This is a genomic window from Corynebacterium sp. ACRQP, assembly GCF_022345915.1.
GTDB classification, from domain to species: Bacteria; Actinomycetota; Actinomycetes; order Mycobacteriales; family Mycobacteriaceae; genus Corynebacterium; species Corynebacterium lehmanniae.
In genome coordinates, this window is the sequence record NZ_JAKRMZ010000004.1 from 1 (window position 1) to 115343 (window position 115343).

Annotated in this window: 98 protein-coding genes (1 of these 98 running past the window's edge); 72 read left to right on the forward strand and 26 right to left on the reverse strand. The window is 65.2% G+C overall.

What is annotated here, in order from left to right; translation table 11 throughout:
- From MHY23_RS02580 to MHY23_RS02620, 9 genes are all read left to right on the forward strand, one after another.
- The coding region (locus MHY23_RS02580) for a YPDG domain-containing protein (protein WP_239306297.1) at nucleotides 1-1631 on the forward strand (1631 nt) is incomplete at its 5' end.
- Nucleotides 1632-1700: 69 nt separating this feature from the next.
- Entirely contained in the window at nucleotides 1701-3059 is a 1359-nt protein-coding gene (locus MHY23_RS02585; RefSeq protein WP_239306298.1) for a hypothetical protein, read from the forward strand.
- 144 nt (nucleotides 3060-3203) lie between these two features.
- Nucleotides 3204-4262 carry a type IV toxin-antitoxin system AbiEi family antitoxin gene (locus MHY23_RS02590; RefSeq protein WP_239306299.1) on the forward strand — a complete coding sequence of 353 codons (1059 nt, stop codon included), beginning with the start codon at nucleotides 3204-3206 and terminating at the stop codon, nucleotides 4260-4262.
- Nucleotides 4259-5062 (forward strand): nucleotidyl transferase AbiEii/AbiGii toxin family protein, encoded by an 804-nt coding sequence (locus tag MHY23_RS02595; RefSeq protein ID WP_239306300.1) that lies wholly within the window; start codon nucleotides 4259-4261, stop codon nucleotides 5060-5062. Before MHY23_RS02590 ends, MHY23_RS02595 begins: the two co-directional genes overlap by 4 nt.
- Nucleotides 5063-5131: 69 nt before the next feature.
- Nucleotides 5132-6307 (forward strand): ATP-grasp domain-containing protein, encoded by a 1176-nt coding sequence (locus MHY23_RS02600; RefSeq protein ID WP_239306301.1) that lies wholly within the window; start codon nucleotides 5132-5134, stop codon nucleotides 6305-6307.
- 78 nt (nucleotides 6308-6385) lie between these two features.
- Complete coding sequence (gene pta, locus MHY23_RS02605; protein ID WP_239306302.1) at nucleotides 6386-7729, forward strand: phosphate acetyltransferase; 1344 nt, start codon at nucleotides 6386-6388, stop codon at nucleotides 7727-7729.
- Nucleotides 7730-8935, forward strand: coding sequence for an acetate kinase (locus MHY23_RS02610; RefSeq protein ID WP_239306303.1), 1206 nt, complete (start codon nucleotides 7730-7732; stop codon nucleotides 8933-8935).
- A 479-nt stretch (nucleotides 8936-9414) separates the two neighbouring features.
- On the forward strand, nucleotides 9415-13461 hold the full coding sequence (locus MHY23_RS02615) for a YPDG domain-containing protein (protein ID WP_239306304.1): 4047 nt from the start codon (nucleotides 9415-9417) through the stop codon (nucleotides 13459-13461).
- 6 nt (nucleotides 13462-13467) lie between these two features.
- Nucleotides 13468-15900 carry a hypothetical protein gene (locus tag MHY23_RS02620; RefSeq protein ID WP_239306305.1) on the forward strand — a complete coding sequence of 811 codons (2433 nt, stop codon included), beginning with the start codon at nucleotides 13468-13470 and terminating at the stop codon, nucleotides 15898-15900.
- Nucleotides 15901-16044: 144 nt separating this feature from the next.
- Here the strand turns inward: MHY23_RS02620 and MHY23_RS02625 are convergent, their stop codons facing one another.
- The 3 genes from MHY23_RS02625 to MHY23_RS02635 are packed head-to-tail and all read right to left on the reverse strand — an operon-like array spanning nucleotide 16045 to nucleotide 20845.
- The gene (locus MHY23_RS02625) at nucleotides 16045-18459 is read right to left on the reverse strand and encodes a serine/threonine protein kinase (protein ID WP_239306306.1); all 2415 of its coding nucleotides are present in this window, start codon (nucleotides 18457-18459) and stop codon (nucleotides 16045-16047) included.
- Nucleotides 18456-19463, reverse strand: coding sequence for a glutamate ABC transporter substrate-binding protein (locus MHY23_RS02630; RefSeq protein ID WP_239306307.1), 1008 nt, complete (start codon nucleotides 19461-19463; stop codon nucleotides 18456-18458). The genes MHY23_RS02625 and MHY23_RS02630 overlap by 4 nt, the downstream gene beginning before the upstream one ends.
- Nucleotides 19460-20845, reverse strand: a complete 1386-nt coding sequence (locus tag MHY23_RS02635) for a hypothetical protein (protein ID WP_239306308.1) — start codon at nucleotides 20843-20845, stop codon at nucleotides 19460-19462. Before MHY23_RS02635 ends, MHY23_RS02630 begins: the two co-directional genes overlap by 4 nt.
- 37 nt (nucleotides 20846-20882) lie before the next feature.
- Between MHY23_RS02635 and MHY23_RS02640 the strand changes: the two genes are divergently transcribed.
- The 3 genes from MHY23_RS02640 to MHY23_RS02650 are packed head-to-tail and all read left to right on the forward strand — an operon-like array spanning nucleotide 20883 to nucleotide 23017.
- Complete coding sequence (locus MHY23_RS02640) at nucleotides 20883-21362, forward strand: NUDIX domain-containing protein (RefSeq protein WP_239306309.1); 480 nt, start codon at nucleotides 20883-20885, stop codon at nucleotides 21360-21362.
- Nucleotides 21355-22296 carry an ABC transporter ATP-binding protein gene (locus tag MHY23_RS02645; protein WP_239306310.1) on the forward strand — a complete coding sequence of 314 codons (942 nt, stop codon included), beginning with the start codon at nucleotides 21355-21357 and terminating at the stop codon, nucleotides 22294-22296. The genes MHY23_RS02640 and MHY23_RS02645 overlap by 8 nt, the downstream gene beginning before the upstream one ends.
- Nucleotides 22289-23017 carry an ABC transporter permease gene (locus tag MHY23_RS02650; protein ID WP_239306311.1) on the forward strand — a complete coding sequence of 243 codons (729 nt, stop codon included), beginning with the start codon at nucleotides 22289-22291 and terminating at the stop codon, nucleotides 23015-23017. The genes MHY23_RS02645 and MHY23_RS02650 overlap by 8 nt, the downstream gene beginning before the upstream one ends.
- A 133-nt stretch (nucleotides 23018-23150) precedes the next feature.
- Here the strand turns inward: MHY23_RS02650 and MHY23_RS02655 are convergent, their stop codons facing one another.
- The gene (locus MHY23_RS02655) at nucleotides 23151-24902 is read right to left on the reverse strand and encodes an IS3 family transposase (protein WP_239306312.1); all 1752 of its coding nucleotides are present in this window, start codon (nucleotides 24900-24902) and stop codon (nucleotides 23151-23153) included.
- A gap of 181 nt (nucleotides 24903-25083) precedes the next feature.
- Between MHY23_RS02655 and MHY23_RS02660 the strand changes: the two genes are divergently transcribed.
- Nucleotides 25084-26025, forward strand: a complete 942-nt coding sequence (locus tag MHY23_RS02660; RefSeq protein WP_239306313.1) for an endonuclease domain-containing protein — start codon at nucleotides 25084-25086, stop codon at nucleotides 26023-26025.
- 208 nt (nucleotides 26026-26233) lie between these two features.
- On the opposite strand, the gene MHY23_RS02665 is transcribed toward MHY23_RS02660, so the two are convergent.
- From MHY23_RS02665 to MHY23_RS02685, 5 genes are read right to left on the reverse strand one after another with little or no spacing between them, the layout of a single operon-like run.
- A complete protein-coding gene (locus tag MHY23_RS02665) occupies nucleotides 26234-27712 on the reverse strand; it encodes a phosphatidylserine/phosphatidylglycerophosphate/cardiolipin synthase family protein (protein ID WP_181889124.1) in 1479 nt (492 codons plus the stop codon).
- Nucleotides 27709-28500 (reverse strand): exodeoxyribonuclease III, encoded by a 792-nt coding sequence (locus MHY23_RS02670; protein ID WP_239306314.1) that lies wholly within the window; start codon nucleotides 28498-28500, stop codon nucleotides 27709-27711. Before MHY23_RS02670 ends, MHY23_RS02665 begins: the two co-directional genes overlap by 4 nt.
- A gap of 5 nt (nucleotides 28501-28505) precedes the next feature.
- Entirely contained in the window at nucleotides 28506-29102 is a 597-nt protein-coding gene (locus MHY23_RS02675; protein WP_370645800.1) for a hypothetical protein, read from the reverse strand.
- A 2-nt stretch (nucleotides 29103-29104) separates the two neighbouring features.
- Nucleotides 29105-30151 carry a hypothetical protein gene (locus MHY23_RS02680; protein ID WP_239306381.1) on the reverse strand — a complete coding sequence of 349 codons (1047 nt, stop codon included), beginning with the start codon at nucleotides 30149-30151 and terminating at the stop codon, nucleotides 29105-29107.
- A gap of 17 nt (nucleotides 30152-30168) precedes the next feature.
- On the reverse strand, nucleotides 30169-30747 hold the full coding sequence (locus MHY23_RS02685; RefSeq protein WP_239306315.1) for a peptide deformylase: 579 nt from the start codon (nucleotides 30745-30747) through the stop codon (nucleotides 30169-30171).
- A 15-nt stretch (nucleotides 30748-30762) separates the two neighbouring features.
- Between MHY23_RS02685 and MHY23_RS02690 the strand changes: the two genes are divergently transcribed.
- The 3 genes from MHY23_RS02690 (at nucleotide 30763) to MHY23_RS02700 (ending at nucleotide 33601) form a co-directional block, all read left to right on the forward strand.
- On the forward strand, nucleotides 30763-30987 hold the full coding sequence (locus MHY23_RS02690; RefSeq protein ID WP_239306316.1) for a DUF3263 domain-containing protein: 225 nt from the start codon (nucleotides 30763-30765) through the stop codon (nucleotides 30985-30987).
- 58 nt (nucleotides 30988-31045) lie between these two features.
- Nucleotides 31046-32245 carry a LytR C-terminal domain-containing protein gene (locus MHY23_RS11965; RefSeq protein ID WP_239306317.1) on the forward strand — a complete coding sequence of 400 codons (1200 nt, stop codon included), beginning with the start codon at nucleotides 31046-31048 and terminating at the stop codon, nucleotides 32243-32245.
- A gap of 225 nt (nucleotides 32246-32470) precedes the next feature.
- Nucleotides 32471-33601, forward strand: coding sequence for a glutamate--cysteine ligase (locus MHY23_RS02700; protein WP_239306318.1), 1131 nt, complete (start codon nucleotides 32471-32473; stop codon nucleotides 33599-33601).
- Here MHY23_RS02700 and MHY23_RS02705 read toward each other — a convergent pair.
- The 7 genes from MHY23_RS02705 to MHY23_RS02735 form a co-directional block, all read right to left on the reverse strand.
- Nucleotides 33591-33971 (reverse strand): monovalent cation/H(+) antiporter subunit G, encoded by a 381-nt coding sequence (locus tag MHY23_RS02705; protein WP_239306319.1) that lies wholly within the window; start codon nucleotides 33969-33971, stop codon nucleotides 33591-33593. The genes MHY23_RS02700 and MHY23_RS02705 overlap by 11 nt on opposite strands.
- Nucleotides 33968-34246: a monovalent cation/H+ antiporter complex subunit F gene (locus tag MHY23_RS02710; RefSeq protein WP_070474753.1), complete on the reverse strand. Its 279-nt coding sequence runs from the start codon at nucleotides 34244-34246 to the stop codon at nucleotides 33968-33970. Before MHY23_RS02710 ends, MHY23_RS02705 begins: the two co-directional genes overlap by 4 nt.
- A 1-nt stretch (nucleotide 34247) precedes the next feature.
- Nucleotides 34248-34760: a Na+/H+ antiporter subunit E gene (locus tag MHY23_RS02715; protein ID WP_239306320.1), complete on the reverse strand. Its 513-nt coding sequence runs from the start codon at nucleotides 34758-34760 to the stop codon at nucleotides 34248-34250.
- Nucleotides 34760-36544 carry a Na+/H+ antiporter subunit D gene (locus tag MHY23_RS02720; protein ID WP_239306321.1) on the reverse strand — a complete coding sequence of 595 codons (1785 nt, stop codon included), beginning with the start codon at nucleotides 36542-36544 and terminating at the stop codon, nucleotides 34760-34762. The genes MHY23_RS02715 and MHY23_RS02720 overlap by 1 nt, the downstream gene beginning before the upstream one ends.
- Nucleotides 36534-37028, reverse strand: a complete 495-nt coding sequence (locus MHY23_RS02725) for a Na(+)/H(+) antiporter subunit C (RefSeq protein ID WP_181889119.1) — start codon at nucleotides 37026-37028, stop codon at nucleotides 36534-36536. Before MHY23_RS02725 ends, MHY23_RS02720 begins: the two co-directional genes overlap by 11 nt.
- Complete coding sequence (locus tag MHY23_RS02730; RefSeq protein ID WP_239306322.1) at nucleotides 37029-40013, reverse strand: Na+/H+ antiporter subunit A; 2985 nt, start codon at nucleotides 40011-40013, stop codon at nucleotides 37029-37031.
- A gap of 166 nt (nucleotides 40014-40179) precedes the next feature.
- On the reverse strand, nucleotides 40180-41529 hold the full coding sequence (locus MHY23_RS02735; RefSeq protein WP_239306323.1) for a dipeptidase: 1350 nt from the start codon (nucleotides 41527-41529) through the stop codon (nucleotides 40180-40182).
- Nucleotides 41530-41608: 79 nt separating this feature from the next.
- Here MHY23_RS02735 and MHY23_RS02740 point away from each other — a divergent pair, with 79 nt between their 5' ends.
- The 15 genes from MHY23_RS02740 to MHY23_RS02805 all read left to right on the forward strand — a co-directional run bounded on the left by MHY23_RS02740 (nucleotide 41609) and on the right by MHY23_RS02805 (nucleotide 67460).
- On the forward strand, nucleotides 41609-43033 hold the full coding sequence (locus tag MHY23_RS02740) for an AAA family ATPase (protein ID WP_239306324.1): 1425 nt from the start codon (nucleotides 41609-41611) through the stop codon (nucleotides 43031-43033).
- Complete coding sequence (locus MHY23_RS02745; RefSeq protein ID WP_239306325.1) at nucleotides 43008-43508, forward strand: hypothetical protein; 501 nt, start codon at nucleotides 43008-43010, stop codon at nucleotides 43506-43508. Before MHY23_RS02740 ends, MHY23_RS02745 begins: the two co-directional genes overlap by 26 nt.
- A 483-nt stretch (nucleotides 43509-43991) precedes the next feature.
- Nucleotides 43992-45629: a chaperonin GroEL gene (gene groL / locus MHY23_RS02750; RefSeq protein WP_239306326.1), complete on the forward strand. Its 1638-nt coding sequence runs from the start codon at nucleotides 43992-43994 to the stop codon at nucleotides 45627-45629.
- A 409-nt stretch (nucleotides 45630-46038) separates the two neighbouring features.
- A complete protein-coding gene (locus tag MHY23_RS11905; RefSeq protein WP_255711455.1) occupies nucleotides 46039-46167 on the forward strand; it encodes a hypothetical protein in 129 nt (42 codons plus the stop codon).
- A gap of 45 nt (nucleotides 46168-46212) precedes the next feature.
- On the forward strand, nucleotides 46213-46362 hold the full coding sequence (locus tag MHY23_RS02755; protein ID WP_239306327.1) for a hypothetical protein: 150 nt from the start codon (nucleotides 46213-46215) through the stop codon (nucleotides 46360-46362).
- A 106-nt stretch (nucleotides 46363-46468) separates the two neighbouring features.
- Nucleotides 46469-47368 (forward strand): polyphosphate kinase 2, encoded by a 900-nt coding sequence (gene ppk2 / locus MHY23_RS02760; RefSeq protein WP_181192856.1) that lies wholly within the window; start codon nucleotides 46469-46471, stop codon nucleotides 47366-47368.
- A 305-nt stretch (nucleotides 47369-47673) separates the two neighbouring features.
- The gene (locus tag MHY23_RS02765; RefSeq protein ID WP_239306328.1) at nucleotides 47674-53511 is read left to right on the forward strand and encodes a DUF5979 domain-containing protein; all 5838 of its coding nucleotides are present in this window, start codon (nucleotides 47674-47676) and stop codon (nucleotides 53509-53511) included.
- 110 nt (nucleotides 53512-53621) lie between these two features.
- A complete protein-coding gene (locus tag MHY23_RS02770) occupies nucleotides 53622-55127 on the forward strand; it encodes a SpaH/EbpB family LPXTG-anchored major pilin (RefSeq protein ID WP_239306329.1) in 1506 nt (501 codons plus the stop codon).
- A 116-nt stretch (nucleotides 55128-55243) separates the two neighbouring features.
- Nucleotides 55244-56665 (forward strand): hypothetical protein, encoded by a 1422-nt coding sequence (locus MHY23_RS02775; RefSeq protein ID WP_239306330.1) that lies wholly within the window; start codon nucleotides 55244-55246, stop codon nucleotides 56663-56665.
- Nucleotides 56646-57509 (forward strand): class C sortase, encoded by an 864-nt coding sequence (locus tag MHY23_RS02780; RefSeq protein WP_239306331.1) that lies wholly within the window; start codon nucleotides 56646-56648, stop codon nucleotides 57507-57509. Before MHY23_RS02775 ends, MHY23_RS02780 begins: the two co-directional genes overlap by 20 nt.
- A 60-nt stretch (nucleotides 57510-57569) precedes the next feature.
- Nucleotides 57570-59357: a metallophosphoesterase gene (locus MHY23_RS02785; RefSeq protein WP_239306332.1), complete on the forward strand. Its 1788-nt coding sequence runs from the start codon at nucleotides 57570-57572 to the stop codon at nucleotides 59355-59357.
- Nucleotides 59358-59860: 503 nt separating this feature from the next.
- Nucleotides 59861-61585 carry a SpaH/EbpB family LPXTG-anchored major pilin gene (locus MHY23_RS02790; protein WP_239306333.1) on the forward strand — a complete coding sequence of 575 codons (1725 nt, stop codon included), beginning with the start codon at nucleotides 59861-59863 and terminating at the stop codon, nucleotides 61583-61585.
- Nucleotides 61586-61756: 171 nt separating this feature from the next.
- Nucleotides 61757-62665, forward strand: a complete 909-nt coding sequence (locus MHY23_RS02795) for a class C sortase (protein ID WP_239306334.1) — start codon at nucleotides 61757-61759, stop codon at nucleotides 62663-62665.
- On the forward strand, nucleotides 62665-63597 hold the full coding sequence (locus MHY23_RS02800) for a SpaA isopeptide-forming pilin-related protein (protein ID WP_239306335.1): 933 nt from the start codon (nucleotides 62665-62667) through the stop codon (nucleotides 63595-63597). Before MHY23_RS02795 ends, MHY23_RS02800 begins: the two co-directional genes overlap by 1 nt.
- Nucleotides 63598-63611: 14 nt before the next feature.
- A complete protein-coding gene (locus MHY23_RS02805; RefSeq protein ID WP_239306336.1) occupies nucleotides 63612-67460 on the forward strand; it encodes a SpaA isopeptide-forming pilin-related protein in 3849 nt (1282 codons plus the stop codon).
- 212 nt (nucleotides 67461-67672) lie between these two features.
- Here the strand turns inward: MHY23_RS02805 and MHY23_RS02810 are convergent, their stop codons facing one another.
- Nucleotides 67673-67996, reverse strand: coding sequence for a helix-turn-helix transcriptional regulator (locus tag MHY23_RS02810; protein WP_239306337.1), 324 nt, complete (start codon nucleotides 67994-67996; stop codon nucleotides 67673-67675).
- Nucleotides 67997-68191: 195 nt separating this feature from the next.
- Between MHY23_RS02810 and MHY23_RS02815 the strand changes: the two genes are divergently transcribed.
- From MHY23_RS02815 to MHY23_RS02840, 6 genes are all read left to right on the forward strand, one after another.
- Nucleotides 68192-68701 carry a hypothetical protein gene (locus tag MHY23_RS02815; RefSeq protein ID WP_239306338.1) on the forward strand — a complete coding sequence of 170 codons (510 nt, stop codon included), beginning with the start codon at nucleotides 68192-68194 and terminating at the stop codon, nucleotides 68699-68701.
- 83 nt (nucleotides 68702-68784) lie between these two features.
- Nucleotides 68785-69465 carry a hypothetical protein gene (locus tag MHY23_RS02820; protein ID WP_239306339.1) on the forward strand — a complete coding sequence of 227 codons (681 nt, stop codon included), beginning with the start codon at nucleotides 68785-68787 and terminating at the stop codon, nucleotides 69463-69465.
- Nucleotides 69466-69533: 68 nt separating this feature from the next.
- Nucleotides 69534-70241, forward strand: coding sequence for a hypothetical protein (locus MHY23_RS02825; protein ID WP_239306340.1), 708 nt, complete (start codon nucleotides 69534-69536; stop codon nucleotides 70239-70241).
- A gap of 135 nt (nucleotides 70242-70376) precedes the next feature.
- Nucleotides 70377-71261, forward strand: a complete 885-nt coding sequence (locus MHY23_RS02830; RefSeq protein ID WP_239306341.1) for a hypothetical protein — start codon at nucleotides 70377-70379, stop codon at nucleotides 71259-71261.
- 135 nt (nucleotides 71262-71396) lie between these two features.
- On the forward strand, nucleotides 71397-71819 hold the full coding sequence (locus tag MHY23_RS02835) for a hypothetical protein (RefSeq protein ID WP_239306342.1): 423 nt from the start codon (nucleotides 71397-71399) through the stop codon (nucleotides 71817-71819).
- 30 nt (nucleotides 71820-71849) lie between these two features.
- Complete coding sequence (locus MHY23_RS02840; RefSeq protein ID WP_239306343.1) at nucleotides 71850-71993, forward strand: hypothetical protein; 144 nt, start codon at nucleotides 71850-71852, stop codon at nucleotides 71991-71993.
- 43 nt (nucleotides 71994-72036) lie between these two features.
- Here MHY23_RS02840 and MHY23_RS02845 read toward each other — a convergent pair whose 3' ends face one another.
- The 3 genes from MHY23_RS02845 to MHY23_RS02855 all read right to left on the reverse strand — a co-directional run bounded on the left by MHY23_RS02845 (nucleotide 72037) and on the right by MHY23_RS02855 (nucleotide 76694).
- Nucleotides 72037-75831, reverse strand: coding sequence for a Pls/PosA family non-ribosomal peptide synthetase (locus MHY23_RS02845; RefSeq protein ID WP_239306344.1), 3795 nt, complete (start codon nucleotides 75829-75831; stop codon nucleotides 72037-72039).
- A 73-nt stretch (nucleotides 75832-75904) separates the two neighbouring features.
- Nucleotides 75905-76342, reverse strand: a complete 438-nt coding sequence (locus tag MHY23_RS02850; protein WP_181889095.1) for a MarR family winged helix-turn-helix transcriptional regulator — start codon at nucleotides 76340-76342, stop codon at nucleotides 75905-75907.
- 55 nt (nucleotides 76343-76397) lie between these two features.
- The gene (locus tag MHY23_RS02855; RefSeq protein WP_181889094.1) at nucleotides 76398-76694 is read right to left on the reverse strand and encodes a rhodanese-like domain-containing protein; all 297 of its coding nucleotides are present in this window, start codon (nucleotides 76692-76694) and stop codon (nucleotides 76398-76400) included.
- Between the two features lie 19 nt (nucleotides 76695-76713).
- Between MHY23_RS02855 and MHY23_RS02860 the strand changes: the two genes are divergently transcribed.
- The 4 genes from MHY23_RS02860 to MHY23_RS02875 all read left to right on the forward strand — a co-directional run bounded on the left by MHY23_RS02860 (nucleotide 76714) and on the right by MHY23_RS02875 (nucleotide 80490).
- Nucleotides 76714-77409 (forward strand): hypothetical protein, encoded by a 696-nt coding sequence (locus MHY23_RS02860; protein ID WP_239306345.1) that lies wholly within the window; start codon nucleotides 76714-76716, stop codon nucleotides 77407-77409.
- Nucleotides 77410-77565: 156 nt separating this feature from the next.
- Entirely contained in the window at nucleotides 77566-78438 is an 873-nt protein-coding gene (locus MHY23_RS02865) for a hypothetical protein (RefSeq protein ID WP_239306346.1), read from the forward strand.
- Between the two features lie 246 nt (nucleotides 78439-78684).
- Nucleotides 78685-79512, forward strand: coding sequence for a hypothetical protein (locus MHY23_RS02870; protein ID WP_239306347.1), 828 nt, complete (start codon nucleotides 78685-78687; stop codon nucleotides 79510-79512).
- Nucleotides 79513-79557: 45 nt separating this feature from the next.
- On the forward strand, nucleotides 79558-80490 hold the full coding sequence (locus tag MHY23_RS02875; RefSeq protein WP_239306348.1) for a zinc-dependent metalloprotease family protein: 933 nt from the start codon (nucleotides 79558-79560) through the stop codon (nucleotides 80488-80490).
- Nucleotides 80491-80555: 65 nt separating this feature from the next.
- Here MHY23_RS02875 and MHY23_RS02880 read toward each other — a convergent pair whose 3' ends face one another.
- Nucleotides 80556-81089: an inorganic diphosphatase gene (locus MHY23_RS02880; RefSeq protein ID WP_239306349.1), complete on the reverse strand. Its 534-nt coding sequence runs from the start codon at nucleotides 81087-81089 to the stop codon at nucleotides 80556-80558.
- A gap of 61 nt (nucleotides 81090-81150) precedes the next feature.
- Between MHY23_RS02880 and dacB the strand changes: the two genes are divergently transcribed.
- From dacB to MHY23_RS02980, 20 genes are all read left to right on the forward strand, one after another.
- Nucleotides 81151-82404, forward strand: coding sequence for a D-alanyl-D-alanine carboxypeptidase/D-alanyl-D-alanine-endopeptidase (gene dacB, locus MHY23_RS02885; protein WP_239306350.1), 1254 nt, complete (start codon nucleotides 81151-81153; stop codon nucleotides 82402-82404).
- A complete protein-coding gene (gene tilS, locus MHY23_RS02890) occupies nucleotides 82404-83306 on the forward strand; it encodes a tRNA lysidine(34) synthetase TilS (RefSeq protein ID WP_239306351.1) in 903 nt (300 codons plus the stop codon). The genes dacB and tilS overlap by 1 nt, the downstream gene beginning before the upstream one ends.
- A gap of 237 nt (nucleotides 83307-83543) precedes the next feature.
- The gene (locus MHY23_RS02895) at nucleotides 83544-83708 is read left to right on the forward strand and encodes a hypothetical protein (RefSeq protein WP_239306352.1); all 165 of its coding nucleotides are present in this window, start codon (nucleotides 83544-83546) and stop codon (nucleotides 83706-83708) included.
- Between the two features lie 131 nt (nucleotides 83709-83839).
- Nucleotides 83840-84439 carry a hypoxanthine phosphoribosyltransferase gene (gene hpt / locus MHY23_RS02900; protein ID WP_239306353.1) on the forward strand — a complete coding sequence of 200 codons (600 nt, stop codon included), beginning with the start codon at nucleotides 83840-83842 and terminating at the stop codon, nucleotides 84437-84439.
- Between the two features lie 11 nt (nucleotides 84440-84450).
- The gene (ftsH, locus tag MHY23_RS02905) at nucleotides 84451-86763 is read left to right on the forward strand and encodes an ATP-dependent zinc metalloprotease FtsH (RefSeq protein ID WP_239306354.1); all 2313 of its coding nucleotides are present in this window, start codon (nucleotides 84451-84453) and stop codon (nucleotides 86761-86763) included.
- Entirely contained in the window at nucleotides 86756-87331 is a 576-nt protein-coding gene (folE, locus tag MHY23_RS02910; protein ID WP_239306355.1) for a GTP cyclohydrolase I FolE, read from the forward strand. Before ftsH ends, folE begins: the two co-directional genes overlap by 8 nt.
- A 3-nt stretch (nucleotides 87332-87334) precedes the next feature.
- A complete protein-coding gene (gene folP / locus MHY23_RS02915; protein WP_239306356.1) occupies nucleotides 87335-88177 on the forward strand; it encodes a dihydropteroate synthase in 843 nt (280 codons plus the stop codon).
- On the forward strand, nucleotides 88170-88541 hold the full coding sequence (gene folB, locus MHY23_RS02920) for a dihydroneopterin aldolase (RefSeq protein ID WP_239306357.1): 372 nt from the start codon (nucleotides 88170-88172) through the stop codon (nucleotides 88539-88541). Before folP ends, folB begins: the two co-directional genes overlap by 8 nt.
- A 3-nt stretch (nucleotides 88542-88544) precedes the next feature.
- Complete coding sequence (gene folK, locus MHY23_RS02925) at nucleotides 88545-89003, forward strand: 2-amino-4-hydroxy-6-hydroxymethyldihydropteridine diphosphokinase (protein ID WP_181889082.1); 459 nt, start codon at nucleotides 88545-88547, stop codon at nucleotides 89001-89003.
- Nucleotides 89000-89467: a DUF3180 domain-containing protein gene (locus tag MHY23_RS02930; protein WP_181889081.1), complete on the forward strand. Its 468-nt coding sequence runs from the start codon at nucleotides 89000-89002 to the stop codon at nucleotides 89465-89467. Before folK ends, MHY23_RS02930 begins: the two co-directional genes overlap by 4 nt.
- A gap of 10 nt (nucleotides 89468-89477) precedes the next feature.
- Nucleotides 89478-90302 (forward strand): DUF6779 domain-containing protein, encoded by an 825-nt coding sequence (locus tag MHY23_RS02935; RefSeq protein ID WP_239306358.1) that lies wholly within the window; start codon nucleotides 89478-89480, stop codon nucleotides 90300-90302.
- A complete protein-coding gene (locus MHY23_RS02940; protein ID WP_239306359.1) occupies nucleotides 90303-91004 on the forward strand; it encodes a hypothetical protein in 702 nt (233 codons plus the stop codon).
- Nucleotides 91005-91796 (forward strand): pantoate--beta-alanine ligase, encoded by a 792-nt coding sequence (locus tag MHY23_RS02945; RefSeq protein WP_239306360.1) that lies wholly within the window; start codon nucleotides 91005-91007, stop codon nucleotides 91794-91796.
- Nucleotides 91797-91816: 20 nt separating this feature from the next.
- Nucleotides 91817-93073 carry a hypothetical protein gene (locus MHY23_RS02950; RefSeq protein WP_239306361.1) on the forward strand — a complete coding sequence of 419 codons (1257 nt, stop codon included), beginning with the start codon at nucleotides 91817-91819 and terminating at the stop codon, nucleotides 93071-93073.
- Nucleotides 93074-93089: 16 nt separating this feature from the next.
- Complete coding sequence (gene lysS, locus MHY23_RS02955; protein WP_239306362.1) at nucleotides 93090-94601, forward strand: lysine--tRNA ligase; 1512 nt, start codon at nucleotides 93090-93092, stop codon at nucleotides 94599-94601.
- 19 nt (nucleotides 94602-94620) lie between these two features.
- Nucleotides 94621-94932, forward strand: coding sequence for a TM2 domain-containing protein (locus tag MHY23_RS02960; RefSeq protein WP_239306363.1), 312 nt, complete (start codon nucleotides 94621-94623; stop codon nucleotides 94930-94932).
- 83 nt (nucleotides 94933-95015) lie between these two features.
- A complete protein-coding gene (locus MHY23_RS02965) occupies nucleotides 95016-97073 on the forward strand; it encodes a glucose PTS transporter subunit IIA (protein ID WP_239306364.1) in 2058 nt (685 codons plus the stop codon).
- Nucleotides 97066-98757, forward strand: coding sequence for a phosphoenolpyruvate--protein phosphotransferase (ptsP, locus tag MHY23_RS02970; protein ID WP_239306365.1), 1692 nt, complete (start codon nucleotides 97066-97068; stop codon nucleotides 98755-98757). The genes MHY23_RS02965 and ptsP overlap by 8 nt, the downstream gene beginning before the upstream one ends.
- Complete coding sequence (locus MHY23_RS02975; protein ID WP_239306379.1) at nucleotides 98757-99053, forward strand: CHY zinc finger protein; 297 nt, start codon at nucleotides 98757-98759, stop codon at nucleotides 99051-99053. Before ptsP ends, MHY23_RS02975 begins: the two co-directional genes overlap by 1 nt.
- A gap of 130 nt (nucleotides 99054-99183) precedes the next feature.
- Nucleotides 99184-101922, forward strand: a complete 2739-nt coding sequence (locus MHY23_RS02980) for an ATP-dependent Clp protease ATP-binding subunit (protein ID WP_239306366.1) — start codon at nucleotides 99184-99186, stop codon at nucleotides 101920-101922.
- Here the strand turns inward: MHY23_RS02980 and MHY23_RS02985 are convergent.
- Nucleotides 101856-103256, reverse strand: a complete 1401-nt coding sequence (locus MHY23_RS02985) for an alpha/beta fold hydrolase (RefSeq protein ID WP_239306367.1) — start codon at nucleotides 103254-103256, stop codon at nucleotides 101856-101858. The genes MHY23_RS02980 and MHY23_RS02985 overlap by 67 nt on opposite strands.
- A gap of 85 nt (nucleotides 103257-103341) precedes the next feature.
- Here MHY23_RS02985 and MHY23_RS02990 point away from each other — a divergent pair, with 85 nt between their 5' ends.
- On the forward strand, nucleotides 103342-103512 hold the full coding sequence (locus MHY23_RS02990; RefSeq protein WP_181889070.1) for a DUF4236 domain-containing protein: 171 nt from the start codon (nucleotides 103342-103344) through the stop codon (nucleotides 103510-103512).
- On the opposite strand, the gene MHY23_RS02995 is transcribed toward MHY23_RS02990, so the two are convergent.
- On the reverse strand, nucleotides 103491-104372 hold the full coding sequence (locus MHY23_RS02995) for an A/G-specific adenine glycosylase (RefSeq protein ID WP_239306368.1): 882 nt from the start codon (nucleotides 104370-104372) through the stop codon (nucleotides 103491-103493). The two genes, MHY23_RS02990 and MHY23_RS02995, sit on opposite strands and share 22 nt — an antisense overlap.
- Between MHY23_RS02995 and MHY23_RS03000 the strand changes: the two genes are divergently transcribed.
- Both MHY23_RS03000 and MHY23_RS03005 read left to right on the forward strand, forming a co-directional pair.
- Nucleotides 104371-104991 carry a carbonic anhydrase gene (locus MHY23_RS03000; RefSeq protein ID WP_239306369.1) on the forward strand — a complete coding sequence of 207 codons (621 nt, stop codon included), beginning with the start codon at nucleotides 104371-104373 and terminating at the stop codon, nucleotides 104989-104991. The two genes, MHY23_RS02995 and MHY23_RS03000, sit on opposite strands and share 2 nt — an antisense overlap.
- A 9-nt stretch (nucleotides 104992-105000) precedes the next feature.
- Entirely contained in the window at nucleotides 105001-105681 is a 681-nt protein-coding gene (locus MHY23_RS03005; protein ID WP_239306370.1) for a hypothetical protein, read from the forward strand.
- Here the strand turns inward: MHY23_RS03005 and MHY23_RS03010 are convergent.
- From MHY23_RS03010 to MHY23_RS03020, 3 genes are all read right to left on the reverse strand, one after another.
- On the reverse strand, nucleotides 105674-107014 hold the full coding sequence (locus tag MHY23_RS03010; protein WP_239306371.1) for a hypothetical protein: 1341 nt from the start codon (nucleotides 107012-107014) through the stop codon (nucleotides 105674-105676). The genes MHY23_RS03005 and MHY23_RS03010 overlap by 8 nt on opposite strands.
- A 5-nt stretch (nucleotides 107015-107019) precedes the next feature.
- The gene (radA, locus tag MHY23_RS03015; protein WP_239306372.1) at nucleotides 107020-108372 is read right to left on the reverse strand and encodes a DNA repair protein RadA; all 1353 of its coding nucleotides are present in this window, start codon (nucleotides 108370-108372) and stop codon (nucleotides 107020-107022) included.
- Nucleotides 108373-108459: 87 nt separating this feature from the next.
- Nucleotides 108460-109005, reverse strand: coding sequence for a hypothetical protein (locus MHY23_RS03020; protein ID WP_239306380.1), 546 nt, complete (start codon nucleotides 109003-109005; stop codon nucleotides 108460-108462).
- 167 nt (nucleotides 109006-109172) lie between these two features.
- Between MHY23_RS03020 and MHY23_RS03025 the strand changes: the two genes are divergently transcribed.
- From MHY23_RS03025 to cysS, 8 genes are all read left to right on the forward strand, one after another.
- Nucleotides 109173-109763 carry a CarD family transcriptional regulator gene (locus MHY23_RS03025; protein ID WP_239306373.1) on the forward strand — a complete coding sequence of 197 codons (591 nt, stop codon included), beginning with the start codon at nucleotides 109173-109175 and terminating at the stop codon, nucleotides 109761-109763.
- Nucleotide 109764: 1 nt separating this feature from the next.
- Entirely contained in the window at nucleotides 109765-110442 is a 678-nt protein-coding gene (gene ispD / locus MHY23_RS03030; RefSeq protein ID WP_239306374.1) for a 2-C-methyl-D-erythritol 4-phosphate cytidylyltransferase, read from the forward strand.
- A 155-nt stretch (nucleotides 110443-110597) separates the two neighbouring features.
- Nucleotides 110598-112070 (forward strand): HNH endonuclease signature motif containing protein, encoded by a 1473-nt coding sequence (locus tag MHY23_RS03035; RefSeq protein ID WP_141764918.1) that lies wholly within the window; start codon nucleotides 110598-110600, stop codon nucleotides 112068-112070.
- Nucleotides 112067-112552 carry a 2-C-methyl-D-erythritol 2,4-cyclodiphosphate synthase gene (gene ispF, locus MHY23_RS03040; RefSeq protein ID WP_239306375.1) on the forward strand — a complete coding sequence of 162 codons (486 nt, stop codon included), beginning with the start codon at nucleotides 112067-112069 and terminating at the stop codon, nucleotides 112550-112552. Before MHY23_RS03035 ends, ispF begins: the two co-directional genes overlap by 4 nt.
- A gap of 62 nt (nucleotides 112553-112614) precedes the next feature.
- Nucleotides 112615-113868: a hypothetical protein gene (locus MHY23_RS03045; protein WP_239306376.1), complete on the forward strand. Its 1254-nt coding sequence runs from the start codon at nucleotides 112615-112617 to the stop codon at nucleotides 113866-113868.
- A 9-nt stretch (nucleotides 113869-113877) separates the two neighbouring features.
- Nucleotides 113878-114438 carry a hypothetical protein gene (locus tag MHY23_RS03050; protein ID WP_181889059.1) on the forward strand — a complete coding sequence of 187 codons (561 nt, stop codon included), beginning with the start codon at nucleotides 113878-113880 and terminating at the stop codon, nucleotides 114436-114438.
- Nucleotides 114439-114996 (forward strand): hypothetical protein, encoded by a 558-nt coding sequence (locus MHY23_RS03055; protein ID WP_239306377.1) that lies wholly within the window; start codon nucleotides 114439-114441, stop codon nucleotides 114994-114996. It abuts the gene before it with no gap.
- A gap of 11 nt (nucleotides 114997-115007) precedes the next feature.
- On the forward strand, nucleotides 115008-115343 hold part of the coding region annotated (gene cysS, locus MHY23_RS03060; protein ID WP_239306378.1) for a cysteine--tRNA ligase (this coding region is incomplete at its 3' end). The annotated region continues 609 nt past the right edge of the window; 336 of 945 annotated nt are visible.

The following is a 115343-nucleotide window of genomic DNA, read 5'->3' on the forward strand; positions in this document are numbered from 1 at the left end:
CTGGTGAGATCACTGTTCCGGTGCCGGAGGGTGCGAAGCCGGGTGACAAGATCACTGTTCCGGTGGATGTGACCTACCCGGACGGTACGAAGGACACTGTGGATGTCACTGTCACCGTCGATGAGCCGGATGCTCCGGCTCCGGCGGCGCAGAACGATGAGTTCGAGCCTGAGTATGGGGACGGCAACGGTAAGCCGGGCGAGGATGTGACGGTTCCGGCTCCGACGTTCAAGGACAAGGACGGCAAGGAGACCAAGGCGCCTGAGGGCACGAAGTTCACCCCGGGTGAGGGTGCTCCGGAGGGTGTGAAGGTTGACAAGACCACTGGTGAGATCACTGTTCCGGTGCCGGAGGGTGCGAAGCCGGGTGACAAGATCACTGTTCCGGTGGATGTGACCTACCCGGACGGTACGAAGGACACTGTGGATGTCACTGTCACCGTCGAGAAGCCGGATGCCACCCAGGCCGAGACTTTCGACCCGAATTACGAGGAGCTCACCCAGGTAACGATCGACGGCAACAAGGCAACCAACAACCCGTTCGGTGAGGCTGATGCGCCGCTGAAGAACATCGATTCCAAGGCATCGGACGGCTCCCAGGATTGGGAGTTCGAGATGCAGGAGAACGGTGTCATCGTGGCCACCGCACCGACGACGGCTGAGGTTGGTGAGGCTGTCGGCGAACAGCTGCCCACCATTGACAAGAGCTGGGAGAAGTTCGTTGAGACCTTCACCCCGTACGCTCGCCCGACCGTGACGGTGGACTTCACCTACGAGGATGACTCGAAGGACGAAGGCGTCGACGCAAACTTCGACCTGCTGGGCAAGGACGGCAAGTCCCTGCTGGATCCGGACGGTGACTTCGATGACGACGGCTACACCAACAAGGAGGAGATCGAGAAGGGCACCAACCCCGCCGACGAGAACTCCAAGCCCTCTGAGGGTGACGGTGTCAAGGACACCACTCCGCCGACGGTGAACCCGATCAAGCCGGGTGATAAGACCGTCTCTGGTACGGGTGATCGTCCGAACGAGGACATCGTTGTTGAGCTGCCGGGTGGTCAGAAGGTTGAGACCACGACCGATGAGGACGGCAAGTGGAACATTGATGTCCCGGCCGATGTTGAGCTGAAGCCAGGCGACAAGGTCATCGTCTCCGACGGCGCCGGTAACGAGACCAACGCTCAGGTTGGTATCGACACCGGCAAGTGTGTCGCTACCTCCCTCGGCTTCGGTCTGCCCCTGCTCGCGCTGATCCCGCTGGGTCTGGCTACCCAGATGGAGATTCCGGGGCTGTCCAACGTTGTGGCTGATGCGAACGCTCAGCTGCAGGCTGCGAACACCCGCATCCAGCAGCAGCTGGGTCTGTTCAACCCGGAGATCGCCGCGCAGGTTGATGCTGCGAACAAGCAGCTGGCGCAGTTCGGTGCGGACCTTGGCACCGTCGCCGCTGGCATCGCGCTGATCGCCGCGGGCATCCTGGCTGGCACCATGATCTACGACAACTGCTCCCCGAATGGTGGCGGCAGCTCTGTGAAGGATCTGGAGCTGAAGGGTTCTTCCGGTAAGACCTACGCTGGTTCTTCGAAGAAGGAGGACAAGGCTGGCGAGAAGGCTGCTGACAAGAAGTAGTAGTTTCGCGTAGCCCGGCTAAGTAGCCCCTGTTCTCCCTTTATGGGAGGGCAGGGGCTACTGCTTTATGTGACGCCTGGTACCGATGTCGACGGCCCGATCACCGTCACCGTCACCGACCCGAACCTGCCCAACGGTGCAGTCGAGGCCGAGGTGCCGGTGGACGGCCACTCCAAGAACGCGGACGACAACGGCTCCCACGCCGCGTCCGTGACCACCCCGGATGTGCCCGCTGACGGCAACGCCCACGTTGTCGGCCGCGTGGACAACCCGGACAAGGACGGCGGCTACACCGGCAAGCTCGTGGACCGCTCCGGCAAGGAGATCGAGGGCGGCGTCGTTGAGATCGACCCGGAGACCGGCGAGATCAAGGTGACTGTGCCGGCCGGCACCGACCCGTGCGAGGCCTTCGTGGCCGTGCGCGACAAGGACGGCAAGCGCGTCACCGACAAGGACGGCTACGACCTGCGCGTCAACATCGTCGCCCCGAACTACGGCGACGTGACCGCCGTGAAGCCGGGCGAGCAGGGCACGTCCAAGGATCCGTTCGCGGGCCAGGACCTCACCACTGAGGTCACCGGCGCCGAGGTCGCAGGCTCCGAGGGCGCGGACAACTGGAGCTTTACTATCGACGGCACCTCCGGCGTGATCACCGGCCAGGCTCCGACGAACGAGCAGCTCCAGGACTCCTTCACCGAGAAGTTCCCGACCGGCAAGACCACCTGGGACGACTTTGTGAAGCAGTTCGACGGCATCGCCAACCCGTCCGCGACCGGCACCATCACGCTCGACGGCGTGAAGGACCCGCTGACCGGTGAGGCGAAGTTTGAGCTGGTGGGCCAGGACGGCCGCTCCGTCCTGGACCCGAACGGCGACTTCGACGGCGACGGCGTGTCCAACCGCGACGAGATCGAGGGCGAGTCCAACCCGCTCGACTCGGACTCGACCCCGTCCGAGGGCCAGGGTGCACCGGAGAAGCCGGCGCCGGAGCCGGAGAAGTCGGCCAAGCCGGGCCTGACCGACGACGAGCGCAAGCGCTGCATCGCCACCTCCGTCGGCTTCGGTCTGCCGCTGCTGGCGCTGATCCCGATCGGCCTGGCCACCCAGACCGCCATCCCGGGCCTGAGCCCTGTGGCGGAGCAGTACTCCGAGCAGATCCGCCTGGCTAACGCCCGGATCCAGCAGGAGCTGGGCGTGTTCAATCCGGAGATTGCGCTGCAGGTCGAGGTGATTAATAAGCAGCTGCGCCAGTTCGGCCTGGACGTGGCAACCGTGGGCGCAGGCCTCGCACTGATCGCCGCCGGCATCCTCACCGGCACGGTCATCTACGACAACTGCACCCCCGGCGGCATTGGCAGCTCCGTGCAGGACCTCGAGCTGAAGGGCTCCACCGGCAAGACCTACGCCGGTTCTTCCGAGAAGAAGTAACCGAGTAGGGCCCGGTCCCTAGCCGAGCCGAGCGCCCCCGCTTCCCGCACTGGGAGGCGGGGGCGCTTCGCCGTTGGGGTGCGCCGCAGTTCCTCGCCCCGATCCGTGTGATCACTTTTAATGATCGATCATTATTTGTGAAGTATGCTGCTCAATATGGATATGAGGCATCGTATTAACGAAGCTTTAGAGCGTCAGAGACTGCCGTTGAGTATTTCCAAGCTGAGAACCTTCCCCTGTGAAGGTGGCCAGTGTGGACATGCGCTCGTCGCGGTTGATACGGAAGGTGGTTCGTCGACCTTTGAATTGCCCGTATTTGTGATGACGGGCGGATTTAGTCCACGGCAGCAGCCTCGCCTGGAGCGAGACGGGTTTATGGTGCTTGCGGAGAAGATCCAGCCGTCCGTTGCAGAACGCCTAAGGCGTTCGGGAACTGCTTTCGCCGATGTCCGAGGGAATTGTTTTTTTCGGGAAGGGCAGGTGGTGATCGATGTTCGTGGGCGCACTGAAATGCCGGACCGAAAGAAGACAGCAAACCGGTCCACACGTGCGGTAAATCTGTTTGCACCCAAGCGTGCGCAGGTGGCCGCGCTCATATTGTCCTATCCGGAAGTGTTGTCGATGTCGGTGCGGGATATTGCAAAGGCATCCGGAGTCTCTTTCGGAACCACTGTCAACGCTTTGAATCTCTTTGCGGAAACTGGGTACTTGGTCGCACGCGGTTCCGAGCTTGCCCTCGCCGGTCATCGGTTCGACGCTTTTGCAGAGTCGTGGGCTGACGCATTCCCGGCCGGGTTAGGAAAGAATATCGAGATCTACCGCGGGTTCGGCGATATTCATCGTTTGAAGGAAGAGTTTGGTGGTGTCTGGGTAAGCGGCGAGGCGGCGGTGCCGGAACTGGTTCGCGGCGGAGAATCAGTGCAGCTGTACCTCGAAGACCCGGATGACGCTGCACGAATCATACGTGCATGCAGGATCCGTTCTTCCCCGGAAGGCACTATTACGCTACGACAGGCATTCTGGGATCTTGATGTAGTCCAGCAGCAAGCGTTAGTAGTGGCGCAAGAATCCGCTAGTTTAGGTGGGCGGCCTCAGGTCCCGCTTGCGCTGCTGTATGCGGATCTGTGGACAGCGGGGGATCCGCGTTTGGCTGAAATTGCTCAGGAGATTCGGCAGTGCATGAACGATCGGGGGAACTGGTGACGAAGTTTGAAGACGCCGAGTTGTGCGTCTTGTTTGAAGAACTGAACGAACATGTCGATTTAGAAGCCGTGATGCTCATTGGTGCTAAATGTCGTGACATACACCAGCTGAGGTACCGCGACACTTTGCCGGCGAGAACTACCGAGGATGTGGATCTCGCTCTCGCCGAAGATGGATGGAAGCCGTTTGAAACATTGCGGGAACTCTTTCCGTTTAAGTCGAATGCCTGGCAGAAGCTCACCATTGGTTCTCTTCCAGTTGACGTTGTTCCTTTTGGGGCGGTGGAACGGCCGCCAGGGACGGTTGCTGCGGGGGACGGTATGGAGATGAACGTTTCCGGTTTCCAAGAAGCTTTTGACGCTCGGGAGTTCTTTTCTCTTTCCAACGGTATGAAGATTGGTATTCCGACCGTGCCAGGGTTTGCTGCGTTGAAGCTTCACGCCTGGTTGGACAGGCATTCAGGTGGGGTCTTCAAAGATGTGACTGACCTAGCTTTAGTGCTTGCTTGGTATGAAGCTGAGGATGAATTTCTCTGGGACAATTTCGACGAGGTAGAAGATGAAGATCTAATCGGCGAAACGGACCGAATGGCGGCAGCTGTACTGGGGCGCAAGGTCCGGCAGCTGCTCGGTCCATCCGCTGCGGCGTTTTTGGCAGATCGGTTTGAGGAAGAGACGAATAGCGAGCTGGATAGATTCGCAGAAAACTTGACGGTGCAGGGCGAGCGCCCCCTCCCGTTCCGCCGGCGTCGACAGCAGGTGTCTGACCTTGTGGGAGCGTTGACGCCGGCTCAGGACTAGAGGGGTATTTACCCAGCTCACGCGTTTGCGTACCAGCCTGCATCCATAACTGTGGGATAATTCGTTCCCATGACTGTTCCGCACTCTGCAGAGCACCCCACCGACCACTCCGCCGACGACACGGGCGCTATCCCCACCGTCCCCGCTGCACCCGCTGCCAGCGAGGAACCGGCGGAGATGCCGCGCCGCGCGCTGATCTTGGGCGAGTCCGCGATGGCGCTGGACCTAGAGCAGGCCTACAAGCGCATGGGCTTTGACACCCGCATCGGCGCCGCGAGTATTGCGGAGGCGTTTTACCCGGGCATCATCGTCACCTCCGGCGACGCTGAGGACACGATCGAGACGGTTCAGGAGGTCTCGGAGCGCGTCGGTGCTGTGGTGGCGCCGTCGGTGGAGGCGTGCCGCCACACCGCGGACCGCATGGCGGTGCGCAAGCAGGCCAACGAGGAGCTGGGCCTCCCCGTCCTGGATTACGAGTTCGCCGCGACTCCGCAGGAGATGCACGACGCGGTGGAGCGCATCGGCTACCCGTGCGTGGTCAAGGCGCCGACCAGCAAGGACGGCGAGGGGTTCAGCTTCGTGCACAGCGACGCGGACCTCGCGGACGCGTGGCGCGCCGCCGATCGGGGCCTGGGGCAGGGCGCGGTGGTGGAGCGCTTCATCGACTTCGATTTCGAGGTCACCATTCTTGCGGCCCGCTCGATTGACCCGAGCACGGGCGAGTTGGCCACGTGGTTCTGCGAGCCGATTGGCACCCGCCACAGGGAAGGCCGGCTCGTCGAAAGTTGGCAGCCCGCGCCGCTGCCTGAGGCGGCGATGGATAACGCCCGCTCGATCGCGGCGCGCATCACCGGCGCGCTGGCCAGCTGCGGCATCTTCTCGGTGGAGATGTTCGTCTCGGGCGACGACGTGTACTTCTCCCAGGTCACACCGCGCCCGAGCCGCGACGGCCTGGTCACATTTGTTACCCAGCGCATCAACCAGTTCGACCTGCAGGCACACGCCACGCAGCGGCTGCCCATTGATTCGACGCTGATCAGCCCGGGCGCGGTGCGCTTCTTGGAGGGCCACCCGTCGCAGGCCGCGCTCGCCGCGGCCATGGCGGTCGAAGAGGTGACGGTGCGAATGCTTGGCGACGGCACCCTGGTCCTCGCCACGGCCGATTCCGCGGCGGAGGCCCGCCAGCGCACCGATGAGGCCGTCCGGGAGATCTACAACGTCGATGGCAAACCCGGCGAGAATTAGATCACACCATTCAGTTCGTCTTGGCGGGGGTCGCACCGGTAAACTGTTGCATGTTTGCCCACGACGAAAGGTGAAGCCATGTCTCAACGCCAATCATTGCTGGTAACCCTCGCAAACCGCACTTTCGACGGACTGGATCTGCAGCAGCTTGCCAGCCGTTTGGAGCTGCCCCTGGTGCGACTTTCGGGTGACAGCGTGGCAGAAATCTTCAACTCCGAGCAGATCACCGAAGAGCCGGCCCTGTACGCGGGCACCGGCGACTACAACTTCGATGCTCAGCTCGCCGCAGCCCTCGGCGCCCCGGTGCTGCTCGCCGCAGGCGACGAAACGGCGGCTAAGCTCGCGCAGGCGCGCATTGGGGAGTTGGGGGCGACCGTGGCGTCGACAAGCAATGGCGATTTTGACAACGTCGAGGTCGTCGGCGCCCGCCAGGTGATGAGCCCCGTGGTGTTCGAGCGCCAGCTGGTCGAGCAGGCCAAGGCTAACCGCAAGCACGTGGTGCTGCCGGAGGGCGAGGACGACCGCATCCTGCAGGCCGCCGACCAGCTGCTCAAGCAGGGCGTGGCCGAGCTGACCATCCTCGGCGACGTGGACGACATGAACCGCCGCGCCGCCGACTTGGGCCTGGACCTGTCCGGCGCGCACCTGGTCAACCACCTCGAATCTGATCTGGCCGAGGAGTTCGCCGCCGACTTCGCGGAGCTGCGCAAGAAGAAGGGCGTGACCATCGAAGAGGCGCGCGAGACCATGAAGGACGTCTCCTACTTCGGCACCATGATGGTGCACAAGGGGCTTGCCGACGGCATGGTTTCCGGCGCCGCGCACACCACCGCGCACACGATTAAGCCGTCGTTCCAGATCATCAAGACCGCCCCGGGCGCGTCCGTGGTGTCCTCGGTCTTCCTCATGGTCATGCAGGACCGCCTCTGGGCGTTCGGCGACTGCGCGGTGAACCCGAACCCGACCGCCGAGCAGATCGGCGAGATCGCCGCCGTGTCCGCCAAGACGGCCGCGCAGTTCGGCATCGACCCGAAGGTGGCCATCCTGTCCTACTCCACCGGCACCTCCGGCTCCGGCCCGGACGTGGACCGCGCGGTGGAGGCGACAGCGAAGGCCAAGGAGCTCGCTCCGGATGTCGCCATTGACGGCCCGCTGCAGTTCGACGCCGCCTGCGACCCGGGCGTTGGCGCGAAGAAGGCCCCGGATTCCCCGGTCGCCGGCCAGGCCAACGTGTTCATCTTCCCCGACCTGGAGGCGGGCAACGCGGGCTACAAGATCGCCCAGCGCACCGGCGGCGCGCTCGCTGTCGGCCCGGTGCTGCAGGGCCTGAACAAGCCGGTCAACGACCTGTCCCGCGGCGCGACCGTGCCGGACATCGTCAACACCGTGGCCATCACTGCGATCCAGGCGGGGGCGAAGTAAATGTCCTACGTACTCGTTATTAACTCCGGTTCCTCTTCGATCAAGTTCCAGATCGTCGACCCGACCTCCAACGCCTCCGACGACCCGTTCGTCTCCGGCCTGGTCGAGCAGATCGGCGAGCCGCAGGGCCGCATCACCATCAAGTACGACGGCCAGAAGTTCGTCGTGCAAAAGGCCGTGCCCACCCATGCTGACGGACTGCAGGAAACCTTCAAGCTTCTCGACGCCAAAGGCATCGGCCCGACGCAACTCGACATCGTCGCCGCAGGCCACCGCGTCGTGCACGGCGGCATGGTCTTCTCCGAGCCGGAGCTGATCCTGGACCCGGTGGTGGACATGATCCGCGACCTGATCCCGCTGGCGCCGCTGCACAACCCGGCCAACATCGACGGCATCGAGGTCGCCCGCGCCCTGCTGCCGGACATCCCGCACGTGGCGGTGTTCGACACCGGCTTCTTCCGCGACTTGCCCCCGGCCGCCGCCCTGTACGCGATCAACGCCGAGGTGGCGGAGCAGAACCTGATCCGCCGCTACGGCTTCCACGGCACCTCCCACGAGTTCGTCTCCTCCCAAGTGCCGGAGCTGATCGGCCGCGACCCGAACCACACCCGCCAGATCGTGCTGCACCTGGGCAACGGCGCCTCCGCGTCCGCGGTTGCCAACGGGCATCCGATTGACACCTCGATGGGCCTGACCCCGCTCGCCGGCCTGGCCATGGGCACCCGCTCGGGCGACATCGACCCCGGCATCATCTTCCACTTGGTGCGCCAGGGCGGCATGTCCATCGACGAGATTGACAACCTGCTCAACCGCCAGTCCGGTGTAAAGGGCCTGTCTGGCGTCAACGACTTCCGCGAGCTGCGCGCAATGATCGAGGAAGAAAACGAAAACGCCTGGCTGGCATACATGGTCTACCTGAACCAGCTGCGCCGCTTCATCGGTTCCTACATGATCGCCCTGGGCCGCGTGGACGCCATCACGTTCACCGCCGGCGTTGGCGAGAACGACCAGCACGTGCGCATGGACGCCTTGGACAACCTGAAGATGTACGGCATCGAAGTCGACCTGGAGAAAAACGCGCTGCCCAACGACGGCCCGCGCATCATCTCCACCGACGACTCCACAGTGAAGGTCCTGGTCGTGCCCACCAACGAGGAGCTGGCCATCGCGCAGAAGGCCGCCGCCGTCGCCGCCCGCGTGGGGTAGTGCGGCTTTTCAGCCCCGGCACCGGTTCGCGAGTTCTGGTGCCGGGGCTTTCTGCTGCGCTTTTATCTGATCGTCTAGCAGGTCGTGCGGTGCTGCTAGACGATCAGCCCCATACTGAAATTCAATGCCATCAACACCTGGGGAAATGCGTGGCGGGGTGCCGGATCGTATAGCAGGACGAGGCGGCTACTAGACGATCTGCGACTGGTGGGCTGGTCTGTTTTCGCGTCGACCGCGCCTTCGTAAAAAATATGACGATTGCCAGCCCTGTGATGGATTGCACAAAGTTCTCTTGAACTCGGGCGTAGCAGGGTAGAGGTCTGCGTTGACCTCGGGCGGGGCGTCTTGCAACTCCCGAAAGCATAATTGTGTTGTTTTCATGGGATTGCGCGCTATAGATTTACAGAAGCAGAAAACCGTATTGTTGGCTGTTGATTGAGTCGGCGGTAGATAAAAAGATTCAGAAAAGGGGTCTTGCAATGACTGGAAAGCATGACCGCGCGATTGTGCGTCGGCGCGGGACGTCGGTAGCCGCGTGCGCGCTCGGCCTGTCGCTTGTGGTGACTGGTGTCCAGCCGGTTGCAGCCCCGCAGACCGCTTCGCAGGCGGCGGCGGCAGACAACACTTTTGCCTCGGTGGGCTACCCGAAGCAGACACTGCGAATCGGTGAGTCGGTAGTTGTAGAACCGAAGCTCAACCTGACGGCTCGGCGCCTCCAGCGCCAGGACAGGATTAGTAGCTTTCAGATCGCCTCCGACCTAAGCTCTGGGTGGTCGGCTGAGGTGGACGAGACCACGGGCGTCGTCACTGTTTCCGCCCTGGCGGGTGCCGGCGACGATGCTCCGGAATCCACCATCTTCTTCATCCGAACCACGTTTGCGGACGGCACCTCCTTGGTTTCCACCGTGGAACTGAGTTTGGCTACGGATCCACAATTTGATCCGGTCCAGGACAAAGCGTTTCTGGTCGGTAAAGACATCCCCCCGGTTCACATTCGGGCGATCAAGGTTCCATTTAATGGAACGTTGACCGCGCAACTGGACACCCTGCCACCTGGGCTCTGGCTTGATACCTCCCGTGCAGTTGGCCGTTACCATCACGTCTATCTCAAGGGATCGCCTACGACGGCAGGGCGATACGAGGTTCGCGCAATCGTCGCGGACAAGTCGAGTGGTCAACCACTTGTGGGCTCCGACGGTAATCCCGTGGAGAAGGTATTCACGGTCACCGTCTACGATCTTGCGAACCTGCCTGCTGCCGAGGCAGCCGAGCTGGCCACAGCTCCTGAGGGGGCAGTGGAGGCTGGGAAGCCGGTCAAGATTCCGGTTTCGTCCGGAGACGGCGACACGGTGATTGTTTCTGGTCTTCCCGAAGGCGTCGAGTACGACTCCAAGAAAAAAGAAATCACAGGTACACCTACGGCGCCCGGTGACTACGAGGCCGTAGTCAATGTCATCACGGCTGACAGTCGCGTGCTTGAGGACACGGTCAACATCCATGTGGCGCCATCGCGCTCAACGGAGCCGACGTCTGCGACCCCGACTTCGGAGGAGCCGACTTCGGCGACTCCAACTTCTGGGCAGCCATCGACCCCGACTTCGGGCCAGCCGACTTCGGCGACCCCGACCTCTGGGCAGCTGACGACTCAGCCGGCGCCGACGTCGACGACAGAAAAGGTGAGCACCGCTAGGCCGACCTCAGGCCAGCCGACGTCTGGTCAGGCCACGCCGGAGCCGACGACGAAGCCGTCCACGCCGGGTTCTTCTGAGCCGAGTACCTCGGAGCCGACGTCTGCGACCCCGACTTCGGAGGAGCCGACCCCCACTGCGAAGCCGACGACCCCGACTTCGGGCCGGCCGACTTCGGCGCCCCCGACCTCTGGGCAGCTGACGACTCAGCCGGCGCCGACGTCGACGACCGAAAAGGTGAGCACCGCTAGGCCGACCTCAGGCCAGCCGACGTCTGGTCAGACCACGTCCGCGCCGGAGCCGACGACAAAACCGTCCACGCCGGGTTCTTCCGAGCCGACCTCGACGACCCCGACGTCTGGTTGGGTGCCCACGCAGCCGGAGCCGACGTCAACTACTGCGCAGCCAACGTCCGCTCAGCCGACTTCGGGCCGAACGACTACAGCGCAGCCGACCTCGGGCCAGACCACGTCCGCGCCGGAGCCGTCTGCCCCGGCTACCTCTGAGCCGACCGCAGCGACGCCGACCTCTGGGCAGCTGACGACTCAGCCGCAGCCGACAACCACCAAACCGACATCGGCGCGACCCACCACGTCCGCACCGCAACCGACGACCAGTGCGCAGCCGGCCCCGTCGGTCGACGACTTCGCCTGGGACAAGCTGACCGTGCAGGCGGGCACCACCAAGGTGACCGTGCCTTCCCGCAAGCCGTCCGAAACCGTCAACGTGCGCGTCGACGGCGATGCGCCGGAGTGGCTGTCCGTGGCGTCGGATGGTCAGGTGTTGGCCGAGCCGGGCCGCGACGTCAAGCCGGGCGAGTACACGGTCGACGTGGTTTCCGGAGCGGGGGAGCGCGACATCATCACGGTCAACGTCACCGCTCCGGTGAGCGACGCCGACCGCATCAGCGGCGTGAAGTACAAGGACTCCTACGTCCAGGCGGGAAAGACGAACTCCAGCCGCCAGCCGATCGCCACCATTGACCGCGACGGCATCGAGTACAAGGGTCAGCCGCTTCCGGCCGGCACGAAGTTCTCCACCAAGAGCGCCGAGGGAACCGTTGACCCGGACACTGGCGTCGTCACGGTGAAGGCGCCGCTGCGCACCCCGGCGGGCGACACCATCGAGATCCCCGTCAACTTCACCTACCCGGACGGCACCAAGGGCAAGGCAGATGCAGTTTTCCACGTCGACGCCGGCGCGCAGAACGAGACGTACAAGCCCGCCTACCAGGAAGGTCTCGGCGCGCAGCCGGGTAAGACCGTCGTGGTGCCGCTTCTCGACGGCACGTTCCCCGTCAACGAGGACAACGAGAACATCGGCCAGTACGCGCTGGCCCCGGTGTACGACGAGAACGGCAAGCAGCTCGGCGCGGACAAGGCCTACAAGGGCTGGGACGTCAGCATCGACCCGGATACCGGCGCGGTGTACGCCACCGCCCCGGACGAGAACCCGGAGCAGATTACTGTCCCGGTGACGGTGCTGTACTCCGACGGCACGGTCTCGGACAAGGACAACGAGCCCACCGTTTTCGCCCGCATCGCGGCGCTTAAGGGGCAGTCGCTGGCGGACTCCACCGAGGCCGCGGGCTACGGCAAGCCGTTCTTCGACGCGGACGGCAACATCCGCATGTTCCCCACGGGCTCGATGCCCCCGGGCGCGACCTTCGAGCAGACCGGCCTGACGGCGCTGCCGGTGGAGGTTGATCCGGAAACGGGCGCGATCACCGTGAAGGTGTCGGAGGATGCTCCGGTTGGCGCGAACTTTGACATCCCATTGAAGCTGACGCTTCCGGACGGCTCCGTGCAGGAGATCACGGTGCCGGTGTCCACCAAGTCGGAGGCCGCCAACCAGGTCGTGTCCTGGAGCCCGGTCAAGGTCACCGAGACTGGCACCCCGGTCACGGTGGCACCGAGCCAGGCCCCGGCGGGCACGACCTACGCGCTGGCCGCGTCCTTCGACGCGCAGGGCTGGCAGGTGTCCGTGGACCCGAAGACGGGCGAGATCACGGTCGCCCGCAACGGCGACGAGGACGACCCGCAGGCGGCGCTGATTCCGGTTGTGGTGACGTTCGCGGACGGTTCGCAGCGCGTCGTCGAGGTGCCGGCAACGACCGTGCGCGGCACCGCGGCGGTGGCGAATGTGGAGTACCCGCGTGTGGTCATCAACGCTGGCCAGACCGCAATTTTGCGGCCGAGCGCCGCGGGGGCGTCGTTCTCCCTGGTCAAGCCGATCCCGGGGCTGCGCACGCAGATCGATCCGGTGACGGGCGAGCTCACCGTCGTCAGCTACGACGGCACCGTCCCGGGCCCGCGCGACATTCCGGTCCAGGTCACGTTCGAGGATTCCTCGAGCACGATCACCTCGGCGCGGGTTGAGGTCCGCACCAAGTCCGGCATGAGCACGCTCGCCGAGAGCACATTGCTTGACGACGTCTCCGCTGTCGGCCGCCCCGACTTCACCACACGAGTCACGCTGCCGGTGCCCAAGAAGGCCGCGGACTATCCGTTCAGCTTGGGCGAGTTCGACGCGGAGGGCTGGGAGGTCTCGTTGGACCGTGCCCGCGGCGTGCTCGAGTTCCGCGTCCCGGCCGACGCCGCCGGCCAGGTCAAGCAGATCCCGGTGAACGTGCGCTTCGCCGACGGCTCCACGGGCCAGTTCAATGTGACGGTGGAAGTGGATGGCGTTGCGGCCGGAGGGTCGTCGCAAAGCAATGGCTCCTCGAAGCCCTCGCCGTGGGTGTGGGCGCTGGCGGTGCTCGGTTTGTTGGGTACAGCTGGCAAGGTTCTGTACGATAATTGCGATAAATTTCAACACTTTTTAGAGCAGTGGGTGTAGGGACACATGATGCACACAGGTAAAAGAGCAATCGCGGCTGTTGTCGCGCTAGGCCTCACCGCCGGCGTCACGCTGCCGGTCCAGGCCGATGCGGCCGTGGATCTGTCCAAGAGCTACCAGGTCGGCGTCACCACCGGCGCCGCCGAGGGCTTCCAGAACGTGGACGTGAACAAGGGCCGAGTGTCCTGGCTGATGTACAACAGCCTCACCTACGGCCTGATGCCCACCGCTTTCTACTTGGACGCCTACGCGGACGGCCAGAAGGTCGAGTTCGCGGGCGAGAAGACCAAGGTGGAGCCCGCCTCCAACAGTGAGGGCGACGTGGTCACCCTCACCCACACCGACCCGAACCTCGGCGTGGAGCTCGTGCGCACCTTCACCGTCACCCCCGCAAACGTGGACGTGCGGGTGGAACTGAAAAGCGACAGCAAGCGGGACCTGAAGCTGGTGCTCACGGACGGGCTGATGTCCTACGACTACCCGTTCAGCTCCGAGGAAGCGGGCCCGAACGAGTACACCATCGACGTGGGCAGCCGCTACAAGCTGCACACCAAGTTCGAGGGCGCCGACACCACCGACACCGGCGAAAGCCAGCAGGCCGCAGAAGCCGGCAGGAACGACGGCGACCGCTACTACGCGGGCGTGTGGCAGCGCCACGGCAATAGGCTCAGCGCACGCATGACCATCGCCGGCGACGCCAACGAAGCGCTGAAGGACTCCGACGGCGACGGCCTCCCCGACGACTGGGAGATCAACGGCTACACCGACGCGGACGGCAACGAGTTCCCACTGCACCGCTGGGGTGCAGACCCGAACAAGCCGGACCTGTTCCTGCAGCTGAACTGGATGCAGTCCGAGTGGGAGACCAAGGGCTGCTCCGAGAAGCGCGAATACGCGGCAACGGAGAAGGACTTCGGCGAGTTCCTGGAGTGCGCCGACGCGAACGTGAACGTCTACCGCCCGTCGCGCAAGATCCTCAACGACCTGGTGGACCTGTTCGACCGCCGCGGCTACAACTTGCACATCGACGCCGGCGACTACTACAGCAACATCCCGGGCATCACGCCGCAGGGCGGCGACACGATCCCGTACGCGCCGATCTACTTCAAGGACGGCAACGGCCGCGCAGAGGTGCCCGGTGTGCGCCTGGTCAAGGACCGCAAGAACCTGCTCGGGGCACGCCAGTCCGTCTTCCGCGTGGGCATCATCGGCGACCAGCAGGAGGCGGGCAACCTGTCCTCCGGCAACGGCCTGATCTCCGACGGCGCCTTCTACGTGGCAAAGAACTACCTGATGACGTCCCAGGAGCAGATGCGTAACACCATCCTCCACGAGTTCGGCCACAACCTGGGCCTGACCCACTCCGGCGCGTCCGCCGTGAAGAAGCCGAACAGCGCCTACGTGCCCAAGTACAAGTCCGTGATGAACTACCTGTACCAGTTCAGGTACTTCGACTACTCGGACACGAACTCCACCTCCAACGACAACACCGTCATCCCGGAGTCCTGCTACGACGGCACCGCGAAGTGCTTCACCGGCGCCTACGACATCGCGGCCGACTGGGACAACCTGGACATCGTCAACGGCGAGATTGCCAAGGCCACCGGCTCCACCGGCGTGTCCGGGGACCCGTCGGAATCCGGCCACAGCCACCCGCAGGTTGACGAGCTCGTGCTCATGGCAGCGGAGGAAAACAACGGCAAGGCCGGCATCCGCGTGCTTGGCGAGCGCGAGGGCGTGAAGAACGTCATCATCGCCAACCGCTCCGACTCCAAGGTGTACCTGGAGCTGTCCAACCTGGGCATCGACCTGCACGAGTTCACCCTCCAGGTGGACTACCCGGGCGGCAAGTTCCGCAAGACCTACCCGGTGGAAGGCGTACTCAAGGAGCACGGCAAGTACAACGTCGAGGTGCCGATTGCCAACACCGCCGGCTACAAGGATTCCTCCATGCCGGTGAAGTTCCGCGTCTTCAACGCCGACGGCCGCTTGGTCGCCGAGGAGACCAACGAGTTCTCCGTGCTCAACTACACCACCGAGCAGATGGATCAGCTGGTCCAGGAGCTGGAGAAGAACAACTCCAAGCACCTCCAGGCCGCGCGCGACACCGTGGGCAAAAAGGACCCGGCGAAGCCGACCCTGGCCAAACCGGCACCGGTGCCCACCAAGAACAACCAGCCTGTGCGGACTGGCAATCGACGCCCGGCCGTGACCGAGCTCAACGGCGCAACCCAGCCTGCGCCGAAGCCGAAGCCGGGCACCAACCCGACGCAGAACCCGAGCCGGAACGATCCGGCCCCGAACAACCAGGCCAGCGAGACCGGCAAGGGCGGCAAGGAGTCCGGCGGCAGCACCGGCGCGATCGTGGGCATCATCATCGCGATCCTGGCGGTTGTCGGCCTCGGCGGCGCCGCAGCCGCGATGGGCGGCTTCATCTAAGCACCCCCGCCGAAACGGCCGCCGTAATCCTGACAGATTACGGCGGCCGTTTGCGATGACCAGGGACGATAGGGCCCGCCTGACAGATTCCGCCGCGATGTGTCGGCGGGCCGCCGCCCCGCTCGGTCCCCGCCGCCCAAACCCCTAGAACCAGGTGGCGGGGCGGACCTTGTTGGCCAGGTCCACCAGCGCGTACCGGTGCTTCGGGTACGGCGCCACCCGGGCCTGGTCCCGCAGCGTCTGCGCCAGGCCGCGGCGCAGGCCCCGGATGGTGAAGGGGTACTCGAACAGCGCAACGTTGGTGGAGGCCTGGTGGGCGCGCAGGTACGTCAGGCCGGCCTCGATGACGGCGACCTTGATCTGCAAGAAGCGTGGCTCGGTGGAGGGGATCTGCTCGAGGCGGCGGGCGGCGAGCCGGATGTGGTCTTCGGTGGCGCCCTCGGCAACCAGGCACAAAATGGCGGTCAGCTGCGCCATCCGGTAGTGGCGTGACGCGTTGGGCACCTTGTCCAGGGCCTTGATGGCCAGGTCCACTTCGCCTTCGCACATGAGCATGCGGGCCAGGCCGAACGCGGAGGAGACGGTGGTGGGGTTGGTCATCCACACCAGAGCGTAGAGGCGGGTGGCGTGGAAGCGCAGGCCTTCGGGGGCGGTCACGGTCAGCGACCACGTGTTATCTGTGGCCCCGTCGGCGGCCATGCGCTCGAACACGGAGCGCGGCACGTCGCGGAGGTGTTGGGTGAGGCCGGCAGCGGCGGGCGAGAGCTCGTCGTGAAGCAGCGCACTCGATTGGTACCCGCCCTCCTGGAGGATGAGCTCGCTAACTGCGGCGAGCGCCAGTTTGGGGGCGGCCTCGCCGGGCAGCTGGTTGAGCACCTGCGAAAACGAACCCTTCGCGGAGGCGAAGTCGCCCAGGAGCGTCTCCACGACGCCCGCGTACCAGGAGTAGCGCCAGTTGTCGCCGAAGCGCTCGGACAGCGAGCGCAGCCAGGCGCGCGCCTGGGTGGTCAGGCCCAGGTCGATCATGGTGCGCACGACGCCGAAGGGGATTTCGATGGAGTGCTCGTACTGCGGGGTGGTCATGGCCTGGCGCAGCGTCTCCAGCGTTTCGCGCGGTTCGGCATACGAGGAGCCCTGGAGCATCGCGGCGCCGACATCGTCGCGGTTGACCAGCGGCGACGGCAGCGCGGCGACGACCTCTTGCGGGGTGATGTCCACGCTGCGGGCGATGCCGTCGATGAGCTGGTCGGTGCGGAACACCAGGTGTTTGGTGCCGAACGTCGTACGCTGAGGGGAGAACAGGGAGTGCTGCGCGGGGTAGGTGCGCCCGTCGCGCACGGCGACGATCTCGCGCAGCACGCCGAGCATCTGCGCCTCCAGCTCGGTGAGGCTGGTGAAGCGCTGCGCGGGGTCCTCGTTGCAGCAGCGCGCGAGCAGCCGGTACAGGGAGGTGTACTGGCGGAACAGCGGTTCGTCGGCGGGGGAGGGGATGCCTAGGTCGTACACGCCGTCGGTTTGCGGCAGGTCCACCACCAGCGACGCCAAGGTGCGGCCCACGGTGTACACGTCGGAGGCGACGGACGGCCCTTCGGTGGCCACCTCCGGCGCCTGGAACCCCTTCGTGCCGTAGATGAACCCGAAGGCGCCGATGCCGGAGACCGCGCCCATGTCAATCAGCTTGACTTGGTCTTCGGTGACGATGATGTTGTCGGGCTTCAGGTCGTTGTACACCACTCCGCGCGAGTGCAGGTAGTCCAGCGCCGGCAGGACTTCGAGCATGTAGGCGATGGCGATGTCGGGTTGGAGCACTTTGCTTGTCGACGCATTCCGCCATGCCCGTAAACTCGGCCCGCCCACGTACTCCATGACGGTGAACCCGCCGGGCACGCGCGGGTCGTCGATGAAGTTGTAGATCTGCACGATGCCGGGATGGGTCATCTCCGCCAGGAACTCGCGCTCGGCAGCGGCGGCGGCCGCCTCGTCCGGGTTGTCCGTGGAGTGCAGGCCCTTGAGCACCACCACGCGGCCCGCCACGTGGTGGTCCTGTGCCAGGTAGATCCAGCCCATGCCACCGTGGGCGATGACGCCCATGATCTCGTACTGGCTGGCCACCACGTCGCCGGGGTGCAGCACCGGCGGGGCGATGCCCTTTTTCACCACGGCCGGCTCCGGGTCGATCAGCGCTTCCTTCGGCTCGGTGGGCTCCACCCAGGGCAGCTCCACCATGCCGTCGGCGACCACGCGGGTGGCGCGGCGGGTGCCGCGGCGCTCGCGGAACGTGTCCAGGGCGAGCCGGCGCGAGCGCTGCGAGGGGTCCTCGCGGTTGCCGCCCTTGCGCAGCTTGTCCAAGTCTTTGAGCAGGCCGGCCATCTCGCCCATGGCGGAGTAGTCCGTCTCGCCGTCGGAGTCCCAGCCGTCCTCGTCATCGTCGTCGGCGAAGGGGTCGAACGCGACGGCCTCGGTGCCCGGCTCGGCGTCGTCCTCATCCGCGAACGGGTCGAATGGGACCGCCTCGGTGCGCTGCTCCAGCGGGTCCTGCGAATCCTGCTCAGTGCTCACTGCTCCTCCTTCCGGTACATCAGCGGCGGCGGGGAGGACTCCGCGATGGAGCCCCCGAGCCAGGTGGAGTAGAGCTCGTACCACGTGCCGTCGTTACGCATCCGCTCCAGCGTCGAATTGACCTGCCGCACCAGGTCCGTCTGGCCCTTCGGGATGCCCACGCCGTAGTACTGCGTCGCCAGCGTGCCCGGCAGGATCGTCGCGTACGGGTCCTGCGCGGACAGGCCCGCCAGGATGGAATCGTCCGCCACGATCGCGTCCGCCTGGAACTGCTGAGTGGCCATCAAGCAGTCGGACCAGGAGCGGGTGCGCAAAATATTCGAGTGCGGGGTGAACGTGCGCGCGATCTGGGTCAGGTTCGTGCCGTCGACGATGCACACCGTTTTGCCGCCCAGCTGGTTGATGTCGTCCACTCCCCGGTCCCGCGGCACCAGAACCTGCACGCCAGAGGTCAGATACGGGGTGGAAAAATCGATCGACTTCGCGCGCTCCGGCGTGATGGACATGGTGCGGATGACGATGTCCACCTCGCCGTTGTTCAGCGCCTCGGCGCGCGAAGCCGAGTCCACAAACCGCAGGTCCAGGCGGTTGATCCCGGTGTGCTCCTCGTCGAAAATGTCTTCTGCGATCGCCCGGGCGAGGTCCACCTCCAGCCCGCGCAGCTCGCCGCTGGCGGTGTCGCGGAACGCCAGCAGGTAGAGGGACTGGTCGATGCCCACCACCAGCCGGCCGCGCCGCTTGATCCGGTCCAGGTTCGGGGTGGCGTCCTCGGCGTTGCGCGGATTGAGCGAGCCCTCCCAGTCCAGCTTCGCCGGCACGTACGGCTCCGCCGGCACCCCTTGCACGTCCTCGAGGGCCGCGCCGGGCGGCAGCGGCAAGAGCTCGCGCGTGGTGGAGGTTTCGTGCTCTGGGGCGATGGTGGCGCGCACCGGGGTCGGCTCCTCCGAGCACCCCGAAAGCCCCAGCGCCAGCACCGCCGCGCACGCGGTCCATGTCCTTCTCACAGGTACTCACCCAGCCTTCTGCGGATGCCCAGCCACGTGCAGACCACGGCTATAACGGACAGCAGCGCCACCCACGCGGAGACCTGCCGCGTCGCGTCCAGCGAGGCGTCGATGTAGGCCTGCGTGCCCTCCCTCGACGACGCGATGAGCTTGGACAGCGTCGCGTCCAGCTCCCTGAACGGCGCCTCGCCCGCCCCGCCGCCGGAGGCCAACAGCGCCGCCGCCTGCTCGTAGCTGCCCGTGTTCAGCGCGCCGACGAGTTCGTTGTGCTCGTAGGCCCAGGTGCGCAGGGCGTCGCGTGCGTCGTCGATAAGCTGCTGCTCCCCGCCGTACTCCTCTGCCGTTGCGAGCGCCGCGCTTACCGACGCATACGTGCCGTCGAACGCCCGCGACGAGTGCACCACGGACTGGCGGCGCAGCAGCGCGAACGTCTCGTCCGTGCGCGTCTCCAGCGCGTCGAAGCGGGCGGCGGTGAGCTCCTCCCAGGGCTTCGCAGCCCGCTCGTACTCCACCGAACCGTTGCGCCAGGACTGGTAGTTGGACACGCCCGCCCAGCTCAGCGCCACCACCACCGCGAGGGTGCCAGCGAGGAAACCCTTGTTCAGGCGGCGGCGGAACACCCGCCACAGCCACCACTGGGCGAGCACGAGGAACCCGAGTGCCGCCGCCAGACCGGACAGCGGCACCCACTGCGGCTCGGATAAGCGTCGCATTTCCTTGGCCACGTCCTCGCGGGTCAGAGCGTTGATCTCGGAGGCCGCCACCAGCATGCGGGTGCGCATGATGCTGGACGCCTCGGACATGTACGCCACGCCCACCGGGTTGCCCATGCGCTGGTTCACGCGTGCTCGCTCGTTCAGGCCGGCGTAGACCGGCAGGTCCCGCTGGATGTCGCTGACCAGCTGCTCGATGCGCTCGCTGGTGGCGGTGTTGGCCTCCACCGCGCCCTTGTAAATCTCGCCGGCGGAGCTGACTGCCGTGTCCAGTGCTGCGGAGTAGGCCTGCACGTCCTCGTGCGACAGCGGCCCGGGCTGGACAAACCCGCCCGCCGCGATGGTGTCCGCGCGCAGCAGCGAGGTGGAAAGCAGGTGCGCCGCCGCGCTCATCGGCTCCGTGGCCTCGCGCACCGTGTCCAGCGCCTGGTTGCGGTTGGACATGGACTGGCTCATGGAAAGCCCCGCCGCCAGCAGCATGGCGGTCAGCAGCACCATCACCACGATGAGCTTGCCGGGGGTGGTCCGCGCGAACGCGTGGCCGCGCCGGCCCATGCGAACGGGACCGGCCAGCGGGCCGTGGAGGACGCCGTGCAGGCGCGGGTGCGCCGGGCGCGCTTCAAGCTCGTCGAGCCACGCGTCGTCGCTCGGCCTGCTTTGCGTCACCATTCCGCAATGATAACTGTTCGCGCCTACAGTGGGGGCCATGCTTGGCGACGGAAACGGCTGGGTCACCACACTCGACGGCACAAAACTTTGGGGGCGCTTCGGCGCCGCTGGCCTCTTCCTCGTCGCCGGTAGCGGAGCGGACGCGAAAGTGCTGCTGCAGCACCGCGCCGGCTGGACCGCCCAGGGCGGTACCTGGGGCATCCCCGGCGGCGCCCGCGACAGCCACGAAACCCCAGCGCAGGCGGCGGTGCGCGAGTCCGTGGAGGAGTGCGCCATCGACCCGGGCCGCATCGACGTGGTCGAAGAGCTGGTCACCACGGACCTGCCGGAGTGGAGCTACACCACCGTCATCGCGCTGTGCGAGGCGCCATTGGCCGTGACCGCCAACGAAGAGTCGGAGGAACTGCGCTGGGTGCCCCTGACTGAGGTTTCGGGGTTTGAGCTGCACCCGGGCTTTGCGGCGTCGCTAAGCAATGTGCTCGCTAAAGCCATGGTGCATACTGAACCGCATGATTGAAGTGCAAGGCCTGACCAAACGGTACGGCGCCGTCCAAGCGGTTGACGACCTCACGTTCACCGTCAAACCCGGCGTCGTCACCGGCTTCCTCGGCCCCAACGGCGCAGGGAAATCCACCACCATGCGCATGATTCTGGGGCTGGACCGCCCAACATCCGGCACCGCGCTCATCGACGGCGTGCCCTACCGCTCGCTGCAAAATCCGTCGCGCACAGTGGGCGCGCTTCTCGACGCCAAAGGTGTCCACCCCAACCGCTCCGCCCGCGCCAGCCTGCTCTGGCAAGCGCAAGCCGCCGGGCTGCCGCGCACCCGCGTCGACGAGGTGCTCGAGCTGGTGGGGTTGACGGATGTGGCCGGCAAACGCGTCGGCGGATTCTCCCTGGGCATGGGGCAGCGCCTCGGCATCGCGGCGGCGCTGCTCGGCGACCCGGAGTACCTGATCCTGGACGAGCCCGTCAACGGCCTCGACCCCGCCGGCATCCGCTGGGTGCGCGAGCTGCTGCAGTCTCTCGCCGCCGAGGGGCGCACCGTGCTCGTGTCCTCCCACCTGCTCGCCGAGATGGCGCAAACCGCCGAGGACCTCATCATCATCGGCCGCGGCCGCCTGGTCGCTAACACCTCGGTTGCGGAGTTCATCCGCTCAAACTCCGGCGTAACCACCATCGTGCGCACCCCCACCGAGGACGACGCCGCCTCCCTGGCCGCCGCGCTGCAGCACGCCGACACGGCCATGCCGTTCAAGCGCGCGGTCGATGGGGACGGACGCTCCGTGTTCGAGATCCCGGACCGCACATCCGACGACGTCGGCCGCGTCGCCTTCGCCGCCGGCGTGCCCCTGTCCGAGCTTTCCGAGCGCCGCGCCTCCCTCGAGGAGGCCTACATGCAGTCCACCGAGGGCCACGCCCAGTACGTCTCCGGAGGTACCAATGCTTAACCTGTTCCCCGCCGAGTGGACCAAACTGCGCTCCACCGCCTCCTTCTGGTGGAACTCCGCGCTGATCATCGTCTTCGGCGCCTTCTTCGGTGCCCTGTTCGGTTTCGCCTCCAAACTCGGCGGCATGCCGTACGCCCCCCTGACCGTCGCCGCCACGATGGCGCTGATCACCGCGATCGTCGTGATCGTGCAGGCCTCCATGACCGTGACCACCGAGTACCGGTTCGGCATCCCGCCGACGAACTTCAGGGTTGCGCCGAAGCGGTGGCAGGTGGCCGTCGCAAAGCTTGTGCTCGGGGCTGTCCTGGCTGCGCTGGCGACCTTCGTGGGGCTCGCCGTCGCGTTTACGGTCGGCGACCTCACCGCGCCCGTGCCCGCGAACTGGGTGAGCAACACCGCCTCCCGACGCGCCCTGTGGGCCATCCCCCTCGGCATGGCCCTGATCACCCTGTTCCAGCAGGGCGTGGGCTGGATCACGCGCAACACCTCCGGCGCCGTGGTCACCGGCATGGGCATGATGCTGCTGATCGAATCCATCGTCGGGTTCATCCCGCGCTACGGCGCCGACGTGGCCAAATTCCTGCCGTTTGGCAACCTCATGGCGTTCATGACCAACAGCCCCGCGAACTGGACGCTGCCCGTGTCGCTTCTGATCTTCGCGGTGTGGGCCGTGGCGGCGTGGATCATCGGCGTGGTGCTGCTGGAGACCCGCGACGCGTAGGGGTTCTGGAGGTTGGGGCGCCCTCCTTCCGCCGGCCGCTCCTCTCCCCAAACCGGCTACCTACAACCGGCTACCAGGCGATTGGGGATGCGGACAAATTCTTGGAGTGCATTTGGGGGACTTTGTCTCGTTGTTATGCACTCAGTGCTTGTCGGTGTTCGGCGATGGTGGTGTAGCCGTCGCCGAGTGTCGACTTCAATCGTCTGTGAATGTAGAAGTCGATGTAGGTGTCAATATAGTCGCGCATTTGCTCCACCGTCATCGTTGACACCACAGGCCTGCCTTTGAGCAGTTCTTGTTTCATCGTGCCGAAGAACCCTTCGGTGCGCGCGTTGTCGCCGCTGGTGGCTTTGCGTGACAGTGACGGGATGTATCGCCACCGGTTGTCGCACCACGCATCGGCCTGGCAGTCGGGGCAATCCAGGATGTTGTGGGTGTGGTCGGTGATCAGGCTGACCCAGCGTTCACTGCGGTAGAGCCCGCCACGGTCGGAATGGATAATCGGTTGCGCACCGTCGGGTTTTACCTCGTCGATTCGCGCGATCATCTCGGCGACCAAGTCGTGATTCGGCGACGTCGACATGGTGACCGCAATCGGCATCCCGTCGTAGAAATCGATCGCTGCCGACAGGAACAACTTCCCGTCTGGGCAGTGGATTTCGGTGACGTCGGTGCCGATTTTCTCCCACGGGGCATCCGCGTGGAAATCGTGGGTAAGCCCCTGAGTGTCGGCGTGGTCGATGAAATACTGCGACAGTGCAACAACCGGCCGGGCCACATCCGAATCCGCATCCCCGTCGCTGCTGTCGGGTGGGGTGATCAGCAGCAGGTTTGCCGGTTTGTGGTCGGTTTCACCGGTGTAGGAGGAGTACTTGCCAGACGCCTTCGCCGGTGGGCGGCACCCAAGCTCTTGCATGAGAGTGCGCACGATCTTTTCCGACACCGTATGCCCCATGATCTTCAGCCAGGCGTGGATGCGCCGGTAGCCGTAGCTTTGCCCGGATTCGGCTGCCGCCTGCAAGATCAACGGTTTGAGTGCAGCGCGGCGCTGTTCGCGCTGTTGCACTACCTGCGTGTGTTTGTGTCGGTGGTAGTAAAACGTCGACTGCGCAATCCCGACAACCGCGCATGCTCGAGCGATGGAAAACCCGTGGGCGTCCGTGAGGGCAACCACCACAGCGGCTTTCGCCGCGGTGGACAGCTCACCGTCACGGACGTCGTCTTTTCCCCGCGACTCACCGTCGCGGACGTTGTCTTTTCCCCGTGGCTCACCGTCGCTCATGAGCACTTGGATAATGGCGTCTTTGACCGTTTCCCGGTCGCGCATCTCAACAACGAGCTTTTTCAGCTCGTCCATGTCACTGGGTAAATCAGCGATATCGTCTATCGGCCCAGGCCCTGGCAGCCACTCGTTGACTGGCCGGGGTGGTTTCTTCGCATCGGCTGCCTCATCGACTCGCTGCTGCTGATGGTTGCGTTGGACTTTGCGGTGTTTGCTCACGCGTTCCATTGTCGCCGCAAACGCCTCGTCGAATGTCATCGACGCTGCCGAATCGCGTTCGTCATCGTCGGGCCAATACCGCTTCGTCCAGGTCAGTGCCGCGGTGTCGTGGACATCGAACTCTACAGCGATGTCACGCACTGTCGCCTGCGAGGTCAATCTGCGTGCGACAACTTTTGCGATGGTCTCAGCGTCGTAGGCGCGTCTGGCACCGTCCAAGCTCTGGCCACGACGCTTGGCCGCAACCCAGTTGCCGACCGTGGCCACCGACGGCCGGCGACCACACGCGTGTTCAGCCCAGTCGCAGACCTCACGGGCAGACGACCCGGCCAAAAACCTCTCAACCGCACCAACGCGGATATCAGATGGAAAACCTGCGGGCATCGGAATACCTTCCAGCCCCCAACACTCCAACTTTTTGTCCGCGCTCCCATTTGGGCCTGGTAGCCGGTTGTAGGTAGCCGGTGTTTGTGTTCGGGGCGGCGCGGCGTGAGGAAGGCGAGCACGACCGAGCGTGGTTTGCTAATCTGACTACGTCATCGGGGGATGGATCACAGGGGGAACCATGGATCGAGCACGTCTAACCGGAATGCTGATGTCACGGCAAACCGCCGAGGCCCAGGACTGCCGGCAGCTATCTGCAACAAAGTTCATCGCCGCCACAGACTGGGACACGTTGGAATCGCACGAGCAGGAGTATCTCCGCTGCTACTCCGTGTCGGCTGCGGCGTATAAGGCGGTGCTCGTCGGCAGGTCTGCTGCCCGCATGCACGGCATGTGGGTGGTTCCCAACCTGGAAGAGCTGGTAGAGCTCGCGCAGTGCAACGGCAACCCGCCGCCGAAGAAGCAGTGGCCTGAGGGGGTGCTGTACCGGCACATCAGTGTTCCCGAGATCGACACCGTGGTCCGTGATCCGATCGACCGTGCGGGCGCGGGAGCAACCCTTCGCCTGACGACGCCACCCCGCACCGTCGTAGACATCGCCAGATTCCATGGTGTCCCGGACGCTACTGCGGCCATCGACGGGCAATACCGCGAAATGGCGCCGCTTCAGCAACAGATGTGGTGCGACGAAATTCTGGCGGTAGCGCAGCGCATGCGCGGTAAGCGGGGGATCGGCCGCGTGAAAGAGGCTATCGCTTTGAGCTCATCGCTGTCGGAGTCTCCATTCGAGTCCGTCGTGAGGGTGCTGTTGGCGTTGCGCGGAATCAAGGTGAGGGAGCAGATGTGGATCGGGCGGTACTACCGAGTCGACCTGCTGTGGGGGACGCTGGTCATCGAGATCGACGGGTACCTCAAGTTCAAAGACAAGCCTTTCGAGGCAGTGATCAAGCAGGAGAAACGCGACCGGTGGCTCAGGGAACAAGGGTATACGGTGATTCGTCTTTTCCCCGCCGAAATCATCCAGGACCCTGAAGATTGCATACGCCGCATTATGGCCAGCAAGGTGGAGGCGGATGCCAACCCATCGGTACGAGTTCCGGCTACCACTCGTCGCCCGCGCTAGGCCCCAGTCGAACCCGTGCCGCGGCATCTTTCGCCCGTAACCGGCTACCTACAACCGGCTACCGCGCTATAAAACGCCTGGTAGCCGGTTGTAGGTAGCCGGTTTAGCGGTGGGGGCGAGGCGGAGGCGGCCTGGCGTCGGGGACCGGCGCGAAAACCGGTGCGGCGGGGCAGAAGACGGCCGCGCACCACCGGGAGCACCGCGACCCCTACTGCAGCGCCGACGTCAGCTTCATCACGTTGTCCACGTACCGCCGGTACCAGGGCCTGCGCGCCCACCGCTCCAGCGTCAGCTCGCGCGAGACGGCCTGGTAGTTCGCGCCCAGCTGCTCCAGCGCCGGCAGCAAAGCGCCGGACGCGACGAGCAGGGAGGATTCGTAGTTCAGCGAGAAGGAGCGGATGTCCATGTTGGAGGACCCGAGCACACCGACGGCGCCCTCGCGCCCGGGATCGGCAAGCACGAACTTGGTGTGCAGCACGTACGGCGCGGGGAATTCCCAGATGCGCACTCCGGCCTCCAGCAGCGCCTCGTAGTACGCAGATTGGGCGTGCTGCACCATGAATTGGTCGGCCTTTTCGCCGACGAAGAGGTCCACGCGCACGCCGCGGTAGCACGCGGAGGTGATGGCCTCCAGCAGCGATTCCTCGGGCACGAAGTACGGCGAGCACAGCGTGAGCTGCTCTTTCGCGTTGTGGACGATGGAGTTGAACATGCGCAGGTTCGGCTCGGTGAGGTATCCGGGCCCGGAGGGGACAAGCTGGAGCACATCGCCTGTCGACGGCTCCGCCACCCCCTCACCAGCCCCAGCACCGGAACCAGCCACCACGTCGAGCGTCTCGCCGGATTCGGTGTACCAGTCCACGGCGAACATGGACTCGACGGACTCCACGATCGGCCCCTCCAGCTCCACGAAAGCGTCGACCCACTGGCGCCCGGCCTTCACATGGCCGGGCATGAGGTAGCCGCGGTCGATGAGGTTGAACGAGCCGACGAACGCCACCTCAGAGTCGATGACCACCACTTTGCGGTGGTTGCGCAGGTCGGGGCGGCGCCAGCGGCCGCGCAAGGGAGCTAGGGGCAGCATCATGTGCCAGTCCACGCCGATGTCGGTAAGCCGCTTCTTCAAAGCCCGGAAGCCGGGGTATTTGGCGGAGCCGATGTGGTCGAAAAGCAGCCGCACGTGCACTCCCCGCGCGACGGCGCGCTGCAGCGCCCGGAACACCACGTCCGTTGTGTCGTCCCAGGCGACGGCATAGATTTCGATGGAGATGGTGGCGGATGCTTCGTCGATAAGCTTGGCTATCCGCAGCATCGTTTTGCGGTAGTCCGCCCACAGCGCGCGCACCTCGCCGCGGACGGCGGGGTAGCCGGTGAGTTCGCGGTTGAGGCGCACCAGCGAGGCGGTTTCGGGCGGCAGGTGGGCGATGGTGTCGTCGGGGCCCGCCCACGCGCCGTCGAGCGCGCGGCGCGCCTGGACTTGGATGCGGTGGCGGCGGCGCGAGACGAATGTGGAGCCGAACAGCAGGTACAGCGGCAGGCCCACTACCGGCAGCAGCAGGATCAAAAGCAGCCAGGCGTTGGCGGAGGAGGGTTTGCGCCCGCCGGGCACCACGCCGATCATCACGAATTTGATGGCGTAGTCCACGACCATGGCCGCGAACTGCCACCAGGACAAATCCAGGCTCATCGCACCTCGTCGTAGGCCAGGCCGCGGGTGTCGTAGTCCACGATCACGGGCGCGTGGTCGGACGCGCCCTTGCCCTTGCGCTCCTCCACGTCAACGAACGCGCGTTGGACCCGGTCGAACATGGGCTTGGTGGCCAGCTGGAAGTCGATGAGCATGCCCTCGTTCTTCTGAAAGCGCATGGCTTTGTAGTCCCAGAACGTGTACTGCTGCTCGTGGGGGACCTCGTAAAGCCCGGCCTCGAGCAGCATCTGGAACGCGGCTCGCTCCGGCTCGGTCACGTGCGTTTTGCCCTCGAACCAGGAAACGTCCCACACGTCCTCGTCGCGGGGTGCGACGTTGAAGTCGCCCATGTACACCTGCAGCTCCCCGGGCTGGACCTGGTCGGCAAGGGACCAGAGGAACTGCAGTTTGTAGTCGTAGTGCGGGTCGCCGATTTCGCGGCCGTTGGGCACGTACAGGCTCCACACGTCCACCCCGCCGCACACCGCCCCAACGGCGCGCGCCTCGCGCTCCGGGTCGCCCTTCTTGGCAAACGCGGGCTGGCGGGTGAAGCTGTCGCGGACGTTGTCCAGCCCCACGCGCGAGGCGATCGCCACGCCGTTCCACTGGCTGACCCCGACGTGCGCGACCTCGTAACCTGCGGCTTCGAAGGTGGCGTAGGGGAATTTGCTGTCGGCGGTTTTGGTTTCTTGCATCGCCAGCACGTCCACGTCCTCGCGTTCGAGGAAGGCGGCGATCCGCTCGGCGCGGGTGCGCACCGAGTTGACGTTCCATGTGGCGATTCGCATGCGGCCTAGCCTAGCGCCAGCCGCCTACGGTGGTGTTCCAGCGCCCCTTCGGGCACATTGCCTATCGACGCCACACCAAAGGCCTCCCCCGCAACCCAGGCAATCTGCTCGTCCTGGAGCTCCCATGCGTGATCGAGCACCTTCAGCGCCGGTTTGCCGATCCGCTCCGGGATGACCAGCCGCACCGGCAGGCTCCGCTGGTCGTAGAAGGACCGGATGGCGTCGAGAGGCAAGGGCTCGAAGCCCGCCGAGGGGCCGAGCGGGACCGCGGAGTTGGCCTCCTCGGTGTCGCCTGTGCGCATGAGCCAGCCGCCGGCCCACTCAGAATCGCGCACGTTGAGGCGGTCTGCGAGGCGTTTTTCCAGCCCGCGGATTTCCGAGTTGCGCACGGTGCGCGGCGAGAGCTTCTTGATGATGTGCAGGTCCGTGACCTCGATCGCCTCCTTGGAGGAGGGGAAGCCGCCGACCTCCTGCGGGCGGATCACCAGCGGGTCGAGGCTGAGCACGTGGCCGATGATGTCGCTGGCGTGCTCGCCGCGGCGCTGGCGCACCACGACGCGGTCGCCCACCGCGACTTCGTCGGAGCGGAAAATCCGGGACACGCCTACTTGCGGGCCCCGCGCGGGCGGATCGCGCCGGTGAGCACCAGGGCAGCGCCGATCAGCAGGGAGAGCATGCCGATGGCGATCAGGGCGCGCATCGGGGTGCCGGTGTCGGCGAGGTCGTCGTCGCGCTCGTCGTCGTCCTCGGTGGTGGTGGTCGACGACGTCTTCGACGTGGTGGACGACGAGGACGTGGTCGAGCTGGACGTCGCCGACGTGGTGCGGTTCTCCAGCACGGTGCGGGCGGAGCTGCTCGACGTGGTGGTCGAGGACGCGGTGGTGGTCGCGGAGGTGTCCGTGGTGGTGGACGAGGAAGAGGTGGTCGACGAGTCGGTGGTGGTGGTCTCCGTCGTCGTGGTCTCCGAAGTGGTGGTTTCGTCGGTGGAGGTTTCGGTGTCCTGGAGGCGCTCCACGCTGTGGGTCACCTCGGGGCCGAACGCGGGGGAGGTGCTGGTCTCGGCAGTGCTGGTCGGTGTGGTCTCAGTAGTGGTGGCCGGGGTGGTGATGACGGCTGGGGACGTCGACGGGGTGGTCGGCTCCTCGGCCACCGTCGGTGTGGTCGCCTCCTCCGCATCGCGCGTGCGCTCCGCGCCGGGGATGCCGAACACGATCGGGGCGTCGCCGGTTTCGGATCGCTCGAACGCGTCAATGGCGGTGGTGCCCAGGATCCCGCCGAGGCCCTCGATGGGGGCGGGCACGACCACGGGTTCGTCGTCAGGCAAAAGCTCCGAGCGCAACTGGCGCACACCCGCGCGCTCGCGCTTCAGCGCCGCAGCCGCCTCGTCGAAGGTGGCCTTCTCCTCCTTGGTCAGGCCGTCTTCGGCGGCTTCCTCGCGCAGCTCGGCCAGCTCGTCGGAGGCCGCGATGAGCTCCTTGCGCCAGGCGATGAGCACGTCTCGCACCTCGTCGTCGGTCTCTGCGCTGTTGATGGCGGTGATGGAGGTCTCGTGGGTGGCGGAGACGTCGTCAAGCAACTGCTCAACTGGCTCCGCGGGCGTCGCCGGAGCGAGGGTGAGCGACGCGGCGGCGATGGCGGCGGGGATACGCATGGCGATATCTTAGCGCGTTAGTCGTCGTGGCCGAACGGATCTTCGTCCGTGCCCGGAAGCCAAGTGTGGCCGGCTTCCTTCCAGCCGTTGTCGCGGATCACGCGCTTGGCCTCCTTCTTGTAGCGGCCCGTGAGCACGTCCGTGTACAAAAAGCCGTCCAGGTGACCCGTTTCGTGCTGCAGGCAGCGGGCGAAAAAGCCGGTGCCCTCGATCTCAATCTCGTTGCCGTTTTCGTCCAGGCCGGTCACCTTCGCCCAGTCCGCGCGGCCAGTGGGCCAGCCGTAGCCCGGCACGGACAGGCAGCCTTCGTCGTCCTCGCCGGTGTCGCTCGGCATGGTCTTCGGGATCTCGGAGGTCTCCAGCACCGGGTTGATCACGGTGCCGCGGCGCATGGTCTCGCCGTCCGGGCAGTGGTAGACGAAGATGCGCAGCGGCACGCCGATCTGGTTGGCGGCCAGGCCCACGCCGTGGGCGGCGTCCATGGTTTCGTGCATGTCGGCGATGAGCTCTTGCAGCTCCTCGACGGGCTGCGTGACTTCCTTGGTCGGCTCGTGCAGCACCGGGTCGCCGTGGATAACGATGGGTCGGATGGTCATGCCAATATATTAGGCATGCTTTCAGAGACCGACCTTTCCGTGCTCCGCTTCGCCGCGCGCGCCCCCAGGTCGATCGGCGCGCGCGAGGATGCGGTGCGCGCTGAGCTGGGCATGCAGCCCATCCGCTACTACCAGCATCTCAACCGGTTGCTCGACTCGCCCGATGCGCTCGCGGCCGAGCCCCAGCTGGTGCGGCGTTTGCAAAGGCTTCGCGACGACCAAAGGTCCCCCAACCTCTAGTTCAGCTTTACGGTGTGTTGCGCCTGGATTCCGAGGCGGTGTGGTTAGAGTTGCCGATGTGACTAACGACAACTATGGCAACAACCGTCCCGACTTCGAGTTCGAGCCGGGCTCCGGCTCCACGCGCTACACCGGCAACTCCGACTCGTTTGGCGGCGCGTACGACGAGGCGTACGACGGCTCGTACGATGCCGAGCCGATCGACGCCGAAATCGTCGACGACACCGAGTACCGCGGCGCCCACCGCCGCGACGACGACTCCGAGTACATCGAGGACGTTGATTACGGTGCCGGTTACGGTGCTGGCCAGGCCGGGTACGCCGACGACACCCGCCACCTCCCCGGCGCAGGCGCCGCCGCGGCGGGCGCTGCTGGTGCTGCTGGTGCTGCTGGGGCGCGCCGTCGCTCCCGCAACGCCGACGACGCTATTTACGACGAGCCCTACGACGGCGCCTACGAGGAGGATTACGAGGGTGAGCCGAAGGGACGTCGAAAGGCATCTGCTGCAGGCGGCGCCGCGGAAGGCGGCCTGCCGAAGCGCGGCCTGGCGATGATCCTGATCGCCGTGGCGGCGCTGCTGGCGCTGTGGGGGATTTGGAAGATGACCCAGGACGACAAGGGCAGCGACGGCGAAGGCGCCGCCCCGGCCTCGTCGACCGTGGTGGGCACCTCCGCGGCGGTGCCGGCCGGCGACGGGGCTGGTCAGAACGGCCAGGGCGCTGACGGCGCTGGCCAGGGTGCCGAGGGCCAGGGCGGCGCAGCAACGGGCGCCGACCAGAACGCCCAGAACACTGAGGGCCAGCCGGCCCAGGACCCCAACGCCCAGGATCCCAACGCCCAGCGTCCGGAAGGCGCCGAGGGCCAGGGTGAGAACGACCAGCCCGCGCCGGCGCCGGCACCAGCTCCGGCGGGCGCCGGCCTCGACAACGCGTCGGCCCAGGTGTACGTCTACAACAACTCCGGCACCCCGGACCTGGCCAGCCGCACCGCGGACCAGCTGAAGGGCCAGTACAACGTGGCCAACAACTCCGCCGACGCCGCAGTGATGAACATGCCGGAGCAGGTCTACGGCGTCTTCCCGGAGACCTACGTCTTCTTCGACCCGGCCGTCCCGGGCGCTGAGCAGGTGGCGGCAGACATCGCCCGCCGCGTCGGTGGCGCCGCCCGCGCGAAGGGCGACCTCCCCGAGGGTGCGACGAGCATCCCGGAGCAGGCCGCGAACAACAGCGCCGCCGTGGCGGTGGTCCTGGCGGGCTAGCTACGCGCGCCCAGAGCGCTCCCTCCGGCAAAACCGGCTACCTAGAACCGGCTACCAAGCGAAAATCAAGCTGGTAACCGGTTCTAGGTAGCCGGTTTCGGCGCATTGGCGGGTTGGGGCGGCGCGCCCCCGCAAGCCAGCGCACCGAAAGCCCAACCCACCCCGCGCATATAAACCCGCCTCCGGCACCCGCCCCAGCCGCCGCAGAGGATAGGCTCGTCCATTATGGATCCATTCCGCGATTTTGCCAGGTCCGATGGCCCCACCCTCGGCGTCGAGTGGGAGATTTGCCTCGTCGACCCGGTCACGCGCGACTTGGTGCCCCGCGCCGCCGAGGTGATCGAAAAGGTGCAGGCCCGCCACCCGGACGTCCATCTCGAGCCGGAGTTCCTGCAGAACACCATCGAGCTGGTCACGCCGATCTGCGCGAACACCAAAGAGGCCATCCAGGCCCTGCAAAAAGACCTCAACGCGGTCAAGGAGGTCGCCGACGAGATGGGCCTCAAGCTCTGGGCAAGTGGAGGCCACCCGTTTTCGGATTTCCGCACGAACCCGCTGAGTCCGAAGCACACGTACGAGGAGATCGTTAACCGCACGCAGTACTGGGGCCAGCACATGCTGCTGTGGGGCATCCACTGCCACGTCGGTATCAGCCACGAGGACAAGGTGTGGCCGATCATCAACGCGGTGATGACCAAGTACCCGCACCTGCTGGCCATTTCCGCGTCGAGCCCGGGTTGGGACGGCATCGACACTTCTTATGCGTCGAACCGCACGATGCTGTACCAGCAGCTGCCCACCGCGGGCATGCCGTATCAATTCCAGAGCTGGGACGAGTGGGTCGGTTTCATGCGCGACCAGCAGACGTCGGGCGTGATCAACCACACGGGCTCGATGCATTTCGACGTCCGTCCGGCCGCGAAGTGGGGCACCGTCGAGGTGCGCATTTCGGACGCCACGAGTAATCTGCGCGAGCTCGCGGCCGTCGTGGCGCTGACGCATTGCCTGGTGGTCCACTACGACCGCATGCTCGAGCGCGGCGAGAAGTTGCCCACGCTGCAGCAGTGGCATGTCGCGGAGAACAAGTGGCGCGGCGCCCGCTACGGCATGGACGCCCTAGTGATCACGAGTCGCGACACCGACGAGGACTGGATCAAAAACGAGTTGCAATTGCTTATCGACGAGCTCACGCCCGTCGCCGCCGACCTCGATTGCGTCGACGAGCTGAACTTGGTCCGCGAGATCATCGAGCGCGGCGCCGGCTATGAGCGCCAGCGCGCGATCTACCAGCGCACCGGGGATTGGAAGGACGTCGTGGACGCAACCTGCGCGGAGATGTGGGAGCTCAGCCTTTAGGGTTGACGCGCCGCGGGTGGTAGCTGGCGGGGCGGTCGTTGCGGGTGAGCTGCTCGTCGTCGCCGTAGAGGCCTTCGCGTCGCGCGATGCGGCTGAGACGCTGCGCGGTAACGGGGCTGGTCATCAGGGCGAAAATCACGAGCAGCACCATCATGCCGATGTCCCCGCGTTCGTGCACGCTGAATTCCTCGGCAGTGACCACGCGGATGATGGTGCCGGTGATCATCAGCACCAGGCCGGTGGTTTGGGGTTTGGCGATGGCGTGCACGCGCGCCAGGGTGGAGTTGAACCGGGCGGTGCCCACGGCGGCGGAGAAGACCATGAACGCGCCGGGGAGGATGAACACCAGCGAGATGATGTCGGAAATCATAGGGAACCGTCCCTCTTGCGGAAGCGGGCCACGGACAGGGTGGCGATGAAGCCGAGCAGGGCGATGACGATCATGACGTTGACCACCGTGGTGTCCAGCGTCCAGCAGATGTACAGGGCGAGTGCGCACTGGAGGGAGGCGGTGATGCCGTCGTTGGCCAGCATGCGATCCATGGAGTCAGGCCCGACGATGGCCCGCCAGGCGAAGATGAAAAACCCGGCGACCAGGAACACGGCGGCCACGGTGAGGCAGACGGTGTAGGCGGTGCTGTGCATGTCAGCGGCCTCCTTCGAAGATGGCGATCATTTGGCGCTCCAGTTTCTGCACGTTGGCGATTTCGCGGGCGATGGCGGCGTCGCCTTCGGCGTCGAGGACGTGGATGGTCCATTCGCGGTTGGCCAGGTCGATGTCGGTGACGGTGCCGCCGGGCTGCAGGTTGTAGGCGCAGGTGGCCAGGTACAACACCAGCTCGTTGCTCAGGCGCATGGGCACGCGCAGCACGGCGTTGCGCGGCTGCGGCGCGCGGCGCAGCGACAGCCACGCCACCTTCGCGGACGCCACGAGCAGGTCGAAGAACCACTCGAACATGAACGCGGCGAGCTTCAGCCAGTTCACCCGGTTGCCGCTGCGCGGCACCGGCGGCAGCGGCAGCGCCAGCACGATGAGCAACCCCAGGCCCAGCCCGGCGACGAGGTTGCCCCAGCTGAGCTGGCCCATCAGCAGGATCCACATGAACGTCAGCCACGCCACGGTCAGCGGGCGGAAGCGGTGGGCGACTCCTTGGAGCATTAGCGGGTCACCTCGTTCGATTCAGCGTCCACGGGCTCCGGCACGACCTCGGTGGTCACACCGGTGCTGGTGGGCCCGGCGGGGCGGGACGAGTCCCTGTGTTCCAGAGAGTCCCGGCCGCCGCCGGCGCCGGTCTGTTCGCGGAAGGCGTCGAGGTTGCGTGTGGGGGCCGAAGGGTCGTCGATAAGCACGGCGCTTCTGTAGATGGACAGATCCTGGGCGGATTGCGCGGCGCGGTCCGTGATGTTGGAGATCGGGCCAGCGAGGAACGTGATGCTTGTCGACGCAAGCACCAAGAACGCGGTCGACAAAAGCATGCCGGTGGGCACGCGGCCGACGTCGTCGCGGTCGCCGGAGGAGACGGTTTCGTCGCGCGCGGCAAGGTTGGCCGGGCGCGCCAGGACGACGTCGCCTTCGGGGGCGTCGGCCCGGTCGCGCAAGAACCCCTTGGACCAGACGTTCATCATGGCGTACAGGGTGAGCAGCGAGGTGATCACCGCGCCGCCGATGAGCACCCACGCCAGCCAGGAGCCGTCCTCCGCGCCGGCCTGGATGAGCATGACTTTGCCCAGGAAGCCCGACAGTGGCGGGATGCCGCCCAGGTTGAGCGCGGGGATAAAGTAGAGCAGCGCAATCACGGGCGCGGTGTAGAGCAGCGAGCCGAGCCGGCGCAGCTGCGCGGAGCCGGCCTGGCGCTCCACCAGGCCCACCACTAGGAACAGAGAGGTCTGCACCAGAATGTGGTGCACCGCGTAGAAGATGGCGCCGGACAGGCCGGCAACGGAACCGAGGGCGACGCCGAAGATCATGTAGCCGATGTGGCTGACCAGGGTAAAGGACATCAGACGCTTGATGTCGTTTTGGGCGATCGCGCCCATCACACCCACGATCATGGTCAAAAGCGCAATGACCATCAGCGTGGAATCTAGGGCGCCGTCGGTGAACACGGTGGAGCGCACGCGGATAAACGCGTAGACGCCCACCTTGGTCAACAGCCCGGCGAACACGGCGGTGACGATGGAGGCAGCGGTGGGGTAGGAGTCCGGCAGCCACGCGTCCAGCGGGAAGATCGCCGCCTTGATGCCGAAGGCCACGATGAAGGTGGCGAAGATGGCGGCGCGGGTGCCGTTGGGCAGCTCCTCCATGCGGATGCCGGCCTGCGCCATGTTCACGGTGCCCACCGACGCGTACACCAGCGCGAGGGCGAACAGGAAGACCATGGACGACGCCATGGAGACCATGACGTAGCCGATGCCGGCGCGCACGCGCTGCGGGGACGCGCCCAGGGTGAGCAGCACGTAGGAGGCCACCAGGAACACCTCGAAGCCGACGTAGAGGTTGAACAGGTCGCCGGCGAGGAAGGACAGGTTCACGCCCATGCTGAGCAGCATGTAGGTGGGCAGGAAGACGGCGACTGGGTCGTCGTCGTCGCCGTCGCGAAGCCCCTGCGAGATGCCGTACCACATCACCGCGAACAGCACGATGGAGGAGACGAACAGCATGATCGAGCTCAGCCGGTCCGCCACCATCGTGATGCCCACCGGCGCGTCCCAGCCGCCCATCTGCACGGTCTGGATGCCGTGGGTGTCGGCGACGATGATCATCACCGCGGCGATCACGGTCAGCGCCGCCAGGGTCCCCAGGGCGATGAAGCGTTGCAGGTTCACGCCGCGGAACAGCACGATCAGCCCGGCGGCGAACGCGGGCAGGATGATCGGCATAACGATCATGTACGGCATCGCGGGCAGCACCCAGTCGGCGAAGGCCATGAAACTATTTCGCATCGTGGCCTCCCTTGACTTCCTTCACCGGGTCCTCGAACGGCTTGGGGCCGAACTCGTCGCCGGAGGGGCTGGCCTTGCCGGTCTGCGCGTCGTCGGACTTGTCGCGGTCCGGGGAGGCGGACTTCGGCCGCGCGGCAATTGCGCGATCCTCCTCGTCCCGCTCCACGATGTCGTCGGTGCGGTAGCGGTACTGGCGGTAGGCCAGGGCGAGCATGAACCCGACCATGGCCATGGAGATCACAATCGCGGTCAGGATCATCGCCTGCGCCAGCGGGTCCGCGCTGTCGGCGGCCGCTTTGGAGTCGCGCCCGATGATCGGCGGGGAGCCGGCGGGCCCGCCGGACTGCAGAAGCAGCAGGTTGGCGCCGTTGCCGATCAGGGTCACGCCCATGATCATGCGGGTCATGGACTTGTCCAGCATCAGATACACGCCGCACGCGATCAGCACGCCGGAGCCGATGAGCAGGAACAGGTTCGCTTCCATTTACTCGCCTCTCCTTTCGCGTTTGCTTATGGACGATCCGCTGGCCGCCGCCGCCCTGCGCTCGTTGTAACGGGCTCTGCGGTTCCTGGACATGAGCCTGCGGCGTTGCTCGTTTTTGGCCTGCAGCTTGCGCGCGCGGTCGCGGGCGCGCTGCTTTCGAGTGTCCTCCTCGCGGTCCAGGTAGGCGCCCATGGAGGCCAGCACGTGCATGATCAGCCCGACGACGATGATGTAGACGCCCGCGTCGAAAATCAGCGCGGACGGCACCGTCACGTCGCCGATCAGCGGCACGTCGAACTCGGCGTACGAGGAGGTCAGCGGCGGCATCCCGAAGAACATCGGGGCGACCGCGGCCGCGGTGGTGAACATGATGCCGATGCCCAGCACCTTGCCCGGGTGCACCGGAAGCGTTTCTTCTGCTTCTCGACGTCCTCCCGCGAGGTACCGCAGCGTCAGCGCAAGCGCCGCGACAAGCCCGCCGGCGAACCCGCCGCCCGGGGCGTTGTGGCCGGAGAAGAAGAAGTAGGCCGACAGCAGCATCATCGACGGGAAGAGCAGGCGCGTGACCACATCCACCAGGATGGAGCGGTTCTGCGCAGTCTCCGTCTCCACGCCGGAGGCGAGCCAGCGCGCCTTGGTTGTGGACAGGGTGGGCCGACGCGATTCCGGGTCGAAGCGGAAGGTGCCGAAGATCAGGCTGGCGATGCCGGTGGCGGCGATCACCAGCACCAGCGTCTCGCCGAACGTGTCCGCCGCGCGCAGGTCCACCAGCAGCACGTTGACGGTGTTGCGGCCGTGGCCGATCTCGTAGGCCAGCTCCGGCATGTACTTGGAAATCGGCTCCGCCACGCGCGCGGACATCGCCGTCATCGCCACCGTGACCACGGAGACGCCGGTGCCGATGGCCAGCCAGGCGCGCAGGCGGTTGTCCTCGTTGCGCTGCTCCGTTTCCGTGGGCATCTTGCGCAGCACCAGCATGAACACCACCATCACGATGGTCTCCACCAGCGCCTGCGTCAACGCCAGGTCCGGCGCACCGTGCAGCACGAAGATCAACGCCATGAAGTAGCCGGTCAGGCCCACCAGGATTACGCCGGAGAGGCGGTTGCGCTGCACGGCGGCGAAGAACGCCAGGCCCGCCATGACGGTGACGGCCAGGCCCTGCCAGACGTTGTCCCACACCTGCATGCGGATGTTGTTGGACTCGCCCAGGATCAGCGCGGCCAGCGGCACCACAGCCAGGAAGGTGAAGATAACGGCCAAGTTGATGGTCAACGAGCCGCGCTGCGTGGATGCCGTCAGCTTCAGCGACCAGCGGCGCAACGTGTCCATGATGGTGTCCCACACCGCGTTGGCGTCGCCGAGTGCGGGGCGTTCGAACTGCGCCTTAGCCACCACGTCGCGCTGCCAGAACATGATGGCGCCGGCGAAGATGATCACGCCGGACAGCGCCAGCGGCACCGTGAACCCGTGCCACAGCGCAAGCTCCGAGCCCTCGACGTCCGGGAAGCGCACGTTGAGGTACTCGTTGATCGGCGCCGACAGCACCGCCGGCGCCACGCCGAAGGCCACGGTGCAGGCGGTGAGCACGGCGGGGGAGAGCCACAGCTTTGGGCTGATGGCGTGCATCTCGCGCACCGCCTCGGATTGCCCGTCCTCCCACGGCTGGCTCTTGGTGGCGAATGCGCCGTAGACGAAGTACAGGGAGTACGCCATGGTGAGGATCGAGCCGGCCACAAGCGCCACGAGGGTGATCTTGCCGGGCATGCCGGTGAGCAGTTCCTCGTGCAGGATGGCGTCCAGCGCCGTCTCCTTCGCCACGAACCCGAACAGCGGCGGGATGCCCGCCATGGAGGCGGCGGAGATGATCGCCAGCGTGGCCAAAAGCGGCTGCTTTCGGCCCAGCCCGGACAGCTCGTGGATGTCGCGGGTGCCGGTGGTGTGGTCGATCGCGCCGACGACCATGAACAGCGTGGCCTTGAACAGCGAGTGTGCGAACGTGATGGCCAACCCCGCCATGGTGGCCTCGCGTGAGCCCACGCCGATGACGGTGGTGATAAAGCCCAGCTGGCTGACGGTGCCGTACGCCAAGATCAGTTTCAGGTCCCGCTGCTTCAGCGCCATCCAGCCGCCCAGCAGCATGGTGAACCCGCCGGTGGACAGCACCACCAGGTGCCAGGTGTTCACCGCGGACAGGTCCGGCGCCAGACGCGCCACCAGGTAAATGCCGGCCTTCACCATGGCCGCGGAGTGCAGGTAGGCGGACACCGGGGTGGGTGCGGCCATCGCGCCGGGCAGCCAGAAGTGCCAGGGAGACTGGGCGGACTTGGTCAGCGCGCCCAGCATGATTAGCACGATGGCGGCGGAGATCGCCGGCGTGTTTTCAATGTCGGTGATCTGGGGGATGTCCGACAGCTTCCAAATCTGCGCCTTAAAGCCGAGCAGGTTAATGCCCACCAGCATGGCCAGCCCGCCGAGGGTTGTCACCATCAGCGCCTGCATGGCGGCACGTCGAGAAGATGCGCGCTCGCCGTAGTAGGAGACAAGCATGTACGACAGCACCGACGTCAACTCCCAGAACACGTACATGAGCAGGAAGTTGTCGGCGATGACCAGGCCGTACATGACCGTGGCGAAAAACGTCAGCTCGAAGCCGAACTTGGCCAGGCGGCGCGGGTTGGAGTCGAAATAGCCCCAACAATAAAACAGCACCAGTGCGCCGATGCCCAGGATGATCAGACTGAACAGCCCCGCGAGCGCATCCAGGCGGAATTCCAAGTTGAGGTTTGTGGACGGCATCCACGTGAACGCCGCCTTGACCTCGCCGCCGTCGCGGAATACCCCGGTGGCGAACAGGCGAGCCACCCAAATAAACCCGCCCAGCGGCACCAGCGCCAGAAAGCCGAACGCGGCGCGGCCCACCGTGCGGAGGAGCACAGGGGCGGCCAGCGTGGCGGCGGTGAGCGCGATGAGCAGTTTCAGCACGGGGTGCGCAGCCCTCCTCTGGTCGTGTGCGTGCAAGGCACGCCGCGCCTCAAGCGGGGCAGCTCATTGAGTTCACACAAAAATACTCACTCCAGCAGCTGCTGGGTATCTACGCGTCAACACGGGTGGCGCGGCCGTTAGAAATTCACTGTAGCGATTTTTGATGCTACTTGCCGTAGCGCTGAAGGAAAGTCGCCTCCGCCACCGCGATGCGCTCGATCTCCGTCGGATCGACGGATTCGTCGACGCCGTGGATGCCGCACATCGGCTCCTCCACGCCGTAGAGTGCGATCTCCGCGTCCGGGAAGGTGTTCTGCAGCGTGATGGTCAGCGGGATGGAGCCGCCGGAGCCGACCACGGACAGCTTGCCGGCGCCGTAGGCCTCCTTGAGGCACTCGCCGAGCGCGGCAACGGCGCCGGCTGACGGATCCGTCGCAAAGGGCTCGTTGACGCCGCTGACCTCAACCTCGACTTTCGCGCCCCACGGGGTGTGGGACTTGATGTGCTCCTCCATCTTCTGCGCGATCTCGGCGGCACTCTGGCCGGCCGGCACGCGCAGGTTGAACTGAGCCTCCGCCCGCGAGTTCACCGCGTTCATCGCCTCGGCCACAGGGGTGGAGGTAAACCCGATCATGGTCACCGCCGGGCGCGCCCACACCAGGTCGGCCGGCTCGTCGTCTGCGGTGCCGAGCAGCTGCACGCCCTCGAGCACGGTGGCGTCGGTGCGGAAGGATTCGCGGTCGTAAGCGTCGCCGTCCCACTTCGTGGTGGTGTCCACGCCGTCGATGGTGGTGCGGCCGTGCTCGTCGAAAAGCGAGTTCGCAATGACCACCAGCGCGTGCGCGGCGTCCGGGGCGCCGCCGCCGAAGCTGCCGGAGTGGACCTGGTTCGCCAGCGTCTCCACGGTGACCTTCACCTGCGCGCCGCCGCGCAGCGAGGTGGTCAGCGTAGGCACGCCTGCGGCAACGTTGCCGGAGTCCGCGATGAGGATCGCGTCCGCCTCGAACACCTCCGGCTTTTCCACGATGAGCTTGCCCAGGCCGTCCTTGCCGCCGAGCTCCTCGGAGCCCTCGACCACGACCTTCAGCCCCAGGTCAGTGCCACCGTTTTCCTCCAGCAAGCGCAGCGCCTCCAGGTGCATGGCCAGGTTGCCCTTGCAGTCCGCGGCGCCGCGGCCGTACCAACGGCCGTTTCGCTCCGTCAGCTCGAACGGGCTGTTCGTCCAGGCGTCCGGGTTGTTCGCGGGGACCACGTCGTAGTGGGAGTACAGCAGCACCGTGGGTGCGCCGTTTTTGGGCTCCCGCTTAGCGACGATCGTGTCAGCGTCATCCACCGTCGAGTAACGAGTCACGTCCAGCCCCAGCCCCTCCAGGGCGTTGACTGTCCAGGCGCAGGCGTCCTCGTGCTGGTCCGCCAGCTCGGGCGTGGAGTGCACCGAGTTGAAGGAGACCAGCTTGGACAGGTCGCTGAAGATGCGGTCGCGTTGGGGGGTGTAGGCGAAGCAAGAAGATTTCATGTCCCCGATCGTATAGATTGATGCAATGTCTCGGCGATGATTGAAAACTTGACAGGATCCTCGGAGCGTAGGAGGCAACATGGCGAACCTTGCATTTGATTTCGAATCTGTAGGCCCTGTAAGTAAGGCTCAAATTGAGCTGCGGGGGTTGACAGTGATTACAGGAGGCAACAACACGGGTAAGACCTATCTGGCTCATTCAGTATTCGGGTTGTTGAGCCGGATTGAACGTGCGAGTAGAATCCCGACGCTCTTTGTTCGCCGAAACTTTCTTGGTGGAGATGACGACGTAATTAACTCGGCAGTAGAACAAATTGATCGAGGCGGTGAGGCGAGGCTGAGGATGGATGAGCTGCGGCACTATATCAACCCAATTCTCGAATCGATTTCGCAGTCATTCTCTCAACGTTACGACAGGGCCTTTGGGGGTGGGGCTGATACTTTGGCAGACGCGAAGGTGACGGTAACGGCCGAGGTGCTCGATTTCAACGCACTAGAGGGCTTGGAAGTCATGTTCCATCGTGGCCGGTCTGCCCCAGTTCTATCTTTGCGGTACGACCACCTAGATCAAACCCTGGTTTACGAAGCATTGGAGGGATTCGCCGACTCGGACCCTGAAACGGTGAAGCTGTGGGTGACAATGAGCGTTGGCTCCACGTTGCTCCGGCTTGTGGCTCCGGGTCTCTTTATCTCCAGTGCCGAGAGGACAGGCGTTGTTATATTCCAAAGAGAGTGGGATCATTCGCGTTCCAACTTGATTGAGGCTATCGCCGAGGTGCCCGACGCTGAGCATCGATCCGCACTAGTCTCGGAGCATGTTCAGAGGTACCCTGCTGCAGTGGGGGCGAATGTAGACTTCATTAGAAGCCTTCCAGATCTGCCGCAGCAACCGAGTGACTTGTTGCGGGCATGTCCTGAAATCGAGAACCTCTTGAACCAGATTGTTGGCGGTGGGTACGACGCGTCCAGCAATCAATTGAATTACGTCGGAGAATCTGTCTCGCTGCCTGTCGCGGCATCATCCTCTACAATTCGATCGCTAGTCGACCTGTGGTTCTACCTTATGCGTGTCGCCAAGAAAGGCGACGTGTTGATCATTGATGAACCTGAATTGAATCTCCATCCTCAGAATCAACGCTTGCTAGCCCGGCTACTTGCGCTCGTCCACAATCAAGGTTTACAGATTTTGATTACTACACATTCGGACTACATCGTAAGGGAATTGAGCGCATTAGTTTCACTTTCTCAGCTCGGGGAACATGCTCCTGAAGAGGTTGAGCTGACTTTGAGCGGGCAGGGGATCACTCGGCAAATGGCGCTGCGCGCAGAAACTCTAAACGTGTATTCAACCTCGTTTCCTTCGTCGGGCACAGTTTCTGAAGTTGAGGTGACAAAAGAGGGGATTGAGCCAACGACGTTCGATGACGTCATCTCAGCGCAAAACGAATTATCGGACATGGTTGCATGGGGAGCAGACGTTGAAGCAGATAGCAACCTCGATTAGTAGCGTTTTGATCGATAGAGCATTCTCCGAGGTGACAGGATCCGGTGAGGTCGAGCTGGTTGAAGAGTCTTACTGTGTCATTGTCAGGGGAATTCCCCAGGGCTCGGTTTTGATAAAAACGGATCTGTTGGATCCTAAAGGTTTTGTTTCAGGGGACCCGTACGGCAGGAGGGCAGATTATGCTCTTATTGATTTTTTGAATTGCAGAATCACGTTTATTGAGCTGAAGTCGCGCAACCCAAACCACAACCACGTCGCAGATCAGCTACGGGGGGCTGGAGCAGTGTTGGATTACTTGGTCGCCATTATCCGTCACTTTGTGCTTGAACCTGTTGATTTGGCTACTTATGAGCGACGCTATGTGCTGCTTTCAAACAACGGTGGTAAGGATTCGCTTCGCAGAAATTTAGAACCTAAAGATTTTTTAGTGCTCAGGAGGAGAGACTCTGTGCCCTACGCTCGCTTCCGTCGATGAGTCGGCGGAATGCCGGCGTCAACGAGGTTCGAACTGCGGGGACAAGTGCGGTGCGGTCGGCCCGCGTGTCGCACCACGCTAGCAGCGTTGGCGGGGCCGGTTCGGCGGCAAATGCTTACCCCAGGATGCTTACCCAAGGGTGCTTACTTCTCGAGTAACCCTTGGCGTGCCAGCCCGCGCTACTCGAGAAGTAAGCATCCTGCAGTAAGCATCCTCGAACCGGTAAGCATACTCACCCGTCATCCTGCAGCGCCGGTAAGCATCCTTGCCTCAGCCCGACACCCCACCCCTTGCGCTCCTTGCACTCAACCCTGTCGAGTGCTAAAAATGTGGCTGGCACTCACGCAAGCCGAGTGCCAATAAACGAACAAAAGCGGGTGAGGCTGAGACCACTCGTCAGCCGTGCCGTCGCGGGCGCCTGCTTGCACCGACGACCTGAGTGATCGTCCATGAACGCCTATATATAAGGAGTGACACACTCGCATGGCAAAGATGATTGCATTCGACGAGGAAGCACGTCGCAGCCTCGAAAACGGCCTGAACACCCTGGCTGACGCCGTGAAGGTCACGCTGGGCCCAAAGGGCCGCAACGTGGTGCTGGAGAAGTCCTGGGGCGCCCCGACGATCACCAATGACGGCGTGACCATCGCCAAGGAGATCGACCTCGAGGACCCGTACGAGAAGATCGGCGCCGAGCTGGTCAAGGAAGTTGCCAAGAAGACTGACGACGTCGCCGGCGACGGCACCACCACCGCTACCGTGCTCGCCCAGGCGCTCGTGCGCGAGGGTCTGCGCAACGTCGCGGCTGGCTCCAACCCGATGGGCATCAAGCGCGGCATTCAGGCCGCCACCGACAAGGTGTCCAAGTACCTGCTGGACCAGGCCAAGGAAGTTGAGACCCAGGAGGAGATCGCTTCCACCGCCGGTATTTCCGCGTCCGACCCGGAGATCGGCAAGAAGATCGCTGAGGCGATGTACGCCGTGGGCAACGGTGCCGTGAACAAGGAATCCGTGATCACGGTTGAGGAGTCCAACACCTTCGGCGTGGACCTCGAGGTCACCGAGGGCATGCGCTTTGACAAGGGCTTCATCTCGGCATACTTCGCCACCGACATGGAGCGCGGCGAGGCAGTGCTTGAGGACCCGTACATCCTGCTGGTCTCCGGCAAGATCTCCAACGTCAAGGAGCTTGTGCCGGTGCTGGAGCAGGTCATGCAGTCCGGCAAGCCGCTGCTGATCGTCGCCGAGGACGTCGAGGGCGAGGCCTTGTCCACCCTCGTGGTGAACAAGATCCGCGGCACCTTCAAGTCTGTGGCGGTGAAGGCGCCGGGCTTCGGTGACCGTCGCAAGGCAATGCTGCAGGATCTGGCCATCCTCACCGGTGGCCAGGTCATCTCCGAGGAGGTCGGCCTGTCCCTGGAGACCGCCGGCATCGAGCTGCTCGGCCAGGCCCGCAAGGTTGTGGTGACCAAGGACGAAACCACCATCGTCCAGGGCGCCGGCGACCAGGCGCAGATCGATGGCCGCGTGAAGCAGATCCGCGCCGAGATCGACAACTCCGACTCCGAGTACGACCGCGAGAAGCTGCAGGAGCGCCTGGCCAAGCTGGCCGGCGGCGTTGCGGTGATCAAGGTCGGCGCCGCCACCGAGGTGGAGCTGAAGGAGCAGAAGCTGCGCATCGAGGATGCTGTGCGCAACGCGAAGGCTGCCGTTGAGGAGGGCATCGTTGCCGGCGGTGGCGTGGCCTTGCTGCAGGCCGCCAACGAGCTCGCCGACGACCTCGGCCTGGAGGGCGACGAGGCCACCGGCGTGAAGATCGTCCGCGAGGCCCTGTCCGCGCCGCTGAAGCAGATCGCGCTGAACGCTGGCCTGGAGCCGGGCGTGGTGGCCGACAAGGTTGCCAACCTTCCGGACGGCGAAGGTCTCAACGCCGCCACCGGCGAGTACGTGGACATGCTGGCCAGCGGCATCGCCGACCCGGCGAAGGTGACCCGTTCTGCGCTCCAGAACGCCGCGTCCATCGCCGCGCTGTTCCTCACCACCGAGGCTGTCGTGGCTGATAAGCCGGAGCCGGCTGGCGCAAACCCGGGCATGGACCCGGAAGCTATGGGCATGATGTAAATCAGTCTTAGCCGATGAAAGCGCGTCCTTCGGGGCGCGCTTTTTCATGCTTATCGACGTCAGCTCCGCCCCACCCCCGTATTGGTGTAAAACGTCACAGGCGGACGGCAGTTTTGGGCGTGTACAGATCGTCCTTGCGGCCGAATGAGTTACACGTTCTGCCACCAATTCAATTGGTGTTCACTTTCCGGTTTCGGTCAGGGCAGGTTATCGGCCCGGTCGCGAAAAGGTTACGTTTCGGTGAACGCATACCAGCTTAAAGCTGCCTGTGTGGTGCAAATCCTATTTTGAGAATGCGCTTGACGTAGCTGGTCGATGTGGCAAAATTCCTCCTGTGACGCCCACCGGGTGTCAGTACCTGTCAAGATTTGCCAGACACACACTGGCACCTATCGAAAAGGGGAAATCAATGCCTTTCGATCTCAAGTTCATCCAGAAGCAGCTGAAGACCTTCAAGACCTTCGCCACCAACCTGGCTGATCTGTTCCAGAACACCCCGAAGACCATCAAGAACTTCGCTGACAAGGTCTCCGCGTAAGCCTTCACCTCACTCAACACAAACTTTCTTTAAAGGAGAATCATCATGGACAACGCATTGACCAACTGGGTTGCACTTTCCTCCGGTAACGGCGCCAACGGCGTCACCCAGGTTCCGGGCGCTCTGCTCGACCTGCTTCGCGAGCTGGGCAAGCTGGCTGGCAACATCGCTGAGCTGATCGGCTTGGTCGCGTAACTGTAACGCGCACTAGCCGAAGGTCCCGTCGCAAAGCGGCGGGGCCTTTTTGCATTCCCGCATACTTCTCCGGCACACCGCGCCCGCGCCGAATAGACTGAAGAACATGGCTGACAACAAAGACGACGAACTGCCGATGATCGACCTCGCCCAGACCGAGGGCTGGGTTGTGGACGACACCGACGAGGACGACCCGGTCCTGCTCATGCCGGACGGCACCGCCATCCAGACGTGGCGCGAGAACTACCCCTACGACGAGCGTCTTTCCCGCGACGACTACGAGAAGGAAAAGCGCGCCCTGCAGATCGAGCTGCTGAAGTGGCAGAACTGGACCAAGGACACCGGCCAGCGCCACATCATCCTCTTCGAGGGCCGTGACGCCGCCGGCAAGGGCGGCACGATCAAGCGCTTCAACGAGCACCTCAACCCGCGTGGTGCGCGCACCGTGGCGCTGGAGAAGCCGTCGCCGCGGGAGTCCACCTCCTGGTACTTCCAGCGTTACATCGAGCACTTCCCGGCCGCCGGCGAGATCGTCTTCTTCGACCGCTCCTGGTACAACCGCTCCGGCGTGGAGCGCGTCATGGGCTTCTGCACCGAGTCCCAGCACGCCGAGTTCCTGCGCGAGGTGCCGATGCTGGAGAATATGATCCTCGGCTCCGGCATCTCCCTGACCAAGTTCTGGTTCTCCGTGACCCAGAAGGAGCAGCGCACCCGCTTCGCCATCCGCCAGGTGGACCCGGTGCGCCAGTGGAAGCTCTCGCCGATGGACCTGGCGTCCCTGGACAAGTGGGAGGACTACACCCGCGCCAAGGAAGAGCAGTTCCGCTACACGGACACTGACGAGTCGCCGTGGATCACCATCAAGTCCAACGACAAGAAGCGCGCCCGCCTCAACGCGATGCGCTACATCTTGAGCAAGTTCGAGTACACGAACAAGGACCACGAGGTTGTCGGCGAGCCGGATCCGCTCATTGTGAAGCGCGGCCGCGACCAGATCGGCGACTAGGGGCACTTCGCTTGACGACGACCCCCTGCACCCCACGGTGCCGGGGGTCGTGGCCGTTTGGCGTGATGAAAATCACCGACCGCCCCGATGGTTCGCAGTGAAACATGTTCGGGCATCATGGCCGCGGGCGACGTGCGGATATGGGGAAGCCTGGGTAATTCCTGTGTGAAAACCGCAGGTAAGAAGGATGTCCAACTTTTAGGCCGGGAAAAGATCTGTTTATTTCTCGGGCTCCCGGGCGTAACATTTGGCCGTCACAACCAGATAGGTGGTGTGTCATCTATATTCTGTCGAGCCGAGGATCTATGACTCAATGCGCCCGCCCCACCTTTGCCACCCGCGCACGCCGTGCGGTGGTGGTGTGGGCTGCGCTCGCACTCGCGGCGGTGCTTACCGTCGCCGCGACGGTGTACCCGGGCTCGCAGGAGGCGCAGGCACAGTCGACCGCGGCCACCGCCGACGGCGTGAATTTTGGCAACTGCTCGTTCCGCGCGGGCACCGGGGTGGCGGAGAACTGGGCGAACCAGATTTGCTGGCTCGACCTGACCGGCCTGCCGACCACGAATGGCGGCACAGCGACGCTAACCAAAAAGGTCGGCGACTACACGCTGAAGTTCGACGTGAAGCTCGAGTCCAGGGGCACGACCGTCAAAGAGGCGGCGACGAAATCCCCGTGGGATCAATCCGCATTTGGTAAGACCGGCACCGGCTTCTTCGAGCGCCAGAGCTCGGCCACGGCGAACGATGTCGTCGCCATCCGCGGTGGCGGCCTTGCCCGCTACACCTTCAGCAACATCGCGATCACCGACGCCGCCGGCAACCGCGTGAGCAACTACCGCTTCGCCATGGCGGACGCCGAATCCACCGGCGCCGGCGCGTCCCCGGGCGAGATCCTGGACGTATCCAACACCAGCCCGAACAGCAAGGGAGTGACACCTGCGACGCGTTTGACCCCCGACGGCTACAAGGACGCGTGCACCGCGAAGCAAAACGGCAAGGCGATTTACGGCCCCGGCGCTGAGCCGCAGGCCAGCCTGTGGGGCACAACCGGGTCGATGCAGCGCGATTTCATTTGCTGGGTTCAGGAAGACGCGGACTACCGTGCGTCGACGAGAGCGTACGGCGGGTTCATCGTCGGTGTGAACAGCCCGTCGTCGATGGAAATCGCTATCGGCTCCGTCGGCGGATCTGGCCAGCAGGCGTTCGCACTCGGCATCGGCTTAAGCCGTGTCGAGTTTGCCAACAAGGATGCCCTGGCCACGGTGAATAAGGATGCCGAGAACTACTTCCTCGGCGCCGAGTCGAAGGCCACGGCGAACTACGAGGCCTTCTCCCGCAACAATGCGACCGGCAAAGAATCGCCGATCAAGGTCACCGAAGGCGGCACGGCAACACTCATGCGGTCGCTGGATGTTAACGGTGTGCCGGAGGATACGTTGGGGTTTCGGTCGTCGTTAAGCAATGCCCCGAACCGCTACAACCCGGTGTGGAAGTGCGTGCTGACCACCTCCGGGGGCAGCGCGACGTCCGAGACCATCCGCGCGGGCGCCGTACCGGCCAGCTACAAGCTGACTAACCAGGGCGAGACGTCGACGCTTCTAGTGGATAGCCCGGACAACGACAAACTCAACTGCACCGTGAGTTGGGAACCCAAGTTCAAGCCGGCGAAGCTGGATTTGAGCAAGACGGTCGACGGCAACGCCGCGGGTTTCGACGAGATCAAGCTGCAGAAATACACCCTGCACTACGCGTGCCGTGCGCCGGAGGGCTTCGCGCAGGCGTACCCGGACGTCAAGTTGGAAGGCGACGCGGTGGTGGAGCCGGGCACCATCTCCACGGTGGGCAACCTGCCGCAGGGGACCACGTGCACCGTCACCGAGCGTGTGGCGCAGCCGCCAGCCGGCACCGATCTGAAACTGTCGTGGAACAAAGGCGTGGCAGGCGACGCGAAGGCGCCTGTGACGGTCGTGCTGCCGACCACCGGCGCAGCCCCGACGGCAGTGGGCGCGGCGAGTGCGAACAACAACTACTCGTACCGGGCCGGTTCGCTCAACTTCAGCAAGACCATCGTGGGCGACCCGGTTACCGACGGCAAAGTCGGCGGCACGTACCGCTTCCGCTTGGTGTGCGCGGGCACGGACGTCAAGCGCGAGTTTGAACTGAACCTCACGAGCGCGAAACCCTCGGCGGCCACGAAGCTCGACGGCATCCCGGTCGAGCGCGACTGCTCGATCGCGCCCCTGACCGACCTGACGCAGAAGCAGCGCGAGACCATCCAATTCATCAGCCGCGACGCGACGCTTGCGGGCCAACCGGCAACCCCGGACGCAGCCGGCGCCTACCACTTCACGCTGCGTGAAGGCACCACCCCGGAACTGCACTTCACCACCAGCTACGACTACCTGACGTTCCCGTTGTTCGTCCGCAACGAGGTCAACGGCCTAGCCGCCGGCGCCGCCGACGTGGAGCGGTTGCGCTACACCGTGCACTACCGCTGCCAGGTGGAGGGACGCACCGTCGCCGAGGGCACCGCCACCTTGAACGGCTCCCAGGGCGAGGCGCGTATCGACGACATCCCGGCCTCCGCCTCCTGCACCGTCTGGGAAGACCTGCCGGGCGATACCGCGACCACCCTGTTCAAGGGGGCGAAGGTGCGCGCCTCGGATGCGAGCGACCAGGCGACAACACTGACCAACGAGGAAGCGAAAACGCAGCCTGTGACCACGATCCGCGTGGTCTCCGGCACGGACCGCAACCAAGTGACACTGGTGAACACCTTCGACCCGAAGCTGGGGACGGTCTCGCTGCGCAAGGTGGTCGACGCGCAGGTGCAGGGCGCGCTGCCACAGTCGTACGCCTTTACGTTCCGCTGTGGCTCGCGCAACGTCGCCACCTCGGTGGCGGGCCAGTCGCGCGCGGTGGAACTGACCGGCCGCGCCACCGTCGCCGCCGACGGCACGGTCACACTGACAGCCAACGACGCCGCCGCGAACGACCAGAACGGCGCCATGGGTGTGCCGTACGGCAACACCTGCACGTTCGCCGAGGAGACCCCGAAGGTAGCCGGCGGCATCCTGTTTTCCACCGACGTGCAAGACGTGAAGCTCGGCGTCGACGCGGCGCAGAACACCGCCACGGTGACCAACACGTACCGCCCCGCGGGCAACGGCCTGACCGTGAGTCTGCGTACGGGTGGGCGCGAATCGTTGGCGTTGTCGTCGCTAAGCTATGCCCTGAACTGCGACAACGGGTTCACCGAATCGTTCGACCTCGCGCCTGGAGAAAGACGGGCGTTTACCGCCGCGCAGGTGCCGCAGGGCACGGCGTGCACGCTGACGGAAACCGGCGATAGCGCCACCCGCACCACCGCGGACGGGCGCGACTACCCGATCCAGGCGACATCCGAGTACCTCTACGCGTCGGACGCCGAGGACATCACCGCCGTGGACAACGGTGGCGAGTTCGTCATCGGCATGCAGTCGACGATGGACGTCCACCACGAGTACGACTTCATCGAAGCACCAGTGGCCGGTACGAAGCAGGTGGTCTTCAACGACCCGAACAACCTCATCTCCGAGCCGCGCCGCGCGATCAAGTCGAATCGCATCTTTCCGGTCAACCTGGTGTGCACCAACCCGGACGGCACCGCGGGACCGAACATTTCCACGACGGTGCAGCAGGGCCAAGCTCCCGGCGGCACCCGCGCCGCGGCCGGCTCGACCTGCACCATTACGGAGGGCGACACCACCACGGCGGTGGGCATCACGCTGAGGAAAGCTATCGACGTCAACGGCGCGCGCACCGACGGCGGCACCGCGAAGTTCACCGTGGACGACGCCAAGGGCGTGACGCTGCTGTTCGTCAACACCTATGAGCGCCGCACGACGTCGATCGAACTGACCAAGCGCGCCATCTTGCCCACCGACGCGATCCGCGCGCAGTACGCCAACGCGGGAAAGGACCTGCAGGAATCGCTGTACAACCACGCGTTTAGTCTGGTCTGCCGCGATCCGGAGACGGGCGATACCGCGGTGCTCCAGCAGCAGTCGGGCGCGATCAAGGGCGAGGGCTCCACGACGTTTGACGGCGTGCCGGTCGGCGCGGACTGCCAACTCACCGGCGACAAGTTCGGCTCCCTCGCCCTGGCGATGAACGACGGGCAGGACGACCTGAAAGCGTTCTTGCGCCCGGCCTTTGTGGATTGGGTTGTGGACCGCGAAGGCGGCAACGCCTACCCGGACCAGAAGCTGGACAACGACACGACCACGTCGCCGGTGTTCCTCACCGTGGACGACCCGGCGATGAACCACGTCCGCCTGGACAACCATTACGAGTACGAAACCTCCGAGGTGCGCCTGAGCAAGGAGCTCGCCGGAGCGGCGGGCAACCTCAGCGAGATCCCGGAGGACTACACGTTCAACTTCGCGCTGCAGTGCAAGGCGATCGGCTATCAGACCAGCTCGGTGGGCGAGACCTCCTTCATCCCGGAGAAGCTGCGCCCGGCGGACGGTTACGTCATTCCTGCAAGTATCCGCAAGGGCGACTTCACCGACGGCACGTTTGTCTCCGGCGAGGCGAAGGTTCCAGCCGGGTCGCTGTGCACGTTCAACGAGCAGGATGCGGCGAATGTGCCGGAGGCGCTGACCATCGCCCCAGAGCAGAAGATCGTGCGCGGCTACGCCCCCAATCCGGGTGAAACCGCGCCTGCGGACCTCCACTTCGTGAACAAGGTGGAGCGGCGCACCACCCCGGTGCGTCTGGCGGTGTTCAATTCCGGCTACCTCGCCGGAGCGGATGAGGCGGGCTACACCGCGCAGCTGCGTTGCGACGACCCCGCCACTACCTCGTTGACCCGGCAGTTCCCGCTGACTGCCCTGTCCGGCTCGGAGATGCCCCGCACCTTTGAGGCCCCGGCGAGCGGGCAAGTCGTGGACCTGCCGGTGGGGGCGAACTGCACTCTCGACTTCACCGGCAGCGCGGCGCTCGCCGCTCGCGGCCAGCTCGAGGTGACCGACGGCGCACGCACCCCGCTGGTGCAGTACGCCACGTGGGGGAGCGGTTCGCCCGCGCTGCCTACCGGCTCGCTGTCCAACCTCGCCCCGGACGAGGTGAACGGCTCCGACAAGGCGTACTCGTACACCTTCGCCACCGCGGCGAACCTGCCGTCGGCGGAGACCGCGCTGACCGTCGGCGCGGACATCTACCACCCGCGCGCCCACTACGACGTCGCATTTACCAAGACCGCCGCCGGCCCGAACTCCGGCACGTTCACATTCCACCAGTCGTGTTCGTCGCAGAGCGAGGAGTTCCAGGTGCGCGCCGGCGAGACGCACACCATCGCGGACGTGCCGGTGGACAGCGACTGCGCCGTTGACGAGGTCGACGACGGCAACCCCGACGCGGCGTCCGTGTTCCAGGTGGTGTCTAACGGCGAATTGGTCACCCCGCTCGAGGGCGACACCGATTCGGTGGTGTTCACCGCGCAGCCGGTCTCCGACCCGACAGACCTCGCCCGCTCCGGGGACCGCTGGTCGCTCACCGCGAAGAACACCTTCCCAGGCGTGAAGGTGCAGAAGCTTATCGACGGCACTCCGCTGGGCCAGCTCACCGGCGACGCCTTCGGCACCACGCTGCTGCGCCACGACGCCACCTCCATGCAGATGACCTACACCGTGACCAACACCGGCGAGTTCCCGCTGAAGGATTTCACGGTGACGGACCCGTCGCTCGCCGGCCTCGACGTCACCCGCGGCGGGGTGGTTACGCGCATCGGCGACGACGGCGCCGTACCGGACAGCATCTGCCCGACCACCGAGCTGGCCGCCGGCGAGGAGTTTTCCTGCACCTTCAACGTCTCCATACCAGCAAGCGCAAACGAGACCTGGCGCTACCCGTCCGACGGCGACGCCGCGGTGACCGTCACCGCCGCCGCGAACGCTGGCGGGGCGACCCAGACGGTCAAGGCGGCGGATGCGCAGGGTGCGTTGAAACCTTCGGCGTCGCTAAGCATGCTGCTCCCCGAAACCGGCGAGCAGACCCTGGTGCTGTTCCTGCTGCTCGGCCTGGTGCTGTTCGGCTGGGGCGCATGGCGGGTGAGCCGCCGCGACGAGCGCGCGGAAGGCGGTGAGCTCGTTGAGATGTAGAAAATTCGCCCGCTACAAGCGGACGGTGTACGGGCTTTCCTAAACCGGCACATGTAATTCCGAAAACCAACTCCACACACCCACCCACTCCCAGAAAGGGATTCTGAACCATGTCGAACCTGACCAAGAAGACCTTCGCGCTGGCCGCCGCGGCCGCGTTCGCAACCGCCACCCCGCTCGCCGTCGCCCCGGACCTCGCGCCGGTTGCCATCGCGCAGCAGGCCAACAACGCTATCGATGCGTCGAAGCCGGTGAGCCTGACCATTTCCAAGCAGGACAACACCCCGGGCCAGGACCAGAAAGCCATCTCAGGCACCGAGTTCAAGGTCGAGCGCATCAAGATGACCAACGGCCTGGACACCGCAAAGGGCTGGGAAGAGGCCAACGAGATCGTCGAAGGCGGCGCGACTGCCGCGACCGTTGATGAGACCATCGGCACCAAGGCCACCGGTTCCGACGGCACCGTCAAATTCGACAACCTCGAGGTCGGCCTGTACCGCGTCACCGAGCTGGTCAACGGCGACTACACCGTCGCCGCACCGTTCCTGGTCACCCTCCCGCTGACGCAGGAGGACGGCACGATCAACTACAACCCGACGATCGAGCCGAAGAACCAGCTGATCAACCCGACCAAGGCCGTCTCCGACACCAACAAGAACGTCGGCGACACCGTCACCTACACCGTCAAGGCCCCGGTCCCGGCCGGTGACGTGCTGCAGGACGGATCTCGCACCATCTCCGATTACCGCATCGAAGACCAGGTGCCCGCGGCATTCACGCTTAACGACGGCTCCGCCGAGGTCACCCTCCTGAACAGCACTGAAACCCTGGCCGAGGGTGACTACACCGTCACCTACGAAAACAACCGCCTCGTGGTGAAGTTCACTGACGCTGGCCGCACGAAGTTGGCGAACCTGCGCAAGGACAACCCGGAGCTGCAGGTCCAGGTTGTCTTCGGCGCCACCGTGAAGACGATCCCTGCGAACGGCACCGTGGTCAACACCGCCGAGGTGTATGTGCCCAACCGCGATGGGTCGATCAAGTCCGTGCCGGAGCGGGACATCATCGACGGCAACAAGTCGAACTCCGACGAAAACAAAGAGAAGAACGACACGAAGACCCAGTACGTGAACGTGGTGTTCTCCAAGACCGTCAACGACAAGAACAAGGACAACGAGAAGACCGGCGCCGGTGCCGAGTTCCAGGTTGTGCCGTGCCAAGACGGCAAGGTCTCCAATGACGCCGTGGCGCTCAACGCTGCGAACGAGGCCGGTGACGCCAAGACCGGCAACACCTTCACCACCGTCGGCGGCGACGACTCCACCCCGGCGTCCGTGACCGCGTTTGCGCTCCAGTTCGACCCGGAGACCGAGTACTGCGCCGTGGAGACCAAGGCGCCTGAGGGCTTCCTGCTCAACCCGGAGCCGCAAAAGCTCGTTAAGGGCGAGGATGTGAACGGTCGTCCGGTGTACACCGTGACCACCAACGACGTGAAGGACAACATCTGGGGCCGCCTGCCCGCGACCGGTGAGCGCACCATGCTCTACATCCTCGCGCTCGGCCTCGTGCTGTTCGGCGGTGGCGCTGCGTACCAGCTCAGCCGCCGCAACGCTTAAACCGCGCAGATGGTGAAACACCGATGGTGAATATGCCCGGAATTGGCGCATTTTCACCATCTGCCATTCACCATCTGTGGCCCACGCAAGCCCCCACCATGACAAGGAAGGACACCATGCACTTACGCACGGCACCCAGGCTGGCCGCCGCGCTCGCCGCTGCCTTCCTTGCCTGCGCGCCCGCCGCGTCCGCCGCCGACCTCCGGGTCGATCTCCGGGAAAGCGTCGGCGCGGACTGGTTCGCGCGCATCGGGGACCGCGATGTGGAGCTGTTGCTTATCGACGACCTCCGGCCCACCCCCGAAACCCTCCAATCCCTGGACATCCCGGCGATCGCACGCGACCACCCCGACCGCCTGCGCAAGGTGGACACCAAAGCGTCGGAAGATGGCACCGCCACCTTCACGGGCCTCGATACCGGCGTGTACCTGGTGCGGGTGGCGGACAACCCGGATACGCAGGACGCGCGCGTGTCCTACGCCCCGTTCGTGGTGGCGGTGACGCCGGACAAGCCGGCGCAGGTGGTGGCGCCGAAGGCGCAGGAGCTGGGGATCAGCGTGGACCCGCTGACGGCGTGCAACACCCCGGAATGGAAGGAAGCCGCAGCGCCTGGGACGTATGTGGAGTACGACTTTGTCTCCACCGTGCCGAACCTCTCCACCGACGGCACGTTGAACCAGTACGCGCTGACCTTGGAGTTCTCGCGTGGCCACACTGTGAAGTGGGTCAATGACGGGCCCCGCAGCGTGGTGGCGCGAGGCGAGCAGGTGCTTCGCTTCGACGCAGCGGCGGCGACCACCTCGAAGCAGGTGCCGGGCACGGCGCGCAAGGACCAGCCGGTGACCAAGCTGCAAGCGCCGCGGCTGACCATCCACGGCGCGGGCAAGAGTACCGAGCTGAAACGCGGCGAGGACTACGACGAGCAGCAGCAGGGCAACGACGAGGCGACCTTCACGCTCACCAGCGCGGGCCTGGCCAAGCTCGCCCGCGCGAAGTCGCTGGATCCGGCCACCACGGTTGAGACCTGGGTGCCGGCGAAGGCGAACGAGAAGAAGCCGTGGGGCAGCGGCCCGGTACGCAACGCCACGCTCGGGGACCTCGCAGCCACCGCGACGCTGACGGCAGACGGCATGGACGCCACCCGCGCGCCCGTCACCGTCGAGCACGTCAACCACATCAACGTGGTGCAGCGCGGCAAGTGCTTCGACGCTGCCGCCGCAACCACCACCGTCACCGACGACGACCAGCCCAGCACCGAGACCGAGACCGAAGCCCAAACTCAGACCAGCGCCGCCCCCTCCGACGCCACCGTCACCGAGGTGGTCACCCGGGAGACCACGCGGGCGGACGGTTCCACGTCCACTGTGACTGAAACCGTGGTGAGGGAAGGTGAGGGGGACGGGACGCCGTCGATAAGTAAGCGCGTCGGTGACCTCGCCTCAACGGGTGCCGGGGTGCTGGGCATTACCGGCGTGGCGGTGCTACTGATCATCCTTGGGCTGATCCTGCGCAGGCGCAATGACGGCGACGAAGAGTAAGCGCCGCAGCAACGCGGTGTCCTGGATCGTGCTGATCCTGGGGGCGCTGCTGTTGCTGTACCCGATCGCGTCCACGCTGTCCGCGCAGTACCGGCAGATTAAGCAGAACGAGGAATACGCGGGCGCGGTGCAGGAGCTCAGCGACGACACCAAGGCCCGCGAGCTCGCCCGCGCCCACGAGTACAACGACCGGTTGCTGGCAGCCGGCCCCCACGCGCGCGCCCCGCGTGACGAGGACCCCGGCTTCGACGACTACATGTCCCAGCTGATCCTGCCGGAGAGCTACCACGTGATGGCGCGCGTGCGCATCCCGCGCATCAACGTGGACCTGCCCGTGTACCACACCACCAGGGCGGACGTACTTTACGACGGCGCCGGCCACATGTACGGCTCCACCCTGCCCGTCGGCGGCGACGGCACCAACGCGGTGATCTCCGCGCACACCGGCATGGTCAACGCGGCGATGTTTGACCAGCTGCCCATGCTCAAGCCCGGCGACGACATTTTCATCGACGTGCTCGGTGAGCGCCTGCGCTACCGCATGACGTCGCGCGAGGTGGTCAAGCCCGACGATTACGACGCCGTGACCTACGAGCCCGGCAAAGACAAAATCACCCTAATCACCTGCACCCCGTACGGGCTCAACACCGATCGCCTGCTCGTCCACGCTGAGCGAGCTCCCCTGGATCCCACGACGCCAGAGCCCACCGTGGATGCCTTTGTGTGGTCCTGGTGGATGATCGCGGTGCTGCTGCTTGTTTTGCTGGTGCTCCTGCTGATTCTGTGGAAGCGCTGGCGGGACCGGCGGAAGAACCAACGCGGACGCGGCCCGATCGGTAACTAGGCAGCGGTGCGGTCCGAGTTCGCGCTGCGGGATCTCTCAGGTGGTGCTAATTTTTGACGCATGATCTCTCGCCGTGCACTCGTCGTCGCCACCACTACCGCCCTCGCCATCGCCGTCCCGTTCGCCGCTCCCGCTAGCGCCGCCCAGCCGGAGGCGTTCCCCGAATCCACCCGTCCGTACCTGTACTTCCAGGGCTTCGACGGGGTGGATAACCCCGCCCACTTCACGCACGACCTGCCTGAGGGCTGGTCGCAAGACGTTGAGGGCGTGACCTCGGGCGAGGCCCGCTGGAACGGATGGACCATCTCGGACGTGCGCCACTGGACCTGGGCCGCCGGCACCGACGAGCGCCACTTTTTCACCCAGGGGCACGACCAGTTCGCCATCATCGATTCGAAGCAGCAGCGCCTTACCGAGCGCGACTCCATGGACGCGCGCATGAGCACCGCACCGATTGACATCGCCGGCCAGAACAAGGTCGCCCTCGAGTTCGACCAGCACTACCGCCAAGGCAAGGACGGCCAGCAGGCGCAGGTTGCGGTGGGGTTCGATGGTGGGGAACCGGAGGTCGTCGATAGGCTAACTAGCGATCGCTACTCCTCCCACGAGTACTTCGAGCTCGACGTGCCGGAAGGCGCCACGACGATGCAGGTGACGTTTAGCTACCTCGGCGGCAACGACGACTACTGGTGGGCCGTGGACAACGTCGCGGTGCGCGCGCCGTTCACCCCGGCCGCGGAGAAGCCGAACACCGTCATCGACGTCATCTCCGATACGCAGGACGACCCGGAGGACTTCAAGCTGGCCGTGCGGCGCCTCAACGCCATGCCGGAGAAGGCGGGCGCGCTGGTGATCAACGGCGACCTGGTGGATAACGGCAGCCAGGAGCAGTGGGACAAGTTCCTAGCCGCGCGCAAGGAGGTCCCGCACGATTCGGGTGTGGAGCTGTGGACCATCGGCAACCACGAGATGTACGGCAAGGAAACCTCGGAGGTGCACATGCAGCGCTTCCTCAAATATTCCGGGCAGGACAAGCCGTGGAACGAGGTGGTGGTGGACGGCACCCCGCTGATCAGCATTAACACGGAGTACTACTCGGACGTCGACCGCGACGGCAAGGAGCCGTTCCAGCGCATCTCCGCCGAGCAGCTGAAGTGGCTGGATGAGCGCCTCGCGCACTGGGATAAGCAGGGCGTGACCGCGCTGGTGTTTACGCACCCGCTGCTGCCAGAGACGGTGTCGATGAGCCATTCCGCCTGGTACCAGAACGATTTCGAGGACGAGCAGGCAATCTCGGATGTGCTGTCCAAGTACAACGACATCGTCGCGTTCACCAGCCACTCGCACTCCTCGCTGAAGCAGAACAACTGGTGGGGCACCAGGCGTTACGACGGCACCCCGCAAGGCGCCATCGGCTTCCCCGTGGTGAACACCGGCGCGATCTTGAACGAGTACCTGCCGGACGGCGACCACGACGAGGAGATCGTGGACGACAAGGCCGCCACCGGCCTGCGCGTGAAGGTCTACGACGACCGCATCCGCGTCGAGGCCTGGGACTTTAAGGACGGCCATGGCCTGGCCAACCCCAACGGCGAGGCGAAGATGATTAAGTACCAGGACTTTTCCAAGCAAAAGCGCGTGGCGGCGCCCGCGGTCGACGCCCCGGCCAAGCCCAACCCGGATACGCCCACGGATACCGCTGGCGGTTCCTCCACCGGCGAGAAGATCGCGGTAGCTATTGGCATTCTCGCCGCGATTGGCGGGGCGTTTGCGGTGCTTGCGCCGCGTGTGCATGAAGTATTGGGTGGCCTCGGCCTGCCGGCAGTGCCTTTGGAGCTGATCCGCTGATCCACTGGCCCGACGGCGATAAACGGCATCTTGCAAGTCACATTTCGGGCGGGGCAGCGGCCGCAGGCATGCCCCTGTCGATTGTGCCCAGGGACATTGATCGGATGGGTGGTTAACCCGCTGATAGCGGTGCACCCCCGTGCTGTACCCCCTTCGGACTCTGATTACTGAGAGAACCTCACTTTTTGACGCATTCATGCTTCCTGATTACGGCAGTACAGCTGGCAAGTGTGGGAAAAACCTAGAGGTAGACGCGAAGTAACATTGGGCTAACACCCTTTCGAGCGTAGGTATACCTGACCTGATGTTTCTCAGCGCTTTACGGTTTTGACAGCTCGCGTGAAGCGAGTATGGACACCGAGTTACGGTTCCGTTATGGTCAGCGTTGGCGCCCAAGCTGGGCCCAGAGGTGGCGTGGACGAGTTTGTCGTCTCCCAGCTCAACCTCCCATCGCTGACCGCTACTCGGGCCCAGCGAATTTCGATTCTCCGAAAGGATTTTCCATGGCAATTGCCATCAAGAAGACCGCCGCGATCGCCATCGCCGCGGGCCTGACTTTCGCCGGCTCCGCTGGTATCGCCGCGCAGGACGCGCTGGCGCAGACCACTAACACCGTTGCACCGACGCCGCGTGCGACCGAGCAGCTCGCCGCATCCTCCACCATTCCGGAGGGTGACAACTTCTCCCTCGTGGTTAACAAACGCTACAACCCGACCGAGCTGCGCATCGGCACCGGCCAGGCTGACGACGGCATTTCCGGCGAGGCGCTTCAGGGCGCGAAGTTCCAGGTGGAGAAGCTCCAGGGCGACATCCGCGACCAGGCGGAGTTCAACCGTCTGGCGAAGCTGACCCAGGAATACAACAAGGCCGGCGTCGCAGAGAAGCCGGAGATCACCAAGGATACCGGGTTCACCGCTCAAAAGATCGCTACCGACAGCAACGGCCAGGCAACCTTCTCTAACCTGCCTGCTGGCGTATACCTCGTCACCGAGACCGAGTGGGAGAATGCACGCCCGGCCGAGGCTGGCTACGAGTCGAACGGTACGGAGACTCTCGTCCCGGCCGACCCGTTCATCGTGTTCCTGCCGATGACCAACCCGGCTGGTGACGGCTGGATCTCAAACGTCAACGTGTATCCGAAGAACTCCTTCGCACGCGTTGAGAAGGCAGTTGAAGATGAGGGCAAGCACGTCCTCAACGAGGATCAGGTGACTTACACCCTCACCGGTATCGTTCCGTCCGCCCAGGAGGGCAAGAAGCTCGACTGGTTCGGCCTGCGCGATGCTTACAACAACACCGAGATCAAGCCGGACTACGAGAACCTGGCGGTCAAGGTCATCAGCGTCGACGGTGCCGAGAAGGACCTGACCAAGGGCACCGATTTCGCTGTTGGCGCGGATGAGGGCTACGCCTCCGTCGCGGACGAGAACCTCGCCGATGGCGCGAACGCTGGTTTCTTCGTCGGTGTGGATCCGTCCGTGCTCAAGCCGGGCGACCGCGTGATCGCAACCGTGACCGCGGACCTGCTCGATGGCGCGAACGCCGACCAGAAAGTGGAGAACTCCGTTCGCGAGTACTTCCGTCACTCCACCGACGACAGCAACTTCTCCGAGGTTCCGCCGGAGACCCCGCCGAACACCCCGCCGGGCGACACCCCGCCGAACGAGACCCCGAACGACAAGGTCGTTTCCTACTTCGGCAACATCCAGGTGTTCAAGACCGGTGAGGAAGACGGCAAGCGCACCGCGCTCGCGGGAGCGAAGTTCGAGGTGGGCAAGTGCAACGCTGAAGGCACCGCAATTGACGGCGACGCAATCGCCAATGGCGAAACCGATGAAAACGGCACCCTCACCTTCGAGGGCCTGCACGTCACCGACTACGCCGACGACGCTGTGGTTGAAAACCCGGGCAAGTACTGCCTGCGTGAGACCGCCGCGCCGGCCGGATACACCTTCGACAAGGATGCTGTCTACCCGCTCGAGCTGACGCGCGAGACCAAGAACGGCCGTCAGCCGGCGAACTTCCTCACCACCACCAACGCGAAGTCCGCGAACTTCGAGGCTGCTGGCGACAAGATTGCGAACGGCGTTGCGGTGAACAACCTCAAGAACAGCGTCCCGTTCCTGCCGAACACCGGTGGCATGGGTGTGCTGATCATGGCCCTGGCTGGTCTGACCATCATCGGCGGCGGTGTCTACGCGGCACGTCGCAACTCCCAGTCCGCATAAGCGAAAGCGCGGACCTAGGTCTAGCGGCTGATAACAAACGCTAGGCCGGGAAGCGCCCCGGCGAAACAACCGGGGCGCGCACGCCCGCCGGCAGGAGGGCGAAAAATTCCTGCCCCAGTTTGAAACCGGAGGTCGTCGATAGGCGACGGCCCCACAGAGAGGACACGACAGGTGACTACCGCAGTGAAGGCGAAGCACCGGCAACAGCCGGCGCAGAAGTCCTTTTTCCAGCGTGTCGGCCTGCCTGTCCTCATCATTCTTGTCGGGCTACTTGTGCTCATGTACCCGGTGATTTCCACGCAGTGGAACAACCGCGTGCAAGAGCAGGTGGCCAAACAGTACGAGGATCAGCTGTCGGTCGCGCCGCCGGAGCAGGTGAACCGGGCGTACGACGCGGCGGTGGAGTACAACCGCACGCACACCGATGGCCCGATCCTGGATCCGTGGCTGGCGCGCATCAGCGAGGACAACGCCGAGTACAAGGAGTACGAGCGTCACCTCGCGGGTGTGTCCGCGATGTCGCAGCTGGCGATTCCGTCCATTGACGTGCGCCTGCCCGTCTACCACGGCACCAGCGACAACACGCTGCAGAAGGGCCTCGGCCACCTGTACGGCTCGGCGCTGCCCACCGGCGGCGAGGGTTTCCACTCGGTGATCACCGGCCACACCGGGCTGACTACGGCAACGCTTTTCGACGACCTCGTGGACGTCAAGGAAGGCGACGCCATTTACGTGTCCACCTTTGGCAAGCGTCTGAAGTACCAGGTGTACAAGACCGAGGTCGTACTGCCGGACGAGACCGACAGCCTACGCGCGGAAGCGGGCCGCGACCTGCTCACGCTGGTCACCTGCACCCCGTACGGCATCAACACCCACCGTCTGCTCGTGCACGCGGAGCGCGTGCCCTTGGATCCGGACGAGGCGAAGATGCTCGACGAGTCAACCTCCACCGTCCAGTGGTGGATGTGGGTGCTCGGTGCAGTGGCGTTGCTGGTGCTGCTGGCGCTGATTTGGTGGATCATCCGCGAGAAGAAGAAAAGCGACCGCAAGGACGCCATGACCAGGGAGGTTCTGTCCTAATGCGCACTTCGAAGTTTGTGGCGGCGCTCGGCGCGGCGTCAGTCCTTGCGTGCGGGTTCTTCGGCCCTGCTGCCGATGCGAAGGTGATCAGCGGCAACGACCGTGACATCCCCGCAGCAAGCGTGGATACCGCACGCTCTATCTCGTTGGTGGTGAAGAAAGCGGCCACGAACCCCTACGACGATGTGCCGGCAGGACAGAAGCCGCCAGCCATCGCCGGGGCGACGTTCAAGTTGTCGTTGGTTGACGGTACCGACGTGACCACAGACGAAGGCCGCGCAGCGGCCAAGCAACTATCGCTTGACGACGCTAAAGCTAAAGGCCTCACACAGATCGGCACCTCCCGTACCGACGAGAGCGGTGCAGCCAGCTTCGACGACTTGCAGGCAGGTTTGTACCTGTTGGAGGAAGATGCCCCGGACGACGGCCGCGAATACCACGTGTCCAGCCCGCAACTGATCATCCTTCCTTTGGGCGACGTGCGCGGCACCGAGTTCAAATACGAGAACGTCGTGGTAACCAAATGGGACGGCAGCGACGGCGGTGATCCGCCGACATCTACGCCGACGCCCACACCGTCCGAGTCCACCTCCACAACGAGGGCGCGTACGACTGAACGCACCACCGAGCGCACCACGGACCGGGAAATCGAGACCTCTACGGAGCGCACCACGGTGTCTACCCCGGTCGAGTCCACGATCACCACCACGATGCCGAACGGCTCGACCACGGTGATCACCACCCGCCCGTCGACGTATGTAACCACCCAGCCGAACGGATCGGTGACTACGGTGACACAGCCTTCAGACGGCGGTCGACGCGGCGGCGATCTCGCCGAAACCGGCGCGAACGTGCTCTGGGCAGCCGGGCTGGGCCTGGCATTGGTCCTGCTCGGCGTGATCCTGGCTGCGCGTAGGAAGGTAGAAGACTAATGAGGAGTACATCGATGCGTCACACCACCGCGCGTGCTCGATTTGCACGCCCAGTTCGTGCCCTGCTCGCGGCTGTGCTTGTCATGGCTGTAGGGGTTGCGCCGGCAGGCGCAGAGGACCCTGTTGTAATCCCTGCAGCAGAGAGCTCGTCAGTTTCGGAACCTTCCGAGGAATCGCCAGCTGGGGAGAGTGATGTACAAGATTCTGCTTCCGAAGCGGTAGCGGGAGCGCCTTCCAGCGCTGCGCCGCGTCCCTCGGCAATGGCTCCGAAATCACCACTTCTTGCGCCGAAGTCGGCCGAAAGTGTGAGCGTTACTCGACGCGACGGCGTTGACACCATCACTGTCCACGACCCCGAGGGCGAACTTTGGCAGTGGGGAGGTAAGGCCTCGAAGGAGGACATCTTCGCGCTGAAAACCAACGTCAAAATTACTAAGGTGCTCTCCGTGACTGCGGATGGCCGTGAGCTGGAGGACAAAGCCTTCGGCTGGACGAATACGCGCAGTGGGGCATTTATTGGGTTTGATCTGCACGCGCTGCACACTATCCCGCCGGTCGAGCTGGTTATTGAGGCAAAAACTGAGCGAGAGGGCGATTACGAGATCGCCGAGAGTGATGAGGTGCCCGCCCGTGTCACGTTGCAGATGTTTGAGGTGGGTGCCGACTCTCTCGGAGACTCCACTCCTGTTGCAGGAACCTTACGTCAAGCAGAGACATTCCGGCCCTTGGACGTGACGCGAACTAACTTCTGGAATGGGGCGGCCTATCGTAATCAGCATGGCTTCGGTACTTGGGGGCGAGGGGCCGAGGTAACGATAAACGAGGGAGGGCCAGGTAACACGGCGTTCGTGCATTCCGTCCGCATTCACTTCAAGCGGCAGCATGCAAACAATAAGGGGGGTGACCTTCTCCTTGCAAAAAATCAGCGATATACAATCAACCGGCAGGTAGCTGCCTCGCAGGCGAAAAACTGTACGCCGCAAGCAGGGTATGGGGAGTGTCTTGAGTTCCCAGTTTCGCAGCCATTGGATTTTTGGTCTGGTGACACGATGGCCGTGTACTTTAAGGGCAATTCGGCGGACAGAAATGATTACCTCATTGAAGTACTCGGACGAACAGCATCCGAGGACTTGAAAGACTACAGCTGGACTGGCCAGACGGAGAACGGAAGTCTCACCACGACTGCAACGAACGCGAAGAATGTCGGTCGCTCTGATGTGGTGATGACGCGCACGATAAACAAGGACTCCATAATTTCGGGTCCGATCGACGCGCAGCTGACGCATAATGGGTTTGACCTAAACAGTGACGTCTCGGGTCAAGAGCTGATCATTCAAGGCCCGGACGGAAGAGAGCTGTACCGTGCTGCAGGCAAGGCAGGCGAGACTTCCGGCGTTTCCCCGATCGGTGATTGGGCAGGTGTCCGTTTCTCAGGTCCTCAGGGGTTGCGGGTGCCAGCGGGTAGCAAAATCATTGTGAAGATGAATTACAACCGGAACAACCGCATGCCGGTCAAAGATTCGTCGGTCGACGCACCGATTGGACCTGGAAAACTCACATATACGGAGGAACGGCAGAGTAACTTCGCCTACCCGAACCAGAGGATCTCGGTGTGTGCCACCTTTACTGAGCGGACGCCGTTGACAGGATTCAAGATCGTTCCGAGCAGCGATATCAAGGCGGAAATCGTCGACTTTAATCGGGATGTGTTCTATTCTCAGAACGGTTTGACGGATATCCAAACTGGAACCAATGAAAAAATTGACGGCGACCAAGTGACAGCCCGTTATAGTGATCGGGTCACGATTCCACGCGATGCGGACGCTTACTGCGCCCTCATTACCGTCGACGCGAACCGCAAGATCAATCCCGACAGTGTCGCTGACGATTTCGTGATGGCGTTGGAGCACGACCTGTATCCGAACGAGCCCGATAGTGCCTTCGAGGGGCTACGGACTGGAGCGCCTCAGGGCTGGGATAAGCCAACGGAATCTAACCCCGAGCTTCCGAAGCGATGCGGTCAGAACATTGCGATTGTGATGGACGCATCGAACTCGGTGATCGTCGAGAATGGTATCGATGCGATGGCGAATTCTGCACTGCGTATCGTGAATTCCTTGGAAGGCACCGGCACGTCAGTTGGTATCTATAACTTCGGCTCGCAGGCTCCTCGTTTTACCGAGGCGGAGGTGACAAGCACCCCAATTTATGACGAAGCGGGGGCTAACAATGTTCGCCGCGCCATTGAATCGTATCGGTCCAATATGAAGGCGCCCGCGGCAGTGAACAGTGTGGGCGCGGGTTCCACCAACTGGGAAGCGGCACTTGAACAGATCCGCAAATACAACGAGGAAAACCGCTCAAACCGGTACGATGCAGTGTACTTTGTCACCGATGGCTTCCCTACATACAGCAGTGCAGGGGAGGGCCTCACTGGTGGTGCCGAAGGTCCATCGGCCGGTATGGTGCACGTCTCTGACGTGACTCGCGCACGCGATGTTGCAGACCAGGTGAAGAAACAAGGCAGCTACATTCAGCCTGTTCTGGTCAACGTTGACCCGAGATTCAAGGAACCGGTGGCAAAGGATTCCACCGTGCCGTACTACCGGGTAGACGCTTACCGTAAAGCCCGGAAAACGCTGCCCGGCGACATTCTCTACCTTTGGGAAGAGAATAAGAATGGCACTTTCGTGCGTCATCTGCTGAACCAAGGGGCCATGGACATTTTCCAAGTGGCCCGCCGGATGATTCTCGGGAAGGGCTTCGGCGACGTGCTGGCTTCTCCACGTAAGCCCCAGCCTCGTCCGGATGCTTCACGGCCAAAGACTGATGGTCAGGTTCAGCTTGATCAGCGGGACTGGAGCACGTGGGCCGCTGGCGAGCGTACACCCATAGAAATTGGCAACGTTATCGGCGACGACAATGCGCGTGTGGCCAAGACATTCGGTGAGCTTGATGCGATCCTTTCGCAGCTCGCACTTGCCAACTGTACTGGGTCTGTGACGTTGTCTAAGGACGTTGTGGACGCGAAAGGTAACACAGTCATGGATCCGAAGCTCAGTGGTTGGCGGTTCGAAGCCACGACTCCAGAAGGGCGTAATCTGGTTCCACCTGTTGGCCAAACAGGACGAGTTGCCACGCGAACGGCGGAGACAGATAACACCGGTCAGGTCGAGTTTCATTTGGAAACTGACACCCCGGACGAGTCCGTGCGCGTCAATATTGTCGAGCACGAAGTGAACGGCTACTCGTTGTTCCCCCGGAATGGCAATAATGCAGTTTGTATCGTCCGCTATACCGATAAGCGCCCGCCGACCACTCTCGAGGTTGAAAACTTGGAGAATGGTTTTCAGCTCGTTGCGCGCAGCGGCGAGATCGTGACGTGCTCCGTCTCAAATGCAGAGGATCCAAAGAACGCGGGATTCCGTATTGATAAAGTCGACCAAGACGGCAAGCCGATTGACGGTGCGCGGTTTGATGTGTACCGCGCCTCCAATGCCACGGGTACCGAGTTTGCAGGCGACCCAGTATGGACGACCGGCAGCACTTCCACGCTGGAGCCCGGCGGCTATGTACTTGTAGAGCGAAAGGCTCCGGTTGGCTACGCTCTGTTGCCGCGGCCGATACGTTTTGACCTGACTCAATCGTCTGAGGGGTTCACTATCCAGGTGGAGACGGGTGCAGATTTTGTCGTCGGCAAGGGCTTCGAGAGCGAAACCTCGACCGTATTCTTGAAGGTAGCGAACGTGCTGCAGGGTGAACTCCCGAAGACGGGCGGAATTGGTGTCCACTGGACGACTCTACTCTCTCTCCTCCTCGTGGCTTTGGGCGGAAGCCTAGCGGCAAGGCGATCTCGCGCCTAGGGGGCTGCCCATGGCGAGGTCACTGCACTTCAGGTGGTGGCCTCGCCGGTGGTCGTGCCGGGGAGTAGCACTGGCGAGGTATTCGCGGAGAGCCGTTTTGTGCAATTAAGTGCGCTTCGAGACGAATACTTCAGGCCCGACGAAAACGGTCGGCCAGTTCGGTCTCTTGCCCCGGCAAGGCTGGTTGCGCGCTATATCTCGCGGACGTAAACCTACGCTTTTGTTTCCAGACGGTCGGTATCGGGCTCCAGCGTGAGGCGTAGATTTACAGACGCTGCTAAGTCCACGAGCGTGCCAACGGTTGGATTCATTTCCCGTCCACTCGAGGTAAGTAACCGACGAACGGAAGAGTACGGGATGCCGGAAACCTGAGCCATATGTTTCTTGGTGAGTCCGAGGTCCTCGCGGTGCTCCTCAATTGCGTTAACGATTCGGTCGTAGGTCTGAATCCGTTTCAGCTCACGTTCATAAGCTTCAGCGAATGCTGGGTCCTTCTCTGTTTGCACCTGAAGCAGCGCGTTGAATGCATCGCTCACGGGACTCCCCCTTTGTGTCACAGTTTGTATCATTTATGATACAGAAGTTGACGACCTGCGGCACCTGCCGCCGAGACCCCGCGACGGACCCCTCATTCCGCTGTGAGTGCTGCAGTAGGGGACTAGAAAGACGCAGATCAAGCGTTTAAGCTGAGCTCCAGTTGAGCCGAGAGGCCGGGAAGGAGGGTAAGGGCGATGAGGGTTACGTTGGAGCAAGCTGCCGACTACTTTCGCGCTGATTTCGATGAGATCGCGCGTGTCGCTGAAAGCGTTTGCGTAGCACTGGATGAGCAGGGGACTGTCAATCTCATGCTCGCCCAAGCATTAGCGCGATACGTGTCCGACGAATTTGTGGAAATTTTCGGGCCGGATCAGGCTTTCGTTGCTCGGGATATTGGCTTTATCGAAGCGGCGCACTTCAACAGCGCGGATCGGCTGCTCCCGGCTGAACTCGGGCTGCTAGATGCCCGTGCGATGGGGCTTGCCCCAGGGGGGCGGAGGTACGTTCAGGTAGCTGGTTTGGAGGACCTCGCCAACGCAGGAATTTTGGGGTTGAGCGATCGGACGTCGCGCGTAGGTGTCCTCGTCAGAGAACCAGATTGCTCAGAAAAGCAAGCGCTCGCAGATGCCTACATGCTTGGGGGTACACGTGTGCAGGCAGCGGTCCGGACATACGTCAGGGAGAACGCGGCGAGCGCTGCGTAAGCATGATGGGCGGCGTGTACCCCTGGCTACATCAGGTCGCATCTGCGTTGGATGGGGAGGACTGGTTGCTCGTAGGTGGGGCAATGACCCAGCTGCATTGCGCCTTAAGCCATGTTGGCTACGGAAGAACCACGGAAGACGTGGACATCGTCGTTGATCCAATTAACAATTCGACGCTGGTTGGCGTAGCGGAAGCACTGGAGAGGGCAGGGTACGAGCAAATCACGCCGCTGAGGCGAGAAGGGTTTCTTCACCAGTTCCGTCACGAAAAGGGATCCCAAGTGGACGTGATGGGAATCGACAGCGACCGCACGCCTGACCGATGGCGCGGGTACAACGTTGTGAAATGCCCTGGTTCCAAGTCAGCGCTCGGGAGACTTGCAAGCGGCACGCCGAAGGACGTGCTTGAGGTCCCGGTCAGTGAGGCGCACACGGTCAGATTGCCTAACGCCTGGTCAGCCCTTGCGATGAAGGGCCATGCCCTTCAGCTCCCTGATGCGAACCGGGAGCGCCACGTCCAAGATGCGCTCGCCTTACTCGCGTGCGCGCATCGAACTGAGGTGAAACGAGGGCTGACAAAATCTGAACACTCGGGGGTAAACAAGATCCTCTCGAGCTCGCACCTGTCTGAGGTTGAGAATTGGATGCCCCTTGATCAGACGCATTGGGGCGAGGCGCTGGAAGAGATCCGGAGACTACGACCCCAAGGGGAAATCGGAGTCCCTGAGCCCCTCAAGCCGATGCTCCCGCCGCCGAAGCTCTAGAACGCCGAAAATTGTCTTGGTGCCCAGCAGGACTACTATCGCGTCATTGAACTGGGAAGGAGTACGCCGTGGCATCACATTCTGGGCGGTCCGTGGTCGGACCTTTGGTCGTCGTCACGCTGCTGGCCCTCGTATACCTGTGGTGGACCGGCAACGACCAGCCCACCGACGAGCCCGCGCCCGAGCCTCCCGCTGCCGAAGCCCCGGCACCGCAGCAGGAGGCGCCGTACATCGCGGACAGCCGCCCGCTGGAGATGTACATTCCCGCAATTGGCCTGGTCGCGGACTTCGAACCGAACGATTGCCGCGCGCACGACGGCACCATCGACCCGGCCACGCTCGACCTCGCCTGCGCGTACACCTCACCCGACCGCCCGTACGCGCTGCCGGGCTCGCAGGCCGAGGACATTGTGGTCATCGCGGGTCACACAGGTTCCGGGGTGGAGGCAGTCTTCGACAAGCTTTACGACGGCTCCGCCGACCACCACACCGTCCGCGCCGGCGACGTGCTGTACCTGCGCACCGAGGCCTCCGGCGAGGCGTGGCTGAAGTACACGGCGACGGACTTCCACGACCCGGTGAAAGCGTCACTAAGCAGCGACACCTCCATCTGGGGTGACGGCCCCACCCCTGGCAGGTTGCTGACAATCAGTTGCATCCAGCCGCCGTTCTACCAGCAGTCGGTGCGAAATGCGGTTGTGGGCTGGCAGTTTGCAGGTGTCGCCGGGCCTATCGACGGCTCCGCCGAACCCGCCCCAGCCATCCCCCGGGGATAGCTCGCGGCACCCATTGTGCGTGTATTTCGTATCGAACTGACAGGGTGCGTGGAGGGTCCGGTTGTAACGTAACCGCGCCACCTGGCCGATGCATTAGGTGGGTGGGATAAACAACCGAAAGTGAAGGAGCAGACAATGCGTTTGAACAAGACTGCAATCGCACTGACGACCGCCGCCGCACTTGGTGCTGGCGTAATCCCGACTGCGGGTGCTCAGGAGAGCAACGCGCCGAAGCTCGACGACGGCGTGCAGCAGGCCACCGACAGCCCGAACGATGCCGATATGAGCATCTTCGGCAACGGCACTGGCGACGGTGCCGCGCAGGCGACCGGCAACGCCCCGGAAAACCCGAACGACCAGCTGCTTCCGGGCGCCCCGGAGGGCTCGGAGCCGACCTCGTCGAACTCCCTGGGCACGAATGAGCAGGCTGCGACCGAGACCGAAACCGCCACTGCTACCGCGACGGCCACGGAAACGGCAACGGCGGGTGACTCGGGCGCTGCCGCGGGCACTGAGGGCACCTCCACCGGCACCGCGACGGCAACTGCGACGGAGACCGCGACAGGTACCGCCACTGCCACCGCCACGCCGACCACCAAGGACAACACTGCCGCGATCGTGCTCGGCTCCCTGGGTGCACTCGCCGGCCTGGGCCTGATCATCGCCGGTGTGCAGTACTTCGTGAACAAGGACGGAGACCTGGTCAAGGACCCGAACCGCGTCGACCAGCCGGCCTCCCCGGAAGAGAAGGCCGAGTCTGAGCAGGTGAAGAAGGACCACGGCGATGAGATCGCCAAGCAGGTCGAGGCCAACGGCGGCGCCCCGGCCGCCGGCAACGCAGGCGCTGGCAACGCTGGCGCCGCGGCGAACGGAACCGGCAACGCCGCCGCAGCGAACGGCGAGCGCGGCATGAACGCCTCCACCGGTGTGGCAGAGCTGCCCGCTGGCCTGGTCGCGCTGCTGATCCTGTCCATCGTGGGCGCTGCGGGCTACGCCTTCAGCCGCCGCGAGACGGTCTAAGGCTCTATAGCGCCGAAGTGCTCTGAGATCGTCGGCCCCGCTTTGCGATTCGTCGCAAGGCGGGGCCTTCGCTTGCCCAACCAAGTAATCTGTTGCTCATTAGGTTGATTGACCTCGGTGGAAGGAGGTGTGGTTGTGGAACGGCACTATTCGTATCCCAAGTTCGCGGACTGGTTGCGCAACGAAATTCAGACCGAGAACGACCCGTCTTTCGCTGTTCAGGTTCTCAAACGGGTGGTCTCTGACATCCGAGATATACCCGAAGACGAAGAGTTCTTGCTCGCGCACTCTGCTCCACAATCGACTGGAGACACCGATTGGGATCGATTGATTAGAGCCGCAGCTGAGATGACGTACTCCGACCGATTCGCGGGATCGAAACTGGAATGGTTTGAGGAGCAAGAGGAACCTCCGCTGCAGTGGTTTTACCCAACAAGCAGGCGCTCGAGGTTTGCCTTTAACCTTGAAAGGACGCCTGCGCCGTTCCTGGATAGGAAAGTATGTCTGGGGGAAGGCAACCTCCGCACCGCCAAGGACCATGACCGGCCATGGAACTGACGAAGAAACAGCAATACGCAGGAGGCAACGATGGAAGAGAAACAGATTTTCCTCTCCGAAGAGGACTTTAGCCAAGCGCAGCGGATTCTGGAGGGGCCAGCTGAGACAACGAAACTTGAGAAGTTGTTCGATGCAGAAAGCCCGTTCGGCAAACCGATGAGTTTCGGGAACTGAATCCCGGGAGCGGCGAGCGTGACCGAAACCGCGCCGTAAACCCCTACTGCGGCTCCACGGGATTGCCCTGCCACACGGTCATGGCCGGCACCTCGTCGCCGCGCATGACCAGCGAGCCCGGGCCCACCGTCGCACCATCACCGATGACGGAGCCCGGCAGCGACACCGAGTGCGCCGCCAACGTTGCCGAATCCTGAATCGTCACCGTGTCCAGGGACATCACGCGGTCCTGGAACAGGTGCGTCTGCACCACCGTGCCCGGGCCGACCGACGCGCCGCGGCCCACCACGCACAGGTCCGTCTCCGGGAACCAGTAGGATTCGATCCACGCGCCGCGGCCCACACGCACACCGAGCGCGCGCAGCGCCAGGTTCATCTCGCCGGTGCCGGAGGCCCAGTTGAAGAACCACGGCGCGGCGACGACCTCGACGAACTGGTCCTGCAGCTCGTTGAGCCACACGAACCAGGAGTACAGCGGGTGCTCGCCAGCCTTGTGCCGCCCGACCAGCACCCACTTCGCCACCACGGCGGTGAGCACGGCCAGCGCGCCCACGGCCATCCACACCAGGCCGCCGAGGAGGTACGTCCAGAAGCCGAAGCGCTCCAGAAGCGTCACCACAACAGCGGCGAACACCGCGGCCAGCACCGCCTGCGTCATGGGAGCCAAAAGCCGCAGCGTCTCCACAAACCCGCGCTTGCGCATCAGCGACGCGGACGGCTTGTAGGTCGCCTCGCCGGCGGCTTCGACCTCGACGCGGCGCATGCGCTCCGGCGGCGAGCCCCACCAGTTCGAGCCCGCCTTGGATTTCTTCGGCGACGCTGACAGCACCGCCACCAGCGACTGTTTCGCCAGCTTGCGGCCGGGCGCGACCATGCCGGAGTTGCCCACGAAGGAGCGTTTGCCCACCACGGTGTGGTCGGTGCGGATCCAGCCGTCGCCGAGTTCGTAGGTGCCGACCATCGTGTCGTCGGCAAGGAATGCCCCGTCGCGCACCTCGGTCAGCTTCGGCACCATCACGGCGGTGGACACCTCGGCGCGCTCGCCGATCTGCGCGCCCAGCGACCGCAGCCACACCGGGGTGGCCAGGCCTGCGTAGATGGGGAAGTAGCGGGTGCGGGCGTCGTCCATAAGCCTGGTCACGGTCCACAGCGCCCAGCCGTGCACGCTGCGCACCGGGAACACGCCGGGCTTTACGCCTATCGACGCCACCCTCACGGCCAGCCACGTCAACAGCAAACCGCAACCGATGTAGACGAGTCCGCCGACTGGGGCGAACACGAGCAGGCCCCACACCGACGAGGTGTGCGCAATGTGTGCCAGCCCCACCGTCGCGGCGGCGCCGGCGACACCGGCAGTAGCCGGCAGCAGCGCGAGGAACAGCGACGTCAGGCCGTATCCCAGCGCCCACAGTGGTCGGCGCGGCGGGCGCTCGTCGGGGAAGCGGTGCTTGGAGCGGCCCACCTTGCGCGCGGGCGAGCCCGCCCAGCGCGAGCGCTTCTTCACGGGCTTGCGGCCGGTGACGGTGGAGCCCGGCTCCACGTGCGCGCCGTTGCGAATCTCGGTGCCGGGCATGAGCGTGGAGCGCGCGCCGACGCGCGCCTCCGCGCCGATGGACACCTCGCCGACGTGGAATTCGTCGCCGTCGAGCCACACACCCGACAGGTCCACTTCCGGCTCGATGGCGGAGCCTTCACCAATGGTGAGCAGGCCCGTCACCGGTGCGAAGGCGTGCATGTCCACGCCCTTGCCGATCTTGGCACCCAACATGCGGGCGGTGATTTTCGCGGCGTTGGCGCTGGAGATGTTCAGCGCGCCGGAGGCCGCAAGCCACCGCTCCGCCGCCCACAGGCGCACGTGCTGCGCGCCGCCGCGTGTGTACACGCCGGGCTTCACCCGCCCGCGGATCAGTCGGGCGCCCAGCGCGCCGATGGGGATGCGCCCGAACGGGGTGCACAGCACCACGAACGCGGCGGCGAGCCAGGGCCAGCTCAGCTCGGTCAGGCCCAGCAGGTTCGCCGCGATGGCCACCCAGGTCACCGCCGTGGCTGCCTTCAACGTCATCACCGGCACCAGGGCCAAACTCTGCGCCACGCGGGTGCCGGCGCCGACGGGCTCTACTTCGCGTTCGCGCTTGGCGGTGCGGTTGGAAAGCGTGAGCTCGTCGATAAGCGAAGCAAGCGTTTCTAGCCTGGGGTGGTCGTAGAGGTCGCGCACCGCGATGGTGGGCACGCGCTCGCGCAGGCGCGTGATTAGCGCGGCGGCCGCGAGCGACGAGCCGCCGAGCTCGAAGAAGTCCGCGTCGCGTCCCGGCACGTCCAGGCCGAGGACCTCGACCCACTGCTCGGCCACCCACGTTTCGGTTTCGGTCAGCCCAACCGCGTCGACGCTGGCGGGCAGCGGCCACGGCAGGGCCTTCTTGTCCACCTTGCCGGAGGTGCGGATCGGCAGCTCGTCCATGACGTGCAGGCGCGGCACCAGCGCCGCGGGCATGGTGTCGGCGAGGCGCTCGCGCATCTGCTGCACGTCCAGCTCGGTGCCGTCGTTGGGGGAGACGTAGCCCACCAGCACCTTGTCGCCCGACGGCAGGGTCTGCACCGCCACGGCCGAGTTGTACACGCCCTCGAGCGCGGCGACGTTGGCCTCCACCTCGCCCAGCTCGATGCGGCGCCCGCCGATCTTCACCTGGTCGTCCGCGCGGCCGATAAAGGCAAGGCCGTTGTCCGTGAGTTTGACGTGGTCACCGGTGCGGTACGCGCGCTCCCAGTCGCCCATCGGCGCGTACTTCTCCGCGTCCTTCTCCGGATCCAGGTAGCGGGCTAGGCCCACGCCGCCGATGATGAGCTCCCCGTCTTCGGCGACTGCGAGGTCCCAGCCATCCAGCGGCCAGCCGATGGTGACCGCCTCGCCCGGGAACAGTTGCTTCGCGCTGGCCACCACGGTCGCCTCGGTGGGGCCGTAGGTGTTCCACATCTCGCGGCCGTCCGCCAGGCGGTCGGTCAGCTCCTGCGAGCAGGCCTCGCCGCCCACGATGAGCAGGCGGATGTTGTCCAGCGCCTCCTTCGGCCACAGGCCGGCCAGAGTCGGCACCGTGGACACGACCGTGATGTCGCGGCGGATCAGCCACGGGCCCAAGTCCTGGCCGGAGCGCACCAGCGCGCGCGGGGCCGGCACCAGACATGCGCCGTGGCCCCAGGCCAGCCACATCTCCTCGCAGGACGCGTCGAAGGCCACGGACAGCCCGGCCAGCACGCGGTCGTCCGGGCCGAGCGGGTTGTCCTGGCAGAACAGGCGCGCCTCCGCGTCCACGAACGCGGCCGCCGAACGGTGCGTCACCGCCACACCTTTCGGTTTTCCTGTGGAGCCGGAGGTGAAGATGATCCAGCAGTCGTGGTCCGGGGTGACCTCGCCGAGCGGGGTCGGCTGCGCAGGCTTGAGCACCCGCAGGCCGTCGTCGGTCCAGATCGCGTCCACGTCCGCCTCTCCGAACACGGTCTCCGCGCGCTCGTCCGGGTCGTCCGCGTCCACCGGCACGTACGCGCAGCCCGCGCGCATGGTGGACAGGATCGCAAGGTAGAGCTCCCTGCTTCCCGACGTCATCCGGATCCCCACGCGGCCCCCATCACGCACGCCCATCTTGCGCATGTCGGCGGCGCGGCGCTCGATTTCCTCCACCAGTTCGGCGTAGGTGAGCACGCCGTCGTCGGCGGAGTTCGCGCCGCCGTCGTCGATGGCGGCGGCATCGGGGTGCTCGGCGGCGGTGGCCGTGAGGACGTCGATGAGCGTCCGCGCCGGCGGGGCCAGGTGGCTGCGAAGGAGGGGGTTGTCGGGCTGAGACATGCGGATAAGGCTAATAGCGCAACGAAAAACCGCAAATTATGGGAAACGCCAACTATTTGCGCCCGCCCACGTTCTAGTCGTCGCCGTCCAGCGCCTGGGAGAGCTTGCGCAGGCTCTTCAGCTGCTTGTTGGAAGACGCCTCCAGCGCGCGGTCCTCCGCCTCAGCCACGTCCGCGGCAAGTTTCGCCAGCACCTTGGTGCCTTTCTTGGTGGCGGCGACGATCTGGCGGCGTCGGTCCTTCGGGTCGCGCTCGCGGGTGACCCAGTTGTTGTTCTCCAGGTTGTCGATGAGGCGGACCATGTCGGACGCGTCGATGGTGAGCAGCTCCGACAGCTGGCGCTGACTCATCGGCTCCCCGTCCACGCACGTGAGGATCCAGTACTCGCGCATGGTGGAGTCGTGCTTGGCCAGGGTGCGCTCGACCTCGTCTTTGGTGTGCCTGCGCACGCGTTCAACCTGGAAGTGGGGGGACTTGGCCAGTGTGGACGGCAGTTCGGGGAGCGTGGGCATGGCCTTCATCATAACTATGTTTAGGCGCCCAACAATTGGGAACGCCTAAGACTGCCTAATTTTGGTGTGGCAGGCCCTGCTCCACCCAGGCAGTGGTGCCGCCGGCGACGTTGATGACGTTGTCCCAGCCGCGGGCCTGCTCCAGGTATTCGCCGGCTTGCGCGCTGCGGCCGCCGGACTTGCAGATCAGGTAAATGTCGCGCTCCGGGTCGATCTCGTCGGTGCGTGCGACGAACTCGGACAGTGGGATGTTCACGGCGCCCTCGGCGCGGACGGCGGCGTACTCGTCGGGCTCGCGGACGTCGATAAGCTGCGCGCCTGCGGGGACTTTATCTACGGAAACTTCCTTCATGGCTCGTATGATAACTGCCGTGAAGTACCACGTCCGCCGCATCGTCGCACTGCTGATTCTGTTCCTTCTGGTGCGCGCAGGTTTCAAGGCACTGCTTCACGACGAACCTTCGGACCCCCCAGCGGCAGCACCAGAGACGTCGGTGTCGGCGGAGCCTCGTCGAGAAGCTGCTGCCTCGATCGCGCAGGGGCGCCCGGTGGAGATGGTGGTGCCGGTGCTGGGGCTGCGCGCCGGGTTCGAGCAGGCGGATTGCCGCGTGGTGGACGGCAAAATCGACCCGAAGAGCATGGATAAGGCGTGCGCGCTGACGGGGGAGAGCTACCCGTACGAGCTGCCGGGCACGGACGCCGGCGACATTGTGGTCGTGGCGGGGCATACCGGCGCGGGCGTGGATGCGGTGTTTAACAAGCTTTACGACGGCAAAGCCGAACGCCACACCGTAGCCAAAGGCGACACGCTGTTCCTGCGCACGGAAACCTCGGGCGACGACTGGCTGAAGTACACCGCGACCGACCTGCACGACCCGGACAAGGGCGCGCTGGCGGGCAACGCGGAGATCTGGGGCACGGGGCCGATGCCGGGGCGGCTGCTGACCATTTCCTGCATCCAGCCGGCGAACCTGCTGGCGGACAGCGTGCGCAACGCCGTGGTGGGGTGGCAGCTGGCCGGAACGGCGACCGACGACGAGGTTGAGACGGCCTTCGAGCCGCGGTAGTCAAGATTTTTGCGTCTCTTTTGCGAGGTTTGACCTGCGGTTTTACAGGTGTTGTCCAAAAAGTCTGAAGTTTTAGTTGAGACTTGTGTGAAACGTGTTTACTGTTGTGGCGTAACCTTCGACCTGAGGTTTAGACTTTCCCGATAGGAGCCCCCAATGAAGCGCACCATCCGCACGCTGGCCGCAGCCGCAATGGCCGGCGCGATCGCAATTTCCGTGACCCCCGCCGCCGACGCCCAGACCACCATCGACCCGACCGAGATCGCCACGAAGGCTATCGAGGCTCGTTTCCCGGCCGTCATCGTTGCCCCGAACGGCACGTACTACGAGCTGGTCAACGGCGAATACAAGGAGGCCGCAACCACCCCGGCCGGCGCAGAGAACGCCGCGGAGGTTTCCCTGGCAGACAACGGTGACATTGTCGCCACCCTTGCGGACGGCTCCGGTGAGACGATCGTGCTGGGGAAGGCCGAGCCGGCCGCTGAGTCCACCACCACCACTCCCCAGGCCCCGGCGCCGAAGGCGACCGGCGAGGCTGCCGCTACTGCAACCTCCACTTCCACCGCGACCACGCTTACGGTGCCGGCGGGTACGGACACCACCGTCTCCGCAACTGTGGATGCAAACCTGGGCGGCGCCGGCGCTGGCGCGGGCAGCTCCAACGGTGCAGCTGGCGAGGCCAACGCCGAGCTGTCCCCGGGCGCGATCGCGGGCATCGCAGCCGCTGCGATCGGCATCCCGGTCGTCATCGCTGGCGTGACCTACTTCCTCAACCAGGACGGCGAGACCCTGGTCGGCTCCTCCGAGCGCGTGAACCAGCAGCCGACCCCGGAGGAGAAGGAGAAGTCCGACCAGCTCCGCGCTGAGCACGCCGACGAGATCGCAGCGCAGCAGGTCGCTGCCGCCGCTAACCGTGGCGTCGAGGCTGAGACCGGCTCCAACACGCTCGTGCGCACCCTGTTCGCGCTGGTGATCGCTTCCGTGCTGGGCGCTGCCGCGTTCGTGGCTGGCCGCCGCTTCCTGGTCTAGGCGACCCCCTCTTCTTCGCTTGAGGTCTGGTTACTTTCGCGTAACCAGACCTCAAGCGTTTTGCGTATCTAAAACCCCTGGTCGCGCCCGCCGCTGAGGTCTGGTTTGCTGCTGAGGTCTGGTTAGTCCCAAGCAGGAAGAAAACAGCTGTTACTGGAGTGAAAAATGGGGGCAAAGTGTGTAAACTCTCAACCAACGCTTGAGGTTTGACCCCTCGAGCTTCCCCGAACTTCCTAGGAGTCCGTCATGAACCGCACCACCCGCGCCGCCGCTGTCGCAACTGCTGCCGCCGCAGCTCTGCTCGCTGTGCCGGTCGCCGCAACCGCGCAGGATCTGCCGGCCGAGACCGCCGACGCACGCGGCGAGCAGTACTTCCTCAACGAGGAGGGCTCCCACTACGTGCGCACGCTCCAGGAGGCGGCGCAGCCGTATGCGCAGCTGGACAGCGGCCAGCAGGAGCGCGCGGTCGCGGTCGCGGATGCCGCGGTCGCAGGTTTGATCGGCTCCGGTGTGATTCGGGACCAGCCCGCCGACCAGCCGACGGGCGAGCCGGTGCCGACCGACCCGGAAGCTACGGAAGCCACCGAAACGCCCGCCGAAACGCCCACCGAAGCGCCCGTCCCATCTCCGGAAAACGCGCCGGAGGAGCCGCTCGGCGCCGAGGACGTGGATCCCGCCGACGACAACCCCGTCGCCCACGGCCTGGTGAAGTTCCCGCCGGTGCTCACGCTGGACGGCAAGACGTACTTCCTGAACAAGGACGGCCACACCTTCGTCGCCGATGTCACCCGCGTCAACGCGGACGTCACCCCGGAGGAGACTGCGGAATCCGAGGCGATGATCCAGGCCAACGCTGGCGAGATCGGTCGTCAGGGGCTTGAGGCCGCGCGTGCTGCAGGCGAGGCTGTAGAGGCTGCCGTCAACGACGAGATCGCATCCCCGTACGCCGCACCCGCCCGTGGCCTGGAAGCGGAGACTGGTTCCAACACCGTCGCCCGCGCGCTGTTCGCGCTTGCGCTGGCAAGCGCACTGGGCGCAGGCTTCTTCGCGTTCGCCCGCCGCCGCCTGATCTAGCCGCGCAGATTTGCGCCAGCTTGGAGAATGGTGTTCTCTGAGTTGGTGAATTATAGACATCTGCTCGCATCCTGCTGTGCCGCCGCCGTCGCGGCAGGCACGATCGCCACCCCGGCCCAGGCCGCCGTCGACCCGATTGGTCGGGAGTGCCGCGCCGCCACCGCAGCGGCGAACATGGGCCAGCCGATCCCGAACATCGGCAACTACCTACTCAGCGGCAACGAGAACGCCATCGACAACGGCGTCCTGCGCATCTTCGCGCCGACGAAGTACAAGCCGTACATCACCCAGGCCACGGACCAGTGGGTCAGCGCCACCGGCGGCCTGATGCGCTTCGAGTACGTGGACCAGCCCGGCTACAAGGTGGTCACCGTGCGGGAGGCCAACCTGGGCGGCTACGTCGTCGGCCGCGTGCAGGGCAACGTGAACAACATGGAGCTTTTGCTCAACCCGGACATTCTGCGCAGCGGCTACTACGAGAGCCTGGTCATGACCATCGCGCACGAGCTCGGCCACGCCATGGGCCTGGCGCACTCCTGCGACGGCGCGCTGATGAAGGACGGCACCAACCGCGGCAAGGTGGCCAAAACCCCGCAGCCGCTGGATACGCAGGTGCTCATCCAGGCGAACAACTTGCGGGCAGCTCGCCTATCGACGACTACCGCTACCCCCACCCCTAAGCCCACCCCGGCGAACAACGGCAACGTCTACGAATGGGTCGGCGAGCACAACTCCACCGTCGTCGAGGTCGCCCCGACACCGATCCGGACGACGGTGACGTGGGAGCCGAAGACGCAGCCCACGACTAGCGAAACGCCCACCGAGCGACGCACGACCGTCATCGAAACCACAGTCGCGCCGGAGCCCACCCCCGAGCAGCCGAAGCGCGTCTCGCCGCTGGCGATCATTCTGCCGGTGGCCGCGGCCGCGATCTCCGCGATCGGCCTCGGTCTCGCGTTCATGCGCAGCTGGTTCTAGCAGCGCAAAACAAAAGCCGGGCCGACGCGAGAATGCGGGCCCGGCTTTAGCCGTCGATAAGCAAGTTAGTTGACGGTCTTGGCTTCCTTGTCTTCCTCGAGGCTCTCGCGGGAGTTGTCGCCGACGCGCTTGAACTCGTCGAGTGCGGCCTGCAGGATCTTCTCCGCCTCGGCCTTGTCGCCCCAGCCGGAGCCGGTGACTTCCTTGTTCGGCTCGAGGTCCTTGTAGTGCACGAAGAAGTGCTCGATCTCGTCCTTGACAAAGTCGGAGACGTCGGAGATGTCCTGGTAGGACTCGTAGCGCACGTCGTCGATGACGCAGAGCAGCTTGTCGTCGCCGCCGGCCTCGTCGGTCATCTTGAACACGCCGATCGGGCGCGCGATCACGGTGACACCCGGGAAGACGGGCTCCGGGGTGATCACAAGGGCATCGAGCGGGTCGCCGTCATCGGCAAGCGTGTTGTCGATGAAGCCGTAGTCCGCCGGGTACGCCATCGGGGTGAACAGGTAGCGGTCGAGGAAGACGCGACCGGTCTCGTGGTCCACCTCGTACTTGTTGCGGGAGCCCTTGGGGATCTCGATGATGACCTCGATAGCCATTACTTCTCCTTTGTTCGGTGAATGTCTGCACGCCATCATACTTCGGCTACCATTTTGGCCGATGAAGGTATGGACTTGGGTCGCAGGCGCCGTCGCGCTCGCTGCGGTCGGCGGTGTCGCAGGCTTCGGCATCGCGGCGCACGAGCAGCTCTCCGAGATCACGCACGCGCCGCCGTACCAGCTGCAGTCCGCCCCGTCTGTGTTGGAGCCTGCGGTGCCTTCGCCTATCGACGACACTTCGCTGCGAACGACCCTGGCATCGCTTGCCGACAACCCTGACCTGGGCGTGTTCCACGGCCACGTCACGCAGGCGGGCACCGGCGAGGCGGTGTTCGACCGCGCCTCCGACGAGGCACTGAAGCCGGCGAGTGTGACCAAGGTGCTCACCGCGTCGGCGGCGCTGCTGAGCCTGGGCGCGCAGGACCGCATCACCACGGAGGTGGTGCGCGGTGCGAACCCGGGGGAAGTGGTGATCAAGGCGGCCGGCGACGTGTGGCTGAACAGTGAAGCCCTCGACGAGCTCGCGGAGCAGGTCGGGCAAGCCGACACGGTGCTCATCGACACCTCCGTCTGGGATGGCATGCCGGAGCTCATGCCGGGCTGGGACCCGTTGGACATCGACGGCGGGTTCGTCGCACCCCTGCAGCCCGCGATGCTGTCCGGCGGGCGGTTAAACGGCGAGACCTCCGGCGACGTGCCCCGCTCCCACACCCCGGCGCTCGAGGTGGCGCAGGCGCTGGCGAACCGCGTCGGCGCGCATAACGTCGGTGAAAGCCAGGGTGACGGCGAGGTCGTCGCCGCGGTGGAGTCGCCGACGCTGGTGGAGCGGCTCGAGCTGATGATGAAAAACTCCGACAACGTCTACGCCGAGGCCATCGGGCGCGAGGTGGCGCTGGCGCGCGGCACCACGGACGCGCCGGGCGCGACCCTGAGCGTGCTGGAGGAGCGCGGCTTCAACACCGCCGGGCTCGTGCTGCACGACAACTCCGGGCTGTCCGCGGATAACCGCATCGCACCGAAGCTTTTGGACGCGCTGCTGTACGACGCCACCGCCCAACCCGCGCTGCGCCCCCTGCTGTCCGCGCTGCCCGTCGCCGCCGGTGAGGGCACGCTCCTGGACCGCTACGGGGACCTCGCGGGCCGCGGCTGGGTGCGCGCGAAAACGGGCACACTCGACGGCACCGCGTCGCTGGCCGGCACCGTGACCAGTGTGAACGGCAACGTCTACACGTTCGCCCTGATCTGCAACGACGCCGACGTCCTCGCCGCGCGCCGCGCCATGGACGAGTTCACCTCCGCACTGCGCGAGTTCTGATGGACCCATTCTGGCCGCGCCGCTCGCCGCACTTCCTTGCCTGCCGACGAGCACTCCGCCCCTTCGACGCCCCCGCCATCATCGGCCTGTCCGGCGGGCCCGACTCGCTCGCCTTGGCCGCCGCGGCAGCGGCAGAGAAGAAGGACGTGCGGTGCGTGGTGGTGGACCACGGCCTCCAGGACGAATCGGCGGAGGTAGCCAGGCGCGCAGTTCAGGCAGTCGAAGCCTTTGGCCTCGAAGCCGAAGTCGTCCGCGTCGAGGTGGGCGAGGGCAACCTGGAGGCGGCCGCGCGCAGCGCCAGGTACGAGGCCCTGCTGGCGTACGGGAGTGATGTCTGGGTCGGCCACACCGCCGACGACCAGGCGGAAACGCTCCTGCTTGGCGCGCTGCGCGGCAACCCGTCCGGCATGGCTCCGCGCAATGGGCGCATCGTCCGGCCGTTTCTGGGCATCCGCCGCGCGGACACCGTCGGCGCCTGCGGGGAGCTCGGCCTCGATCCGTGGCACGACCCGATGAACGCGGACCCGGCCTTCCGCCGCGTGGCGATGCGCAACCAGGTGTTGCCCCTGCTCAGCGAGCTTCTCGGCGGCGACGCCGTCCCCGCGCTCGCGGCCACCGCGGACCGGATCGCGGCGGACCAGGCCCTGATCGCGTCGCTGACCGACCTCGCGCCGACTACCTGCTGTGCGGAGTTGAAGGCGGATGCGGAGCCGGTCCGGAGGCGTCGATTAGCAGCATGGCTCTTGGGGGAAGGCGTGCCGGTGCAAGGGGACCAGCTCGACGCGGTGGAAGCCTTGGTCGTCGATTGGCGCGGGCAAGGACCCGTTGCTGTCGCGGGCGGGCGCGCAGTGGTGCGTGAGGGCGGACAGCTGGCTATTTTGGGGGAGTTCCACAGTGGATAAAAGTAAAGAGGGGCTCTGCCACTGAGCTACACCACCAAGGTGGGCCGGGAATCGAACCCGAGTCTCCCTCTTTCGTGGAAATCTTGGTCGTGAACCAACGGAGTCTCTCTCGGAGTTCCTGCACGCGATCATCGCATGGTTGCTCAAAAATTTGCAACGGTGCTTCGAAAAGGAAAATTGACCATTGTGGACTAACCCCGCCGTGTATATGGTCTGCTTGCATACAGGAGGTGCTGCATGGACAAGGTGGCAACGCAGGTCTTTGATTCGGGAAATAGCGATGCGGTTCGCCGTCTTCGGGAATTTCAAGCTGCGCATGGCATTGAGGGTGGCATCCTTGAAGACTGCGACGGGCTCTTCGATGACGCGGTGCTAAGCCGCGACGAGACCGAGCTGAACTGATCGGAACGTTTTAGCTGACCCGAACCCCGCAGATGGTTGTACCTACCGCCTGGCAGGTGGCAAGATGTGGAAGTTACGCGCACGTAAACGCAAACTGAAGCGCTAGAACCGCTAGAGGGAAGGGCCAGCCCATGACCGAGTTGCACGACAAGAAGGACTTCAATGTCCCAGCGAACCGCTACGGCGATGATGTCGAGGCGATCCTGATCCCGGAAGACGTGCTCCAGGAGCGCATCCAGGAGCTGGCGGACATGGTCTCGGAAAAGTACCGCGACTCGGAAGAAGACCTGATCTTGGTCTGCGTGCTCAAAGGGGCGGTGTTCTTCCTCACCGACTTCGCGCGCAAGCTGTCCATCCCGGCGGAGATGGAGTTCATGGCCGTGTCCTCGTATGGCAACTCCACCACCAGCTCCGGCGTGGTGCGCATCCTGAAAGACCTGGACAAGGAGATCGCCGGCCGCGACGTGCTCGTGGTGGAAGACATCATTGACTCCGGGCTGACCCTGTCCTGGCTGCTGCGCAATCTGCGTAACCGGAACCCGAAGAGCCTCGAAGTCGTTACTCTTCTGCGCAAGCCCGATGTGCAGACGGCGAAGATTGATCTGCTGGACATCGGTTTCGACATTCCCAACGAGTTTGTCATCGGCTACGGCCTGGATTACGCCGAGCGTTACAGGGACCTGCCGTATGTGGGCACGCTGCACCCGCGCGTGTACTCAGACGCTGACTAGAACAAAGGTTTATGAGCAAAAATAACAAGGTTTTGCGGTGGGGCATCATCGGCGCCATCGCGTTGATCGTCCTCTACCTGCTCACGCTGATCGGGGACGATTCCCGCGCCTACCAGCGCGTGGACACGTCTGTTGCCATCGAGCAGCTGCAGAACCACAACGCTGAAGAAGTGCAGATCGACGACCGCGAGCAGCGCGTGCGCATCGACCTGCGCGAGCCGATCACCGTGGACGAACGCGAGGGCGTCGAGGCAATCTCCGCGCAGTACCCGGCTCGCACCACCCCGGAGATCTTCGGCGCGGTGCGCGAATCCGGCGCGGACAAGTACGAGACGAACGTGACGCAGGAATCCTTCCTGATGTCCATGCTCGGCTTCATGCTGCCGATGGTCCTGGTGTTCGGCCTGATCTTCTACTTCATGTACCGCATGCAGGCGGGCGGCGGCGGGCCGTTCGGCATCGGCGGCTCGAAGGCGAAGCAGCTGACCAAGGACAACCCGACCAACACGTTCGCGGACGTCGCCGGCGCCGACGAGGCGGTGGACGAGCTGCACGAGGTGGTGGACTTCCTCACCGACCCGACCGTGTACGAGGAACTCGGCGCGAAGATCCCGCGCGGCGTGCTGCTCTACGGCCCGCCCGGCACCGGTAAAACGCTGCTCGCCCGTGCCGTCGCCGGCGAGGCTGGCGTGCCGTTTTACACCATCTCCGGCTCCGACTTCGTGGAAATGTTCGTCGGCGTGGGCGCCTCCCGCGTGCGCGACCTGTTCAAGCAGGCGCGCGAGAACAGCCCGTGCATCATCTTCGTCGACGAGATCGACGCGGTGGGCCGCCAACGTGGCTCCGGCATGGGCGGCGGCCACGACGAGCGCGAGCAGACCCTGAACCAGCTGCTGGTGGAGATGGACGGCTTCTCCGGCCGCGAGGGCGTCATCCTCATCGCGGCGACGAACCGCCCGGACATCCTGGACCCGGCGCTGCTGCGCCCCGGCCGCTTCGACCGCCAGATCCCGGTGACCAACCCGGACCTGGCCGGCCGCGCGCAGATTCTCAAGGTGCACGCCAAGAACAAGCCGCTTGCAGACGACGTCTCGCTCGATGCCCTGGCCAAGCGCACCGCCGGCATGTCCGGCGCCGATCTGGCCAACGTGCTCAACGAAGCCGCGCTGCTGACCGCCCGCATCGGCGGCAACGTCATTACCGCGGACGCGCTGGAGGAGGCGACGGACCGCGTCATCGGCGGCCCGCGCCGCTCCAGCAAGGTCATTTCCGAGCACGAGAAGAAGGTCACCGCCTACCACGAGGGCGGACACACCCTGGCCGCCTGGGCGCTGAAAGACATTGAGCGCGTGTACAAGGTGACTATCCTCGCCCGCGGCCGCACCGGCGGCTTCGCCATGACTGCCGACGAGGACGACAAGGGCATGTACACCCGCGACGAGCTGTTCGCCCGCATGGTCTTTGCCATGGGCGGCCGCTCCGCCGAGGAGCTGGTCTTCGGCGCGCCGACCACTGGCGCGTCGAACGACATCGAGCAGGCGACCAAGATCGCGCGTGCGATGGTCACCGAGTACGGCATGACCTCCGCGCTCGGCGCGGTGAAGTACGGCCAGGAGCAGGGCGATCCCTTCTCCGGCCGCGGCTCCGGCGGCTCGCTGGAGTACTCGCCGGCGGTGGCCGCGAAGATCGACGAGGAGATGCAGATGCTTCTCGACGAAGCGCACAAGGTCGCCTACGCCACCCTCGAGCGCTACCGCGACGAGCTGGACACACTGGCCTCGAAGCTCCTGGAGAAGGAAACGCTGCGCCGCGGCGATCTGGAGGCCATCTTCGACACCGTCGAGCCGGTCCGGCCGCCGCTGCCGGCGCACGACGCGCGCTTCGGGCGCCAGGCTGACCGCGAGCCGGTGAAGACTCCGGTGGAGATTGCCAAGGAGCGCGGCGAGGAGCCGCCGAAGCGCTTCTCCATCCTGGAGGCGTCCAAGGCCACCCGCGAGCGCCGCCGCAAGGAACGCGAGGCGGAGCAGAATCCGGTGCCGAAGAAGGGCTCCACCCGCTGGCAGCAGCCGAAACCCAACGAGCCGCAGTACGGCGGCCCGAAGCCGCCGGAGGGCTGGACGTACAAGGGAGCGCCGAAGCAGCAGCACCCGGGCACCCGCAACTACCCGGCGGAAAACACAGAGCAGATCGGCTTCCGCCTGCCGGAGAACGAGCGCCCGGACCACGCCTCGCGCGGCCCGGAGCCGGAGACGACGCCGGATGCGGAGACCACCCAGCTGCCGCGCGAGGAACGCGCGCCGAAGCACAGGAGGGACGATGACTAACCCGAAGTTCGACCGCGAGCGCGCTGAGGCCGCGGTGCGCGAGCTGCTCATCGCGGTCGGGGAGGACCCGGACCGTGAGGGCCTGGTGGAAACCCCGGCCCGCGTCGCGCGCGCCTACGAGGAGGTCTTCGCGGGCCTGCACGAGGACCCGAAGGTGCACCTGGAGAAGTCGTTCTCTGAAAACCACCGCGAGCTGGTGCTGGTGCGCGACATCCCGATCTACTCCACCTGCGAGCACCACCTGGTGCCGTTCTACGGCGTGGCGCACATCGGCTACATCCCCGGCCCGGAGGGCAAGGTCACCGGCCTGTCCAAGCTGGCGCGGGTGGCGGACATGTACGCGAAGCGTCCACAGGTGCAGGAGCGGTTGACGGCGCAGATTGCGGACGCGATCGTCGAGAAGCTCAATGCTTCTGCGGTTATCGTGGTCATCGAGTGCGAGCACCTGTGCATGGCCATGCGCGGGATCCGCAAGCCGGGCGCGACCACCACCACCTCGGCGGTGCGCGGCGGCTTCCAGAACAATGCGGCTTCGCGCGCGGAAGTGCTGAGCCTGATTAGGGGATAGAAGATGACTACCGTTGCCGATCTGACCGTGCCGGGGCGCACGAGCGTGATGGGCATTGTCAACGTCACGGAGGATTCGTTTTCGGACGGCGGCAAGTGGCTCGCCGCTGACGACGCCATCGCGCACGCCCACGAGCTGGTGCGCCTGGGCGCGGACATCATCGACGTCGGCGCGGAATCCACCCGCCCCGGCGCGACCCGTGTCCCCGCGGAGGTGGAGGCGCAGCGCATCCGCCCCGTGATTCGCGCGCTCCACGCCGACGGGATCCGCACCTCCGTGGACACCATGCGCGCCGCCACCGCCCTGGCCGCGGCCGAGGAGGGCGTGGATTTGATCAACGACGTCTCCGGCGGCCTCGCCGACGCCGATATGTACCGCGTGATGGCGGAGACCAAGCTGCCGGTGTGCCTGATGCACTGGCGGGCGGACGCCTTCGTCAACGCCTCCGGCGCGGCGGACCACGGCGGGGACGTGGTGGGGGATGTGCACGAGGTGTTGGCGGAGCTCGTCGACAAGGCGACGGCTGCCGGCGTGGACGAAAGCCAGATCACCCTGGACCCGGGCCTGGGCTTTGCCAAGACGGCCGCGGACAACTGGGCGCTGCTGAACTCGCTGCCGGAGTTCATCGCCAGCGGGTTCCCCATCCTCGTCGGCGCGTCGCGCAAGCGCTTCCTCATGGAAATCCGCCAACAGCGCGGCCTGGAGCATTCGCCTATCGACGCCGACCCCGCCACCGCAGCAGTCACCGCACTTGCAGCCCAGGCCGGGGCCTGGTGCGTGCGGGTGCACGAGGTGGCGGTCTCGCGCGACGCCGTTGACGTGGCGGAAAGGTGGAAAAATGGCTGACCGGATCGAACTGAAAGGCCTCAAGTTCCACGCCAACCATGGCGTGCTCGAGCACGAAACCGAGTTCGGGCAGGCGTTTTCGCTGGACATCACTTGCTGGCTGGATTTCGCCGGCGCGGCGCGCGACGACGACCTCACGCAAACCGTCAACTACGCCGAGCTGGCGGACGCGGCTTTAAAGATCGCCACCGGCACCCCGCGCCAGCTGATTGAGACGGTGGTGGTGGAGATCGCCGAAACCGCCATGCGCAGCTACGACGCGCTGCACGCCGTGGAGGTCACCCTGCACAAGCCGCACGCGCCGATTCCGGCCGTGTTGGACGACGTCTCGGTGGTCGCCCGCCGCTCCCGGAAGCGGATGTAGCCAATGCGTGCCGTGCTGTCCTCCGGGTCCAACATGGGTGACGCGCGCGCCCACCTGCAGACGGTCGCCGACGAGTTCGCCGGCGAAACTCTCGCCGCGAGCTCCATTTACGCCACCGCGCCATGGGGAAACACCAATCAGCCGGACTTCCTCAACCAGTCCCTCTTGGTGGATGTGGACGACACCCCGCAGCAACTACTAGCCCGCTGCCAGGAGCTGGAGCAGCGCGCGCACCGGGTCCGCGAGGAGCGGTGGGGCCCGCGCACGTTGGACGTGGACATCATCTGGGTCGAGGGCTACACCTCTGACAACCCGGAGCTGACCGTGCCGCACCCGCGGGCGCACCTGCGCCAGTTCGTGCTCGAGCCCTGGTTCGAGGTGGATCCGGGTGCGGTGCTCAACGGAGCGTCGATAAGCGAGCTGCTCGAAAACCTCGAGGACCAGGGGGTGCGGAAGCTATGAAGCGCACGCCGTACGAGGGGTTGATCGCGGTCGCCGGGTTCTTCGCCGCCGCAGCGGTGATTTTGGTGCGAAGGTTCTACAACCTGCTGGAATCCTTGAGCATGGTGGTGCCGCTGTCGCTGTGGGTGATGGCCGTGATCGCCGCGTGGCTCGCGCTCGTGGTGCGAAAGCGGCGCAAGGAGGGCAAAGTTGGGCTGGACCGCAGCCAGCTCAACCCCATGCAGGCGGCGAACTTCATGGTCTTTGGCAAGGCGAGCGCCTGGGCCGGCGCGGTGTTCGGCGGCATGTACGGCGGCACGCTGAGCTACGTGGTGACCAAACTCGGCGTGCTCGAGGCGGCGCCTGGCGACGTCCCACCGCTGGTCGCCGGCACCCTGGGCGGACTAGCCCTGTGCGCGGCCGGAATCTGGCTGGAGAAAAACTGCGAGGTGTCGCCGCCCAACGAGGGCCAAGGCGTTAGCTAGAGTGTTGGGCATGAGTGCCCAGAATGCGTCCCCAGACCGCGCGAGCCTGTGGGTCATCGTGCCTTTTGTGGTCGCTGTCATCGGCACCGTGGTCATGCTGTTCACCAACTCCGCTAACGCGCTGAAGATCGCGCTGATCTTCGCGCTGTGGGCGGGTGCAGCCGGGATCCTGATCAACTCCAAGGTGCGCCGGGACCGCGACGCGGCCACGACCGAGGCTGCGGCCGCCGAGCAGCGCATCAAGGAGCAGGAGCAGCGTCACCGCGAAGAGCTGGAGGCCAAGACCGCGCCGTCCGTGGACGTGAAGACGCTGCGCGAGCTGCAGGAGCAGATCCAGGCGCTGCGTGCTCAGCTGGAGGAGCTCAACGGCCGAGTCTTCGAGTACGAGCCCGCCGCCGTGCAGGCTCGCGCCCGCCGCATCAGCGAGTTGGAGTCGAAGAAGGAGCCAGAACCAGAACCAACTCCGGAACCCGCCCCGGAGCCGAAGCCGCAGCCGGCGCAGAGCCCGTCCACGGACGACACCGTCGTGATCAGCCGCGTGCGCCCCTCCCGCCCGACCGGCGCACCGAGCTCGGACGCGATCGCGGGCCGCATCGGCACCCAGCCGTCGGCCCGCCCGGCGCGCAACCCGCTGTCCGACCTGATCAGCGAGCGGGAGGCGGAAAAGGCGAAGGCGGAGCAAACCCCAGAGCCGAAGCCGGAACCAACCCCGGAACCAACCCCGGATCCGACCCCAGAGCCGCAGCCTGAGCGCCGTTCTGGCCGCCGCCGCGCCGATGAGCGTGGAGACGGCGCGGTTTCCGTGGCTGAGCTGCTCGCCCGCCAGGGGAAGTAGATGCCGCCTCGCCTGCTGGTGGGGGCGGTGTTCGGTGTCTCGCCGCTCGCGGAGCGCTTCGAGCGCGCCGGCCACACGGTGCGCGCGCTGGACATCGAGCAAGATCCCGGTGCGGTCGCGCACGTGGATCTTGTGCTTCTCGACGGCCCGCCGCCCGACATCCGCACCGCCTGCGAAATACTGGCCGACCACGCCCGCCCGCGGCAGATGTTTCTGCACACCGCGCTGGACGAAGGCCAGCAGCTGCTCGACGACGTGGAGGTCGCCCAGGCGATCACCATGTGCGCCCACAACATCTTCGACAACGTGTGGGTGACCTCGGCCGCCGACGAACTCGGCGAGACGGTGGTGGGTCTGCTCATCGCGGAGATCGGCGGGGTGAGCTTGCGCATTAACGACGACGCACGCCCCGCGATCGCCGCCGCCCAGGAGCTGCGGGCGATGGAGGCCGTCATCCGCGACGACGCGCAGGCGATCCTCGCCGATGCGGTGCCGGGGTTCGACGCCGTGGCGCAGCAGTTCCTTCTCGCCCCGCCGGCGCCACGGCACGCCCACGACATGCAGCAGCTGGACCGGCTCCTCGCCGCATTGCCGGATCCTGGCGTTCGCCGCCTGTTTGTGGATCTGGTGCGCAGGCGCGGCGAGGTGGACCAGGACACCGACACCGAGTTGTGGGTGATTCAGAAATACGAGGGAGGATAAATGGCTTTCGAACCAGGCCAGGCAGTGGTGGTCACCGACGAGCGGATGCTGGCCACATACGGCCGCGCGTTCCGCAAGATCGGCAAGTCTGTGGTTGTAGTGCCGCTGGGCACGGACATCCACGGCGGGCACGTGGAGCTCATCCGCGCGGCGAAGTCGCTGCTCGGCTCCTACGTGGTGGTCACGTTCTCGGGCAAAGAAGTCCCTGAGGTTTTCGCCCGGGAGAAGGTGGACGTGGTCTTCCACGGGGAGCTGGCAACGTCGGTGCGCGTGGACTCCGGCGTGGAGCCGCTGGAGGACCCGCAGCTCACGCAAGCAGCAGTCGCGCGGATCCTCGCCGCGATCAACTCCACCCACGCCACGGACGTGGTACTGGGGGAGAAGGACTTCGAGGTGCTGGTGGCCACCCAGTACGCGGTGTCCGGCCTGCGCATGGAGTGCAAGCTCCACAGCGTGCCCACGGTGCGAACACCGGACGGTTTGGCGCTGTCGAACAGGAACGCGCTTGTCGCCGTCGATAAGCGGGATGCTGCTCTCGCGCTCTCGGCCGCGCTGACGGCTGGGGCGCACGCCGCGGAGCACGGAAAAGCCAAAGTCCTGGAAACCGCGCGCGGTGTCCTCGAGGCCGCCGGTGTGGCCCCGACGTACCTTGAGCTGCGCGACCTGGCCATGCGCGAGGCACCCGAGGAGGGTGACGCGCGGCTTTTGGGCGCTGTGGATTTGGGCGGCGTGCACCTGACGGACAACGTGGGGCTGCCGCTGGGGGTCGGCTTCAAACACGTCGAAGCATGACACCCGGTAGACTCACGCGCATGTCCAACGCCACCATCGCCGGAATGCTCGCAGAACGCTTCGGGTTCACCTTTACCCCGGAGCAGGTTGAACAGACCGGGAGCACCGAGACGTCCACGCTCTACACCGCCACCGACGACACGGGCCACGGTGTGGAAGTGGAAGTCTTCGACACCGCCGTGGATTCCGCGATCGGCGATGAAGTCAACACCCTCAACTCGCGCCTTGCGCTGGCAGCGCACCCGGGCGCGTTCCAGCCACGCAGCGTTGGCACCACCGAAGACGGCAAGCTGTTCGTCCTGCGTGAGGCGCCCACCGGCACCCCGCTGTCGGACCTGATCGCGGAGAAGGGCGCGACGTTCACCCCGCAGGAGGTGCGCGACCTGCTCGCCCCGGTGGCCGAGGCGGTCGACGACTACGACCTGAAGGGCCTGGCCGGGTTCGTCTCGCGCTCCATCACCCCGGAGCGCCTCCTGGTGCAGCCGCAGTGGTCCACCACCCCGGTCAAGCTCACTCTTGTGGGCCCGAGCACCGACCCGGCGCAAAACGACGAGGCGGCAGCGAAGGGCAACGTGGAGAAATTCGCCAACGTGGTCGCACTGATGACCGGTGACGCGCCGCGTTCCGGCGCGCGCACCTGCGCCGGCGTGCTGGAGACCGCCCCTGCCGAGCACGTGGCCATTGAATCGCCGGACCAGTCCGTCGCGCCGCGCCCGCAGGACGGCTACCGCAAGCCGCCGGAGCCCTACGCCTACGGCACCGACGGCAACTACGTGCGCACGGTCCCGACGAAGCAGAAGAAGACTGCGCCGTGGCCGTGGATCATCGCCATTCTCGCGCTGCTGCTCATCGCGCTGGCGGCGCTGTGGTACTGGAGCACCCACCGCGGCGAGGATTGGGCCGGCGCAGAAGCGCAGATTGCGGAGGATTACCCGAACGTCGTCTCCGAGCATTCGGGCCAGAAGGGTTGGAAGGATCTTGCCTGCGAGCCGGGTTCGCTGGACATCGACCAGGTGGGCAAGATCCGCTGCGCAAACGATGAGCTCGGCGTTTCCGTCGCCCAGTACGCCTCCGAGTCCGACCGCGACGATGCGGTGCCGGACCCGAGCGAAGCCGTGGTCCTGGGCTCCGGCGAGTGCACGATTTACTCCTACGAGCTGCCGGACGCGAACCCGCCGGCGTATGTGATGACGCCGCAGGACAAGCCGGAGTACCTGTTCATCGTCAACGGTTTCGACGCGGAGAACCAGCGACTGGACCTCCCGGTGTGCGAATAAGCTACGATTATTCGCCGTGACTACGCAGGACTTTTCAGAGCAGCAGCAAATCCGCCGGGAGAAGAGGCAGAGGCTTATCGACGAAGGGCGGGACGCCTACCCCGTCGAAGTCGATCGCACGACGTCTCTGAAAGACTTGCGCGCTAAGTACGACGGCACGCTGGAGCCCGGCGAGGAAACCCAGGACGAGGTGGCCGTCGCTGGCCGCATCATGTTCCAGCGCAACACCGGCAAGCTGTGCTTTGCCACCCTGCAGGAAGGTGACGGCACCCAGCTGCAGGTCATGCTCTCCCTGGCTGAGGTCGGCGAAGAAGCGCTGGCGCAGTGGAAGGCCGACACCGACCTGGGCGACATCGTCTCCGTGCGCGGCCGCGTCATCGCCTCCAAGCGCGGCGAGCTGTCCGTGATGGCGAAGTCCTGGCATATGGCGTCGAAGGCGCTCAACCCGCTGCCGGTGGCGTTCGCGGACATGAACGAGGAGCAGCGGGTGCGCCGCCGCTACACCGACCTGATCATGCGCGAGGACGCGCGCACCAACGCCATGACCCGCATCAAGGTCATCGCGGCGGTGCGCAAGTACCTCACGGGCCTGGACTTCGTGGAGATTGAGACGCCGATGCTGCAGACGCTGCACGGCGGCGCCGCGGCACGTCCGTTTGTCACCCGCTCCAACGCGCTGGACATCGACCTGTACCTGCGCATCGCGCCGGAGCTCTACCTCAAGAGGGCTGTGGTCGGCGGCATTGAGCGCGTCTTCGAGATCAACAGGAACTTCCGCAACGAGGGCGTGGATTCCTCCCACTCCCCGGAGTTCACGATGCTGGAGACCTACCAGGCGTGGGGCACCTACAAGGACGGCGCGGCCACCATGAAGGGCCTTGTGCAGTTCTGCGCCGAGGAAGTTTTCGGCTCTCAGAAGGTCACGCTCGCGGACGGCACGGAGTACGACTTCGGCGGCGAGTGGAAGGTTCTGGAGATGTACCCGAGCCTGAACGAGGCGCTGCAGCGTAAGTTCCCGGGCCAGCCGGAAGTGACCATCGACACCGACGTGGACACGCTTAAGGGCATTGCGGAAACCATCGGCCTGAAGGTGCCGGAGAACGCCGGCTGGCTGCACGGCAAGCTGGTGGAGGAGATCTGGGAGGAGCTGTGCTCCGACCAGCTCTACGAGCCGACCTTCGTGGTCAACTTCCCGGTGGAGACCTCGCCGCTGACTCGCGACCACCGAAGCCAAAAGGGCGTGACCGAGAAGTTCGACCTGTACGTGCGCGGCTTCGAGCTGGCCACCGGCTACTCCGAGCTGGTGGACCCGGTGATCCAGCGCGAGCGCTTCGAGGATCAGGCGCGCCTGGCCAGCGCCGGCGACGACGAAGCGATGCAGCTTGACGAGGACTTCCTCGCCGCGATGGAGCAGGGCATGCCGCCGACAGCCGGCTGCGGCATGGGCGTGGACCGCCTGCTGATGGCCCTGACCGGCCTGGGTATCCGCGAGACGGTCCTCTTCCCGATGGTGAAGCCGGAAGCATAGAAGCGGATACGCCGTGAGTGTGACCCCGTACCCCAACTACCCGGGAGACCAGGGTGGGAAACCGCTCATCGAGCCGCACAAGAGCAAGACCACCGCGGCGCTGCTGTTTTTCTTCCTCGGAATCTTTGGGGCGGGCAATTTCTACCTCAACCAGTACGCGCGCGGCGCGTGCAAGGTGTTCCTGCTTCTGCTTGCTTTGCCGCTGGCGTGGATGTTTGTCGGGCAACTCATTTTGTTTGTCTCAAGCACGTGGGTGCTCGTGGAATTTATTTTCGTGCTTGTCGGCGCGGAAGGCTATGACAGAGACAGCCGGGGTATCCCGCTGAAGTAACAATTATCCGCAGTTGTGTGCGGTGGTTATAACCAACTAAAGTTTGGTGCGATCAATCAATTGTGGTTGAAAGGAGCACCAGCATGGCAACCACCAAGGCAAGCCTGCAGGACCAGGCTGCCGACATCCTCGCCGGCATCGGCGGGGCGGACAATATAGCGTCAATGACGCACTGCGCGACGCGTCTGCGCTTCGAGCTCAACGACGTCTCCCTGGCCGACAAAGACCGCCTCGAGGCAAACCCCAAGGTCATGGGTGCCGTCCCGCAGGGCGGCAGCCACTACCAGGTCATCGTCGGCGGCGACGTGGCCAGCGTTTACAACGCGATGAACAAGCTGCCGGAGCTGGCCGGGCGCGACGTGTCCAACGAGGACTTGAAGGCCCAACAGCGCGACAAGGCCAAGGGCAAGGTGCCCTGGCTGGACGCGTTCTTCGAGTACCTCTCCGACTCCTTCCGCCCTATTCTGGGTGTGCTGCTCGGTGCGTCGCTGATCATCGCGTTCGCCGCGGTGCTGGACGCGTTCGAACTGGTGAACTTCCACGCGGAAGTGAAGAGCCCGGGCTGGCAGTTCGTGGACGCCATGTGGAACTCCGTGTTCTTCTTCCTGCCGGTGGCGGTGGCCTACAACGCGGGCAAGAAGCTGGACATCGACCCGTGGGTGCCGGCCGCGATCATGCTGGCGCTGTTCACCCCGGACTTCATCGACTTGAAGGATCACCCCGAGGTGCGCGTGGTTGAGCTCTTCGGTGAGCCGACCGACGTCGTCGACGTTTTCGGCCTACCCATGATCCTTAACGGCTACAACGGCAACGTGTTCGTGCCGCTCATTATGGCCGCGGTGGCGGCCCTGGTGTACAAGGGGCTGCAGAAGATCATCCCGTCCGCGGTGCACATGGTGTTCGTGCCGTTTATCACCATGCTGATCATGATCCCGGTAACCGCGTTCCTCATCGGTCCGTTTGGCTACCTGCTCGGCGCCTGGATCGGCACTGGCCTGGCCTGGATGAACGGCAACGCGCCGTTCGTCTTCGCGCTGCTGATTCCGATGCTCTACCCGTTCCTGGTGCCGCTGGGCCTGCACTGGCCGCTCAACGCGCTGATGCTGGTGAACATCGACACCCTTGGCTACGACTTCATCCAGGGTCCGATGGGTGCGTGGAACTTCGCCTGCTTCGGCGCCACCGCCGCGGTGCTCGCGCTGTCCATCCGCGACCACGACCCGCTCATGCGCCAGACGTCCGGTTCCGCGCTCGCGGCCGGCCTGCTCGGCGGAATCTCCGAGCCGTCGCTCTACGGCATCCACCTGCGTTACAAGAAGATCTACCCGCGCATGCTCGTGGGCTGCTTCGCCGGCGGCCTGACCATCGCGATCCTGGGTACCCCGTTCGGTGGCGTGAAGACGAACGCGTTCGTGTTCACTTCGCTGCCGACCATGTTCGTGTTCGACCCGAAGTGGGTCTACATGCTCGCCATCGCGGTGGCCTTCTTCACCGCGTTCTTCATCATCCTGATCACGGACTACCGCACCCCGGAGGAGAAGGCGGAGGCGCTCGCCCGCGCCGCTGCCGCTCGCAATGCCGACGAGGCCGAGGAGGCTGAGCTGGTCGAGGACGAGGTCACGGCCACGGATGACCCGGCGAAGCTGACGTCGGCAAGCGATGCGGATGCCACTGTGCTCGCGCCCGTTGCGGGCGAGGTTGTTGCGATGGAAGCGCTTTCGGACGCCGCGTTTGCCTCCGGCGCCCTCGGCCAGGCCGTCGGCATCACACCCGAAAACACCAAGCTCACCGTGGTCGCCCCGGCGGCCGGCAAGGTGATTTCCGTGGCCAAGACGGGTCACGCCTACGGCATCAAGACCGATAATGGTGTGGAGCTGCTCGTCCACATCGGCGTGGACACCGTCAAGCTCGGCGGCGAGGGTTTCACCCCGCTGGCAGAGAAGAAGCAGATGGTCAACGCGGGCGACCCGCTGGCGGAGGTTGACTTCGCCGCAATCGCCGGCCACGGCGTGGACACGACGGTTATCACTACAGTGGTGAACTCGAAGAAGCTCGGTGGCGTCAATGACGTTGCGGACGGCACGGTCGCCGCCGGCGATCCTATTCTCGAGGTCACAACTGAGGTGAACACGAATGTCTAACCGCACCGTCCTGCACGGCATCGGCGTTTCGGCCGGCACCGCGTCCGGACCTATCGCTGTGGTCACGCCCGCAGTGGGCATCGACGAGCACGAGCCCGCCTCCACCGATCCGGAGGCCGACAGCGAGCGCATTCGCGCTGTGCTTCACGACGTCGCGGCGTCGCTTTCCGCACGCGCCGAGCACGCCAACTCGGACTCGGCGAAAGCCGTGATGGATGCGACGGCTTCCTTGGCAACCGACAAGGGCTTAATCCGCGGCATCGACAAGGAGCTGAAGAAGGGCACCGGCCCGACGAAGGCGATCCACGACGCGGTGGAGCTCTACGCCAACAAGCTGCGCAAAATCGGCGGCTACATGGCAGAGCGCGTCACCGACCTCTACGACATCCGCGACCGCGCCACCGCGCGCCTGCGGGGCCTGCCGGAGCCGGGGATCCCGGACCTGACCGAGCCGTCCATCCTGATCGCGCACGACCTCGCGCCGGCGGAGACGGCGACGCTAGACAAGAACCTCGTCCTCGGCATCGTCACCGAGGCGGGCGGCGCGACCTCGCACACCGCAATCCTGGCTGCGCAGCTGGGCATTCCGTGTGCCGTGCAGGTCAAGGGCATCGCGGAGGCGACTGTGGACGCCCCGCAGGTCGCCCTCGACGGCGGCGTCGGCGAAGTGATCGTCGCGCCGAACGCCTCCGACGTCGACGAGCTCGAGGAGCGATCCCGCCGCCGCGCGGCTGCCCTGGCCGGTTCCTCCGGCGAGGGCGCGACCCGCGACGGCTACAAGGTGAAGCTGCTGGCCAATACCGGCACGGCCGAGGACGCGCAGAAGGCAGCCGGCTACGACCTCGAGGGCTCCGGCCTGTTCCGCTCCGAGTTCCTCTTCCTCGACCGCGACGCAGCGCCCAGCCTGGATGAGCAGACCGAGACCTACACGAAGGTGCTCGAGGCCTTCGGCAACCGCCGCGTTGTGGTGCGCACCCTGGACGCCGGCGCGGACAAGCCGCTCTCGTTCGCGGACCTCGGCGAAGAAGAAAACCCCGCCCTGGGCCGCCGCGGCCTGCGCCTGTCGCAGGCGCGCGAAGACCTCCTTGCCACGCAGCTGGAGGCGCTTGCGGCTGCCCAGAACAACGTCCCCGACTCCGAGCTGTGGGTCATGGCGCCGATGGTCGCCACCGTCGAGGAAGCCAAGTGGTTCGCCGAGCGCGCTCGCGGCGCCGGGCTGAAAAAGGTCGGCGTGATGGTGGAGACCCCGGCGGCCGCCATCCGCGCCGGCCAGGTGCTGGAAGAGGTGGACTTCGCTTCCATCGGCACCAACGACCTGTCGCAGTACACGATGGCCGCGGACCGCATGCAGGGCGAACTCGCTGAGCTGCTCTCGCCGTGGCAGCCCGCGGTGCTGTCCATGATCCGCGAGACCTGCCGCGGCGGCGAAGCCACCGGCAAGCCGGTCGGCGTGTGCGGCGAGGCAGGCGGCAACCCGCTCATGGCTCTCGTGCTGGTGGGCCTCGGCGTGAAGTCCCTGTCGATGGCCCCGGGCAAAGTCAACGCCGTGCGCGCGGCGCTGCGCCTGCACGACTTCGACACCTGCCGCCAGATGGCCAACTTCGCCGTCGACGCCCGCACCGCCACGGGTGCCCGCGAGGCCGTGCTGAACCTCGCGGATCCGGTGCTGAAGGATCTGCTCTGATCCACGGAGTCGACGTCGACGGGCAAGGGCGTTGCGCTCACTGGCACTCCGAGCGCGACGTCGTTGCCAACACGTGCGGCGAATGCGAAAAATTCTGGGCCTGTTCGCTGTGCCACGATGAGTTGGCCGATCACGGGTTCGTGCCCGTCGATAGGCAACTGCCCTCCGTGATGTGCGGCGCGTGCGGGCGCATGATGACGTACGCCGAATACGGCGCGTCCTGCCCCTCCTGCGGGCACCCTTTCAACCCTGGCTGCAAGGCGCACGAGGATGTGTATTTTTGGCCTGTTCGCTAAGGGTGAACATCGCCTCTCACCTGCGCTTATCGACGACCATGCGGGTATCCGCGCACAAAGCAGGGAAGTGATGTCGGACCCCGGCGTTATGGTGGTGGACAACTGATTTAGGAAAGAAGGGGTCAGCCACATGTTCGAGCGGTTTACCGACCGGGCCCGTCGCGTCATCGTCCTTGCACAGGAGGAGGCGCGCGAGCTCAACCACAATTACATGGGCACCGAGCACATCCTGCTCGGCCTGATCAAGGAGGGCGAGGGCGTCGCAGCGAAGGCGCTCGAGTCCATGGGCATCAACCTCGACGACGTGCGCCGCGAGGTCATCGACATTATCGGCCACGGCACCCAGCCGGTGACCGGCCACATCCCGTTCACCCCGCGCGCGAAGAAGGTGCTGGAGCTTTCCCTGCGCGAGGGCCTGCAGATGGGCCACAAGTACATCGGCACCGAGTTCCTGCTGCTCGGCCTCATCCGTGAGGGCGACGGCGTGGCAGCCCAGGTGCTGATCAAGCTCGGCGCGGATCTGCCGCGCGTGCGCCAGCAGGTTATCCAGCTGCTGTCCGGCTACGAGGGCGGCGAGGGCCAGAACCCGGAGTCCCCGCAGCAGAACCAGCCGGGCTTCGCGGGTGCGGGCACAGGTCCGCGCGCTGGCGGCGGCCCGCAGGGCGGCGAACGCTCCAATTCGCTGGTGCTGGACCAGTTCGGCCGCAACCTCACCGCGGCCGCGAAGGAAGGCAAGCTCGACCCAGTTGTCGGCCGCGACAAGGAAATCGAGCGCGTCATGCAGGTGCTGTCGCGCCGCACCAAGAACAACCCGGTGCTCATCGGTGAGCCCGGCGTGGGCAAGACCGCCGTGGTGGAGGGCCTCGCCCTGGACATCGCCAACGGCAAGGTCCCGGAGACGCTGAAGGACAAGCAGGTCTACTCCCTGGACCTCGGCTCCCTGGTCGCCGGTTCCCGCTACCGCGGCGACTTTGAGGAGCGCCTGAAGAAGGTGCTCAAGGAGATCAACCAGCGCGGCGACATCATCCTGTTCATCGACGAGATCCACACCCTCGTCGGCGCAGGTGCCGCCGAAGGCGCCATCGATGCGGCGTCGCTTTTGAAGCCGAAGCTGGCGCGCGGCGAGCTCCAGACCATCGGCGCGACCACGCTGGACGAGTACCGCAAGCACATCGAGAAGGACGCCGCCCTCGAGCGCCGCTTCCAGCCGGTGCAGGTGGACGAGCCGTCCGTGGAGGACACCGTGCAGATCCTCAAGGGCCTGCGCGACCGCTACGAGGCGCACCACCGCGTGTCCTACACCGACGACGCGCTCAAGGCTGCCGCGACGTTGTCGGACCGCTACATCAACGACCGCTTCCTGCCGGACAAGGCCGTCGACCTGCTCGACGAGGCCGGCGCCCGCATGCGCATCAAGCGCATGACCGCACCGGAGGACCTGCGTGAGGTGGACGACCGCATCTCCGAGGTGCGCAAGGAGAAGGAAGCGGCGATCGACGCCCAGGACTTTGAAAAGGCCGCCGGCCTGCGCGACACCGAGCGCAAGCTGGGGGAGGAGCGCTCAGCCAAGGAGAAGAAGTGGCGCTCCGACGATTTGGAGGAAATCGCCGAGGTCGGCGAGGACCAGATCGCGGACGTGCTGGCCAACTGGACCGGCATCCCGGTGTTCAAGCTCACCGAAAGCGAGTCCAGCCGTCTCCTCCACATGGAAGACGAGCTGCACAAGCGCATCATCGGCCAGGACGAGGCAGTCAAGGCAGTCTCCCGCTCCATCCGCCGCACCCGCGCCGGCCTGAAGGACCCGAACCGTCCGTCCGGCTCCTTCATCTTCGCCGGCCCGTCCGGTGTGGGTAAGACGGAGCTGTCCAAGGCGCTCGCCGAGTTCCTCTTCGGCGACGACGACTCCCTGATCCAGGTGGACATGGGCGAGTTCCACGACCGCTTCACCGCCTCGCGCCTCTTCGGCGCCCCTCCGGGATACGTCGGCTACGAAGAGGGCGGCCAGCTCACCGAGAAGGTGCGCCGCAAGCCGTTTAGCGTGGTGCTTTTCGACGAGATCGAGAAGGCGCACAAGGAGATTTACAACACGCTGCTCCAGGTGCTCGAAGAAGGCCACGTCACCGACGGCCAGGGCCGCAACGTGGACTTCAAGAACACGGTGCTGATCTTCACCTCGAACCTGGGCACGTCCGACATCTCCAAGCCGGTCGGCCTGGGCTTCACCGGCGACACCGCCGCGGATTCCGATGCGCAGTACGAGCGCATGAAGGGCAAGGTCCACGACGAGCTGAAGAAGCACTTCCGCCCCGAGTTCTTGAACCGCATCGACGAGATCGTGGTGTTCAAGCAGCTCAGCCAGGACGAGATTGTCAAGATGGTGGATCTGCTCATCGGCCGCGTGGACAAGAACCTGGCCGCGCAGGATATGGGCATCGAGCTGACCGAGAACGCGAAGAACCTGCTCGCGGTCCGCGGCTTCGACCCGGTGTTGGGCGCCCGCCCGCTGCGCCGCACGATCCAGCGCGAGATCGAAGACATCCTGTCGGAGAAGATCCTGTTCGGCGAGATCGGCGCCGGCGAGATCATCACCGTGGACGTCGAGGGCTGGGACGGCGACGTCGAGTCCGCGCGCAAGGAGCGCGGAAAGGCCGCGCCGGACGCGAAGTTCACCTTCACCCCGCGTCCGCGCCCGCTGCCGGCCGAGGCCTTCGACGTGGAGCCGGAGGACGAAGTCCGCGACATCGAGCCGGAGCGCACCCAGCCGGAGTCCGAGGCCTCAGAGTTCCCGGATGAGCGCGACGATCAGAAGGGCAGTGACGGCAAGGACGGTAGCGAAGGCAACGAGGGCAACGGCCCCGAGCCGGTGTAAGCCCACAAGCCCAGGGCGCCGAGGACTGCGACAACGATCGCAGTGATCTCCACGGCGTTGAGCCCCTCCACTACCTCATACTCGGGGTGGTCGGAGGGGCACACCTGTTTCAAGGGCTTGCCCTTGAAGCGGTCGGAAAGCCAGTCCGAGACGTTGCCCGTCTGCAGCACCAGCGGCAGCGCGTGACCGGAGCCCGGCGCGCGCGGGGTGAGCTCGCGGCGGCCGGACGACAAGGGCTGCGTCGGCGAGCCCGGCACCACCACGCGGCGGTACTCCACATCGGCGCCGATCGCGCAGTAGTCCTCGGCCAACTGGGTGGCCTGCGGCTCCGGCACGAGGTCGTCGTCCGGGTTGGTCAGCACCATAATCGGGGCGTTCGGCTTCACCTTGCCCAACTTGTTGCGCTCGAGGTACTTGCCAATCCGCTCGTCTTCCTCCGCAATCTTCGCGAAGGTCTTGCCGTCGACGAAGATGTCGCCCGTGATCTTCGGGGCGCGCATCGACGCGTCCACCACGCACGACGTTTTCAGATCCTCCAACAGTTTCTTGCCGTCGTCGGTGAGGTACTCCTGGATGGCGTCGCGGAATTCGGGGTAGGTCTCCGAGTAGCTGGCGGCGGCGAAACCCGCCACGGCGGTGAGCATCGGCGCGGCTGCCTGCTGCAGCACGGCCAACGGGTCGGCCGGGGGAGCGCCGGCAAACGTCCCCACCACGTTGAGCTCCGGGGCGTAGTCGCCGACGAGCTCCGCGGCCGCCGCAGCCGCGCCGCCGCCCTGTGAGTAGCCCCAGAACGCCACCTTCTCACCGTCTTTGGACACGGCGCGGGCGGCATCAATCACTGCCCGGCCCTGGTCGACGCGGTTGAGGTAGGTGTGCAGACCGTCTGTGCCCAGCCCCATGTAGTCGGTGACGACCACGCGGTAGCCGTCGTCGAGAAGCATTTGCACCATCGGTGCCTCGTAGTTGATGTTCACCGTGCCGCCCGGGCCGAGCGAGGACAGCATCGACGACGCCGCCGACGGCGCGCACTGGTCGCCCAGGCCGCGCGTGCCCGGAGCGAGAACAACCAGGCCCTTCGCAAACGGCCGGTCGTACAACGCGCCGGTGACCGGCACTTTCTCGCCGCGCTCGTTGACGGAGGTGTAGCGGATGCGCTTGCCGTTGGTGCCCGGCACCCGCTTCTTCGCGTCGAGCTCGCCTGCAGCGTCGCCCGCCGCGCCGCCCAGCGCATGCGAGGACAGCTCCGGGATGGACGACAGCGACGACGCGTTGCCGATGACCTCGAACGTCGACGAGCCAACCGACGACAGGGACGACAACGATTCCGCGCTCAAATCCTCAGCGTGAGGGGCAGATCAGGAGCGGGACAGCAAAAAGACACCACCGTTTACGCATGGGAAGCAGTGTAAGCTCCCCTCCATGGGAATTCAGTACCGCAAGCGCCAAAAGCTCAGCGACGGCAGCTGGCTCAACTACTCCAAGTCCGGCGTGTCCGCATCACGGAAGATCGGGCCGGTCACCTTCAACTCCCGCGGCGGCGTGTACGTGAAGCTACCCGGTGGGCTGCACTACCGCGGCAGGTGGAAGTAGCCCTTCTCGTCCTGCTCAGCTAAACCGTCTTCGAGCAGGGAAAATAGCGCGCGGGAAAGCTGTGCGGGGTCGTGCCAGAGGGCGTCGATAAGCTTTTGCTCAACGGGGCTTTCAGACTCGCGCAACAGCAGCATGATCTTGCCGCGCACCTGGCGGTCGGTGCCAACAAACTTCTGAGTTCGCTTCTTCACCTCGGCCTCAGGCTTGCCGGCTGTGAGCCACGCGCACTCAGAACTCACCGGGCACTTTTCGCATTTCGGCGCCCGCGCGGTGCACACGAGCGCGCCGAGCTCCATCAGGCCCACCGAAAACTCGGGGCCGTTTTCCGCAGGTAGCAGCGCCGCCACCTGCTCGATCTCCTTCTTGCCGGGCGCCCCGAGCGCCTCTCCGCGCTCCACGCGCGCGACCACGCGCCGCACGTTCGTGTCCACAACCGGCACGTTTTTCCCGTACGCGAAGCACGCCACGGCCCGCGCGGTGTAGTCGCCAATGCCGGGGAGAGCCAGCAGCTTATCGACGTCCTCCGGCACCTCGCCGCCATGCTCATCCACGATGACCTGCGCACATTCCTTCAGGTGCAGGGCCCGGCGCGGGTAGCCCAGGCTGCCCCAGGCCCGCAGGATCTCGTCCGTGCCAGCCTGCGCGAACGCCGCCGGGGTGGGCCATCGTTCCATCCATTCCTGCCAGATGGGGGCGACCCGCTCGACCTGAGTTTGGTGGCTCATCACCTCACTGAGCAGCACGCCCCAAGCGGACGTTGACGAGTTTCGCCACGGCAGCTCGCGGGCGTTGGCTCGGTACCAGTCGATGATCTTGTTTGGGCGCAGTTTCGTCACAATGCGTGCAACAATAGTGGTCATGACTGACGTAACCGATCTCCAGGCCGCCACCACACCCCGCGAGGTGTGGGAGCTGCTTCAAGCCGGCAACGAACGCTTCGCCACCGGCAACACCGCGGACCCGCGCCGCGACCCCGCAACCCGCCAGCAGCTCACCTCCGGCCAGAACCCGGCAGTGTGCGTGGTGGGCTGCTCGGACTCCCGCGTGCCCATTGAGCTGCTTTTCGACGCCGGCTTCGGCGACATCTTCGTCATCCGCACCGCCGGCGGCTGCGTGGACTCCGCCGTATCCGCGTCCGTGGAGTACGCCGTGGACGGCCTCGGGGTGGACCTCGTGCTCTTCCTCGCCCACGAGAAGTGCGGCGCTGTTGGTGCCGCAGTGTCCGCGCTCGAGTCCGGCGACATCCCGCCGGGGCTGACGCGCGTGTTCGTGGAGAAGATTTCGCCGGCCGTGGCGGAGGCGAAAACCCGCGGCGAACAGGTGGAGCAGGCGCACGCCCGCAACGGCGCAGAGCACCTGGTGGCGCGCATCCCGGCCGTCATTTCCGGGCTGGAGCACAAGTCGGTCGGTGTGGTCGGTGCGCGTTACCGCCTGTCCGACGGCCGTGTCGAGACCACCTACGAAAACTTCGGCGATTAAGTTATAGGCATGTCGAACCAGCGCCCACTGCCTCCAGAGATTTACATGCGCCGCCGCGTGGCGGCACTCGTCATCCTTCTGGTGGTTGTGGCGCTTTTGGTGTGGGGCCTGTCCGCGTTCGCCCGCAGCGGAAAGACGGACGAGACGGAAACCACCCCCGAAACCGTGGCGGAAGCCCCGTCCACCACCCTGGCCACCGAGCCGACGGTGCAGCTTTCCGAAGAAAGCACGACACCGTCATCTTCAGAGGCACCCACCCAACCGACCGAGGAAACCGCCGCCGCCCCGGTGAAGAAGGGCAGCTGCGAGCTGGCTGACCTGCAAATCCACGCCTCCAGCAACCAGCCCTCGTACGCTGTCGGGGTCCAGCCGGTGTTCTACATGGAAGTGGAAAACCCCACCGACACCGACTGCGTAATCAACCTGGACGACGACCTGCTGCGCTTCGAGGTCTACGACATGGCCACCAACGACCGCATCTGGTCCGACACCGACTGCTACCCGCCAGTCGCTGCAGGCAACGTCGAGTTCGCGCCGGGCGAGAAGCGCCGCTGGGAAGCCCGCTGGTCCGCCACCGCATCGCAGCCCGGGCAGTGCGACAACCGCCCTGAAGTGAAGGCCGGCTCCTACTTCCTGCACGGCGTGATCGGAGAGAACGCCTCCGACGCCAGCCCCTTCAACATCACCTAAGCCGCTCGAGCGCCTGCGAATATGCGGGCGAGCCCGAGAACACCCCGAAGTCGCGCAGGTAGTTCACGGCCCACCCCATCGCCTCGGCATCGCCGGCTTCGCGCGCCCGCTGGTGCACGGACTCAAACACCATCGCGGATTCCTCGAAGCGCTCGCAGCAAAACAGGGACACTGCATTGTCGCAGAGCGTAAACAGGGTCTCTTTCGGGTTATTTGTTTTCGCCGCGACCGGCAGCGCCCACGACGACAAATCCACCGCCTCGGCCGCCCGCTGCGTTTTCTGCAGCGCTTTGACTACGTTGCCGACGTACTGAGAACCCAGACCATCCGACGCGCCGCTTCCCGCGTACTCGGAAAACGCAACTTCAAGACGATCTCGTGCAGACGGCCAGAGCTGACCGAACCCGGGATCCGCCGCGGAGGCGACCCACTGCGCCACCGCCGACGCCCCCTGCAGACGCCACCACGGCGAACCGTGCCCAGCGTCCACGATGTCCTGGGTAGGGGAGACCAGGTACAGCGCCGCGTCGAACTCGTCGGCGTTCAGCAGCCTGCGCATCACCAGCGAATACCGGCGCAGGGCGGTGTCAGGCTCTTTGCCGGCCGTGTCCAGCAGCAGGCAGGCCGCGGCGTCGCGCATCGCGCCCAAGTCCATGTAGTTCGCGGCCTTCACCAGTGCGAGATCTACTTCTTCCATGCCGGGGCACATGCGCTCCGGCAGCTGCGACAGCGCGTTCAGAAACGCCAGGGTGTCCAGGGGTCGCCGCGCTTCGTCCGCAAGCAGGGCGAGCTGGAACACCACCACGTAGTCCAGCGACGGGTGGAACGCCACCGCGCCGGCGGCGTCAAAAATCTGGCGGGCCTGCTCCGTGCTCAGATCCAGGTCCTGCAGCACCATCACCTGCTCCACCAGCTGGTCCGGCTCCGGCAGGTGCGCGCCGACTGGAGCCGTCAACGAAAACACCACCGTGTCCGCGAAATCCGCCAGGTCGAGGCAATACCCATCCACGCGCCTGCTCGTCCCCCCGAACGCCTCCGCCAGCGACGCCACCCGCGGGTCCGTGCCAGGCCACCGCGGGGAGGTGAACCGCACGAGCGGACGCTCACCCAACCCAGCGTCCACCGCGGCCGCGAAGAACTCCCCGAGGGCGCCCATCGCCTCCGCCGGATCCTCGATGAACGGCTCGGTGCCGGAGACCAGGCCCGACGCTTGGTCGTGCAACCCTCCCCGCAACAGAAACGTCGCCGTCTCAATCACTGCAACAACGTGGTGTGAATCTGCCGTGTGTTCGCGGAGCACGTGAATAGCCCGCTGAATTTCCCCCTCATTCATGGCGCCTACTGTAGCAAGGACAGCGCCTCCGCGAGGGTGGAGACGGGGCGGACCGTCAGGCCGTCGATAGACAGCTTCTCTCCCGCAGGCACGATGGCGCCGGTGTAGCCCATGCGCGCCGCTTCTTGGAGGCGCCGGCCGAGGCTGGGCACGCGCCTAATCTCCCCGGCCAGTCCCACCTCGCCCACAACCACGGTTTTCGCAGGCAGCGGCTTCTCATGCAGGCTCGACCACGTAGCAAGTGCGACCGCGAGGTCGGTGGCCGTCTCCGTGATCTTCACCCCGCCGACGGTGGCCACGTACGCGTCCTTGTCGTTCGTGCGCTCCCCGCAGCGCGCTTGCAGCACCGCCAACACCATGGGCACCCGGTTGAAATCCAGGCCGGTGACCACGCGTCGCGGGCTCTTGTTCACCGGGTCCACGGTCAGTGCCTGCACCTCGGCGAGGATGGGGCGCACGCCGTCCATCGCCACCGTCACCGCCGACCCGTCCGGCGTTTGTCCACGGTGCGACAGGAACAGCCCCGACGGGTCCGGCACCTCCCGGATACCGCCGGAGGTCTGCTCGAAGCAGCCGACCTCATCAGTCGCGCCGAAGCGGTTCTTGATGCCCCGGAGCAGTCTTAGCGACGACTGCCTGTCCCCCTCAAAGTTCAACACCACGTCCACCAGGTGCTCCAGCACGCGCGGGCCGGCGACGTTGCCGTCCTTGGTCACGTGGCCCACAAGCAGCACCGGAATGTTCGTGGTCTTGGCCAGCGTGGTCAGCGCCGCCGTCACCGCGCGGGACTGCGCCACGCCACCGGCCACGCCTTCGACGCCGGCCGCGTGCATGGTCTGCACCGAATCCACGATCAGCAGCGAGGGCTTCAGCTGCTCGACGTGCCCGAACACCACGTCCAGGTTGGACTCGGCGGCCAGGTACAGCGTGTCCACCAGTGCCTCTGTGCGCTCGGCGCGGGCGCGGACTTGGCCCGCAGACTCCTCCGCCGTGACGTAGAGCGCCTTGCGTCCCTGCTTCGCCCAGCGCGACGCCACTTCCAGCAGCAGGGTGGACTTGCCCACGCCGGGCTCGCCCGCCATCAGCACGACAGAACCGGGCACCACACCGGAGCCGAGCACGCGGTCCAGTTCTCGGATGCCGGACTTCACCGTCTTCGTCGCCGCGGCCTCGACCTTCGTGATCGGGCTTGCGGGGGCGGACGGCGTCAGCGAGGACGTCTTCACCGGGCCCGACGCAACCGGCGCCTCCTCTTGGAGCGTGCCCCAGGACCCGCACTCGGGGCAGCGGCCGAGCCACTTCGGGGAGGAGTAGCCGCACTCGGTGCAGGTGTGGATAACACGGGGTTTCTTTGCCATGCGCCACACCGTATAACACGGCCCCGACACGGCGTTCGAACACGAAAAAACCGCTGGTCAAACCAGCGGCAAATTCTAAAAGAGGAACTAAACCTCGCGGTCCACCTGGCCGGAAGCCAACGTCGGTGCGGACACGGTCGCATCCACGTCCACCGAGCCGGTGTCGAACTTGAAGGTGACCGGGACGTTGCCGCCGTAGGCGAAGCCCTCGTTCACCAGGGAAGTGGCGGTGTACTCGATGCAGTTGTCGTTCTTGTCCTGCGGCATGCGCTCCAGGCCATCCTTGGAATCCGCAACCAGCGCGCAGTTGTAGGCGATTGCGGAGGTGCTGGAAACGGTCGCCGGCTTGCCGTCAACTTCCACGGACTTCAAGGTGTGGTCCTTCATGGAGGTGTCCTGGTTGGTGGCGGTGAACTTCAGTGCGGCCTGGCCGTCCTCAGCGAGCACCACGGTCACGTCGTGCACGGCGACGGAACCGTCCTCGGTGGAGGCGCTTGCGCCGTCAACGGCCGCAACCTGGTTCGAGGTCTGGGTGATCTGGCCGGCGGAGCAGCCGACGAGGGCCAGGGTGGCGCAGCCAGCGACGGCGGCGGCAGCGACGCGCTTCAGGGACTTCACGGGGGTGTCCTCCATCATCAAACTCATTCGAGGGTTTTCTCCGCCTTACTCTAGCGTCTGCACAGTAAGTTTTCCCACTTGCTCCCCCTATTGGGCGAGCCGACCTTTGGTCGTCGAGAAGCAAAATGCTCGGTGGTAGGGTGTTGGGGTCTGAACTTCGCCTAACGACGCAAGGAGCCGCAATGGAATTCAAGGTCGGAGAAGTGGTTGTGTACCCGCACCACGGAGCGGCCCGCATCGCCGATATCGAGCAGCGCGAGATGCGCGGGGAGACGCTCGATTACCTGGTGCTGCAGATTCTCCACTCGGACCTTGAAGTGCGCGTTCCGGTGAAGAACTCCGAGCTTGTCGGCGTGCGCGACGTGGTCAACGAGGAAGGCCTGCAGAAGGTGTTCTCTGTGCTGCGCGAGACCGACGTGGAGGAGGCGGGCAACTGGTCCCGCCGCTACAAGGCCAACCAGGAGCGCCTCGCGTCCGGCGATATCAACAAGGTCGCCGAGGTTGTCCGCGACCTCTGGCGCCGCGACCAGGGTAAGGGCCTTTCCGCTGGTGAGAAACGCATGCTGGGCAAGGCGCGCCAGATTCTCGTCGGCGAGCTCGCGCTGGCGGAGCCGGTGGACGAGAAGAAGGTCGACGAGATGGACAAGCAGATCCAGGCCATCATCGACGAGCAGGTCAAGGCCGGCATTTCCGTTGATCCGGGCCAGATCGACGACGATGACGAGGTGGATCTGGACGACCTCTCCTTCGACGACGAGGACGACGACAAGTAAATTGCGCCGCGAAACAGTGGCGGTCGTCGCCGCCGCCGGCCAGGGAACCCGCCTCGGCGCGGAGGTGCCCAAGGCGTACGTGGAGCTCGGCGGCCGCACGCTGCTCGAGCGCTCCGTGGCCACGATGTCCGAGGTAGTCGACCATGTCGTCGTGGTAGTCAGCCCGTCGATGGAAGCGCGCGCCCGCGAACTTCTCGCGGACTATACGGTCCAATTCGTGCACGGGGGCGCGGAGCGCGCGGACTCCATCTTCGCTGCGCTCAAAGCAATTACGCTTGACGACGCCTGCGTGGTCGTCCACGACGCCGCCCGCGCGTTAACCCCCGCCGCGATGGTCTCGCGCGTGGTCGACGCGGTGCTGGGTGGCGCCCCCGCCGTCGTGCCGGTGGTGCCGGTTGCGGACACGGTTAAGCGGGTCTCGGGGGACGTTGTTGGGGAGACCCTGGACCGGTCCGCGTTGCGCGCCGCCCAGACGCCGCAGGGCTTTGACCTGCGGATGCTGCGCGAGGCGAACGAAAAGTACCTCGCGGAGAAGCCCGCGTTTGTCGCCACCGACGACGCCTCGTTGATGGAGTGGTTCGGGGTGCCGGTCGCGACCGTGGAGGGGGATCCCATGGCGTTCAAAATCACCACCCCGCTGGATCTGAAGCTCGCGGAAAGCGTGGTCGGCGCAGCCTAAGGCCCGTGTCGGGGTCGTTTGCTATAGGTACGCGTGGGGGACTCTTACCTTCTTGTGTGTTCGAAAAAGAGTCCGAAAAAAGTTCTAGAAAACCCTTGACATGAAATATGTGTCGGCATTATGTTCGATAGTAGTTTCGGGAAGGAGGGTGAGACATGAGCGGAACTTTTATCACTGAGAAGGAAGGTTGCCCAGTCGCTGCTGCTGGCCAGGCGATGCGGGAAGCGGAGTTTGCAGTCTTCCACAGTTACGCCAAGCCGTTGGTGGAAGTGGAGGACTTCGAACTAGAGGCCCATTCGATCGCGATGGCGGTAGGGGAGAGCCAGAGTTGGGCTGAAAGCGGGATTCTTGGGTATTCGGTGCTGGCGGATCTGCCGAAGCTGCGTGCGTTGCAAGAAGCGACCCGAAGGCTAGATGTTCGGCGGTTGTCGGCCATCGAGTCCACGCTGAACCGCCTCAACGATCTGGCTACGCCAGACATTCTCGCGGACATGGATGAGTATCTGGTCAAGGTATTCACGCCGAGGCGGGTGGGGGCGGAGTTGCCGTCGCCAAGCTCGCTGCGTCGCCGTCTGCGCGAGCGGATCCAGCGCATCGATTCCGACCTCGCGCCGAACCAAAAGAAGATCAAGGAGCGGAAGAAAGAGAAAGACCTGCCGTTCGGCACCTGCCGGAGCATCTTCTACGGCCAGGACGACGGCGATGCCGGGCTGAATGTGGAGGGCGACCCCGTCACGGTCGGCCTGATGGAGCGTTTCGCCGAACAGGTGGCGCGCGAGCACAAGCTCTCAAGGGACGACGCGATCAAGGCAATCCTCACCGGCGAGATTCGTGCGACGCCGAAGGTCGTGCTCTACATGTTCACCTCGAAGACGCCGGGCAGCTCGTACTACATCCCGAACTTCGGGTGGACCGACGCCGACGGCACCGCCGCGGTAGAGCAGATGCTGGAGGACAACCCGCCTCACATCGTGGACCTTGACGAAGCGGAACATGCCGAGACTGAGGCATACGTGCCCACCGCCGCCATCCGTGCGCTGGTGCAGGCCCGCGACGGGGTGTGCCTCTGGCCCGGCTGCAACGTGAAAGCCGAAAACTGCCAGCTGGACCACCGCATCCCGTACGACGAGGGCGGCAAGACCACCGCGTCCAACCTGTTCAGCCTGTGTGCCCACCACCACAACGTCAAGACCGATCGCCGCGTCTACTACGCGCCTGACCCGGTCACCGGCGAAATCGTGTGGCTGCACGCGGACGGTACCTTCCAGGTCTCCGCCCCGGAAGGGTTCATCACCGACTACCTGCAGCCGGTGAACCCGAGATGGAAGACGACGCTGGAGCAACGCCGCCAGAAACGCAAGGACCGTGCCGAGTTTTACAACCGCTGCCACTCTGCGGTGGAGAAGTACGAAAACGACTTCGACTACGACGCATGCATGGCCACGATCCGCGCGATGGAGGACAGGTTCGGCATGACATTCGAGTATCCGCCGAGTAAGGAGCCGGAGGACACCCTAGATACCCTCGCCGCGCTGGAAAAGCAATGGAAGGAGATTGAGCTCGAGGAGATGCAGGGGTACTACGCCGTCCACGACTTCGGCGAGCCTGAAGTAGCGTCGTACCTATGACAAATCTTCGAGTAGGCACGGCGTTCGACGCCCACCAGATCCAACCCGGGAAAGAATGCTGGATCGCCGGCATCCTCCACGAAGGCCAGGACGGCTGCGAGGGCCACTCGGACGGCGACGTGGTCAGCCACGCCATCGTCGACGCCGTGTTGTCCGCCTCCGGCCTGGGCGACCTCGGCTCCTTCGTCGGCGTCGGCCGCCCGGAGTACGACGGGGTGAAAGGTGTCCAGCTTCTGCAGGAGCTCAAAGAGCTTCTCGACGCCCACGGCCACAGCGTCGTCAACGTCTCCGCCCAACTCATCGGCCAGAGCCCGAAGATGTCGCCGGTGCGGGAGGAGGCGGAACGGGTGCTCTCGGAAGCCCTTGGTGCCCCGGTGTCTGTTTCGGCGACGACGACGGACCACATGGGGTTCACCGGCAGCGGGGAGGGCCGCGCGGCCATTGCGACGGCGTTGGTGGAACGAAAGTTCCCTATTTCGTAACTAAAGTTCCCTACCTGCGGTTTTAGCTTCCGTTCAGAGAGTTTTCGGCTTATCGTGACCGCATGCGAAAAATACGTACAGCGCTCGCTGCGGTGCTTGGAACGGTCGCGGTGGCCCACGCCCCCATCGCGGCGGCGGTCCCGGCGATGCCGCAGGGGTACCCCATTGAGAACCTGGACACGGAGTGCAGCGCCGGTGTCACGCCCGAGTGGCGCTACGGCGAGACCGCCCGCCGCTACCTCGCGGACGGCACTCTCCAGTTCACCAACCGCACCGACCAGACCGTGCCCTACACGGCGACGGTGGAGACGGGCACGAACCGCAAGATCGAGGCCAACTCGAAGGCGGCCCTGCCCAGCGGCTGGGACACCACCGCGAAGGCCGACATCGGCCTGAAGGAGTCCAACGGCTGGATCGAGGGCGAGACCTTCGGCCCGATCGAGCTCGGCCCGGGTGAGTCGTTCCGCGTGGATTACGGCGTGCTGGAGAAGGACTTCATCTCCATGTTCGTCACCTGCGACAACGGCGTGCTGCGCAACGCCCCGGGCGCGAACGTCATCCGCGGCACCGGCCCGGCGGAGCGCTACGCGTTCGCGTACATCATCAAGGCGGACGGCTCCGTGTCCAACCTGGCCATGGAGATCCCCGCCCGTGCTGAGGGCGCGAACTCGAAGCCTGCCGGCGACACGTACACCGCCACCTCTGGTCCGAGCTTGGAGAAGGTGGCGGGGGAACGGGACGCCGTCGTAAAGCCTGATGCTTCCTTCCGCCGCGACGAGGAGTGGCCGCAGCTGAACGAGCCCGCACGCGAGGGCGACAAGTCCTGGTACCCGCACGACATCGAGGCGGTGGCGCCGACATTCCGGAAGCCGGGCTACTCGCAGGACTTCCTCAACTGGTCCAAGGGCGATTACACCTTCCGCCCCGTGACGGACTACGTCGTCGGTGCGGAGAACAACCAGTACCTGAACTGGATGGGCGAAGACGGCCGGTTGCCGGAAGGCTGGCTCACCTCCGTCGGTGCGGTCAAGCGCGCCTACATGCCGGTGAACACCCCGCTGAAACCCATCGACCTGAAGCCGGGCGACCGCGTCCGCGTCGAGTACGGCACCACGATGACGCGCATAAACTACAGCGAAATCTCCGCCGGCCGCGACGGCAAGTACTCCCGCGTGGTCACGCACCCGCAGTCGGCGGCGCCGTCCGGATTCTGGGCTGAGGCCACCGTGACCAGCAAGGACGGTACCGAGCGGGTCATTGACGTCACCCCAGACGAGTACCGCAACCTCCCCGTACCCACCCAAACCTACCTCTAAGGAACAACCATGAAACGCACCATCGCACTGCTCACCACCGCCGCTGTTATCGCTCTCGCCCCGGCCGCGAACGCCCTGCCGCAGCGCACCTACGACGAGACGAACCCGACCACCATCGGCGACAAGTGCGCCAACCCCGGCGACCGCGGCCAGACCGTGGAGATCGTCCGCAGCTACTTCGACGGCTCCGCCGGCACCTGGACCGTGGCCAACTACAACGACGAGCCGCTGCCCGTGACCCGCTCGATCACCGAGACCAAGACCAAGACGTGGAACGTCACCGCGGGCCTGAGCTTCGACGTGGCCAAGCTGATCCAGTTCACCTTCTCCACCAGCTACACGAACGAGCAGTCCTACGAGGTCGGCGAGAAGGTCGGCCCGTACAACATCGCCCCGGGCAAGACCGCCGTGCTGCAGGCCGGCTGGATCGTCTCCGACTTCAAGGGCCAGGAGACCGTGTGCGGTGCAAACGGCACCTGGGAAGCTGCCGGCAACACGTTCACCGCGACGATGCCGAAGGAGCGTCACGTCCGCGTGAGCACCCGCGACAACATCGACTGGGGTGCGTAAATGAAACGGGTGATCCCTGCGCTGGCGGCAATGCTGCTGTTTGCTGCCCCCGCCAACGCGCAGTCCTACGATTTCGAGCTCCCGCAGCGCTGGAACGAGGACCTCGCCCCGGGCAGCCATTGCGCCACCCCGGGTCTCACCGACACCTACGTCGACGCGACCCGCCGCTGGTTCAAGCAGACCGACGCCGCGAGCGTGGGCAACGACACCGAAGGACCGGTGCCGGTGGAGCAGACCGTGAAGCAGAAGCGTGTGCAGACCCTGGAGGTTTCCGGCACCTTCACACCGAAGGGTGACCTGGTGAAGAACGTCTCCCGCGCGTACGGCTGGAACTACGTGCACCAGGCCACCTGGTCGCTGAACCAGGTGGTCGGCCCGTACACCCTCGATGCCGGAAAGCAGGGACGGCTGGTGTGGGGCTTCACCATGCTCGACGGCGACGCGCAGGACGTGAAGTGCAGCGCGGACCAGGTCTGGGAGCCGGTGGGTAAGCCGTACGAGTTCAGCGTTCCGGAGGCGCGCTACTCGGAGCTCAAGGTGGACGAGTCGTCTCTGTAGACTGCGGTGTTGTGAAGCAACGCATTTTCGACACCAAGACCCGCACACTGCGCGACTTCGAGCCGATTAGGCCCGGCCACGTCTCGATTTACCTGTGCGGCGCCACCCCGCAGGCCAAACCGCACATCGGGCACCTGCGCTCGGGTGTCGCGTTCGACATCGTCCGCCGCTGGTTTTTGGCCAACGACTACGATGTCGCGTTCGCGCGCAACGTCACGGACATCGACGACAAAATCCTGACCAAGGCGCGCGAGCACAACCGCCCCTGGTGGGAGTGGGTCTCCACGTACGAGCGCGAGTTCACCCGCGCGTACGACACCCTCGGGGTGCTACCGCCGTCCGTGGAG

Bases quoted from the DNA above. Each gene is read 5' to 3' on its own strand.
- ftsH (WP_239306354.1), top strand. From the start codon at position 84,451: ATGAGCAAAAATAACAAGGTTTTGCGGTGGGGCATCATCGGCGCCATC.
- MHY23_RS02600 (WP_239306301.1), top strand. From the start codon at position 5,132: ATGACTGTTCCGCACTCTGCAGAGCACCCCACCGACCACTCCGCCGAC.
- MHY23_RS02635 (WP_239306308.1), bottom strand. From the start codon at position 20,845: ATGGTGACGCAAAGCAGGCCGAGCGACGACGCGTGGCTCGACGAGCTT.
- MHY23_RS02990 (WP_181889070.1), top strand. From the start codon at position 103,342: ATGGGAATTCAGTACCGCAAGCGCCAAAAGCTCAGCGACGGCAGCTGG.
- MHY23_RS02790 (WP_239306333.1), top strand. From the start codon at position 59,861: ATGGCAATTGCCATCAAGAAGACCGCCGCGATCGCCATCGCCGCGGGC.
- MHY23_RS11905 (WP_255711455.1), top strand. From the start codon at position 46,039: ATGCCTTTCGATCTCAAGTTCATCCAGAAGCAGCTGAAGACCTTCAAG.
- MHY23_RS03025 (WP_239306373.1), top strand. From the start codon at position 109,173: ATGGAATTCAAGGTCGGAGAAGTGGTTGTGTACCCGCACCACGGAGCG.
- MHY23_RS02995 (WP_239306368.1), bottom strand. From the start codon at position 104,372: ATGACCACTATTGTTGCACGCATTGTGACGAAACTGCGCCCAAACAAG.
- MHY23_RS02945 (WP_239306360.1), top strand. From the start codon at position 91,005: ATGGCTTTCGAACCAGGCCAGGCAGTGGTGGTCACCGACGAGCGGATG.
- MHY23_RS02645 (WP_239306310.1), top strand. From the start codon at position 21,355: ATGATTGAAGTGCAAGGCCTGACCAAACGGTACGGCGCCGTCCAAGCG.
- MHY23_RS02655 (WP_239306312.1), bottom strand. From the start codon at position 24,902: ATGCCCGCAGGTTTTCCATCTGATATCCGCGTTGGTGCGGTTGAGAGG.
- MHY23_RS02785 (WP_239306332.1), top strand. From the start codon at position 57,570: ATGATCTCTCGCCGTGCACTCGTCGTCGCCACCACTACCGCCCTCGCC.
- folP (WP_239306356.1), top strand. From the start codon at position 87,335: ATGACTACCGTTGCCGATCTGACCGTGCCGGGGCGCACGAGCGTGATG.
- MHY23_RS02765 (WP_239306328.1), top strand. From the start codon at position 47,674: ATGACTCAATGCGCCCGCCCCACCTTTGCCACCCGCGCACGCCGTGCG.
- MHY23_RS02940 (WP_239306359.1), top strand. From the start codon at position 90,303: ATGCCGCCTCGCCTGCTGGTGGGGGCGGTGTTCGGTGTCTCGCCGCTC.
- MHY23_RS02640 (WP_239306309.1), top strand. From the start codon at position 20,883: ATGCTTGGCGACGGAAACGGCTGGGTCACCACACTCGACGGCACAAAA.
- MHY23_RS02705 (WP_239306319.1), bottom strand. From the start codon at position 33,971: ATGATTTCCGACATCATCTCGCTGGTGTTCATCCTCCCCGGCGCGTTC.
- MHY23_RS02735 (WP_239306323.1), bottom strand. From the start codon at position 41,529: ATGAAATCTTCTTGCTTCGCCTACACCCCCCAACGCGACCGCATCTTC.
- MHY23_RS02710 (WP_070474753.1), bottom strand. From the start codon at position 34,246: ATGCACAGCACCGCCTACACCGTCTGCCTCACCGTGGCCGCCGTGTTC.
- MHY23_RS03035 (WP_141764918.1), top strand. From the start codon at position 110,598: ATGAGCGGAACTTTTATCACTGAGAAGGAAGGTTGCCCAGTCGCTGCT.
- MHY23_RS02610 (WP_239306303.1), top strand. From the start codon at position 7,730: ATGTCCTACGTACTCGTTATTAACTCCGGTTCCTCTTCGATCAAGTTC.
- MHY23_RS03000 (WP_239306369.1), top strand. From the start codon at position 104,371: ATGACTGACGTAACCGATCTCCAGGCCGCCACCACACCCCGCGAGGTG.
- MHY23_RS02700 (WP_239306318.1), top strand. From the start codon at position 32,471: ATGGATCCATTCCGCGATTTTGCCAGGTCCGATGGCCCCACCCTCGGC.
- MHY23_RS02880 (WP_239306349.1), bottom strand. From the start codon at position 81,089: ATGGCTATCGAGGTCATCATCGAGATCCCCAAGGGCTCCCGCAACAAG.
- MHY23_RS02740 (WP_239306324.1), top strand. From the start codon at position 41,609: ATGGCGAACCTTGCATTTGATTTCGAATCTGTAGGCCCTGTAAGTAAG.
- MHY23_RS02935 (WP_239306358.1), top strand. From the start codon at position 89,478: ATGAGTGCCCAGAATGCGTCCCCAGACCGCGCGAGCCTGTGGGTCATC.
- MHY23_RS02650 (WP_239306311.1), top strand. From the start codon at position 22,289: ATGCTTAACCTGTTCCCCGCCGAGTGGACCAAACTGCGCTCCACCGCC.
- MHY23_RS02800 (WP_239306335.1), top strand. From the start codon at position 62,665: ATGCGCACTTCGAAGTTTGTGGCGGCGCTCGGCGCGGCGTCAGTCCTT.
- MHY23_RS02865 (WP_239306346.1), top strand. From the start codon at position 77,566: ATGAAGCGCACCATCCGCACGCTGGCCGCAGCCGCAATGGCCGGCGCG.
- MHY23_RS02820 (WP_239306339.1), top strand. From the start codon at position 68,785: ATGACCCAGCTGCATTGCGCCTTAAGCCATGTTGGCTACGGAAGAACC.
- MHY23_RS02855 (WP_181889094.1), bottom strand. From the start codon at position 76,694: ATGAAGGAAGTTTCCGTAGATAAAGTCCCCGCAGGCGCGCAGCTTATC.
- folE (WP_239306355.1), top strand. From the start codon at position 86,756: ATGACTAACCCGAAGTTCGACCGCGAGCGCGCTGAGGCCGCGGTGCGC.
- MHY23_RS03045 (WP_239306376.1), top strand. From the start codon at position 112,615: ATGCGAAAAATACGTACAGCGCTCGCTGCGGTGCTTGGAACGGTCGCG.
- ptsP (WP_239306365.1), top strand. From the start codon at position 97,066: ATGTCTAACCGCACCGTCCTGCACGGCATCGGCGTTTCGGCCGGCACC.
- MHY23_RS03010 (WP_239306371.1), bottom strand. From the start codon at position 107,014: ATGAATGAGGGGGAAATTCAGCGGGCTATTCACGTGCTCCGCGAACAC.
- folB (WP_239306357.1), top strand. From the start codon at position 88,170: ATGGCTGACCGGATCGAACTGAAAGGCCTCAAGTTCCACGCCAACCAT.
- MHY23_RS02805 (WP_239306336.1), top strand. From the start codon at position 63,612: ATGCGTCACACCACCGCGCGTGCTCGATTTGCACGCCCAGTTCGTGCC.
- MHY23_RS02660 (WP_239306313.1), top strand. From the start codon at position 25,084: ATGGATCGAGCACGTCTAACCGGAATGCTGATGTCACGGCAAACCGCC.
- MHY23_RS02715 (WP_239306320.1), bottom strand. From the start codon at position 34,760: ATGCTCCAAGGAGTCGCCCACCGCTTCCGCCCGCTGACCGTGGCGTGG.
- dacB (WP_239306350.1), top strand. From the start codon at position 81,151: ATGAAGGTATGGACTTGGGTCGCAGGCGCCGTCGCGCTCGCTGCGGTC.
- MHY23_RS02845 (WP_239306344.1), bottom strand. From the start codon at position 75,831: ATGTCTCAGCCCGACAACCCCCTCCTTCGCAGCCACCTGGCCCCGCCG.
- MHY23_RS02850 (WP_181889095.1), bottom strand. From the start codon at position 76,342: ATGCCCACGCTCCCCGAACTGCCGTCCACACTGGCCAAGTCCCCCCAC.
- MHY23_RS02775 (WP_239306330.1), top strand. From the start codon at position 55,244: ATGCACTTACGCACGGCACCCAGGCTGGCCGCCGCGCTCGCCGCTGCC.
- hpt (WP_239306353.1), top strand. From the start codon at position 83,840: ATGACCGAGTTGCACGACAAGAAGGACTTCAATGTCCCAGCGAACCGC.
- MHY23_RS02780 (WP_239306331.1), top strand. From the start codon at position 56,646: ATGACGGCGACGAAGAGTAAGCGCCGCAGCAACGCGGTGTCCTGGATC.
- tilS (WP_239306351.1), top strand. From the start codon at position 82,404: ATGGACCCATTCTGGCCGCGCCGCTCGCCGCACTTCCTTGCCTGCCGA.
- MHY23_RS02815 (WP_239306338.1), top strand. From the start codon at position 68,192: ATGAGGGTTACGTTGGAGCAAGCTGCCGACTACTTTCGCGCTGATTTC.
- MHY23_RS02685 (WP_239306315.1), bottom strand. From the start codon at position 30,747: ATGACCATCCGACCCATCGTTATCCACGGCGACCCGGTGCTGCACGAG.
- MHY23_RS03050 (WP_181889059.1), top strand. From the start codon at position 113,878: ATGAAACGCACCATCGCACTGCTCACCACCGCCGCTGTTATCGCTCTC.
- folK (WP_181889082.1), top strand. From the start codon at position 88,545: ATGCGTGCCGTGCTGTCCTCCGGGTCCAACATGGGTGACGCGCGCGCC.
- ispF (WP_239306375.1), top strand. From the start codon at position 112,067: ATGACAAATCTTCGAGTAGGCACGGCGTTCGACGCCCACCAGATCCAA.
- MHY23_RS02980 (WP_239306366.1), top strand. From the start codon at position 99,184: ATGTTCGAGCGGTTTACCGACCGGGCCCGTCGCGTCATCGTCCTTGCA.
- MHY23_RS02670 (WP_239306314.1), bottom strand. From the start codon at position 28,500: ATGCGAATCGCCACATGGAACGTCAACTCGGTGCGCACCCGCGCCGAG.
- pta (WP_239306302.1), top strand. From the start codon at position 6,386: ATGTCTCAACGCCAATCATTGCTGGTAACCCTCGCAAACCGCACTTTC.
- MHY23_RS02720 (WP_239306321.1), bottom strand. From the start codon at position 36,544: ATGCGAAATAGTTTCATGGCCTTCGCCGACTGGGTGCTGCCCGCGATG.
- MHY23_RS02770 (WP_239306329.1), top strand. From the start codon at position 53,622: ATGTCGAACCTGACCAAGAAGACCTTCGCGCTGGCCGCCGCGGCCGCG.
- MHY23_RS02755 (WP_239306327.1), top strand. From the start codon at position 46,213: ATGGACAACGCATTGACCAACTGGGTTGCACTTTCCTCCGGTAACGGC.
- groL (WP_239306326.1), top strand. From the start codon at position 43,992: ATGGCAAAGATGATTGCATTCGACGAGGAAGCACGTCGCAGCCTCGAA.
- MHY23_RS02965 (WP_239306364.1), top strand. From the start codon at position 95,016: ATGGCAACCACCAAGGCAAGCCTGCAGGACCAGGCTGCCGACATCCTC.
- MHY23_RS02665 (WP_181889124.1), bottom strand. From the start codon at position 27,712: ATGAGCCTGGATTTGTCCTGGTGGCAGTTCGCGGCCATGGTCGTGGAC.
- ppk2 (WP_181192856.1), top strand. From the start codon at position 46,469: ATGGCTGACAACAAAGACGACGAACTGCCGATGATCGACCTCGCCCAG.
- MHY23_RS02840 (WP_239306343.1), top strand. From the start codon at position 71,850: ATGGAAGAGAAACAGATTTTCCTCTCCGAAGAGGACTTTAGCCAAGCG.
- MHY23_RS02680 (WP_239306381.1), bottom strand. From the start codon at position 30,151: ATGCGTATCCCCGCCGCCATCGCCGCCGCGTCGCTCACCCTCGCTCCG.
- MHY23_RS02620 (WP_239306305.1), top strand. From the start codon at position 13,468: ATGATGCACACAGGTAAAAGAGCAATCGCGGCTGTTGTCGCGCTAGGC.
- MHY23_RS02950 (WP_239306361.1), top strand. From the start codon at position 91,817: ATGTCCAACGCCACCATCGCCGGAATGCTCGCAGAACGCTTCGGGTTC.
- MHY23_RS02870 (WP_239306347.1), top strand. From the start codon at position 78,685: ATGAACCGCACCACCCGCGCCGCCGCTGTCGCAACTGCTGCCGCCGCA.
- MHY23_RS02590 (WP_239306299.1), top strand. From the start codon at position 3,204: ATGCTGCTCAATATGGATATGAGGCATCGTATTAACGAAGCTTTAGAG.
- MHY23_RS03055 (WP_239306377.1), top strand. From the start codon at position 114,439: ATGAAACGGGTGATCCCTGCGCTGGCGGCAATGCTGCTGTTTGCTGCC.
- MHY23_RS02830 (WP_239306341.1), top strand. From the start codon at position 70,377: ATGCGTTTGAACAAGACTGCAATCGCACTGACGACCGCCGCCGCACTT.
- MHY23_RS02930 (WP_181889081.1), top strand. From the start codon at position 89,000: ATGAAGCGCACGCCGTACGAGGGGTTGATCGCGGTCGCCGGGTTCTTC.
- MHY23_RS02615 (WP_239306304.1), top strand. From the start codon at position 9,415: ATGACTGGAAAGCATGACCGCGCGATTGTGCGTCGGCGCGGGACGTCG.
- MHY23_RS03020 (WP_239306380.1), bottom strand. From the start codon at position 109,005: ATGGAGGACACCCCCGTGAAGTCCCTGAAGCGCGTCGCTGCCGCCGCC.
- radA (WP_239306372.1), bottom strand. From the start codon at position 108,372: ATGGCAAAGAAACCCCGTGTTATCCACACCTGCACCGAGTGCGGCTAC.
- MHY23_RS02895 (WP_239306352.1), top strand. From the start codon at position 83,544: ATGGACAAGGTGGCAACGCAGGTCTTTGATTCGGGAAATAGCGATGCG.
- MHY23_RS02690 (WP_239306316.1), top strand. From the start codon at position 30,763: ATGCTTTCAGAGACCGACCTTTCCGTGCTCCGCTTCGCCGCGCGCGCC.
- MHY23_RS02725 (WP_181889119.1), bottom strand. From the start codon at position 37,028: ATGGAAGCGAACCTGTTCCTGCTCATCGGCTCCGGCGTGCTGATCGCG.
- MHY23_RS03005 (WP_239306370.1), top strand. From the start codon at position 105,001: ATGTCGAACCAGCGCCCACTGCCTCCAGAGATTTACATGCGCCGCCGC.